Below are 113,594 nucleotides of genomic sequence, written 5' to 3' on the forward strand. Positions count from 1 at the left end.
CCTTCGAGCACGGCGGCAACCGTCGCCACCCATGAGCCATCGGCACCCGCGAGCGCGCAGCTGATCACGGTCGACACCGACGTCCTGCACCTCACGATCGACACCCGCGGCGGCAGCCTGGTGCACGCCGAACTGCTGGCCTACCCGCAGCAGGCGCCGACCCACAAGAACCCCACCCCGCCGCCCGTCGTGCTGCTGGACAACAGCCCCACGCATTACTTCGTGGCGCAGAACGGCCTGGTCAGCAGCAGCGACACCGCGCCGGCCGACCAGCCCAACCACCTGGCGCTGTTCCACAGCGAGAAGACCAGCTACACCCTGGCGCCGGGCCAGGACGAACTCCAGGTCGCGCTGACCTGGCGCGACGCCGCCGGCCTGGCGGTCACCAAGACCTACACCTTCAAACGCGGCAGCTACGTGGTGGGCCTGAGCCAGCGCATCGACAACGGCGGCAACACGCCGTGGCAGGGCAACGCTTACCAGCAACTGCAGCGGATCGCGCCGCCCAAACCGTCCAGCTGGTTCAGCCATTACACCGATCCCGAGCAGCGCAGCTTCATCGGTGCGGCCTGGTACACCGGCGAGAAGTTCGAGAAGCTCGGCTTCAAGGATTTCGGCGAGAAGAAAGACGCGCTCGACAGCGAGATCAAGGGCGGCTGGGCGGCGATGCTGCGACTGTACTTCGTCACCGCGTGGATTCCGCCGGCCAGCCAGACCAACCACTACGTCACCCAGACCATCGATCCGGACAGCGCCCACCCGCGCTACCTGATCCGCACGATGAGCCCGACGCTGAACGTGGCCGCCGGGCAGAGCCTGACCACCGAAGCGCGGTTGTACGTGGGCCCGAACCGGCAGGGCACGCTCGATGCGATCGCTCCCGGGCTCGATCTCACCATCGACTACGGCATGTTCAAGGCCATCGCCGTGCCGATGCACTGGATCCTGTCGCAGTTCCACGCGATCACCAGGAACTGGGGCGTGGCGATCATCCTGCTGGTGCTGCTGATCAAGGGCCTGACCTGGAAGCTCACCGCGATGCAGTACCGCTCCAGCGCGCGCATGCGCAAGCTGACGCCGCGGCTGCAGGCGCTGAAGGAGCGTTACGGCGACGACCGCCAGAAGATGCAGCAAGCCACCATGGAGCTGTACAAGAAGGAGAAGGTCAACCCGATGGGCGGCTGCCTGCCGGTGCTGATCACGCTGCCGGTGTTCTACGGCCTGTTCTTCGTGCTCGAGTACAGCCTGGAGCTGCGCCACGCGCCGTTCCTGTGGATTCCCGACCTCAGCGCGCCCGATCCGTGGTACATCCTGCCGATCATCTACGCCATCGTGATGCTCGGCACGCAGTGGCTGAACCCCGTCGCCGCGGGCATGGACCCGACCCAGGCGAAGATGATGAAGGTGATGCCGTTGCTGTTCACCGTGATGTTCGCCTTCTTCCCCGCCGGCCTGTGCCTGTACTACGCGGTCAACGGCCTGGTCGGGCTGGGCCAGCAGTGGTGGGTGACCCACCACATCGATCGCGAAGGCGAGGCCAGGGCCAAGGCGGCGTAGCTCTTCGCCGAACGGGCAACCGACAGCCGCGACCGGGCGACCGTCGCGGCTGTTTCGTTTCTGGCGTCGCGGCGGAGTCGAAGGACATCGCATCCATCCCGACTCGCACCGCCCTGTAAAGTCCACCCATGACCACCGAGACCACCGACACCATCGCCGCCATCGCCAGCGCCCCCGGCGCGGCCGGCGTCGGCGTGTTGCGCGTCTCCGGTCCCGCCGCGCCAGCCATCGCGCAAACCCTGCTCGGCCGCGCACCGCAACCTCGCCATGCCCACTTCGCCGCGTTTCGCGATGGCGCCGGCGAACTGATCGACCGCGGCTTGCTGCTCTACTTTCCCGCCCCCGCCTCCTACACCGGCGAACATGTGCTGGAGCTGCAGGGCCACGGCAGCGCCGTGCTGCTGGACGCATTGCTGCGCCGCTGCTGCGAACTTGGCGCGCGACTGGCGCGCCCAGGCGAGTTCACCGAACGCGCATTCCTCAACGGCAAGCTCGACCTGGCCCAGGCCGAAGCCGTCGCCGACCTGATCGCTGCCCGCTCGCAGGCCGGTGCGCGGGCCGCGCTGCAATCGATGGAAGGCGTGTTCTCGCGCAAGGTCGGCGCGCTGCTGCAAGCGCTGATCGCGCTGCGCGTGCACATCGAGGCGGCGATTGATTTCCCCGAAGAGGAAATCGACTTCCTCGCCGACCCCGCCATCACCGCGCAACTCGCCAAGCTGCGCCGCGAACTGGCCGACCTGCTGCGTGAAGCGCAACGCGGCGTGCGCCTCAACGACGGACTCAAGGTGGCCATCATCGGCCGCCCCAACGCCGGCAAATCCAGCCTGCTCAACGCGCTGGCCGGCAGCGACCGTGCCATCGTCACCCCGATCGCCGGCACCACCCGCGACGTGCTGCGCGAAAGCCTGAGCCTCGACGGCATCGTGCTGGAACTGGCCGACACCGCCGGCCTGCGCGACACGGAAGACGAAGTCGAACGCGAAGGCGTGCGCCGCGCCCACGGCGAACTGCAACGCGCCGACGTTGCCCTGCTGGTCACCGACGCCGCGCACGCCGGCGCCGACCTCGCCTTCTTCGCCGCGTTGCCGTCCCAGGTAGAGCGCATCGTGCTGGTCAACAAGATCGACCGCGACGGCCTCGCCGCACATGACGAATGGCGTGAAAGCGTCTACTGGCTATCGGCCTCTGCCAGAACCGGCGACGGCCTCGATCTCCTGCGCGACCACCTCAAGCACGTCGCCGGCGCCGGCAGCGGCGAAGGCGCCTTCAGCGCCAGACGCCGCCACGTGCTCGCCCTCCAGTCCGTGCGCGACCATCTCGATCGCACCGCCGCCATCCTTGCCACCACCCGCGCCGGCGAACTTGCTGCCGAGGAATTGCGCCAGGCCCAGCACGCGCTGGGCGAAATCACCGGCCACTACAGCAGCGACGACCTGCTGGGCGCGATCTTCAGTTCGTTCTGCATCGGCAAATAGCCCGTCGGGGCCGCTACGCGAGGAACCTGTCCAGCTCGCGCCCGGTGGGCATGCCGCCCTGCGCGCCCAGCTTCGTCACCGACAGCGCGGCGGCCGCGCAGGCCTTGCGTACCGCTGCGGCCAGGCCTTCTTTCAGGAACACCGCCAGCGTCGCGTTGAAGGTGTCTCCGGCGCCGGTGCTGTCGACCACGTCGACCTTGAAGCCGGGCTGGTGCAGCGGTTCGCCCTGTTCGCGATACCAGGCGCCTTCGCCGCCGCGGGTGAGCACGACCGGGCATGGGGCGCGTTGCATCAGCGCCTTGAAGTCTTCGGTGGGATCGGCGCCGAGCAGGATCGCCAGCTCGTGCTGGTTCGGGGTGACGTAGCGGGCGAGTTTGAGCCAGTCGATGGGCAGTTTTTGCGCGGGGGCAGGATTGAGGATCACCGGCACCCCGAGGCGGTGGCCCAGGCGCACGGTGGCTTCGACGGTTTCCAGCGGGATTTCCATCTGCACCAGCACGGCGTCGGCCCGTTCGAGCAGCGAACGCGCGGCTTCGACGTGGGCGGGCGTGACGCGAGTGTTGGCGGCGGGCACCACGATGATCTGGTTCTCGCCGCCGGCGACGGTGATCGAGGCGGTGCCGCTGGCGCTGTCGTCGAGGCGCGCGACGTGGGTCAGGTCGACGTGTTCGGCGGCGAGGCCGGCGTGCAGCTGGTCGCCGAAGGCGTCGCGGCCGAGCGCGCCGACCAGGGCTACCTCGGCGCCCAGCCGCGCGGCAGCAACCGCCTGGTTGGCGCCCTTGCCGCCGGGCACGGTGAGGAAGCGTTCGCCGAGGATGGTCTCGCCGGGGCCGACGAAGCGCGGCGCCTGGGTGACCAGATCCATGTTGATGCTGCCGACGACGACGATGCGGCTCATGCGTGCTCCACGGCGGACGGGCTTTCAGGATGAATCCGAAAGCTTACCCGTTGGCGCGACGAGTTGGGTGCGACCGCGACCCCGCAGGAGCCCGCTCGCGGGCGATGCTCTTAATGCTTTTGCGATTCCCGATTCCCGGCCAAAAAGGCATCGCCCGCAAGCGGGCTCCTACGGGAGGAGGGGTTCAGGGCGAGGGCGCGCGACCGAGGCCGCTGGCATCGCCGGGCAGCAGGGCCGGGGCGGGGCCGGCCACAGCCAGCAGGGATTGGGCGTAGCTGTCTTCCATGCTGATGGTGGAGACCTCGTCCCAGCTGAAGAACGAGACCTCGCGCATCCACTCCGCGTCCGGGCTGAGTTCCTGCATGTAGAAGCCGTCGTCCTCGACGCTGACCAGCCGGCCGATGTAGCAGACCTCGGACTCGTCCTCGCTGTCCACGTGCACGCCGATCACCGGTGCCTGGGCGCCGGCGGCCTGGACCACCTCGCGGATGCTGTCCAGCGGGAAGCCGCGCGGCATCCGCGGCAGGATGTGCTTGAGCGCCAGCGCCTTCTCGAAGAAGGCATGGTGCTTGTCGGGTGCTTCGAGCTCGGAGATGTCGCGGTGCCGCATCACGTACATGCCGTCGTAGGTGATGCCGTCGCCGACCACCCAGAGCAGGAAGAACTCCCGCCCCACCCCGCCCACGTAACCGCAGAAGCTGCCGTGTTCGAGGTCTTCACGCCACAACCGGATCAGCGTCTGTTTCTGTTGCGCCTCGCGCAACTGGGCGCGCTGGCCGGTGTTTTTCAGTTCGATAACGTTGTTCACGATGTCCATTTTAGCAGATCGGGGTGATCTGCCGGCTTTACAGGATGTAGCGGCTGAGATCCTCGTCACGAACCAGGTTGGCGAGGGAGTTGTCTACATGTTGGGCGTCGATCTTGTATTTTTCGCCGGATTTATCCGCAGCTTCGAAGGAGATTTTTTCCAGCAGCCGCTCCATCACGGTGTGCAGCCGGCGGGCGCCGATGTTCTCGGTGCGCTCGTTCACCTGGAACGCCACCTCGGCCAGGCGGTCGATGCCGGAGTCGGCGAACTCGATGGTGACGCCCTCGGTGCCGAGCAGGGCCACGTACTGCTTGGTCAGCGCGTTGTTCGGCTCGCGCAGGATCCGCTTGAAGTCGTCCACGCTGAGCGCGGAGAGCTCGACCCGGATCGGCAGTCGGCCCTGCAGCTCGGGGATCAGGTCCGAGGGCTTGGCCAGCGAGAACGCGCCGGAGGCGATGAACAGCATGTGGTCGGTCTTGATCGGGCCGTACTTGGTCGAGACGGTGGAGCCTTCCACCAGCGGCAGCAGGTCGCGCTGGACGCCCTCGCGGCTGACCCCGGCGTGGCCGTGGTCGCTGCGCTGGGCCACCTTGTCGATCTCGTCGATGAAGACGATGCCGTTCTGCTCGGCGTTCTCCATCGCCTGGGCGCGGATCTCCTCGTCGTTGAGCAGCTTGCCGGCCTCCTCGTCGATCAGCAGCGGGCGGGCCGCCTTGATCGCGAGCTTGCGGGTCTGGGTCTTGGCGCCGCCCAGGTTCTGGAACATCTGGCGCAGTTGCGCGCCCATCTCCTCCATGCCCGGTGGCGACATGATCTCCACGCCCACGTTCATGGCGAAATCCAGCTCGATCTCGCGCTCGTCCAGCGCGCCTTCGCGCAGCTGCTTGCGCAGCTTCTGGCGGGTGTCGCTGTCGATGGCGGGAGCGGCCGGTGCGTCGTGGCTCCAGTCGGTCGGCGGGGACTGCCGGCGCGGCAGCAGCGCATCGAGGATGCGATCCTCGGCGCGGTCTTCGGCCTGTGAACGCACGCGCTTGATCGCCTGCTCGCGGGTCAGCTTGTAGGCGCCGTCGGCCAGGTCGCGGATGATCGACTCGACGTCCTTGCCGACGTAGCCCACCTCGGTGAACTTGGTCGCCTCGACCTTCACGAACGGCGCGTTCGCCAGCGTCGCCAGCCGCCGCGCGATCTCGGTCTTGCCCACGCCGGTGGGCCCGATCATCAGGATGTTTTTCGGGGTGATCTCGTTGCGCATCTCCACCGGCAACTGCATGCGTCGCCAGCGGCTGCGCAGCGCCACCGCCACCGCACGCTTGGCGTCGTGCTGGCCGATGATGTAGCGGTCGAGTTCGTTGACGATTTCGCGGGGGGTGAGTTCGGACATGGGCTTCGCCGGGAACAGGGGAGGGGGAACAGGGAATCGGAAAAGCGTGGGCTACCAGGAAATGCTCTGGCTATTCCCCATTCCCTGTTCCCAGCTCCTCGATGGACACGTTGTGGTTCGTGTAGATGCAGATGTCGCCGGCGATCTTCAGCGCCTTCTCGACGATGGTGCGGGCGTCCAGGTCGGTGTTTTCCAGCAGGGCCATCGCGGCGGACTGGGCGAACGGGCCGCCAGAGCCGATCGCGATCAGCCCGTGCTCGGGTTCCACCACGTCGCCGTTGCCGGAGATCAGCAGCGAGGTTTCCTTGTCGGCTACCGCCAGCATCGCCTCCAGTCGGCCGAAGCGGCGGTCGGTGCGCCATTCCTTGGCCATTTCCACCGCGGCGCGGGTGAGGTTGTTGTTGTGCTTCTCGAGCTTCTGCTCGAACAGTTCGAACAGGGTGAAGGCGTCGGCAGTGGCGCCGGCGAAACCGGCCACCACCTCGCCCGTCTTGCCGAGCCGGCGCACCTTGCGCGCGTTGCCCTTCATCACCGTGTTGCCCAGCGTGACCTGGCCGTCGCTGCCGATCACGACGCGGCCGTCGCGGCGCACGCAGACGATGGTGGTGGCGTGAAACGATTCCATGGGTGCTCCGCAAGAGGATGTCTGAGCGGATGAGATGGGGCCGTGGGCGGCGGGCTTCAATGCGCGGGCCAGGAGTGAGTGAAGAGGAGTGAGAAGTGAGAGAAAGCCGGGCTCGTGGTCTGCTCTCTCTCATTCCTCACTCCTCTCCACTCACTCCTCGCTTTTCGCCCCTCGCTTCACCCGTGCTCGCGGATGCGCGGCGTCGTAGACCTTGGCCAGGTGCTGGAAATCGAGGTGGGTGTAGATCTGGGTAGTGGCGATGTCGGCGTGGCCGAGCAGCTCCTGCACCGCACGCAGGTCGCCGGAGGATTCCAGCATGTGGCTGGCGAAGGTGTGCCTGAGCAGATGCGGATGGATGTGTTTCGGGATGCCCTGCTGCAGCGCGAGGGTGTTCATGCGCAGCTGGATCGTGCGTGGATGGATCGGCGCGCCGCCGCGGCCGCGGAATACCGGGCCGTCCGGCGGCATGCCCTGCTCGGCGCCGAGCGCACGAAGCGCGGCCACGGCGTGGCGGCCGACCGGCACGATGCGCGTCTTGCTGCCCTTGCCCAGCACGCGCACCTCGCCGTCGTCGAGCTTGAGGTCGAGCCAGCGCAGGCCGCACAGCTCGGACAGGCGCAGGCCGCTGGAGTAGAACAGCTCCAGCATCGCGCGGTCGCGCACGGCGAGCTTGCCGCCGCTGTCGGTCTCCACCAGCGCGGTGGCCTCGTCCACGTCGAGCACCTGCGGCAGCTTGCGGCGCACCTTGGGGCCGCGCACGCCGAGCAGCGGATCGTGGCTCAGCGTGCCCTCGCGACCGAGCTGGCGGAACAGGCTGCGGCAGGAAGAGAGCAGGCGCTGCAGGCTCTTCGGCGCCAGCCCCGCGCGATGTTCGCCGGCGATGAACGCGCGCATGCGCGCGCCGTCGAGTGCTTCGAAGGTGCCTACCTGACCTGCCGCCATGAAGCGCAGCAGCTTGTCCAGGTCGCGCCGATAGCCGGCGACGGTGTGCGGCGAGGCGTGGCGTTCGCCGGCGAGGCGGGCCAGCCAGGCATCGACTTGGCCGGCCGGAGTCACTACCGGCTCAGGAGACATCCCGCGAGCGCGCCAGCGCGGCGGTGATGGTGGCGGAGATCATCCTCAGGAACAGCGTGCCCATGCCCGGCTGGAAGCGGTTCGGGTCGGCGCTGCCGATGGCCAGCATGCCGGCGTCGCCCAGCGGGATCAACGCCACCGACTGCAGTCCGGTCGCGTGCTCGCCGAACAGCCGCGCCAGCTTGTCGGCCGACAGGCGGCCGGAGCTGGGCTCGCCCTTGTGCAGGAAATCGGCGAACTCGGGCAGCGCCGCCGCGCCGCCGGCGATCTGCTGCAGCCAGTCGGCGCGCGGCAGCTTGGGTTCGGCCCCGAACAGCAGCAGGCTCACGCGCTCGGTGTGGAAATCCGCGCTGAGCCGTGCGATCACCGTGCGTGCAGTGACCTCCATCGTGCTGGCGCGCAGCAGCGCCACGGTCAGGCCGTGCACGCGTTCCATCAACTTCTCGTTCTCGGCGGCGATCTCGACCAGTTCGGCCAGCCGCCGCTCCAGCTCGGCGTTCTTGTCGCGCAAGCTCTGCATCTGGTAGACCGCCAGCGAGGCCACCGCGCCGCCGCTCTCGCGCGGCGGCATGGTCAGCTTGGCGGCGAGCTCGGGGTACTCGCTGAGGAATTCCGGGTGCCGCTTCAGGTAGGCGGCGACCACGCGGGCCTGGGTGGCGTCGTCGAGCAGGGTAGCGGTCATGCGCGGAGATCCTGGAGCGGGGCGGGCGGGGCTTGCCTGCCGCAGTGTGCGATGGACGCGCGCGGGCTTCAACCGGCCGGCGGCGGTTCGACGCGGGGAAGCGCCCATTCGCCCTCGAAAACGAAGGCCGCCGGGCCGGTCATCCAGAGCGCATGGCCGGCGCCGGCCCAGTCGATGCGCAGGCTGCCGCCGGGCAGCGCCACCGCGACGCGCTCATCCACTTCGCCACGCCGGCGCAGCACCGCCATCGCGGCGCAGGCCCCGGTGCCGCAGGCGCGGGTCCAGCCGGCGCCGCGCTCGTGCACGCGCAGGCGCAGGTGGCTGCGGTCCAGCCGCTGCACGAAGCCGGCGTTGGCGCCTTCGGCGAAGCGCGGATGCCGGGTCAGCAGCGGGCCGAGCCGTTCCAGCGCGGGATCGGCCAGGTCATCGACGGTCACTACCGCATGCGGATTGCCCATCGAGACGGCGCCGATGTCCAGCGTATCGCCGCCGACCTCGATCGGGTAATGCGCGGCCGTCGCCGCGGCCGCGAACGGAATCCGCGCCGGTTCGAAGATCGGCTCGCCCATGTCCACGGTGACCTCGTCCGGTGCGAGCACGCGCACCGTCACCGGTCCGGACGGACTCTCGATGCGCACCGCCTGGTCCAGCGCCAGCGCGCCGGCACGATGCAACCACGCCGCCACGCAGCGCACGCCGTTGCCGCACTGGCCTGACGGCGAGCCGTCGGTGTTCCAGATGCCGTAGTAGAACGCGCACGACGGATCGCGCGCCGGCTCCACGCTGAGCAGCTGGTCGAAGCCCACGCCGGTGTGGCGATCACCCAGCGCGCGGATCTGCACCGCGTCGAGCGCGAACGCCTGCCGCCGGCAGTCCAGCACGACGAAGTCGTTGCCGCTGCCGTGCATCTTGGAAAAGCGCAGTGGCGCCGGCGCCATCTCAGTGCTCGCCGGAAGCATCCGCGGCCACGCTGGCCGGCATCGCCGGTGCCGGTGCGCTGGTGGCCGGTGTCGGCGGCGGCGCGGTTCGTGCCGGCGGCAGCACCAGCGGTCCCTTGTTGCCGCAGCCGGCAAGCAGGGCGACGACGAGGGCGAGCGGCAGCAACAACAGGGATCGGCGCATGGCGGGGTTCCTCAGCAAGTGGCCAGTATAGCGAGGCACCCGCGGTGCGCCGGCTATCATGGGGCGGCGGCGCGTGCCGCGCGACGACGAGGGTGGATGCGATGGACTGGAGCGCCTTGCTGCGCATGCCGATGACGGTGCTGCTGGTGCTGGCCGCGGTGTTCGCGCTGGTCACCCTCGCGCAGCTGGTGATGCTGCGCCGGCACCTGCAGGCGCGTCGCCGCGCGGCGGCCAGCTGGCGGGCGCTGCTGTGCGTGGCGGCGTTTGCGCTCACCCTGTTGCTGGCCGGCACCGGCGCCGCGCTGCGTGGCTACCACCTGCTGGGCGAGGAGGCGTCGGTGGTCGAGATCGACGCGCGCATCCTGTCGCCGCAGCGCTGGGCGCTCAACCTGACCTGGCCCGACGGCAGCACGCGCGAGGTCGAACTGGCCGGCGATGCCTGGCGCGTCGAGGCGGTCGTGCTGAAGTGGAAGCTGCCCGCGCTGCTGGCCGGCGTGCCACCGCTGTACCGGCTCGATCGGCTCTCCGGCCGCTACGACGATCCCGCGCAGGAAATGACCGCGCCGCGCACGGTGATCAGTTTCGAGCCGGCCGGTGCGTTCGACCTGGTCAAGCTGGGCAAGACGCACCCTGCGTGGCTGCCGGAACTCGACACGGTCTACGGCAGCGGCGCGTTTCTGCCGCTGGTCGACGGCGGCCACTACACGGTGAGCCTGATGCGCACCGGCGCGCTGGTGGCGCGGGCGGACGACGCCACCGAGCAGCGCATCCGCCACCCGCTGGGCGGCTGACGCGCGACGCGATCAATCCAGCGCCTGCTCGTAGCGCCAGGCGTCGGTGCCGTCCTCGTAGTAACGCCGATACGCGCCGAAACGGCGGAAGCCCGCGCGCTCGTACAGGCGGATCGCCGCGGCGTTGTCCGGACGCACCTCCAGCCGCAGCCGGTCGCAACCGCGCCGTCGCGCGGCGGCCGCGGCCGCCTGCAGCAGCGCCGCGCCGATGCCCAGGCCGCGCGATTCGGGTCGCGTCGCCAGCGAATACACGCGCGCCACCCGGCTGCGCTTGCGGAAAAACAGCACCGCGCTGCCGAAGAAATCGTGGCGGCCGCCGCTGGCCACCAGCACTTGCGCCGAATCGCTGTCCAGGTGGCGGCGGTATTGCGCCCGGCTCAGGCGGTCGCCGTCGAACGCGTTTTGTTCCAGCGTCACCAGGTCGTCGAGATCGGAAAGATCCGCGCGGCGCACGCGCGCCGGTGCGGTGACGGGCAAAGACGGCATCGAGGGTGGTATCCGTGGCATCAGGCAGGGCAATCCCGCGGACTCTAGCAGGCGCTGCACAGGCTGGCGCGGGCGGGCATTTACGTCTCCTTCAGTGCCATCCCTTGTGTCGTCGCGGCGCTGTGCCAGACTGCGCACTTTGCGCCGCCGCCCGCCCCGGGCGCGACCGGCCGCGCATGCCACTTGGGATCGAGAGGTGTCATGGCCCGCCTGGTCGTCGTTGTCGAGAAAGCCTCCGACTGGAGCTCGTATTACCCCTCCGTTGATGTGATGAGCGCAATGGATTATCTGCGCACGCCGGTCGGTGCCGACGACGAACGCACCCACGTGATCAACCTGTGCCGCAGCTACAAGTACCTGGGCACCGGCTACTACGTGTCGTTGCTGGCCGAGGCGCGCGGGCACAAGGTGATGCCGTCGGTGCGCACGGTGAACGACCTGCGCCGGCGCTCGCTGTACGGCCTGGACATCGACGACCTCAACCAGAAGCTCACCCACTTCCTGCCTGCCGGCGGGCGCGACACCACCGACTTCGGCATCCTGGTGTACTTCGGCGAGACCGCCTACCCGGCGCTGCAGGACCTGGCCCGGCAGGTGTTCGAGATGTTCCCCTGCCCGCTGCTGCGCATCGAGTTCGAGCGCGACCGCGTGTGGCAGGTCAGCTCGATCAAGCCGGTCGGCCTGCATTCGCTGGACGACGCGCAGGAGGACGCCTTCGCCGAGGAACTGGACCGCTTCTCGCGCAAGCTGTGGCGCAAGCCGCGCGCGCGCAAGCAGTTCCGCTACGACCTGGCCATGCTGGTCGACCCGGCCGAGCAGATGCCGCCGTCGAACAAGCGCGCGCTGAAGGCATTCATCGGCGCCGGCAAGGAGCTCGGCATCGAGGTCGACCCGATCGGCAAGAACGACTACCAGCGGCTGGCCGAGTACGACGGCCTGTTCATCCGCGAAACCACTGCCAGCGACAACCACACCTACCGCTTCGCCCACCGCGCCGAGAAGGAAGGCATGGTGGTGGTCGACGACCCCAGCTCGATCCTGCGTTGCACCAACAAGATCTACCTCAACGACCTGATGGTCTCGCGCAAACTGGCGGTGCCGCGCACGGAGATCCTCTATCGCGACGACAGCAAGGGCATGAAGGAAGTCGTCGAGCGGCTCGGGTTCCCGCTGGTGCTGAAGATCCCGGACGGCTCGTTCTCGCGCGGCGTGGTCAAGGTCGAGGACGAGCAAGAGCTGGCGCACGCGGCCAGTGGCCTGTTCCAGCACAGCGCATTGCTGCTGGCGCAGGAATACGTCTACACCGAGTTCGACTGGCGCATCGGCGTGTTCAACCGCGAGGCGATCTACGCCTGCAAGTACTACATGTCGCGCGGCCACTGGCAGATCTACAACCACGGCGCCACCGGCACGGCAAAGTCCGGCGGGTTCGAGACCATCGCGTTGAAGGACGCCCCGGTGGCCGTGGTCAAGCTGGCGCTGAAGGCGACCCAGCCGGTCGGCGACGGACTCTACGGCGTCGACCTCAAGCAGGTCGGCAACCGCCCGGTGGTGATCGAGGTGAACGACAACCCCTCGATCGACGCCGGCGTGGAAGATGCCTATCTCGGCGACGAACTGTACCTGCGCGTGATGCGCGAATTCCTGCGCCGGATGGAACGCAAGCGCCAGGGCGGCGCCGTCTGAGCCATCAGCGCCAGGCCGCGCCGTGAACGGTGTGGACGACACGCAGACGCCGCCGCGCCAGCCAGCGGCGCGGCAGCCCCGGTTCCAGCGCCAGCAGCACCAGCAAGGGCGCGACCAGCAGCCAGAACGCGGGCGTCCAGCCCAGGAGCGCGGTGTGCGCCGGCACCAGGGTGCTCAGCAGCAAGACGCCACCTCCGAGCAGCCAGGTGCTGGCGGCGGCAAACAGGCGTGGATGATGCGGTGAAAGCGGGCTCGACGTGCGCATGGGGCATCTCCCGTGAAAGTGCCGCCAGCGTGCCTGCCGCTCATCTCACCGCCTGCGACCCTGCACGCCGAGGGGTGGCTTGTAGACTGGCAGCCAGTACTCCTCAGGGAACCCCCATGCAGCCCGCCCAGTTTGCCGTGTTCGGTCACCCGATCAGCCACAGCCTGTCGCCGGCGATCCACCAGGCGTTCGCGCAGCAGTGCGGCATCGAGCTGGCATACCGCGCGATCGACGTGCCGCCGGCCGACTTCGCCGATGCGGTGCGGCGCTTCTTCGCCGATGGCGGCCGCGGCGCCAACGTCACCTTGCCGCACAAGGCGGCCGCGTTCGCGCTGGCCGACCAGCACAGCGTGGCAGCCACGCGGGCCGGCACGGCCAACGTGCTGACCCGGCTGGGGGACGGCCGTCTGGCGGCACACAACACCGACGGCGACGGCATGGTGCGCGATCTGGCCGAACGCCACGAGATCGACCTGCGCGGCCATGACACCTTGCTGCTCGGTGCCGGCGGCGCGGCGCGCGGGGTGGCCTGGCCGCTGCTCGATGCCGGCGTGCGATCGCTGACCATCGTCAACCGTTCGCCGGCGGCGGCCGACGCGCTGGCCGACGCCATTGGCGAGCCGGCGCGGGTGCGTACCCGCTACTGGGACGACCTGGCCACCATCGGCAGTTTCGACCTGATCGTCAACGCCACCTCGGCCGGCGTGCTCGGCGCGGCGCTGCAACTGCCGTTTGCCCTGCTCGGCAGCCGCGCAGTGTGCTACGACCTGTCCTACGGCCAGGCCGCCGCCGGTTTCATCGGCTGGGCCCGCGCGGCCGGCGCGCGCTACGCCTGCGACGGCCTGGGCATGCTGGTGGAAACCGCGGCCGACGCCTTCGCGCTGTGGCACGGCCAGCGACCGGACACCGAGCCGGTGTACCAGACCTTGCGGCGGCAAACGGCCTGAGCGCACCGGTCGCCGCCGCGCCACACGACTGAAACAATGCGCGGGCAGGATGGCGCGACCCGCCGGGAGCGCGCCGATGATGACGACTCCAGCGCGCGGCCATCGTTTGCGCAGCAGGTGTCATGTCCCGCTTTCTTTCCACCGTATCGCATCGATACGCGCTTGCCGTCGTCTTGCTGCTGGTGTTGGGCGGAGCCGCTGCGACCTTCCGGCGGGGCCCGGTGGCGGCACCTTCGCCCGCTGGAACGACCGCTGTCGAAGCGGCCGGGACACCGCTCGACGATGCGCAGAGCGGCCGCGCCATCCTGCTCGGGCTGGCGCGCGACGCCATGCGCGACGGCCGCCTGATCGCGCCGGCCGGCAGCAACGCGTTCGAGTTCTACCTCAGCGTGCTGCAGCTGGAGCCGCACGACCGCACCGCGCACGAGGCGTTGCGGGAATCCTTCGGCCGCGCCTCGGAGGAGATCGAGCGCACCATCAACCGCAACGAACTGGAGGAGGCGCGCCGCGAGATCGATCTGCTGCGCGAATTCGACAGCAACAACTTCACGCTGTCCCTGCTCGGCGGCAAACTGTCCGCCGCGCGCAACATCCTGACCCGGCAGCACGAGGCCGAAGCCGAGCGCATCCGCCAGGCGAACGCCATGCGCGGCGCGGCGATGTGAGGTCGGCTCAGCGCAGCAGCGGCCCGGCCTTCCGCAGCAGCGCCGCGATCAGTTCCGCCTGCATGAAGGCGTAGCGGTCGGGAATGTCCAGGCAGACGATCTTCTTGCCCTTGAGCCGGGCGCGATGGCGCGCCTGCAGGCGCCGGCGATGGCTGCTCTCCATCACCACGATCCATTCGGCCCGGTCCAGCTGGTCCGTGCTCAGCACCACGTCGGCGTCGTCGGCGAGGCCGGCCGAATCCACCTCGAGGTTCGGCCATGCGCCGAACACCCGCTCGGCAGTCGGGCTGCGCCGGCGGTTGCGGCTGCACAGGAACAGCACGCGACGGATGGCCATCAGGCCTCCGCCAGGTAGACGTCCTTCAGCCGCACATAATGCCCGGCCGAATAGCGCAACTGCTCGATCTCGCGCTCGCCCAGCACGCGCACGCATTTCGCCGGGTTGCCCAGCCACAGCTCGCCCTCGCCGACCACCTTGCCTGGCGGCACCAGTGCGCCGGCGCCGACGAAGCCGTGGCGCATCACCACCGCGCCGTCGAGCACGCTGGCGTGCATGCCGATCAGGCAGTAGTCGCCGATCGTGCAGGCGTGCACCACCGCACGATGGCCGATGGTGACGCCCTCGCCGATCAGGCACGGGTAACCCGGTCCGTACGGGCCGGCGTGGGCGACGTGCACGACCGCGCCGTCCTGGATGCTGGTCTTGGCGCCGACGCGGATGGCGTTGACATCGCCGCGCAGCACCGTGCCGGGCCAGATCGAGACGTCGTCGCCGAGCACCACGTCGCCGATCACCGTGGCGGCGGGGTCGACGTAGACGCGTTGGCCGAGCGTGGGCGCGATGCCCTTGAAGCTGCGCAGGGAATTCATCGGCGCATTCTAGCGGCGCGCGGTGCCTCGTCACGCGGCCGCGCTTGATTTCGCCCGGCGCGATCGCCACGCTGGCGGCTCAAAGGAGACCGCATGAGCCCCGACAATCCGCTGCTGGCCGACGACACCCTGCCGGCGTTTTCGCAGATTCGCCCCGAGCACGTCCAACCGGCGATCGACGCGATCCTGGCCGACTACCGCGCCGCCATCGACGCGCTGGTCGCCCCCGGCGCGCCGCGCGACTTCAACCACGTGATGCTGACCCAGGAACGGCTGGAGCAGCGCCTGGCGCGGGCCTGGGCACCGGTGTCGCATCTGCAGGCGGTGGCCGACAGCGAAGCGCTGCGCGCGGTCTACGGCCCGGCCGAGGAAAAACTCACTGAGCACGCGATCGAGCTGGGCCAGAACCGCGCGCTGTACGCGGCGGTGCAGACGCTGGCCGATGCGGCGGATTTCGCCGCCTTGCCGCGGCCGGAGCGCGCGCTGGTCGAACATGCCCTGCGCGACTTCAGGCTGTCCGGCGTGGCACTGGCCGAGCCGGCGCGTTCGCGCTTCCGCGAGATCGGGGTGGAGCTGTCGCGGCTCTCCACCGAGTTCTCCCATGCCGTGCTCGATGCCAGCGAGGCATGGCACGAACACGTCACCGACGAGCGCGACCTCGCCGGCGTCCCTGCCTCCGGCCTCGCCGTGCTGCGCCAGTATGCGCAGGATCAGGATCTGGACGGCTACCTGGTCACGCTCAAGCAGCCCAGCGTGCAGGCCGTGCTGAACTACGCCGACCACCGCGGCCTGCGCGAGCGGGTGTACTGGGCCTACCAGACCCGCGCTTCGGACCAGGGTCCGGATGCGGGCAAGTTCGACAACAGCGAGCGCATCGAGAAGATCATGGCCCTGCGCCACGAAGCTGCGCGCCTGCTCGGCTTCGCCAATGCGGCGGAGGAGTCGCTGGCCACCAAGATGGCCGCCTCGCCGGCCGAGGTGCTGGAGTTCCTGCACGACCTGGCCGCCCGCGCCAAGCCCGTCGCGCAGCGCGAACTGGCCACCCTTCGCGAGTTCGCCCGCGCCGAACTGAAGCTCGACACGCTCGAACCGTGGGATGTCGCCTACGCGTCGGAGAAACTGCGCCAGCGCGAGTACGCACTGGACGAGGAGCAGCTCAAGCCGTACTTCCCGCTGCCGGCGGTGATCGACGGCCTGTTCGGCCTCGCCGGAAAACTCTACGGCATCACTCTCGCCGCCCGCGACGACGTCGACGTGTGGCACCCGCAGGTGCGCTACTACGACGTGCGCGATGCCGCCGGCAAGGTGTTCGCCGGCGCCTACGTCGATCTCTACGCGCGCAACGGCAAGCGCGGCGGCGCCTGGATGGACGTCTGCCGCGCCCGCTTCGACGACGGCGGCCAGGAGCAACGGCCGGTGGCCTTCCTCACCTGCAACTTCGCGCCGCCCACCGAGGGCAAGCCGGCCCTGCTCACCCACGACGACGTGCTGACCCTGTTCCACGAGTTCGGCCACGGCCTGCACCATTTGCTCACCGGCATCGCGCTGCCCTCGATCGGCGGCATCGACGGCGTGGAATGGGACGCGGTGGAACTGCCCAGCCAGTTCATGGAGAACTTCGGCTGGAATCGCCAGGCGCTGGACCTGTTCGCGCGCCACTGGCAGACCGGCGAGCGGCTGCCGGACGAGCTGTTCGAGCGCATGCTGGCCGCGCGGCATTTCCACGCCGGCCTGTTCCTGGTGCGCCAGCTGGAGTTTGCGTTGTTCGATTTTCTGCTGCACCTGGAGTACGAGCCGTCCCGCGGCGCCCGCGCGCTGGCGGTGCTGGAGCAGGTGCGCAAGCAGGTGGCGGTGCTGCATCCGCCGGCATGGCAGCGCTTTCCGCACGGCTTCAGCCACATCTTCGCCGGCGGCTACGCGGCCGGTTACTACAGCTACCTGTGGGCTGAACTGCTGTCGGCCGATGCGTTCGGCGCCTTCGAGGAGGCTGCCGGACAGGGCGGCAGCGTGATCGACCCGGTCACCGGCGACTGCTTCCGCCGCGAGTTCCTCGCCGTCGGCGCCAGCCGCCCGGCGCTGGAGAGCTTCATCGCCTTCCGCGGCCGCAAGCCCGAGCCGGAGGCGCTGCTGCGCAGCTACGGCCTGGCGTGAGCCGACGAAAGCATCGTCGGCAACCGATGGCGTCAGGAGTCACGCATGTCGACCGCAGCATGGATGCCGGATCGCGCTGCCCCGGCTGGTGTGCGCGGAGAGCCAGCGCGATCCGATCTTGGTCTGCCCGGCGGTGGCCCCTGCCAGCGCCGGTACCCTCAAGGCCGCGGCGCCACCACGCGGTACTGTTTCCGCTCGCCGTAGCGTGGCGAGTTGTGCTCCACGCGGGCGCAAAGCCTGCCATCGCCACACGGCACCACGTCGGCATGGTTGACCGCCTCCAGATACGTCACCTGCGCCCGGAGCCGGGCATAGCGTGCCTGATAGAAGCCGTAGAGACTTTCGTACGTGGCGGCCAGGCTGATCAGGCTCAGCGCCAGCACGGCGCCCAGGCCCCAGCGCATCCATCGGCGCTGCGAAGCCATCTCGGCCTGCACCGAGGCAAGCGCGCGGGTGGCCTGCTCGGCCTCGGCCGCAGCCACCTGCACGCGCTGCCGGTAGTGCTCGGCGGGCGCACCCAAACCCTCGCGTACCGCCACGCCGGCCTGGCCCGACAAGGTCTGCAGTACGCCATCGACCTTGTCCTGCAGCATGGCCGGCAGGTGTTGCAGCAGCTCCCCCTGCTGCGCCTCGATGCGCTGGCAACGCTGTTCGAAGCGGCTGATCACGACACTCAAGGTGGCGGCCAGCGCCGTCAGCTCGTCCTCTTCCATGGGGTAATTCCTGTGGTTTGATCCCTTGCCGTTGTCCGTCGCGGCGCTTCAGCGGCCCATCGACTGGCCCTGCTGTTGGGGCTGGGCCAACTGTTGCATGACCTGGTCCCGCTGCACCTGTGGTCGGGCGGTCACCTGCTCCATTTGCTGGTAAGACTGCGCCGGCGGCGTCTGCATGGCCTGTTGCACGTCGATCATGCTGGGCGGCGCCAGCACGTTGTCCAGTGGGCCGCGGTGGCCCTGGCTGGCCAGGATGCCTTGTTGGTCGGCGCCGAACTCCAGTCGATCCACGCGGGGCATGCCACGTTCCCGCGCATGCAGGGCCACGGCCGCGGTCAACGGATCGATCCGGGCGCCGGAGGGGTAGATGCCGGCACGGGCATGCAAGTCGATGAGCTGCTTGCGGATGCTCTGGTTGAGGGAGTGATCGGGGTGACCCCACTCGCGTGGGTCGCGTGGCGACGGCGGGCCGGCCAGGGCGTTCTCGTGTGCCAGCCGCGCCTGGCCCTGCGCGAAGAACGCGCGGCCCGCGGCGGAATGGGCAAACGGCTCGATTTCCTTGCGCAGCACGGTCGGATCGGGGTTGTCCAGCGCCTCGATCATCCGGTTCATCCTGTGCAACGCCTCGCGCACGGCCGGTGAGAATGTCTTGTTGATCACCGCGTTGGCATCGGCCGGTTTGGCCGATGCCGTCGGTACTGCGGCATGCGCAGGCGATTGCCGTTCCTGTGCGGCAGCCAGCGATGCCCGCTGCGCTTGCAAGGTGGCATCCAGCTCCTGACGCACCGGGCCGTCGGCCAGGTTCCGGCCAAACAGCCGCCCCGGGGTGCTCCACTGGCCGGCGTCGTCGCGGGTGTAGGCATGTCCGTCGGAGGCACGCAAGGTGGTCGCCGGGGTATCCCGCGCCTCGGCGATGGCCTGCGGCACCGGCCCGAACTGCTGCCAGCCGCTGCGCTCGTAGACGGCCTGATAACGCTGCGCGATCGCGTGCCTGGACTGCGCCAGGTTGGCGACGATGGTCTGCGCGGCAGCCTGGTCGAGCTGCGCCGCACGGGTCGAGCTGGCGACCTCGTCATGCGAGCGGGTCAGGCCGTGTTCGAGGATTTGATCGGTGACGTGGCGCGACCACGCGCGCGTTTGCGCATCGCGGATCCACGGCGCATCCTGACCGACGCTGGGCGTGTCGTGCGGACTCGCCGGCTGGCGGAACGGATCGCGCGGCGTCGGCGCATAGTCCAGCGACAGTTCCACCGCCCTGTTCGATGCCTGATACGTCAGCCGTTGCGCCAGCGCCGGATCGGCGTGGACAGTGCGCGCGGGTTGACCGGACAAGCCGTCCATCCCGTATACGGCGGCGCGCGGTGCTGGCTCGCCCGTGGCCACTTCCCGCGTCCAGCCCCGCCCGGGCTGGTCCGGGTCCAAGTGCCAGGTCATCCCCTGCGGATCGGTCTGGTTGTAAATGGCGTGCTGATCGTAGGCATCGGCCAGCTTGCTGCCGCCGATCGCGCCACCGATCGCACCGGCCGTGCCGATCAGCAAGTCGAACGGTCCGGTTTCCGAACCGGCCATGCCGAGCACCTGTGCGCCCAGCATCGCGCCACCGAATGCGCCCAGATTGCGGCCCGCGAAGTGCATCGCTTCGGACTGGGCGCCGGTGAGGTTGCCTTGCTGGCGCAGGCCGGAAACACGCGAGCCGGTGGTAGTGGCGTCGTAGACCACAGCGGCGGCGGGCACGATGCCAGCGCTTCGCATCAAACCGGGTGACAGGCCGCGCGCGCCTGCTTCGGCCATGGCGATGGGTTCCGCGGAGACAATTGTCGCGGCGGGTGCCGGAGGCGCCAGCGGAGCTCGCACAAAGCCGGCGTCGCTCAACGCCGCCGCCCCGACGAATCGGGAACCGTCCAGACGCAGCGTCGTGGCTGCCTCGCGCGAAACCGCCACTTGGGTAACCTCTCCGGCGGGGCCGTCGGGCAACGCGAAAATGCCCTTCTTTGCGGCATCGACAAAAGGGGTCTGCAATTCGGTGACCACCGCCTTCATGCCATCACGCGCGTTCAGCGCCTGCCATGACGACAAGGGTCGACCGGCCAGGCTGCTGGCTTGATCGACATGAAGAATCACGGGTATTTCGGCCTGACCAAGCACCCGCTCGACATTCGCCGCCGAGGCGACCACCACGACATGACCACGCACCGAGCCGGCAAATTCAGCCGAAGCTTCGCCCCACAGGCTGTTTTTCACCGAGAATGGGGAGTCGGGCGGGGCTTTGCCGTTGCCGTAGAGGAAGTCCCAGCTGGATTTTTCTACTTGATCAAGGGGGATGCCTTGTTCTTTGAGAATTCGCTGCGTCGAATCAGCAATGGCATCGTATACGCGCTTGCTGCCAAGAAACTGGGCGCGTGGCGTGTCATTGATGATGGACAGCCCGGTCTTGTGTGCCAGCTCCTTGGCGATGACTTCCGACCGCACCTCGCCCACCTTGCCACTGTAGAGAATGGCGCCTTCGCTCCGGGCTTGAACCGGGAATGCCTTGGCAACAGCACGAATATCATCGAGCGATTGCGCGGCCTTGATCTGATCGATCTGGCGGGAATAGTCCGTCATGACACGGCCTCCTGCCTGAGATTCGTCCACGCGTCGCGGAAGATGATTTTTCCCATGAAGTGCGACTTTGCGGTCTCCATAAGAAGCAAAGGCCTTTCTTCAAACGTATGGCCTGCTCGGATAAGCCGCACGATTAGTGAGCGAATAATATCCAACTCGCCTTCGGTATAGGCACCACGGGCCCTGGGATGGGGGTTACCTACGTTTTCCTCCATGCCATAACCGAAAGAGACGACTTCGATGTTGTAGTCGTTGTCGTTGGGAAGAAATGCGTGCGCAATTTCGCCGTAGATGACCCGGCCTTGGAATTCCAAGGCATATACCTCATGCCTACACTCGTCGCCGCCGCGAATACCACCCACAAATCGCGCCCTGCCCTCCGAAAACTGCTGCCAACCGAAGGGCTCTTCGTAATCCTTCACGTCCTTGCTCATCACCGTTCCCTCATGTCGTGATCTGATGGTGCATTGGTCGCTGAACGATGCATCAGCGATGCCGTGTAAATCCCTTCCACCACGAGTTTACGAAACACCGGTCGAGTTCGCACACCGAGCTTCGAGCCTCTGTTGTGCCTGCAATCCATCGTTGGCTACCCGTGGGTTGCCTGTCCGAATCGGGCGGCGTTGGCGATAAATCAAGTGCCCAGAAGCCTGGCTCGCGGCGTGTCGTTGATGATCGACAACTCAGTTTTGTGTGCCAGCTCCTTGGCGATGACTTCCGAACGTACCTCGCCCACCTTGCCGCTGTAGAGGATGGCGCCTTCGCCTTGGGCCTGGACGGGATTGGTGTTGGCAACTGCGCGGATCTCGTCGAGCGATTGCGCGGCCTTGATCCGCTCGATCTGGCGAGAGTAGTCCGTCATGACACGGTCTCCTGCCGGAGGTTCGTCCACCCTTCGCGGAAGACGATCTTGCCCTGAAAGTGGGCATCGGGATATTCCACCAAGAGGACGGGTTTATCGTCAAAATGCTGACCTGCCCGAATCAACTGCACGATCAACGAGCGAACAGTCTCCAACTCCGCTCTGGTATAAGCACCACGCGACGTTGGTTCGGGAATCCCCACGTTCTCCTCCATGCCATAGCCGAAGGAGACCACTTCGATGTTGTAGTCGTTGTGATTGGCGAGGAAAGTGCGCGCAATTTCCCCATAGACGACCCGGCCTTGCAGTTCCACGGCATAAACGTAATGACCGCGTTCGTCCCAACCGCGGATACCCCCCACAAACCTCGCCCTCCCCTCCGGAAACTGCTGCCATTCAAAGGTCTTTTCGTAATAGGCCATGTCCTTGCTCATCACTGTTCCCTTGTGTCGTGATCTGATTCAAGCGCGCTGCGAGTGACCGGCGCGTCGCCGATGCCGTACGGTGATCCTTCACCACCGATTCCAGGCAATCGGAGTCTACGCAATCGCAGTTGAATCCGTACACCGAGCATCGAGCGCCTACGCTGCCTGCGGCAGGTTGTTTGCTCCCGCGGGCTGCAGGTTCGGATCGCGCGGCGTCGGCGCATAGTCCAGCGACAGTTCCACTGCGTGTACCACGCGTGATACGTCAGCCGCTGCGCCAGCGCCGGAGCGGCGGTGACCGTGCGCATCGGCTGACCGGACAAGCCGTACGGGCCGTAGACAGCGGCGTGGGGTTGCCAGCTGATCCGCGTCGGCCTCCCGGGCTCAGCTGTGCCCGCGTTCGTTCCGCTCGAAGCGGCGATTCATCGGTTGCTCATCGACCGCTTCCATCCGGCACCGTACCGGCACCGACCGAAGCAGGCGGCGGTCGAAATCCATCGACGCCGGTGCCGGCGAAAAGCCGCCCGAAAAAAAGCCCGCCGAAGCGGGCTTTCCTTCAGGAGCTGAGTTTGTGCGACTCAGGCAGCCTGGACTTCCTCGGCCTGCAGGCCCTTCTGGCCCTTGGTGACGATGAACGTGACGCGCTGACCTTCCTGCAGGGACTTGAAGCCCGTGCCCTGGATCGCGCGGAAATGCACGAACAGGTCATCACCGCTTTCCGGCGTGATGAAGCCAAAACCCTTGGCGTCGTTGAACCACTTGACTGTACCGCTCTGACGATCCGACATGTAACGTTACCTTTGAAGCATGGATGATTTGCGGCTCGGAGCGATTGCACTTGACCGCAAGATGGGCAAGTGAACCGGGTGCTCCGGACGGCTTGCCCGCGCAGCATACACTGGAAATCGCGATTTCGGTGGCTTTCCTGCACCGAAGTATTGCGATCGGCGCGAACCGTTCAGCCGGCCCGCCGGACCGATCGGGGCAATCCTTTACAATATCCCGATGAAAATCGCCTCCTGGAACGTCAACTCGCTGAAGGTGCGCCTGCCGCATCTGGGCCAGTGGCTGGCCGACGCACAGCCGGACATCGTGGCGCTGCAGGAAACCAAGCTGGAGGACGCGAAGTTCCCGGTCGACGAGCTGGCCGCCGCCGGCTACCGGGCCGTGTATTCGGGCCAGAAGACCTACAACGGCGTGGCGATCCTGGCCCGTGAGGCGCCGGTCGACGTGATTACCGACATCCCCGGCCTGGACGACCCGCAGCGGCGCATCCTCGCCGCGACCATCGGCCCGCTGCGCGTGGTCGACCTGTACGTGGTCAACGGCAAGGCGGTCGGCGACGAGAAATACGCCTACAAGCTGGACTGGATGGCCAGGGTGCGCGAGTTCCTGGCGCGCGAGCACGAGCGCCACCCGAACCTGGTGGTGCTGGGCGATTTCAACATCTGCCCCGACGATCGCGACGTCTACGACCCGGTGGCCTGGGGCAAGGACATCCTGTGCTCGCCGCCCGAGCGCGAGGCACTCAAGGCGATCACCGACCTGGGCCTGCACGACAGCTTCCGGCTGTTCGAGTCCGAGCCCGGGCACTACAGCTGGTGGGATTACCGGCAGGCGGCGTTTCGCCGCAACATGGGCCTGCGTATCGACCTGATCCTGATCGGCGACGCCCTGAAACCGGCCGCCAGGGCGGCGGGGATCGACCGGGAACCGCGGCGCTGGGAGCGCCCGTCCGACCATACCCCGGTAACGCTGGAACTGGACATCTGACCGAAATGACTGCAAAGAACGAATGGCCCAGCTCGCTGGACGACCACGAACTGGACGAACTGGACCGCTACCTGCGCGCGCATACCGGCGAGGGCGACCTGCTGCTCGATGGCGTGCACGGCCTGCTCTCGGCGCTGGCGGTCGGCCCGCTGCTGGTGCTGCCCGAGGAATGGCTGCGCGAGGTGCTGCACGAGCCGTTCGAGGACGAGGACGAAGGCAATCGCGTGCTGGCCCTGCTGGCCAAGCTCAACGATTCGATCAGCGCCGAGCTCGACGTGGATGCCTACGAGCCGATCCTGGGCGAAGTCGAATCCGAGGCCGGTCCGATGCTGTCGGCCGCCGGCTGGTGCGAGGGCTTCAGCCGCGGCATCGACCTGCGCGCCGCCCTGTGGGAAGGCCGCCTGGCCGAAGATCCCCAGCTGATGGAGCTGCTCGGCCCGGTGATGGCGTTGGCGGTGGACGAAGGCATCCTGCGCGCCGAGGCCGAGTTCGAAAAGCTCAGCGACGACGAATACGACGACTGCCTGGGCCAGGTGCCGGCGGTGCTGCAAGCCGTGAACCAGTACTGGCAGGCCAACCCCGCCACCGAGGCGGAAGTGGAAGCGATGGTGCGCCAGCACCAGCCAGCCAGCGATAGCGAGGCCGCACCGCCGCGCCAGCGCAGCGGTCACTGGGTGCATTGAGGGCCGGGAATCGGGAATCGGGATTCAGGATTCGGAGTAAACCCATCGCCCGCGAGCGGGCTGCTGCTGCATTTGGCGAGGTCATTCGTGACGGAACTCGGCTTGTACACCCCGCTCGACACGTTGAAACCGGTTGCCGCCGACATCTGGATCGTCGACGGCCCGGTGGTGGCGATGGCGGCGCTCGGCATGCGCATGCCGTTTCCCACCCGCATGACGGTGGTGCGGTTGCCCGACGGCGGGCTGTGGTGCCACTCGCCGATCGCGCCCGACGCGGCGCTGTTCGAGGCGATCGATGCGCTCGGGCCGGTGCGCCATCTGGTGTCGCCCAACCTGCTTCATTACGCCCATATCGCCGCGTGGAAGCAGCGCTACCCCCACGCCACGGCGTGGGCTTCGCCCGGGGTGCGCCAGCGTGCGGCCAGCCAGCGCATCGACGTGCATTTCGACGCCGATCTGGACGACGCGCCGCCCCCGGACTGGGCCGGCAGCATCAAGCAGATGTGCTTCCGCGGCAGCCGCGTGATGCAGGAATTCGTGTTCCTGCATGACGCCAGCGGTACGCTGATCCTCGCCGACCTGATCGAGAATTTCGAACTCGACAGGCTGCACGGCCCGATGCGCTGGCTGGCACGGCTGGGTGGCGTCCTGGACCCCGACGGCAAGGCGCCATGGGACATGCGCCTGACCTATCTGGGTCGCAAACGCCAGGCACGCGCTTGTCTGGCGCGGATGCTGGCGTGGCAGCCGCGGCGCGTGGTGCTGGCGCACGGGCGCTGGTTTCCGGACAACGCCATGGCCGAGTTGCGCCGGGCCTTTCGTTGGCTCGACTGAGCCGGTGTCGCGCCAGCGAAACGATCCGTTCCGGTGACACTGCTTGGATCGGGGCACGAATCGGACCATCTTGGCGGGCATGTCTTACCAGCCGGAGAACCCCATGAGCGATCGCACCATCACCCGCCGCATCCGCGGCACCGACACCTCCGACGGCGCCGGCGTGAAGCTCAAGCGCATCATCGGCCAGCCCGGGCTGGACATGCTCGACCCGTTCCTGTTGCTGGACGAGTTCCGCTCCGACAGCGCCGATGACTACATCGCCGGCTTCCCCGAACACCCGCACCGCGGCTTCGAGACGGTCACCTACATGCTCGCCGGCCACATGCGGCACGGCGACAACCATGGCAACCGCGGCGACCTCACGCCGGGCAGCGTGCAGTGGATGACCGCCGGCCGCGGCATCCTGCACTCGGAAATGCCGCAGCAGGAAAACGGCCTGATGTGGGGCTTCCAGCTGTGGGTGAATTTGCCGGCGAAGGACAAGATGACCGCGCCGCGCTACCAGGACATCGCCCCGGAGCGGATTCCGGTGGTGCATCCGGCCGACGGCGTCGAGGTCAAGGTGATCGCGGGCGAGCTGGCCGGCGCCACCGGACCGGTCGAAGGCATCGCCACCGCGCCGGTGTATCTCGACGTCAGCCTGCAGCCCGGTGCGTGGTTCGCGCTGGCGTTGCCCGTCGGCCACCACGGTTTCGCCTACGTGTTCGAGGGCGAATCGGCGCTGGTCGGTGGCGAACGGCTGCAACGCAGCGAGCTGGGCGTGCTGTCCGATGGCGAACAATTGCAGCTGGCCGGCGGTGACAAACCCTCGCGCCTGCTGGTCGTCGCCGGCAAGTCGCTGAACGAACCGGTGGCCCGCTACGGTCCGTTCGTGATGAACACCCAGGCGCAGATCCACGAGGCGATCGCGGATTTCCGGGCGGGCCGGTTCTAATCAGATAAAGCGCTCCTTGCGTCACTCCATTAAAGCGGGCGCTCTCACCCCTTCACGCTCCCGAGCAACAACCCCTGCAGGTAATGCCGCTGCAGCGCCAGGAACAGCACCAGCACCGGCAGCACGGTGACGACCGAGCCGGCCATCATCAGTTCGGTGTCCTCGCTGTGTTCGCGCACCAGCGAGGCCAGCGCCAGTGGCAGGGTGTAGTGCTCCTGGCCGGTCAGCACGATCAGCGGCCACATGAAATCGTTCCAGGCGGCGAGGAAGGTGAACACGGTCAGCGTCACCATCACCGGCTTGAGCAGCGGCAGCATGATCTGCACGAAGATGCGCCACTCGCCGGCGCCGTCGATGCGCGCCGCTTCCAGCAACTCGTCCGGCACGCTGCGGGCGAACTCGCGCACCAGGTAGATGCCGAACAGCGTGGCCATGCCCGGCACGATCGCGCCGGCGTAGCTGTTGACCAGGCCGGCATATTTCAGCAGCAGGAACAGCGGCAGCATCGCCACCTGGGCGGGGATCAGCAGCGCGCCGATCAGCGCGCGGAACAGGCGCTCGCGCCCGGCGAAGCGCAGCTTGGCGAAGGCGTAGCCGGCCATCAGGTTGCACACCAGCGCCAGCGCGGCGATCGCGCCGGAGATCGCCAGGCTGTTGAGCAGGTAGCGGCCCATGCCGGCACGGGCGAACAGCGCACGGTAGTTGTCCAGCGTGGGTTGCGCGGGCAGCAGCGGCGGCGGCAGCGAGCTGGCGCTGCCGGCCGGCATCAGCGAGGCCGACAGCATCCACAGCAGCGGCAGCACGGCCACCGCGGCGCAGCCGAACAAGGCGCCGTTGACCAGCCACCGGGCGAGGCGTGGGTTCATGCCGCCGCCCCGCGTCGCGCCAGTCGCAACAGCAGCATGGTCACCGCCAGGATGATGCCGAACAAGGCGAAGGCGACGGCCGAGGCCACGCCGAAGTTCCACCACTTGAAGCCGTCGTCGTACATCAGGTAGAGCACGCTCGTGGTGCTTTGCAGCGGCCCGCCTTCGGTCATCACGTAGGGCTCGGCGAACAGCTGGAAATAGCCGGCCACGGTGAGCACCATCACCAGCACCATGGTCGGCCGCAGCATCGGCAGGGTGATGTGGCGGAACTGCCGCCAGCGCGAGGCGCCGTCGATGCGCGCCGCCTCGTACAGCTCCGGCGCGATCGCCTGCAGGCCGGCCAGCAGGATGATCATGTTGTAGCCGAAGTTCTTCCACACCGCGAAGGCGATGATCGTCGGCATCGCCCAGTGCGGGTCGCCCAGCCAGTCCACCGGGTCCAGTCCCAGCGTGGCCAGCGCGTGGTTCACCAGGCCGTACTTGGTGTTGAACAGGTAGCGCCAGATCACCGCCACCGCCACCGCCGTGGTCACCACCGGGGCGAACAGCGCCGTGCGGTGGAACGCCTTCATCCGCGCCAGCGGCGAGTTCAGCAGCAGCGCGGTGCCCAGCGAGGCGCCGATCGACAGCGGCACGCCGACGATCACGAAGTAGAACGTGTTGCCCAGCGCGGTCCAGAACAGCGGCCGCTGCAGCAGCTCCCAGTAGTTGTGCAGGCCGACGAAGCGCAGGTTGCGCAGGTCGGCGAGCGCGTACAGGTCGTAATCGGTGAGGCTCAGGCCCAGCGCGCCCAGCACCGGCACGAAGAAGAACACGCCCAGCACCAGCAGCGCCGGGGTGAGGAACAGCCAGGCGGTGCGCGCGCGGCTCATCGCGCGCCCCCGGCGTGGTCGAGCATCCAGCGGCGCTTGGCCAGGATCGCGTCGGCGCGGCGGTCGATCTCGGCGGCGGCTTGGTCCACGCTCAACTCGCCGTGCGCCGCGCGCGCGGCCACCAGCTGCATCTCGGTCACGATGCGCTCCCACTCCGGTACCGGCGGGGTCGGCTTGACCCGTTCCAGCTGCTCGCGGAACGCGCGCACCGCGGGGTCGTCGCGCAGCGCCTCGCCCTGCCAGGCGGAGCGGCGCGGCGGCATGTCGCCGAGCAGCTGGTAGAACCGCTGCTGCACCGCCGGGCGCGACAGGTATTCGATCAGCAGCCAGGCCTGCGCCTTGCGCGGCGAGTGGCGGAAGATCACCAGGCTGGAGCCGCTGGCGATGCCGGCGCCGGGGCCGTCCGGGCCGGGCAGCGGCGCGGTGGCCCAGTCGTCCTGTTGCGCGGCGTCGAGACGGTGGCGGAACTCACCGATGTTCCACGGCCCGGAGAAGTAGAACGCGTACACGCCGCGGCCGACCTCGGCCCACGGGTTGGGCACTTCGGTGTTGGCCAGCAACGGCGCCTCGCCGCGCCTGAACCGCTCCACGTAGAACGCGAGCGCGCGCTTGAACCCGGCGCTTTCGAAGTTGCCGTAGCGCCCGCCGTCGCGCAGCAGCGGCTCATCCTGCTGCAGGCCCAGCGACAACAGCTGCTCGAACTCGTTGGTCGGCAGCAGGATCGCGTAGTGATCGGGCGCAGCATGCGCCTGCAACGCGGCAAGCTGCCGCGACCACGCGGCCCAGTCGCGCGGCGGCGTGTCGAAGCCGGCGGCGGCGAGCAGGTCCTTGCGGTAGAACAGCAGCCGCGTGTCGACATACCAGGGGATGCCGACCAGGGTGCCGTCGATGCGGTTGGTGGCCCAGATGCCGGGAAAGTAATCCGCCGGCTGCACCACGCGCGAGCGTTCGACGTACGGCTGCAGCGGTTCGAGCGCATCCAGCGCGCACATCTCGGCGAGCCAGGTGTTGCCCAGCTGGGCCACGTCCGGCGTGGTGTCGCCGGCGATCGCGGTGAGCAGCTTCTGGTGCGCCGCCTTCCACGGCAGTTGCTGCACGTCGACGCGGATGTCCGGGTGTTCGCGCTCGAACGCCGGCATCAGCTGCGCCACCGCCTCGCTCTCGCGGCCCATCGCCCAGAAGGTCAGTGTGTGGCGATCATCGTGATCGCCCCGGCAGGCAGCGATGCCGACCAGCAACAGCGCCGGCGCCAGCAGTCGCCAGCGCCGCCGGCTCACGGTGTGGCCGCCGCCCGTGACAGCCAGCCACCGCGGAAGCCGGCCTGCTGCAGGCCCTTGCGCACATACGGGTTGCGCTTCATCACTTTCCACACCAGGCCGCTGCGCCAGTTCTCCAGCATCAGCAGGATCGGGCCCTGGTCGATGCCCAGGTACTCGGTGTCGACCCAGCCGAAGCCGGGAATCACCAGGCCGGTGCGCAGCGGCGCGTCGGGATCGCGCAGGGTCAGGTTGAACGCGTCGCGGAAGCCGTACTTCGCGTAGATGTATTTGCCGTAGCGCTGTTTCATGTGCAGGAACTCCGGCACCACCAGGTCCGGCGCGAAGGCGATCGAGCCCAGCGCTGCCGTGGGCGCGATGGTACCGTCATCGACCACGTGGCGCAGGCCCACGCCGCGCGCGGAGTAGCCGAAGTAGCGCCGCTCGCGCCCGTCCGTGACGATGCCGAAGTGGCCCGGGCCGTTGCTGGCCGTCAGCCCCCACAGGTTCTCGCCGTAACCGGTCCAGCCCGCCGGATTGGCGATCGCGTAGTTGCGTTGCGACAGCACCGCATGGCGGCCGTTTTCGAAATAATCCGAATCGTGCTGGCGCATGAAGTCGTCACGGATGCCGCGGAAGTCGATCCACGCGGCGCTGTACTGGTGGCCGAACAGTGGCCCGAAGGTCAGGAAGGTTTCGCCGTAGAGCGTGCCCCAGTAGCGCGGGTTGGTGCGCGTCCACGCGTGCCACGCCGCGGGCTGCAGCGGATGGGTGGGCGAGCCCAGCGCCAGGATGTAGAGCAGGTTCGCCTCGCTGTAGCCCTCCCAGTCGTGAGGGATGAACTTGCCGCCGGGGGTCCAGCCCATGCTGACCAGCGGCGGGCGTGCCTGCATCCACGGCCAGTCGACGCGCTTGTAGAGCATGTCGGCGAGCGCGCGAATCTCTTTTTCCGGCGGCGTGTCGCGGTCGTAGTACGACTGCGCGAACAGCACGCCACCGAGCAGCAAGGTGGTGTCGATGCTGGACAGCTCGACGCCGCGACCGTGGCGCAAGCCGGTCTGCATGTCGAGGAAGTGGTAGTAGAAGCCGCGGTAGCCGGTGGCGTCATCCTCGCTGGCGTTCTGCGGCGAGTCGGCGAAGAAGCGCAAGGTCACCAGGGTTCGCTTGACCGCCTGGTCGCGGTTGATCCAGCCCCGTTCGGCGCCGATGCCGTAGGCCGTCAGGCCGAAACCCACCGCCGCGATGCTGGAGAACGACTGCCCCGGCCAGTGGTCCGGTGCCAGCCCGTTGACCGGATTGGTGGTGTCCCAGAAGAACTGGAAGGTGCGGTGTTCCAGCTCGTCCAGTTGCGCCTGCTGGTCGGCAGGGAGGGCGGTGAAGGCCAGCGGCGCGTGGCGCGTGGCGGTGGTGGTGCCCTGTGCCGCGACGGGCGCGAACGCGCCGAAGGCGGTAAACGCCAGGGTCAGGACCAGCGTGGCGAGGAGAGAGCGGAAACGTCGAAGAACCATGGGTACAGCCTGTCGTGAAAATGCGGCAGATGCAGGCGCGGTGGCCGCCCGCGGCGAGTCGTGTCAGCCGGCCCTGGCGATCGCGCAGTGACGATCGATGAAGGCCTGGTGGCTGGGCATCACCTCCACACAATCGGCCATCAGCCGGGCCACGTCGTCGACGAAGCGGTACAGGTCGGTCTCAGGCACCTGGTCGACCAGTGGATGCCAACTGCGCGGCACGATGCCCTGGCCGATCATCACCTGCACCCAGCTGATCTCGGCGAACAGTTCGTCGGCGTTGCGGAAGAAGCGGCCGCTGTCGGCGAACAGGTCGATATTGTCCTGCAGCGACGGCGGCACCGACATGTGCTGGCACTGCTGCCAGAACGGCGTGTCCTCGCGCTCGGTGGCGTGGTAATGCAGGATCAGGAAATCGCGGATGCGCTCGGTGTCGAACTTCAGCTGTGCGTTGTAGCGCTCGCTCAGCACCGGGTCGAAACCGTCGCGCGGGAACAGGCCGAGCAGGCGGGTGATGCCCATCTGGATCAGGTGGATGCCGGTCGATTCCAGCGGCTCCATGAAGCCGCCGGACAGGCCGATCGCGACCACGTTGCGGTTCCACAGCTTGCGCCGCATGCCCGCCGTGAAGCGCAGCTGGAACGGCTCGCCCAACGGCCGGCCCTGGATGTTGCGCAACAGCGTGGCGGTGGCCTCGTCGTCGCTGATGTAGGCACTGGAATAGACGTGGCCGTTGCCGGTGCGATGCTGCAGCGGGATGCGCCATTGCCAACCGGCGGCCTGCGCGTTGGCGCGGGTGAACGGCGGCGGTGGACCGACGCTTTCGGTGCGCACGACGACCGCGCGATCGCACGGCAGCCAGTCCTTGAACTCGATGTAGCCGGTGTGCAGCGCCTGTTCGATCAGCAGGCCGCGGAAACCGGAGCAGTCGATGAACAGGTCGCCGGCGACGACTTCACCGCCTTCCAGCACCACCGATTCGACAAAGCCATCGTCGGGCCGCAGCTTGACCTCGGCCACCTTGCCCTCGGTGCGGCGCACCCCGCGCGCCGCGGCGTACTCGCGCAGGAAGAGCGCATAGCGGGCGGTGTCCATGTGATAGGCGTACGGGATGTCCGCCAGCGGCGAATCCCGCGGCACGTCGCTGGCCGAAGACATGAACTTGCCGCGCGGCGCGGCCAGCGTGTGCACGGTGTAGTCGCCCAGCGGCCCGGCGCGGCCGGCGCGGGCGGCCTTCAGCCAGTACTGGTGGAACGGCAGCAGGCCCAGGCCGCGACCGATGGTGGTGCCGAAGCCGTGGATGTAGGAATCGCCGAGGTGATGCCAGTCGTTCAACTGGATGCCCAGCTTGAAGGTGGCGCTGGTCCGGCGGATGAACTCGATCTCGTCGATCTGCAGCAGGTTGTTGAACAGCTTCAGGTGCGGCACGGTGGCCTCGCCGACGCCGACCGTGCCGATCTCGCTCGACTCGACCAGGCGCACCGCGAGCTGAGCGCCGAACGTGCGCGCCAGCGCGGCGGCGGTCATCCAGCCGGCGGTGCCGCCGCCGACGATCACGACGTTCCTGATGCACGATTCGGCCATGGCGGTTCCGGTGTTGGCGGACGCGACTGCGTGGTCGGTGCGCGGCCCGACCGGCGGGCCGCGCGAAGAATGCCGGCGTGCGGCCGTCTCCGGCCGCACGCCGCGTGGCTCAGAACTTCATGCCGATCTCGAACTTGATCGTGCGCGGCACGAAGGTGATGTTGCCGGTGGGGTTGTAGGTGACCGGGCTGAGCGTGCCGATCGTGTTGTTGGGGAACATCAGGTCGCTGTAGTTCTTGAAGTTGAAGGCGTTCATCAGATCCAGGCGGCCATAGAAATCCAGACCGTGCACGTCGAAGTGCTTGGTCGCCTGGAAGTCCACGCTGCGGTAGCCGAAGATCTTGCCGCCGAGCAGGAACTTGCCGTTGCCCTGCGGTTCGGTGCCGTAGGGTGCGCAGCGACTGCCGCTGGGGAACAACTGGCCGGATGCGCCGGAGTAGCAGGCGAAGCCGTTGAACGGGATCGGCGTGGCCAGGGTCAGCTTGGCCGACACGGTGATGCCCCACGGGCCGTCGATCACGCCGGTGGCCACGAAGCGGTGCTTGGCCGCCGCGTTGGACAGGATGTACGGGTAATCCTGGATCGTCGCCGCGTCGAACGCGTAGTGTTCGTTGATGTCGCGGTTCTGCTTGGCGTCGGTATAGGTGTAGGCGAAGGTGGCGCCCCAGCGCGATTCGGGCGTGTACGGCTTGGTCGCCGACAGCAGCACCTGGGTGGTGCGCGTGCCGATGCCGTTGTTGCCCACGATCAGGCTGCCGAAGCCGGGCACGCCGTTGCCCCACGGCTGGCTGGCGTTCTTCCAGAAGCTGCCGTCCGGGTAGCGGTTGCCCAGCGTGAAGGCAAAGCCGTCGTGGCTGATCACGCGGGTTACCGTGGCGTCGGTCTGCCAGTCGCCCAGGCGGTTGGCCATGCCGATGCTGAACTGGTCGGAGTACGGCGCCTTGAGGTGGTTGTTGAGCACGTCGATCTCGGTACCGGCGTTGCTGGCCGAGGCCAGTTGCTGCACGTTCGACAAGCCGTTGAGGTAGGCCGGATCGAACGGCACGCACGGCGTGCGGCCCTGGTAGCACAGTCCGGTGACCGGGTCGGCGAAGTAGAAGCGGAACTGCGGCAGCGCGGCCTTGGTGGTTTCCAGCTGCAGGTAGTTGTAGAGGTCGCGGTCGTAGGAGCGGCCGGCGCCGCCGTGGATCACGTGTGCCTGGTCAGCATCGATGTCGTAGGAGAAGCCCAGCCGCGGCTGCCACTCGCCCTTGTAGGCGCTGCGGTTGTGGCCGTTGCTGATGTAGTCGTTGACATCGATGCCGCCCTTGGCCAGCGACTGCGCGTAGGTCTGTCCGGCCGGTGCGTTCGGGTCCTGGCTGTTGAACGCCGCCACCACGTTGGCCGGGGTGACGAAGTCGAGATAGGACGGCGTGCTCTCGTAGTCCCAGCGCACACCGAGGTTCAGGATCAGGTGCTCGTTGATCGCCCAGTCATCCTGGATATAGGCGCCGAACTGCTTGTCCTTGGTGGTCACCGTGGGCGACAGTCCCAGGCCGGTGACCGGCTTGGTGAAGAACACCTGATAGGGCTGCGCGTTGGTGCCGGTGGGCGTGACGTCGTAATAGAACTGCGGATTGACGTCGGCCGCATCGGCGGAGTGCAGCGTGACCCACTTCTGCTTCACGCCCAGCTTGATGACGTGGTCGCCGTGCCACTGCAGGTCGTTGAAGGTGAGGTTGTCCTCGATCGCCGGACCCTTCTGCCCCTTGTTCTGCGTGGCCAGCGGGTTGGCCGCGCCGGTGTTGATCAGGGTGGCGGTCTGGTTGGCCGCGGGCTGGTAGGTGTAGATGGCGCCGTTGCCGTAGTTCAGCGCGGTGGGCGCGTAGTTGGAGTCCTCGTAGGTGGCCAGCAGTTCATTGAAGTACGAATAGCCGCTGTGCTGCCAGCGCAGGTCGTAGCGCTTGTCGTCGTTGACCACCGAGAAGCTGGCCGATTTCGCGTTCTGGCCGCCGATGCCGCCGCTCTGGTCCTCCTTGCGGATCTGCGCGCTCAGCTCGAAGCGGTCGCGGTCGGTCGGCTCCCAGTCAACCTTGCCGAAATACAGGTTCTCGGTGAACGGGATGTTGGCCGGGCCGAACTGGCTGGCGATGTCGGCCGGCAAACCGGGAATCGCCGGCACCGCGTCGGCCGCGGGCACCACGGTGATCGGCCGGTCGAAGCGCTTGCCTTCGTAGGTGATGAAGAAGTGCGCCTTGTCCTGCACGATCGGCCCGCCCAGCGCAAAGCCGAACTCCTTCTCGTCCGAGGGCGTCTTCTTGTTCGCCGCGTTCTCGCTCGGCGTGCGCGCGCGGTACTTGTCGCTGGTGTAGCGGCCGAACACCTCGCCGTGGAACTCATTGGTGCCGGACTTGGTCTGCGCGGTCACCGCGGCGCTGGAGATCTGGCCGTACTCCGCCTTGTAATTGGAGGTGATCACCTTGTACTCGCCGATCGCCAACTGCGGGAACGGGTTGCCCTGGGTGGCGAACTGGCCGCTGGGGCCGCCGAACAAGTAGCTCTTCTGGCCTACGCCGTCGATGTAGACGTTGGTCGAAGCGTCGTTCTGCGCACCGCCGCGCAGCGAGGTGTTGCCATTGGAACCGACCGAAAACACCATGCCCGGCACGGTGTCGGCGAACTCCAGGAAGTTGCGCGTCAGCTGCGGAATGGTGTCGATCTGATGCAGCGACACGGTCGAGCCCACCTCCGGCGTGGTCACGTCGGGCAGCACGCTGGCCGTCACCGTGACGCCGCCGAGCGTCACCGCGTTGGCGGCGCTGGGCGCCGCGCTGGTGAAGTTCAGGGTGGAGGTGGAGGCGACCGTGAGGGTCACGGTCTGTGCCGTGCCCGGGCCGGCGTCGATGCGCCAGGTGCCTGGCTGCAGGCCGGTGATCGCGTAGCTGCCGTCGGCGCTGGAGGTGGTCTGACGGGTGCTGCCGGTGGCCGGGTTGACCGCGGTGACCTGGGTGTTCGGCGCCGCCTTGCCGCGCAAGGTGGCGTACGCGGCCTGTGCGAACGAGGTGCCCGGCAGCGCCACCAGCGAGGTGACGGCGGTGCCGATCAATCCGGCCAGCAGGTTCTTCTTGAATTGCGTTGAGGTTTTCATCGCTCCCCTCCCCGGGCAGCTTGCTGAGACGTTCAGGAGTTCTTTTCTGGTTTGTTTCCGCCGCAGGTGTCGCGAACCACGATTTCAAAACCGAGCGTGTCGGCGGAAGGTGTTTCCTGCCCGGGGTGTTCGACGACGTCGGCCAGGCGCTCCAGCGCGAGACGGCCGAAGTCGGCAATGCGCACGCGCACCGTGGTCAGGGCCGGTGTCACGTAGCGGGTGATCGGGATATCGTCGAAGCCGGCCAGTGCGATGTCCTCCGGCACCTGCACGCCGGCGTCCTTGAACGCCGCCAGGCAGCCCACCGCCATCATGTCGTTGGCGGCGAACACGGCCGCCGGCCGCTTCGTCCGCGCCAGCAGCTGCTGGCCGGCGCGATAGCCCGATTCCTCGGTGAAGTCGCCGGCCACCACGGTCAATGCCGCGCGCGGGGCGTATCTGGCCATCGCCTCGCGATAGCCGCGCTCGCGTTCGCTGGCGTCGAAGTTGCCGGGCGGCCCGGCGATCAGCGCCACGCTGCGATGGCCGGCCTGCAGCAGGTGCCGCACCATCGCCACCGCGCCGCCGTGGTTGTCGATGTTGATCACGTGGAACGCCGGCCCGCTCACCGCGCTGTTGAGCAGCACCACCGGCAGCGCCTTGGGCAGGTTGGCGCGCAGGAACGCCGTGTCGACCCGTTCGGACAGGATCAGCAGGCCGTCGACGCGCCCCTGCATCGAGCGCACCGCCGCGGCCGCTTCGGTCGCGCCACCGTGCGAGCTGGATACCAGCAGGTGCAGGCCGCGCGCACGCGCCGCCAGGTCGATGCCGCGGATCAACTCGGAAAAGAACTCGCCGTACAGGTCGGGCAGCAGGGCGCCGACAGTGTGCGTGCGGCGGGTGATCAGCATGCGCGCCGCTGCATGCGGGATGTACTGCAGGCGCTCGGCGGCGGCGTGGATGCGCGCGCTGGTGGCCGCGGTGACGCCGCCGCCGCCATTGAGCGCGCGCGACACCGAGGCCACCGACACCCGGGCCTCGCGCGCCACGTCTTTGATGGTTGCTGCCGCCATGGGAATGTTTCCGCCGGGTTCGCCAACCCTTGGGTGGCGCCAACGTAAACGTTTTCATGCGGACTTGTAAAGGGCTTGTTGCGGCGACTTGTGCTGCGTCGCAGCAGCGCGCAGGCGGCAGCCCGGCGGGAAATCCCGGCGAAACGTCAGAGCGGCCCGCTTGCCGCTCCAGGCACTGCCTTGCTGCGCCACGGCAACGGCATGCGGCGCCGACGGGCCGGCGTGGCCGATCGGCCGCCCCCTCGAACGTGACGGACGCCACGCCGCTGCGCCTTGGCTGCGGATACCCCGTGTTTTGGCAAGTTCGATGCTTGATTCCCGGGGAAGGAGGAAAAGCGGGCCGCGCGCGACCGAACCGGAGTGAAAACTGACGCAGCGCGGCCGTTCGTGTCCTCCCGTGTCGTCGACAGCTTCACCGATCCGACGACGCGCTCTTGACTTGTTTTCGGCGTCTTGTTAAAGATTCATCCGCGCGTTAAACCGCGGTTAAGTCACACAGAGTCAATCGATTGTATCCTTCAGTTCCAGTATCAGACGAATAAACCAATCTCAAGTTACTGATTTCACGACCATGACCATGCTGTCCACCCTCATTGTTGCCTTGCTCGCCGTGCTGTTCGCCAGCGCCGTGCGGCGCGTGCCGGAGGGTCTGGTCTACAGCATCTACCGTCATGGCAAGCCGCGCCGGCTGCTGCCGGCCGGCACGCATCTGGTGCTGCCGCTGCTCGACCGGGTCGCGCACAAGATCAATCTGTCCGGCCAGACCCTGCAGCTGCAGGCGCCGCTGGGGCCGCGCGACGTGCGCGGCACGGTGTACTGGCAGGTGCTGGAGCCGGAACGCGCCGACGCCGTGTTCGAGCAGGTCGACCAGCTGATCCGCCATGGCGCGCAAGCCGCGCTGCGTGACGAACCCGCCACCGAGGCGGTCGATCGGCGCGATCTGGGCGCGCGGGTCAAGCAATCGTTGAATCACGTGCTGCGCGAGCGCGGCATGATGGTCACCCGGGTCGATCTCGACGCCGCCTGAGCATCGCATCGCGCCAGGCGCCCGCAGAGCGCCGCGCCGCAGGGGATTTGCTCCACTTCGAGCCCGCTTCGGCGGGCTTTCTTTTGCCCCGGCTGCTGGCGTTGCGGCGGGCTTGCCGGGATACTTGCCGACCGCTTTCCCACAGGACTGATGGCCGATGGCCGCGCGCGACGCCTTGCAGGCACAACTCGAACAGGGCATTGCCGCGCTGGGCCTGCAACTGCCTGCCGATGCGGTGCCGCGCCTGCTCGACTATCTCGCCCTGCTCGAACGCTGGAACGGCGCCTACAACCTCACCGCGGTGCGCGAACCGACCGAGATGGTGACCCGCCACCTGCTCGATTCGCTGGCGATCCTGCCGTTCGTGCAGGGCCACAGCCTGGCCGACCTCGGCACCGGCCCCGGCCTGCCCGGCATCGTGCTGGCGATCGCCGCGCCGGGCCGGCAGATCCTGCTGGTGGACTCCAACGGCAAGAAGGTGCGCTTCCTGCGCGAGGCGATCCGCAGCCTGAAACTGGAGGGCGTGCGCGCCGAACAGGCACGGGTGGAAGACGTCGCCGGCCAGTTCGACTGCATCACCGCGCGCGCCTTCGCCAGCCTCGCCGACATGCTGGCCTGGGGCGGCCACCTGCTGGCACCGCAAGGGACCTGGCTGGCGATGAAGGGGAAGCTGCCGGACGACGAGTTGGCGGGGATCCCGGACGGCTTCGTCGTGCGCGCCACGCACGAACTCCATGTGCCCGGCTTGCCCGCTGAACGCCACCTGCTGGTGCTCGGCCGCGGGTAGGGCGGGCAGTGCCCGCCGGTCTTTGTCCGAGATCGCGAGAGCGGCGGGCAGTGCCCGCCCTACGCCACCACGGTTGTTGTAGGAGCGCACCCTGTGCGCGATGCTCTTCGTCACGCTGCACAAAGGCATCGCGCACAGGGTGCGCTCCTACAGATCCAGCACCGCGCCGTTGCTCTCGATAATCTGCGCATACAGCCTGGCGCTGGCCTTGGCGGTGCGCCGCTGGGTGGCGAAGTCGACGTGATACAGGCCGAAGCGCTTGGCGTAGCCCAGCGACCACTCCAGGTTGTCCAGCAGCGACCAGGCGTAATAGCCCTGCACGTTCACCCCTGCGGCGATCGCGGCATGCAGCGCGCGCAAGTGCTTGCGCAGGTAGTCGCAGCGCAGCGGGTCGTCCACGGTGGCGCCTTCGGCGACCGGCGGGTCGTAGAAGGCGGAGCCGTTCTCGGTGATGTACAGCGGGATGTCGCCGTAGCGCTGCTTGAACCAGACCAGGGTGTCGGTCAGCCCCTGCGCGTAGACCTCCCAGCCCGTTTCGGTGTGGGTGCGGTTGGGTTGGCGCACCGACACCGCGCGCAGCGGATAGGCGTCCGGGTCGTGCCGGACCACCGCGCGCGTGTAGTAGTTGATCCCGACGAAATCGACGCGCTGCCGGGTCAGCGCGAAATCCTCTGCCGGGAAATCCGGCCATGCGGCACCGAAGATCTCCTTGAGCTGCTCCGGATAGCTGCCCAGCAGCGCGGGGTCGGCGAACTGCCGGTTCATGTAGGCGTGCGCGCGGGCGGTGGCGGCCATGTCTTCGGCGCCTTCGGAATACGGGTATTTCGGCTCGATGTTGAACACCACGCCGATCTCGTGCCTGCCGTGCGCGCGGTAGGCCTGGATGCCGGCGCCACTGGCGCGCATCAGGTTGTGCGCGGCGATCGGCGCCTCGTACTTGTTGCGGTGTCCGGGCGCCAGCGCGCCGTGCAGGTAGCCGCCGTCGGTGACCACCCAGGGTTCGTTGAGCGTGGACCAGCGCGGCACGCGGTCGTCCAGCGCCTTGAACATGACTTCGGCGTACTCGGCGAACCAGTGCGCGCTGTCGCGGTTGAGCCAGCCGCCGCGGTCGTCCAGCGCCGCCGGCAGGTCCCAGTGGAACAGCGTGGCGTTCGGCGCGATGCCGTGCTCCAGCAGCTCGTCGACCAGCCGCGAGTAGAAGTCCAGCCCCTTTGGATTGACCCGGCCGGTGCCCTCGGGCAGCACGCGCGCCCAGTTGATGCTGAAGCGGTAGCCATCGAGGCCCAACGCCTTCATCAGCTGCACGTCTTCGCGGTAACGGCGGTAGTGGTCGCAGGCGACATCGCCGGTGTCGCCGTTGGCCATCATCCCGGGCGTATGCGCGAAGCGCTGCCAGATGCTGGGGCCGGCGCCGTCGGCCAGCGGCGAGCCTTCGATCTGGTAGGCGGAAGTGGCGGCGCCCCAATGGAAACCGTCGGGAAAAACGAATCGGGGTGCGGTCATGGGGTTCCCTGAGAGGTTGTGCTCTTTCAACCTCGAAGCCCGGCCATGGATGGCCGGAAGCGGATCGGGCACGCAAGTGCCTGATTCGCGTGAGCGAGTCCGGGCGTGTACCGGACTCGCGATAGAAGAAAACCACAGGAAGTGGTTTTCTTCACAAGCTCTGAGGCCCGCGCTTTGATGTAAACGCTTACATGGGCAGAATAGCCCAATGCCCGCCGGCCTGCGAAGCGCCGGCGCCGCGGCCGAGCCGGCCACCGCTGTGGAGATGCCGATGGCCGAGGTTCAACTCGATCGCCTGCGCAAGGTCTACCCCGACGGCCACGTCGCGGTGGCCGGCGCCAGCTTCACCGTGGCCGACGGCGAATTGCTGGTGCTGGTCGGGCCGTCCGGCTGCGGCAAGACGACCTTGCTGCGCATGATCGCCGGGCTGGAACCGATCAGCGACGGCACGCTGCGCATCGGCGGCCGCGTGGTGAACGAGGTGGCGCCGAAGGACCGTGACATCGCGATGGTGTTCCAGAACTACGCGCTGTACCCGCACATGACGGTGGCCGAGAACCTGGGCTTCGGGCTGAAGCTGCGCGGCCGGCCGCGGGCCGAGATCGCGCAGAAGGTGGCGGTAGTGGCCGAGTCGCTGGGGCTGCAGTCGCGGCTGGCGGCGCGCCCGGCCGCCTTGTCCGGCGGCCAGCGCCAGCGGGTGGCGCTGGGCCGCGCGCTGGTGCGCGAGCCGCAGGTGTTCCTGCTCGACGAGCCGCTGTCCAACCTCGACGCGAGGCTGCGCCTGTCGATGCGGGTGGAGATCGCCCGGCTCCACCGCCAGCTCGGTGCCACCATGATCTACGTGACCCACGACCAGATCGAGGCGATGACCCTGGGCCAGCGCATCGTGGTGCTGGATGGCGGCGTGATCCAGCAGATCGACACGCCGATGGCGCTGTACGACCGGCCCGCCAACATGTTCGTGGCCGGCTTCCTCGGCAGCCCGGCGATGAACCTGCTCCGCGGCACGCTGCGCCGGCACGAGGGCTGGCGGCTGGGCTGCGCCGCGGGCGAGCTGGTGCTGGGCGACCTTCTGCCCGATCCCGCCTGGGCGGCCTGGTGCGATCGCGAGGTGGTGCTGGGCGTGCGCCCGGAACACCTGCAGCCGGACCCCGCCGGTGCGGCCTTGCAGGCGCGACTGGAGGTGGTCGAGCCGGTGGGCAACGAGGTCTTCCTGAACCTGCGCTTCGGCGACCAGGTGCTGGTGGCGCGGGTACCGCCACGCCCCCTGCCCGAGCCCGGCAGCCTGGTCGCGCTGGGCCTGTCGCACCCGTACCTGCACCTGTTCGATGGCGCCAGCGGCGCGCGGATCGGCAACTGAGCCCGGATCGCCCAGCAGCGTGATCCCCGCCGCCACCGGCGGCAGAGCGGTCCGGCCGGGGCAGGCAAGCCCGGGCGGCAATGCTAATCTAGCCGTCCTTCGCGAACGGAATGCCTTCGATCCATGGCCCGCATCATCGCTGTCGCCAACCAGAAGGGCGGCGTCGGCAAGACCACCACGGCCGTCAACCTGGCCGCTGCGCTTGCGGCGGCCAAGCGCAAGGTATTGCTGGTGGATCTCGACCCGCAGGGCAACGCCACCATGGCCTCGGGCATCGACAAGCGCCAGATCGGCCCGAGCGGCTGCGAGGTACTGCTGGAAGAGGTGGAGATCAGCGCGGCGATCGTGCCCACCGAGGCGCACTACGACGTGCTGCCGGGCAACGGCGACCTCACCGCCGCCGAGCTGAAACTGATGGACGCGCTGGCCCGCGAGCACCGCTTGAAGGACGTGCTGGCCAAGGTCGCGGACAAGTACCACACCATCCTGATCGACTGCCCGCCCTCGCTCAACCTGCTCACCCTCAACGCGCTGACCGCCGCCGACGGCGTGCTGATCCCGGTGCAGTGCGAGTACTTCGCGCTGGAGGGCCTGTCCAGCCTGCTCGACACGGTCAAGGCGGTGCGCCATCGGCTCAATCCGAAACTGGAGATCGAGGGCCTGCTGCGCACCATGTACGACGTGCGCAACAACCTCGGCAACGAGGTCTCCGCCCAGCTCACCCAGCACTTCGGCGACAAGGTGCTGCGCTCGATCATCCCGCGCAACGTGCGTCTGGCCGAGGCGCCCAGCCACGGCCAGCCGATCCACCTGTACGACCGCAGCTCGCGTGGCGCGATCGCCTACATCGGCCTGGCCGGCGAGGTGATCCGGCGCGAACGCGGGCTGCCGCCGCGCGCCGAGCCGGCCGACGAGGTCGACTCCGCCGCGCATGGCGACCACAACGGCGTGCTGCTCAAGGCACCCGCCGCCAATCACCAGGACTGAGGCATGGCAGCAGCGAAAAAACGTGGATTGGGACGCGGGCTGGACGCCCTGCTCGGCGGCGACGGCGAAGGCACGCCGTCGGTGCTGGCGCAGGAGGGCGAGCTGCGCACGCTGCCGATCCAGCAAATCCAGCCCGGCAAATACCAGCCGCGGCGCCACTGGAACGACGAGGCGCTGGACGAGCTGGCTGCCTCGATCAAGGCGCAGGGCCTGATCCAGCCGGTGGTGGTGCGCGAGATCGGCAAGCACCGCTACGAACTGATCGCCGGCGAACGCCGCTGGCGCGCCGCGCAGCGCGCGCAGCTGGGCGAGATCCCGGCGCTGATCAAGCAGGTGGCCGAGCAGGCCGTGCCGGCGATGGCGCTGATCGAGAACATCCAGCGCCAGGACCTCACCCCGCTGGAAGAAGCCGATGCGCTCAAGCGCCTGATCGAGGATTTCGAACTCACCCACCAGCAGGCCGCCGACGCGGTGGGGCGTTCGCGCGCCGCGGTGTCCAACCTGCTGCGGCTCACCGAGCTGCCCGAGGCGATCAAGAAACTGCTCGACGACGGCAAGCTGGAGATGGGCCACGCCCGCTGCCTGCTGACCCTGGACGAGTCCATCGCCGTGCCGCTGGCGCGCCAGGCCGTCACCCTCGGCTGGAGCGTGCGCGAGCTGGAGGAGGCCGCCCGCCGCGCGCAGACCGCGCCGAAGGGCAAGGCCCGCCACGCGCCCGCGCGCGATCCCAACATCAGCGCGCTGGAGCGCGAACTGGGCGAGCGCTTCGCCACCCGCGTCGAGCTGGCCCAGGGCAAGGGCGGCCGCGGCAAGCTGGTGATCCACTACCACAGCAACGACGAACTCGACGGCATCCTCGGCAAGATCCGCTGACCTTGGTGAAAGATGAAACGCTCCGGGCCGGTCTATCTGGCAGTGAGTTCCCGACAACGTCAATTCGAGGCGCTGACCCGCGCGCACGCCGGCGACCTGTACCGCTTCGCCTACTGGCTGTGCGGGCAGGATGCGCTGGCCCAGGATCTGGTGCAGGAGACCTTGCTGCGCGCGTGGAAAAGCCTCGACGCGCTGCGCGAGGCCGAGTCCGCCAAGCCGTGGCTGCTGACCATCCTGCGTCGCGAGCACGCGCGCCTGCATGAGCGCAAGACGCCGGATACCGTCGAGCTGGAAGACAACCTCGCCGAGGACGCCGCCTGGGCCAGCCCCGAGCGCCACGGCGATGCCGCCGAACTGCGTGAAGCCATGTCCCGATTGCCGCACAAGTACCGCGAACCGCTGCTGCTGCAGGTGCTGGGCGGCATGAGTTGCGACGAGATCGCCGCCGAGCTGGACCAACAGCCCGGCGCGGTGATGACCCAGTTGTTCCGCGCCCGGCAGAAGCTGAAATCCATCCTGCAGGGCGGCCGCCCGGAGGCGCAGCATGGATTGCCTTGAGTTCCGCCGCCGCCTCGGCGCCGAACCGCACTCGCGCGCTGCCGAACTGCTCGCCCATCGCGACAGCTGCCCCGCCTGCGCCGCCGCGTGGGAGCGCGCCCAGGCCTTCGAGCGCGAACTGCACGCCGCGCTCGAGGTGTCCGTGCCCGAAGGCCTCGCCGAGCGCGTGCTGCTGGCCCAGGCCACCGGCGAGCGCCACCGGCAGACCCGTCGCCGCCAGCTGGCGTTCGCGCTGGCCGCCTCGCTGCTGCTCGCGCTCGGCCTCGGCGGCTACGGCTGGAAGCGGATGGATGCGCGCTCGCTGCCTGCGCTCGCCGTCGCGCACATGCCCGACGAAATCCACTCGCTCGACCTCGTCCAGCCCATCGGTACGCCCGCCATCGCCGCCGGCTTCGCCGTGCGCGGCGTCAGCCTGCGCGGCCCCGCCCCCGTCGACGTCACCTACGTGCACGACTGCCCGGTCGGCCCCTACAAGACCGTGCACCTGGTCAGCCGCGTCGGCGGCACCCCGGTCGCCGTGCTCTACCTGCCGCACAAGCAAGTGGCCAAGGCCAGCGACTTCCAGCGTGACGGCTGGCATGGCCGCATCGTGCCGCTGCAACACGGCACCCTGGTGATGCTCACCGACCGTGGCGGCGCACGCCCGTTCGACGCGGTGGCACGCCACTGGCGGGTGGCGATCGATGGAGAGGGCAGCGCGCAGACTGCGCAGCGCCGCGCGGTCAACGAGGCGCCGGGCCGGTTGGCACCCTGAGTCTTCCAGGCACCTGATCACAAGGACTCGCGGCGACCGGCTGGCGTCCATGCCCTTTCGTCCGCGCTGACACGACGGGCAGGGGACTCCCCGTCACCGAAACAACCGGCTCATCACGGCGTCCCCCGAGATCCGCCCTGCCCCAAGCGCCACCAGGGCCAGCAGCATCAACCCCCAGGCCTTGTGGTCATTGAAGTCGCCGCCGATCAGTCCGTGCCAGAGGCCGTTCGGCCACAGTGCCGGGTAGGAGACCACCGCGACGATGTTGTAGACGAACAGCACGGCGGCGACCACGCGGGTGCCGAGGCCCAGCGCGAGGAACCACGGCAGCACCAGTTCGGTCCAGGTGGCGAGCGTGGCGGCCAGCGCAGGGGCGAGCAGGGGCACCTGGTATTCGTTGTCGAACAGGTAGGCCGTGCCGCTGGGGTCATCCCATTTCACCGTGCCGGCGCGCCAGAACGCGAGCGCCACGAACACGCGGAACAGCAGCAGGGCGAGCGGGGTGAGCACCGCGAGTTGCGCGGTGAGACGCGACCAGCGGGCGATGGCGACGGCGGTGTTCATGTGGACGATTCCCGGATGAGTGGATGACGGATCACGCGGCGAGCAGCGCGTGTTCGAGCAGGGGGCGCAGCAGGGTTTCGGGCGGCGCCTGCGGGTCGATCGGCTGTGCGGCGGCGAGCGCCAGGTCGAGCGATGACTCATGCCGCAGCGCGTCCACGAACGCGGCCTGCGCAGGTGCGATGGCGCGCATCGCGACCTCGCTGCCTTCGCGCCACAGCAGCACGGATTGCGGCACGGCGGGGTCGATGGCGTCGTGTTCCGGCGCCTGCGCGCAACGCCACAGGTCGAGCACCGCCCAGGCGCAGGACAGCGCGCGCACGCACGGCCGCAGCCGCGGCGGGTGGTCCGCGTCGGCCAGCGCAGCGACCAGGGCTGCGGCATCGGCGGGCGTGGCATCGGCGGCCAGCGCGACTTCCTGGCGCAGCCATTCCAGCCGCGCCACGTCACCCAGCCAGGGCCACGGCGCGGTTTCCGGCTGCGCGGCCACGAACGCGGCGAAGTCGGCGCCGTAATCCTGCAGGTTGCCGCTGCGGTTGCCGCGGAAAGCGGCGTGGCGGGTGGCGAGGCCGTCGAAGCAGTCCTCGCCGAGCAGGTGTTGCAGCGCGGGGAAACTGGTGGCCAGCGCGTCGACGTGGATCGCGAGGTTGGCGTTCCGATAGATGCGCAGGCGGGCGGCGGGCGCGATGCCGCGCGTGGCGATCCACGGTTCCAGCGAGGGCGCCACGCCGTCCACGATGGCGCCGGCGAACGCGTGCTGCAGCTCACGCAGCGAGGGCGGCGACGACATCGAGATGCTCCGTGGCGAGCCGCGCCTCGTCTTCCAGCACGGCGAAATCGGGCAAGTGCTGGTCCCATTCGATCAGGGTGGGTTTCGCGCCGAGGCGGGCCAGCGTGTAGCCGTACAGCGCCCACACGGCGGCATCGACGCGCTGGTCGTGCGAGTCGATCAGCAGTTCGCCGCCCAGCCCCTGCTTGCGGGTGAAGCCGGCCAGGTGCAGTTCGCCCACCGCGGCGGCGGGGATGCCGTCGATGAAGCGTTGCGCGTCGAAGCCGTGGTTGACGCTGTTGACGTAGACGTTGTTGACGTCCAGCAGCAGGCCGCAGCCGCTGCGCGCGGCGAGTGCGGCAAGGAACTCCCACTCGCTCAGCGTCGAGTGGCTGAAATGGATGTAGCTGGAGACGTTCTCCACCAGCACGCGGCGGCCCAGCGTTTCCTGCAACTGGCCCACGCGCGCCACCATCAGCTCCAGCGCTTCCTCGGTGTACGGCAGCGGCAGCAGGTCGTTGTAGTGGCGCCCGCCGATGGCGCCCCAGCACACGTGCTCGGATACCAGCGCGGGTTCGGCGCGTTGCACCAGCGCGCGCAGCGCGGCGAGGTGGGCGGGATCGAGCGGCTCGGCCGAACCCAGCGACAGGCCCACGCCGTGCAGGCTCACCGGGTAGTCGCGGCGCAGCGCGTCTAACGCGTCCCACAGCGCGCCGCCGGCGCAGAACAGATTCTCGCTGTGCAGCTCGAAGAACGGCACGGCGGGCCGGTGGTGCAGCACGTGCGCGACGTGCGCCGGCCGCAGCCCGATCCCGACACTCGTCGGGATCGGCTGCGCACGCACGGGGCGTGAAGGGGGCACGGCTGTCAGCTCTTCTTCATCATGGCGTCGTGCGACATGGCGGCGTGGGCCTGCAGCGAACCGCCATCGAGCTTGGCGCACAGGCCGGCGGGTACCGCCACGAAGGCCTGCGGATCGCGCGCCTTGCTGTCCTGGCCCGCGCAGGAATGGCCCGGGGACTGGCAGTCGTTCTTCATCGCGGCGTTGACGCCGTAGCACTTCTGCGTGGCGCTGGCGGCCATCTTGTCGGCGGCGTGGGCGGTCGTGGCGGCGCCGAGCGCGCCGGCGGCGAGCAGGCTGAGCAAGGCGGAGCTGAGGATGGTCTGGGCTTGCATGGGTCTCTCCCGTGGATGCCGGACAATTCCGGCTGCGGTAGATGACCCGGTGGACGCGGATTTCATTACACCCGGCTTTCGCATCCGGTGCCGACGGTCCGTGCCGGCAGGCATTAAACTGCGCGTTCGCCGCCGTCCGCGGTGCCCGTTTCCGCTGAAAGGCCAGCCCCATGCCGCAACTTTCCGTCGTCGTCCCCGTGTTCAACGAGCGCGACAACATCCCGCCGCTGCTCGCCGAAATCGCGGCTGCCTTGCGTGGCACGGCCGACTACGAAGTGATCTACGTCGACGACGATTCGTCCGACGACAGTCGCGCCGTGCTCGAAGCGCAGAAGGCGCAGCATCCCGAGTTGCGCGTGCTGCACCACGTCACCCGCAGCGGCCAGAGCACGGCGGTGTGGAACGGCGTGCGCGCGGCGCGCGGCAGCTGGATCGCCACGCTGGACGGCGACGGCCAGAACGATCCGGCCGACATCCCGAAGCTGCTCGCCGCGCGCGACGCCGCGGCGGCCGAGGTGAAGCTGTTCGCCGGCTGGCGCACCACCCGCCGTGACAGTTTCAACAAGCGCATCTCCTCGAAGGTCGCCAACGCGGTGCGCTCGCGCATGCTGCGCGACGCCACGCCGGACACCGGCTGCGGCCTGAAGCTGTTCGAGCGCGAGGTGTTCCTGCGCCTGCCCTACTTCGACCACATGCACCGCTACCTGCCGGCGCTGGTCAAGCGCGCCGGCTTCCGGAGCACCAGCGTGCCGGTGGGCCATCGCCCGCGCACCGCCGGCGTGTCCAAGTACGGCATGCTGGACCGCCTGTGGGTCGGCCTGGCCGACCTGCGTGGCGTGGCGTGGCTGATGCGCCGGGGCAAGGTGACCGAAGTCGAGGAACTCTGACCTCGATCACGCGGTGTCGCCGCGGCGGTCGTATGCTTGTCCTGTTTCATTGCAGGAGAACGCCATGGCCCTCGCGATCAAGCGTGCGTACGAAGCGCCCGCCAGGGAGGATGGTTATCGCGTGCTGGTGGAGCGGCTGTGGCCGCGCGGCATGAAGAAGGAAGAGGTGCCGCTGGACCAGTGGGCCAAGGAACTGGCGCCGACCACGGCGCTGCGCAAATGGTTCGGCCACGATCCGGCGCGCTGGGACGGCTTCCGCCACCGCTACGCCAGCGAACTCGACGAGCTGGCCGAATACTGGCAACCGCTGGCCGAGCGCTCCGCGCGGCACCCGGTCACCCTGATCTACAGCGCCCGCGACGAGGAGCACAACGGTGCCCTCGTGCTGCGCGACTACCTGCAGCACTGGCTGCACACGCACGGGCCGCGCTGACCGCCTTGAGCATGGCCCCGCCCTTGCGCAGCGGGGAAGTCGAAGTGCCGTGCGGCCCGCTCAAGTCGCGCGCAGCGGCGTGCCCGTGCGCGGCCACTCGGCCAGCGCCTTGCGCGTCCGCAGGCGACCGCGCTCGATCAGTTCGCGGGCGCGGTAGAACTCGTAGACGCTGGCGATGTTGCGCGGCAGGGTGATCAGCAGGTCCGGCTCGTACGCGGCCAGGCGCAGCCGCGCCAGGTTGGCCTGCATCAGGTCCATCGCCTGGTTCAGCGTGTCGAAGGTACCGGGCTCGCGCGGCGGTTCCTCGCTGCGCGGCATCAGCCGGCTGATGAACTCGCCGATGCGGTGGCGATAGCCCGGGTCCTGTCCGGTGGCGCTCTCCTCCACCGGCGCGACGGCCGCCTCGACCGGGCCGTCCACGCTGACGGCGAACAGATAATCCGCCTCCACCCCGATCAGCGGCGTGACCGGCACCGGGTTGAGCAGGGCGCCGTCGACCATGCGGTGGCCGTTGAGGTGGTGCGGGCGGAACACGGTCGGCACGGCGATCGAGGCGCGGATGGCCTCGAACAGGTTGCCGCGGCCCAGCCATACCTCGCGGCCGCGGTCGAGGTCGGTCGCCACCGCGGTGAACGCCAGCGGCAGCTCCTCGATCAGGGTGTCGCCGATCAGCCCGCGCAGCGTGCCGATGATCTTCTCGCCCTTGATCAGGCCGCCGCCGGAAAAGGACCAGTCGACCAGTCGCAGCACGTCGAAACGGGCCAGCGCGCTGACCCAGTCGCGGTAGACGTCGAGCTTGCCCATCGCGTGGATGCCGCCGATCAGCGCGCCCATCGAGCTGCCGGCGATCGCCACGATGCGAAAACCCTGCGCCTCGATTTCCTCGATCACGCCGATGTGCGCCAGCCCCTTGGCGCCGCCGGCGCCGAGCGCCAGCGCCACGGTGGGCTGGCGCTCGCCGGCTGGTTCTTGCGGCTCGCCTGGCGCGTCGGGTTCGTGGGTATTCATGCCGACATTCAATCACGAATCGTCGATGCCGCCGCGGCCAGCCGGCAGCGACGGCGGGCGAACAGCTGCGCGGGTTAGTATGACCGGGGCCGTGGCGGCAAGCCGACGGCGACACTCCACGGAAACCTGCATGGCCCCATCCCGACCCACCGCGACGCCCCGCCCCGCCCGCCTGCCCGCGCCGAGGCGCGCTGCATGAACTGGCAGGCGTGGGCCACGGTCGCGGTGATCGTGCTGGCGATGGCGCTGTTCGCCAGCGAGAAGCTGCGCATCGACCTGATCGCGCTGCTGGTGCTGGCGACGCTGGTGATCCTGGGCATCGTCACGCCGGTGGAGGCGCTCAGCGGCTTCAGCAACGAGGCGACGGTGACGGTGGCGGCGATGTTCGCGCTCAGCCTGGGCATCGAGCGCTCCGGCGCGCTCGATCCGCTGAGCCGCTGGCTGATGCGGATCAAGCGGCCGTGGGTGCTGACCTTGGCGCTGATGCTGGCGATCGCGCCGCTGGGCGCCTTCGTCAAGAACATTGCGCTGGTGGCCACCTTCCTGCCGCTGGCGCTGCGCGTGTGCCAGCGCACACACACCTCGCCCGGCCGCGTGCTGATGCCGATGGCCTACGCCGCGCAGATGGGCGGCGTGTGCACGCTGATCGGCACCTCCTCCAACCTGCTCGCCGACACGCTGGCGCAGAAGCACGGGATGGAGGCGTTCGGCGTGTTCGAGTTCACCCGCATGGGCGTGATCCTGGCGGTGGTCGGCATTGTCTACCTGATGCTGGTCGGCCGCTGGCTGCTGCCGCGCGAGATCGACACCCAGCTGCCGGTGCAGGAGGAGATCGGCAAGTACGTCACCGAGCTGGAGGTGACCGAGCAGTCCGCGCTGGTCGGCGGCAGCATCGCCGATGCGAAGCTGGGCGAGCGTTACGGCGTCTACCCGCTGGAGCTGCTGCGCGGCGAGCGGCGCATGTGGTCGCCGCGCAGCCAGGAGATCGCCGTCGGCGACGTGCTGCTGGTGCGCGGCGACTGGGGGAAGATCGAGGATTTCCAGCGCCGCGCCGGCCTGCGCAACGCGCCGGACCGCCGCTACGCCACCGGCGATGCCCGCTCGCGGGTGATGGTGGAGCTGATGATCGCGCCGGCCAGCCCGATGGAAGGCCGCCAGCTGGAGGAAACCGGCCTGCACTGGCGCTACGACGCGGTGGCGCTGGCGATCCACCGGCGCGGCCAGCTGCTGCGCGACAAGCTCAGCGACGTCAGCCTGGCGGTGGGCGACGTGCTGCTGGTGCTGGTCGACGACGAGGCGTTGTCCAACCTGCGCAACGACGAGGCCTTCATCGTGCTGAGCGAGCGCGAGGAAGCCCACCGCACCCCGCGCAAGGCGTTGTATGCCGCCGCGATCATGGCCGGCGTGGTGGTGGCTTCCGGCCTGCACTGGCTGCCGATCCCGATCGCGGCGATCTGCGGCGCGGTGGCGATGGCGCTCACCGGCTGCTTCGGCCGCAAGGACGTCTACGAGGGCGTCGACTGGAAGATCATCATCCTGCTCGGCGCGATCCTGCCGCTGGGCATCGCGATCGAGCGCAGCGGCCTGTCGGAAACGCTGGTGCAGATGGGGCTGGGCGTGGTCGGCGACCACGGCCCGCTGGCCGGCCTGCTGATGGTCTACCTGCTGACCGCCCTGCTCACCGAACTGATGGGCCACAACCCCTCGGTGGTGCTGATGGTGGGCATCGCCGTGTCGGTGGCCCACGCCATGCACGTGGACCCGCGCCCGTTCGTCGTCGCGGTCGCCTTCGCCGCCGCCACCTCGTTCGCCACCCCGGTCGGCTACCCCACCAACACCATGGTCTACTACGCCGGCGGCTACCGCTTCACCGACTTCATGAAGGTCGGCATCCCGCTGATCGCCATCTTCTGCGCGCTGTCGATGTGGTTGATCCCGAAGTTTTGGCCGTTCTAGAGCTGGGAATAGGGAATAGGGAATGGGGAATAGGAAGAGCAACGGCGTTCCGCGACCCCCTGCTTTCCCTATTCCCCATTCCCTATTCCCGGCAGTCAGGCATAGCCTGACAGCGCCAGCCGCAGCAGGATCTTCATCTCCTCGCGCAGCGGCAGCGGGGCGACCACTTCCGCGTCGGGGCCGTACTTGAGCACGTCCATCAGCAACTCTTTCGAGTTGGAGTAGGGCAGCTTCAGCTCGTAGCGGCCGTCGCTCAGCCATTCGCCCTGCTGCTGCGAATGCCAGTGCTCGTCGGAAACCCAGCGCGCGGCGTGGGCGGAGAAGCGGATGGTGGCCCAGGCCTTGGGCTTGCCGGCGAAAATGCCGTAGCTGGAGGCGAGCAGTTCGTTGAGCTCGCTGTCGGTGACGTCGCGGGCGGGCGCGTCCTGCGCCTGCGCCTCGGCGATGCGGTCCACCGCGAAACTGCGCAGCGCCTCGCGGTCGTGGTCCCACACGTCGAGGTACCAGTTGTCGCGGTAGTGGGTCAGCCGCTGCGGCGAGACCAGCCGGCGGCTGTCGGCATTGGTGGTGCGTGCGCGGTAGCGGAAGCGCAGCTGGCGCCGTTCGAGCACCGCGCCGGCGACCACGCGGAACACTTGCTGGTCGAGCTTGCGCTCGCCCCACGGGATCACCCGGATGCGCTCGATCGGCAGCGCCTTGCCGCTGCCCTGGTGCGACAGCAGGCCCTCGATGCGCGCCTTGAACGGCGCCAGCGTGCCGGCGAGCACGCCGGGGCCGGAGCGGCTGATCAGTTCGTTGAGCGCCAGCAGCGAGGCCAGCTCGTCGGAGGTCAGCCACAGGCCGGGCAGCTCGAACTTCTCGCCTTCGCCGGCTTCGTAGCGGAATGCCGCCTGGTCGGTGCCGGCGCTCTCGATCGGCGCGCCCAGCGCATCGCGCAGGAACGCCACGTCGCGATACAGCGTGGCGCGCGAGCATTCCAGTTCGCCCATCAGGCGCGACAACGGCACCGGATAGTGCGCCGATTTCAGCAGGCGATGCAGCGTCAATATCCGTTCGTAGCGATCCATTCGGCACGTCTCGGGCGGGGCACCTCCTAGCATGGTGGCGGCCGTGGATGGCTGCAAGTCGCACGGCGGGCCGGCGCATTCACTGCGAGTTCAAGACGGCCGGCTAAGGTACGCTGTTACCAAACTTTAACAAACGGATATTCGGCAATGAACAAGACCCTGATCGGCGGCCTGCTGCTGGCCGGTTTCGCCAGCTTCGCCGCCCACGCCCAGGACACGGAGAATCGCGGCGGCTGGAGCGGTTCGGGCGAATTCGGTTTCGCCTCGTCCACCGGCAACTCGCGCTCGGAGAACATCAACGCCAAACTGGGCCTGAGCCAGGAAAACGACCAGTGGAAGAACAACTTCTTCGTTGACGCGCTGCGCTCCAAGAGCGAGCAGAAGATCGTCGACACCAATGGCAACACGATCGAGCAGTTCAACACCACCGCCAACCGCTACGATGCCGGCGCCTCGGTCGGCCTCAAGCTCGACACGCGCAGCTACATCGTCGGCGCGGCCCGCTACGAGCACGACGACTTCGGCGCCAACCTGTGGCAGGGCACGGTCTCGCTGGGCTACGGCTATATTGCGCTGAAGGACGAGCGCAACGAGCTGTCGTTCGAAATCGGCCCCGGCTACAAGCGCTACCGTCCCGCCGACACCCAGGTGCTGGTCGGCAACGTGCTGGTCGCCCAGCGCCAGCCCACCGAAGGCGAAGTGGTGGCCCGCGGCCTGGTCAACTACAAGTTCAAGCTGAGCGCCAACACCGCCTTCGAGGACACGTTCCTCACCGAAGCGGGCTCCAAGAACACCTACATCCAGAACGACGCCGGCCTGGCCGTCAGCATGACCAAGAAGCTGGCCCTGAAAGTGGGCTTCCAGGTCCGCTACAACAGCGACGTGCAGCCGGGCGTGAAGCAGACCGACACGCTGACCACGACGAATCTCGTGTACAGCTTCTGAGCGCCGGATGGCGTCGGCTCACGTCCCCAGCAGTTTGCCCGCCCCTTGCGCGAGCAACGCCTGCGCCACCTGTCGACCGAGTGCCTCGGCCTGATCCGCCGGCGCGCTGCCTTCGGCGTGCAGCAGCTGGCCGCTGGCCGCGTCGCCGACCAGGCCGCGCAGGTGCAAGCCGTGGTCGCTGCGCATGCACCAGGCGCCGACCGGCACCGTGCAGCTGCCGCCCAGGGCGCGGTTCATCGCGCGCTCGGCGCTCACCGTGAGCCGCGTGTCGGCGTCGTCGAGCGCGGCGAGCAGGGCCAGCACCGCCGGATGCTCGTCGCGCGCCTCGATCGCGATGGCGGCCTGGCCCGGGGCGGGCAGCCAGTCCGGCGCGGCCAGTCGCGAGACGATGCGCGAGGCCAGGCCGAGGCGTTCCAGCCCGGCGCAGGCCAGCACGATCGCGTCGTACTGGCCGGCGTCGAGCTTGCCCAGCCGGGTGCCGACGTTGCCGCGCAGGTCGCTCAGCTGCAGATCCGGCCGCAGCGCGCGCAGTTGCGCCTGCCGGCGCAGCGACGAGGTGCCCACCCGCGCGCCCCGCGGCAGCGCGGCGAGGTCGGCGTAGTGGTTGCTGACGAAAGCGTCGGCGGCGTCGGCGCGGGGCAGGATGGCCGGCAGGGTGAAGCCGCTCTCGAGATCGGCCGGCACGTCCTTCAGCGAGTGCACCGCCAGCTCGGCGCGGCCTTCCAGCATGGCCACTTCCAGCTCCTTGAGGAACAGTCCCTTGCCGCCGATGGTGGCCAGCGGCTGGTCGAGGATCTCGTCGCCGCGGGTGGACAGCGGCACCAGCTCCACGCCCAGGCCGGGGTGCGCCGCGCGCAGCAGCGCGGCGACGTGTTCGGCCTGCCACAGCGCCAGCGCGCTCTTGCGGGTGGCGATGCGCAAGGTGGAAGGGTTCATTGGAACTCCGCGACGTTCGGCAAGGTCCCATTGTAGTTGACCGGCCCGGTGCGGCGTGGCCAGCCCGCGACGTTTGGGCGCGGTGGCTGACACGGTCGTCGCGGGCCGGCTACGATGTCGACAAACCCCTCGGAGTTCATCATGCAAAGCGGTAATCCGGCACTCAACAAGAACACCTTCCTCGACGCCGCCAGCGGTGCGGTGGTGTCGCATGGCGACGAGGTGATGACCCTCAACGGCACGGTCAACAAGACCGGCCTGCTGCTGATCCTCGCCATCGTCGGCGCGGCCTTCAGCTGGGGCCAGTTCAACGGTGCGGAGAGCCTGCCGACGATGGGCCCGCTGATGATCGGTGGCGCCATCGGCGGCCTGATCCTGGCCCTGGTCACCGTGTTCAAGAAAACCTGGGCGCCGGTCACCGCGCCGTTGTACGCGCTGGTGGAGGGCGTCTTCATCGGCGCGTTGTCGGCGATCTTCGAGATGCGCTACCCGGGCATCGTGATGCAGGCGGTGGGGCTGACCTTCGGCGTGATGGCGGCGATGCTGCTGGCCTATCGCAGCGGGCTGATCCGCGCCACCGAGAAGTTCAAGCTCGGCATCGTCGCGGCCACCGGCGGCATCATGCTGCTGTACCTGGCCAACTTCGTGATGGGCTTCTTCGGCCATTCGATGGGCTTCATCAACGGCTCCAGCGGCCTGGGCATCGCCTTCAGCGGCGTGGTGGTGGTGATCGCCGCGCTCAACCTGATCCTCGACTTCGACATGATCGAGCAGGGCGTGCATGCCCGCGCACCGAAATACATGGAGTGGTACGGCGCCTTCGCCTTGGTGGTGACCCTGGTGTGGCTGTACCTGGAACTGCTGCGGTTGCTGTCGAAGCTGCAGTCGCGCAACTGAGGCAGCACGACAGGCAGCAAAAAGGCGCGGGTGACCGCGCCTTTTTGTTTGCCGGGTGCGGGAATCGCATTTCACCCGGCGGCGGGATCACCGCTCATGCCACCGCCACCGACCCGTCCTTGCCCGCATGGTGGTCCGCCGCCAGCAGCATGTAGAACGCGGGCACCACGAACAGGGTGAACACGGTGCCGATGGCCAGGCCGGTGGAGATCACCAGGCCCATGTTGAAGCGGCCCGCGGCGCCGGCGCCGGCGGCGATCACCAGCGGCATCACGCCGAGCACCATCGCCGCGGTGGTCATCAGGATCGGCCGCAGGCGCACCGCCGCGGCGTGCTCGATCGCCTCGCGCTTGGACATGCCGGCGCGCTGCGAGTCGTTGGCGAACTGCACGATCAGGATGCCGTGCTTGCTGATCAGGCCCATCAGGGTGACCAGGCCCACCTCGGTGTAGATGTTGAGGCTGGTGAACAGGTTGACGAAGATCAGCGCCCCGAATAGCGCCAGCGGCACCGAGACCAGGATCACCACTGGGTCGCGCAAGCTGTTGAACTGCGCCGCCAGCGCCAGGAACACGATGATGACGGCGAACAGCAAGGTGCCGCCGAAGCCGCCGGATTCCTGCATGAACTGGCGCGACTGGCCGGCGTAGTCCACGTTGTAGCCGCTCGGCGCCACCTCGTGCACCAGGTCGCGCAGGTAGGTCAGCGCATCGCCCTGCGACATGCCCGACACGCCCGAGATGGTGGCCGAGTTCAGCTGCTGGAAGCGGTTCAGCGACTGCGGCACCACCTCGTGGGTGACCTTGGCCACGGTGCCGGCCTGGATCAGCGAGCCGTCCGGCACGCGCAGGTAGTAGTCCAGCACCTGCTCCGGATTCAGCCGGTCGGCCTGCAGCACCTGCGGGATCACCCGGTACGAACGCCCGGCGATGGAGAAGTAGTTGACGTAGCCGCCGCCCAGCGCCGAGCCCAGCGCGGCGCCGACGTCGGCCTGGGTCAGGCCCAGCGCGGCGATCAGGTCGCGGTCCAGGTTCACCGTGGCCTGCGGCTTGTCCACCTTGAGGTCCGAGTCGATGAAGTAGAACTTGCCGCTGGCCTGGGCCTTGGCCAGCACCGCGCTGGCGACCTCGTTGAGGTTGGCGAACAGTTCGGTGGTGGTGATCACCACCTGGATCGGCAGGCCCTGCGCGCCGGGCAGCGGCGGAAACTGGAACGCCGCCACCTGCGCGCCGGCGATGCCGTTCCACTTCGCCTGCAGCTCCTGCTGCAGCTCGTGCGCACCGCGGTGGCGCTGGTCCCACGGCTTGAACAGCACGCCGCCGATGCCCTGGTTCACCGTCGGCACGCCGGTCAGCTGGAACATCTGCTCGTACTCGGGCAATTCCTTGGCCAGCTCGAACATCTGGGTGGCGTACACGTTCATCTGCTCGGCGGTGGCGTTCGGCGCGCCGACGATCTGGCCCACCACCACGCCCTGGTCCTCCTCCGGCGCCAGTTCCGATTGCGCAGTGACGCCCAGCGCCACCGTGGCCAGCAGCAGCAGGCCGGCCATCACGATCACTACCACCCAAGTCGACAGCACGTTGTGCAGCACGCGCTGGTAGCCGTGGTGCACGCGGTCGAACTGGCGGTCGATGAACTGCACGAAGCGACCGCCTTCCTGCCCGCTCGTGAAGAAGCGCGAGGTCAGCATCGGCGACAGCGTCAGCGCCACGATCGCCGACACGGTCACCGCGCCGGCGAGGGTGAACGCGAACTCGCTGAACAGCGCGCCGGTGAGGCCCTTCTGAAAGCCGATCGGCACGTACACCGCGATCAGCACCACGGTCATCGCCAGGATCGGCCCGCCGAGCTCGCGTGCGGCCAGCAGTGCGGCCTGCAGCGGGGTCTTGCCTTCCTCCTTCATGTGGCGGTCGACGTTCTCCACCACGATGATCGCGTCGTCCACCACCAGGCCGATCGCCAGCACCAGCGCCAGCAGGGTCAGCAGGTTGATCGAATAGCCCAGCACCAGCATCACGAAGAACGCGCCGATCAGCGCCAGCGGCATCGCGATCACCGGGATGATCACCGCGCGCAGGCTGCCCAGGAACAGGAAGATCACCAGGGTGACGATCACCAGCGCCTCGATCAGGGTCTTGATGACCTCGTTGATCGAGCTGTTCACGAAGTCGGTGCCGTCGTAGACGATCTTGCCGGTCAGCCCGCTCGGCAACTGGTGCTGGATCTCGGGGAACGCATCGCGCACGCGCTGGGCCACGTCCAGCACGTTGGCGTCCGGCGCCACCTTGATGCCGATGAACACCGAACGCTTGCCGTTGAAGGCCACGTTGAAGTCGTAGTTCTCCGAGCCCAGCGACACCGTGGCCACATCCTGCAGCCGCACGATCGCGCCGCCGGACTGGCGCACCACCAGCTGCTTGAACTCGTCCACCGTGTGCAGGCTGCTGTCGGTGGTCAGGTCCACCGTCACCGCCTGGCCCTTGCTGGAGCCGACCGCGGCGAGATAGTTGTTGGCCGCCAGCGCGGCGTTGACGTCGCTGGCGGTGACGCCGACCGCGGCCATCCTGGCCGGGTCCAGCCACGCGCGCAGCGCGAACTGGCGCGCGCCGAGCAGCTCGGCGGTCTGCACGCCGTCGAGCGCGTCCAGCTTCGGCTTGACCACGCGCGCGAGGTAGTCGGTGATGTTGTTGGTCGGCAGCACGTCGCTGTAGAAGCCGATGTACATCGCGTCGACCGTCTCGCCGGTCTGCACGTTCAGCACCGGCTGCTGCGCCTGCGGCGGCAGCTGGTTCTTCACCGAATTGACCTGGGTGGTGATCTCGGTCAGCGCGCGGTTGGCGTCGTAGTTGAGGCGCAACGTGGCGGTGATGGTGGACACGCCCGCCACGCTGCTGGAGGACAGGTAGTCGATGCCCTGCGCCTGCGAGATCGCCTGCTCCAGCGGCTGGGTGATGAAGCCGGCCATGGTCGCCGCGTCGGCGCCGTAGTAGGCGGTGGTGACGGTGACCGTGGCGTTCTGCGTCTCCGGGTACTGGCGCACGCTGAGGCTGCTGACTGCGCGGATGCCCAGCACCAGGATCAGCAGGCTGACGACGATCGCCAGCACCGGCTTGTTGATGAACGAGTCGGTGAATTTCATCGTGGCGGCTCAGTGTTCCTGCGGCGTGGGATGCGCGCTGTCGGCCGGTTGCACCCGGTTGTCGACCTTGATCGGCGCATCGTTCTTCAGCTTCACCTGGCCGCTGGTCACCACCTCGGTACCGGCGTCGAGGCCCTTGAGGATCGCCACCTGGTCGCCGCGGGTCTCGCCCACGGTGACGAAGGTCTGTTGCACCGTCGGCGGCAGCGGATGGCCCTGCGCGTCCTTGCCCTTGGATGGATGCACCACGTAGACGGTGTCGCCGTACGGGTTGTAGACGATCGCCGCCTGCGGCAGGGTCAGCCGCGGCTGGCGCTGGCCGACGTCGACCGCCAGCCGGGCGAACATGCCCGGGCTCAGCGTCTTGTCGTGGTTCGGCACGCTGGCCTCCACCTGCACGTTGCGGGTGCCGGGGTCGACCTTGGGGCTGATCGCGGTGAGCTTGCCGTCGAACTGGCGCCCTTCGTAGGCATCCAGGTTCAGGTGCAGCGACTGCCCGACCTGCAACCGGCCCAGTTCGCTCTGCGGCACGTGGAAGTCGACGAACAGCGGGTCGAGCTGCTGCAGCGTCACCAGCGTGGCGCCGGCGCTCACGTAGTCGCCCGGACTGATCGTGATGATGCCGGCACGACCGGCGAACGGCGCGCGCAACTGTTTCTTCGCCACGATCACCTGCTGCTGCGCCACTGCGGCCTGGTTGGCCTTGAGCTCGGCCGCGGCGCGGTCGTAGTCGGCCTGGCTGATCGCCTGCGCCGCCAGTTGCTGGCGCGCGCGCTCGAAGGTCAGCTGCGACAGCTTCGCCGTCGCCTGCAGCTGCTCCAGCTTGGCCGCCTCGTCGCCGTCGCGCAGCTGCAGCAACAGCTGGCCCTGCTTGACGTCCTGGCCGGATTTCAGCGGCACCGCGGTGACCAGGCCGGAGGCATCCATCGCCAGCTCCGCGCCCTGCGCCGCGCGCAGCGTGCCGACCGCGTTCAGCGCGGGCTGCCACGGCTGCTCGCGGACGGTGGTGGTGCTGACCGTGGCCGGCGCCGGTTGCGGCATCGAGTGGATCATGCGCATCACCAGCAGCACCTTGATGCCGACGATCAACGCGATCAGCAGCAGCACGCCGCCGATCATCCAGAGCATGCGTTTGGTGGTGCCGGGTTTGTTGTCAACGCGCGTGGGCATGCGCGGGCTCCTGTGGGTGGGCATTGATTGATGCGATCCTCCCTGATCGCCAAAGATCAAAGAGCGGACATTCTGTCCGCGAGGTTGTTTGTGCGATCGTCCATGATCGCGAAGATCAAACAGCGGACATCCTGTCCGCACTCTCAGTGAGAGCTGGTGCTCCGCTCTGGTGTCTCCTGATTCTCGTGTTGCCAGCTGCCGCCGAGCGCGGCATACAGCGCAGCGGTATCGGCCAGCCGCGCGGTGCGTGCCTGGATCAGCGCGATGCGCGCGCGCTGGTGGTCACGCTGCGCCTGCAGCAGGTCGAGATAGCCGCTGGCGCCGACCCGGTACTGCCGCTGGGCCAGCGCCAGCCGCTGCGCGGCGGCGTCCTCGGCGGCGAGCTGGGCGGCCAGGCCGTCGGCGTCGTATTGCAGCGCCTGCAGCGCATCGGCCACGTTCTGGAACGCCACCAGCACGGTCTGCTGCCAGTCGGCCAGAGCCTTGTCCAGGCCGGCTTCGGCGGCGCGCTTGCGGTGGCGCAGTTCGCCGCCGTGGAACAGCGGCTGGGTCAGCCCCAGCCCCAGCGACCAGGCGCGGCTGCCGGCGGAGAACAGCTCGCCGACATGCGCCGTCTGCGAACCGGCGCTGCCGGAGAGAGTGATCTGCGGCAGCATCGCCGCGGTGGCCACGCCGACCCGCGCCGTGGCCGCATGCAGTTGCGCCGAGGCGGCGCGGATGTCCGGCCGCTGCGCCACCAGCCGCGAAGGCAGGCTGACCGGGATGTCGCGCGGCAGCGCGATCGCGTCCAGCGGCAGCGGCGACAACTCCAGTTGCGCCGGCGTGCTGCCCAGATAGGTGGCCAGCTGGTTGCGGGTGGCGGCGAGGCGTGCGCGCAATGGCGGCAAGGTGGCCTCGGTGGCGGCCAGCTCGCTGCGTGCAGCCAGGGTGGCGGCCAGCGAGGTCGCGCCGATCTGCTGCTGGCGCTCGGCAATGCGCACGCTGTCGCGCTGGCTGTCGGCGATCGCCTCGGTGGCGCGCACCTGCTCGCGCAGCGACGCCTCCTGCAGCGAAGCGGTGACCACGTTGGCGGCGAGCGTCAGCCAGGTGGCATCGGCCTGCGCCTGCTGCACGTCGGCCAGCGCCGCCTGCGCCTCGATGCCGCGGCGGGTGCCGCCGAACAGGTCGATGCCGTAGCTGACGCTGACGCCGGCGTTGTACACGGTCAGCGGCGCGAAGGCGAAAGTGTCGCCGAATGCGGCGCCGGATTGCTTCTGGCGGGTGATGCCGGCGTTCGCATCCACCGCCGGAAAGCGCACCGCGCCGGCGGCGCGGGCGTTCTCCTGCGCCTGGCGCAAGGCGGCCTGGGCCGCGGCCAGCGACGGGCTGTGGCGCAGGGCGGTGTCCACCCGGCGGTCGAGCTCGGCATTGCCGAACGTGGTCCACCAGTGCTCGGGCACTGCCGCGTCGACGACGAAACGCTGTGCTGCGCCGGCCACGCTGGCGGTGCCGGCGGGCAGCGGCTGCGCCGTATAGCGATCCACCGGCGGCGCGTCCGGACGGTGGTAGTCCGGGCCGACCGCGCAGCCGGCGAGGATCAGTCCCAGCAGCGGTGGCAACGCGCGCAGGCGCAGGGTCGGCGAGAAGCGGAGCAGGTCGCGGGGCACGAGGGGAGCCTGGGCAGGGGGAGCCGGCCCGGGACATTAGCAGACGACGGAGTTCAGATATATAGGTGAGAGGTCACCCGTGGCGATGCCGCCGTTACAGCATGCCGACGCGGCCGTCCTGCGAGGAGAAGCGCATCGGCAGCTCGCCGCTGAGGCCGTCCGGATGTCCCGGCGGCACCGCGAAACGCCAGCCCTGCACGCTGCGCAAGGCATGCGCGTCGAGGATCGGATCGCCGCTGGAGGCGACCACGCGCGCATGCAGCACGCGACCTTCGCTATCCACCCGCAGCTGCACGGTCAATTGGCCGTCCAGATGGCCGCACACATCGTCCCAGCGTTCGGCCGCGGCTGGCGTGGCCAGCGGCTGCAGGCGTGTCGGCGGGGGCGCCGCCGCAGCTTGCGCGATGTCCACGCCATTCTCCGCCGGCAGGGCGCGCTGGCGCACGGCCGGCACGACCGCATGGCGACGGTGCCGCAGCGGGCGGGCCGACGCCGGGCCATCGTGTGACGCGGCGATGCCGCGCGGCGCATCGGGCCAGCTGGCGGTCAGCGTGCTGAGCCAGCCGGTGCCGGCAATGCCGATGGCCAGGGCCAGGACGCTGAGGCCGGTGGTGGTGCGCAGTCGCAACATGACCGTGCTACGGCCGCTCGAGGATCGCGGTGACGCCCATGCCGCCGGCGGTGCAGATCGAGATCAGCCCGCGACCGGAGCCTTTCTGTTCCAGCAGCTTGGCCAGCGTCGCCACGATGCGCGCGCCGGTGGCGGCGAACGGGTGGCCCACGGCGAGGCTGGAGCCGTGCACGTTGAGTTTGGCCGGGTCGATCGCGCCCAGCGGCGCATCCAGCCCGAGCCGGTTCCTGCAGTAATCGGCCGATTCCCACGCGCGCAGCGTGCACAGCACCTGCGCGGCGAATGCCTCGTGGATCTCGTAGAAATCGAAGTCCTGCAGGCTCAGCCCGTGCCGCGCCAGCATGCGCGGCACCGCGATGGTCGGCGCCATCAGCAGGCCTTCGCCGTGCACGTAATCCACCGCGGCGACTTCGGCGTCGCGCAGATAGGCCTGGATTTTCAGCCCGCGCTGCGCGGCCCACGCCTCGCTGCCCAGCAGCACCGCGGCGGCGCCGTCGGACAGGCCGGTGGAATTGCCCGCGGTGAGCGTACCGTGGCCGGAGCGCTTGTCGAACGCCGGCTTCAGCGTGGCGAGTTTCTCCAGCGTGGTGTCCGGGCGCAGGAAGCCGTCGCGCTTGAGCCCGCGGAACGGCACCAGCAGATCGTCGAAGAAACCTGCCTCGTAGGCGGCGGCGAGCTTGTGGTGGCTGTCCAGCGCCAGCCGGTCCTGTGCCTCGCGGCTGACCTGCCACTGCCTGGCCATCTGCTCGCAGTGATCGCCCATCGACTTGCCGGTGCGCGGCTCGGCCACGCCGGGGAACGAAGGCTTCAGCTCGCGGAGCGAGAAGCCGCGCGTGGCGGCCTTGAACTTCTCCAGCGGGGTCTTGGCCCGATTCATCGCGAGCAGGCGGCGGCGCAGGCGGCGGCCGTACACGATCGGCACGTCGCTGGTGGTGTCCGAGCCGGCGGCGATGCCGGCCTCGATCTGCCCGCAGGCGATCTTGTTGGCGATGATGATGGTGTTGTCCAGCGAGGTGCCGCAGGCGCGCGCGGTGGTGATGCCCGGCGTGGTCGGTGCCAGCCCGGAGCTGAGCACCGCCTCGCGCGCCAGGTTCCAGTCGGCGCTGTGCTTGATCACCGCGCCGGCGGCCACTTCGCCCAGCTCCACGCCGTGCAGGCCAAAGCGCTCGACCAGGGCGCCGAGCACCTTCACTGACATGCCGAAGTTGCCCACGTCGGCATAGGCAGTGTTGTTGCGACAGAACGGGATGCGTACGCCGCCGATCACGCCGACGCGCCTGTGCGTGTTTTCCATGCCCTGAACGATCCATCACACGAATGGCTTCAAGGCTAACCCGCCATGCCGCCGGGCGAAAGCCCGGATGGCCGCCGGCGTGGCGGTTTGTTCAGCACCGTGCGGCAGGTCGTTCGCGGCGCGGCGGTAGAATGGATGTTTTCCCGCTGCAAGATGGATCCATCGTGGAAGCGCAAACATTGCACGCCCTGCCGGTGCTGCTGGCCCTCGAACCGGTGACCGGACAACCGGCGCCGGCGACCACCCTCACCCGCGACGCGGCCGCCGAACTGGCGCAGCACGTGGCGACCGACCTGCTCGGCCTGGTGCCGCAGGTCGCCGGGGCGCGGCTGGCGCTGGCCGGGGCGCTGTTCGACCAGGTCGAACTGCTGCGCCCCGGTTTCCCGGTGTGGGCGACGCTGGACGACCTGGCGCGCCGGCTGCCGCGCGGCACGCTGGAGCACGTGGTCGCCTTCGGCAGCCACGACGGCGTGATGCCGGCGCCCGTGCTGCAACCCTCGTCGGCGTACGCCGGCGGCCCGATGCGGCTGCTGCCGCTCAGCCTGCTGGTCAATCCGGAGGCCGCCGACGAACTCGCCACCCAGCTGGAGATCCAGCTGGTCGGCCGCGGCGAGGCCGGCGCGGCCACCGCCGACTGGCTGATGCGCACGCTGGGCATCCGCCTCGAACACCTGCGCTACCTCAGCCGCAACGACCTGCTCGCGCTGACCTGCGTGCAGTACGAACACGCCAACCTGGCGCCGCTGTGGTCGCTGCTGGAAGCGGCTTTGCTCACCCCGGAGCAGCCCGAGACGACGATGAGCGCGCGCGGGCTGGCGCTGCGCTACGCCGATGGCATCGTGTGGGCGCAGCCGCCGGCGCAATGGCTGGCCGCGCAGCGCACCGACGCGGCGCAGCGCGCGCACGATTTCGCCGGCATCGTGTTCGAGCTGCGCCAGTACGCCGCGCTGCTGGAGGCGCACCAGTTGCCGCTGCGGCTGCAGTCGTCGCCGGCGGTCGCCGCCGGCGCGGGTTATCTGCTGGAACAACTCGCCGACGCTCCGGCCTCCGCGCCCGCGCCGCGCCTGTTCGCGCACGAGGCGCCGGGGCTGGGCGTGGTGGCGGTCAGCGTGGCGCAGCCGCGGCCCGATGGCGCGCCGCGCATGCTGGCGCACGGCTATCCGCTGCAGCCGCAGGCGCTGGGCCCGTTGCTGCAGCAGCTCGCCGCGCAATACGGCACCGCCGCCGAACTCGACACCCGCGGCCAGGTGGTGCTGGATGCGGCCGGCGCCCTCGGCGCGCCCTGAGCGGATGACACGCGCGTGCCGGCCGGCCCGGACATTTTCCTGGCCGGCAGCAGTTGTGCGGCGGCGAACGGTCGGCGCATGATGGCGTGGCGCTGATAAGGGGGCGCGCTCCAGCTGACGGAAACACCATGCGGCCGCCGAAGCAAGCCGAGGGAGTACCGACACCGACAGGGGGATCGCATGGGCCGCAAGGGTTGTGGCATGGCGCCCCCGTGCTGCTCACCTGGCTCGATCTCGACCAGCGCTTCGGCCACGTCAACGACACCCATCGGCGCTGGCTCGGGGTCGACCCGGCGCAGCTGATCGGCAAGCGCCTGGTCGAAGTGATCGGCGAGGCCAACTACGAACGCTCCCGCGCGGCGCTGGAGCAGGCCTACGCGGGCCACCCCTCCAGCTACGAGGGCGAGCTGTTCAACGGTCGCGAGCGGCGCTACGCGCACGGCAACTTCGCGCCTGATTTCGACGAAGACGGCCGCGTGCGCGGCGTGTTCACCGCGCTGGTCGACATCACCGAGCGGCGCGAGCTGGAGCTGCGCCTGCATGAAAGCGAGCGGCGCTTCTTCAGCGCCTTCCAGCATGCCGCGATCGGCATGGCGCTGACCGGGCCGGGCGGGCGCTTCCTGCGCGTCAACGCCGCGGTGTGCCACATGCTCGGCTACACCGAGGAGGAACTGCTCACCCTCGGCGTGGCCGACGTCACCCATCCGGACGACATGGCCGCCGATGCCGAGCAGATGCTGCAGCTGCTTTCCGGCCAGCGCGAAAACTACCAGCTGGAAAAGCGCAACCTGCACAAGGACGGCCACGTGGTGCACCTGCAGCTGGCCGTGTCGCTGGTGCGCGACGAGGAGGGCGCGCCGCTGTACTTCGTGTCGCAGGCGCAGGACATCAGCCAGCGCAAGGCATTCGAGGACGCGCTGCAGCGCGAGCGTGAGCTGGCCGAGGTGACCCTGCGCTCGATCGGCGACGCGGTCATCATCACCGATCCGCAGTCGCGCATCCGCTCGCTCAACCCGATTGCCGAGGCGATGACCGGCTGGCGCAGCGCCGAGGCGCAGGGCCTGCCGGTGGAGGCGGTGTTCCAGCTGTTCGACGCCGTCGACGGCCGGCCGGTGGCCAACCCGCTGCGCACCGCGATCGACAGCAACACCATCGCCGACCTGGCCGGCCGCACCCTGCTGCGCCATCGCCACGGCTTCGACACGCCGGTGGAGGATTCCTCCGCGCCGATCCACGACCACGCCGGCAACGTGGTCGGCGGCGTGCTGGTGTTCCACGATGTCAGCGAAACGCGCGCCTTCGCGCTCAAGCTGGTGCACCTGACCCAGCACGACACGCTCACCGGCCTGCCGAACCGCAGCCAGTTGCAGGACCACCTGACCCAGGCGCTGGCCAATGCGCGGCGCCGGCAGCAGCGCGTGGCGCTGCTGTACATCGACATCCACCAGTTCAAGCAGATCAACGACCAGCACGGACAGGCCGCCGGCGACAGCGTGCTGCGCGCGTTCGTGGCGCAGCTGCAGCGCCGCCTGCCTGCCGAGGCGCAGCTGCTGCGCTATGGCGGCGACGAGTTCGTGGTGGTGCTCTCCGCGCTGGACAGCACCAGCGAAGCGGCCAGCCTGGCGCGCGCCCTGATCGACCAGGGCGAGCAGACCCGGGTGGACGGCCTGCATGCGCTGGGCCTGCATCTGGGCATCGGCATCAGCGTCTATCCCGACGATGCGCTGGACCCGGAAACCCTGCTGCAGCATGCCGAGACCGCGCTGGTCGCGTTGCGCAGCCAGGGCGTGCACGGCTGCCGCTTCTTCACCGCCTCGATGGATGAGCGCGCGCGCGCCCGCCGCAGCATCGAGTCGGCGCTGCGCCAGGCCTTGCCGCGCGGCCAGCTGAGCCTGCACTACCAGCCGCGCATCGCGGCCTCCAGCGGACAGATCGTGGGTGCCGAGGCCCTGCTGCGCTGGCATGTGCGCGGACGCGAGCTGTACAAGCCCGACCAGTTCATCCCGGTCGCCGAGGACACCGGCCTGATCCTGCCGATCGGCACCTGGGTGCTGCGCCAGGCGTGCCGGCAGGCGCGCGCATGGCAGCAGCAGGGGTACCGCATCCCGGTCTCGGTCAACGTCTCGCCGGTGCAGTTCCAGCACGTCGATTTTCCCGACTGGCTGGACGATGCCCTGGCCGACAGCGGACTCGACCCCGGCCTGCTCGAACTGGAACTGACCGAACGCATGATGATGTCCGGCGGCGATGTCACCGGCAGCCTGCTGCAACGTATCCGCCAGCGCGGCGTGCGCCTGTCGCTGGACGATTTCGGCACCGGCTATTGCAGCCTGTCCTACCTAAAGCACTTCCCGATCGACACGCTGAAGATCGACCGCGTGTTCGTGCGCGACGTGATCGGCGACGCCGACACCGCCACCATCACCAGCGCGATCATCGCCATGGCCCAGCGGCTGGACAAGCTGGTGGTCGCCGAAGGGGTGGAGACGGACGCGCAAGCCGCGTTCCTGCGCCAGGCCGGCTGCGCCGAACTGCAGGGCTTCCTGTTCGCCGCGGCGCTGCCGGTCGCCGAATTCGAGAAACTGCTCGCCGAACCCGCCCGGGCCGCCGGCTCGTAAAGCGCGGTGCCGGCCGTTCGCGCCCGCGCGTCGACTCCGCCCCCGGCGCGGGCGACGCTCAGCGCGAGCGGTCGGGATCGACCAGCGATGCCTCGTACATGAAGTAATGGCAGCGCTGCATGCCGAGGCCTTCGTAAGTGGCCTGCGCGCGCGCGTTCTCCGTTTCCACGTACAGCCGCAGGCCGACCGCGCCGGCATCGCGCGCGCGCTCCGCCACGGCGGCATGCAGCGCGCGGAAGACGCCGCTGCGACGCGCGGCGGGCACCACGTACACGCTCTGGATCCACCAGAAATCGCCGCAGCGCCAGTCGCTCCACTCATAGGTCACCAGCAGGCCGCCCACCGCCGTGCCGTCCATTTCGGCGACCAGATAGAAGCCCCTCTGCGGCTGTTCCAGCACCGCGCCGACGCCGCGGCGCAAGCGTTCGGGGTCCAGTAGCTTGTGTTCGGTCTCCCACGCCATCGCGGCGTTCCACGCCGCCAGGTCGGCGACATCGGCGGGGCTGGCGGTGCGGATCGACACGGGCATGGCGGGACTCCGGCGGCGGAACGCCGATCGTAGCGCGCACGCTCTTCACATGGGTCCGCGTACTGTCACGGCACGGCCGCTGGCCACGCCGGCGACGTCCGGCCTTGCTGCCTGCGCGGCCCGCGTGCCGCGCGGCGGCATCGTCGGCGCTCTTTCGTTTTCCCCGGCAAGGAGTTTTTCGCTTGAACATCGGCAGCGTCCTGGATCGGCTCAAGCTGCGCCGGCTGCAGGCCTTCCGCCGCCGCCGCGTGGCCGCCCGCACGCGGCCGGAGCAGGAGCCGGCGCTGCGCGCGGAGCTGTTCAATGCCGAGCAGATGGAACAGCACGGCCGCGAGCTGGCCGGCCAGCACCGCCTGCGCGAACGCTCCAGCATGGATCTGCTGCTCGGCCGGCTGGCCGACAACGAGGCGGTCATCACCCACAGCTGCGAGCGGCTGACCCAGGCGACCCGGCGCAAGCGGCGGATCACGCCGGCGGCCGAGTGGCTGCTGGACAACTTCTACCTGATCGAGGAACAGATCCGCATCGCCCGCCGGCATCTGCCCAAGGGCTACAGCCGCGAACTGCCGCGACTGGACAACGGCGCCTCGGCCGGGCTGCCGCGGGTCTACGACATCGCGCTGGAGATCATCGCCCACGGCGACGGCCGCATCGACACCGCCGGCCTGCACCGCTTCATCCACGCCTACCAGGAAGTGACGCCGCTGCGACTGGGCGAGCTGTGGGCGATCCCGATCATGCTGCGGCTGGCGCTGATCGAGAACCTGCGCCGCGTGGCCGCGCGGGTGATGGCCGACTGGCGCCACCGCGGCCAGGCCGCGCGCTGGGCCGACACGATGACCGCCACCGCCGAGCGCACACCCAACTCGGTGGTGCTGGTGGTGGCCGACATGGCGCGCTCCGACCCGCCGATGAACGGTCCGTTCGTGGCCGAGATGGCGCGCCGGTTGCAGGGGCAGAGCCCGGCGCTGGCGCTGCCGCTGAGCTGGATCGAGCAGCGCCTGTCCGAGTCGGGGCAGAGCATCGAGCACCTGGTGCAGCGCGAGGCGCAGCAGCAGGCCGCCGCGCAGGTAAGCGTGAGCAACAGCATCGGCAGCCTGCGCCTGCTGTCGGCGATCGACTGGCGCGATTTCGTCGAGCGCGTGAGCCTGGTCGAGCAGCAGCTGCGCGAGGACCCGGCCGGCGTCTACGCGGAGATGAACTTCGCCACCCGCGACCGCTATCGTCACGTGGTGGAGCGGCTGGCCCGCCAGCACCGGCTGGACGAGGTGCGCGTGGCCGCCGCCACGGTGGAACTGTGCCGCGCCGCCTCGCCGAACGAGCCGGCTCCGGCGCTGCCGCGGCACGTCGGCTGGTACCTGATCGATCGCGGCCGGCCGCAGCTGGAGCAGCACCTGGGCGTGCGCCCGCGCCTCGCCGATCGCCTGCGCCGCCATTTCGACCGCGCCCCGGTGTCGATCTACCTCGGGCTGCTGGTCGTGCTGACCGTGGCCATCGCCGAGCCGCTGGTGGTGGCCGCCGCCGAGGACGAACTGGCGGTGGGCTGGCTGCTGGCGATCGCCGTGATGGCCTTGCTGGTGGCCAGCCAGCTCGGCTCCAGCCTGCTCAACTGGATGGCCACGCTGGCGATCGCGCCGCAGCCGTTGCCGCGCATGAACTACGTCCACGGCATCCCGGCCAGCGCGCGCACCCTGGTGGCGGTGCCGTGCATCCTGGGCAGCGCCGGCGACGTGGAAGAACTGATCGAGGCGCTGGAAGTGCGCTTCCTCGGCAACCGCGACGAGAACCTGCACTTCGCCCTGCTCACCGATTTCGCCGACGCCGACAGCGAAACCCTGCCCGGCGACGAGGCGCTGCTGCGGCTGGCGCAGCGGCGCATCGAGGCGCTCAACGAACGCTACGCCAGCGTCGAGTCCGACCGCTTCTTCCTGTTCCACCGGCCGCGCCGCTGGAACGCCGGCGAGCGCTGCTGGATGGGCCACGAGCGCAAGCGCGGCAAGCTCGCCGACTTGAACGCGCTGCTGCGCGGCAACGCGCACGGCCGCTTCATGCGCATCGTCGGCGACATCGACGCGCTCGGCCCGGTGCAATACGTGATCACCCTGGACGCCGACACCGAACTGCCGCGCGATGCCGCCCAGACCTTCGTCGGCAGCATCGACCATCCGCTCAACCGCGCCGTGTACGACCCGGTGCGCCGACGCGTGGTCAGCGGCTACGCGATCCTGCAGCCGCGCGTGGGGATCAGCCTGCCCAGCACCGCGCGCTCGCGCTACGCGCAGCTGTACGGCAGCGACGCCGGCATCGACCCGTACACGCAGATGGTTTCGGATGTCTATCAGGACGTGTTCGGCGAAGGCTCGTTCATCGGCAAGGGCATCTACGCGATCGATGCGTTCGAGCGCACCCTGGACGGCCGCTTCCCGGAAAACCGCATCCTCAGCCACGACCTGGTGGAAGGTTGCCACGCGCGCTCGGGCCTGCTCAGCGACGTGCAACTGTTCGAGGAATACCCTGCCCGCTACGGCGCCGACGTGCGTCGCCGGCATCGCTGGATTCGCGGCGACTGGCAGCTGCTGCCGTGGCTGCTGCCGTGGGCGCCGACCGCGAAGGACGGCTGGCGGCGCAACGCGCTGACCGCGTTGTCGCGCTGGAAGATCCTCGACAACCTGCGCCGCAGCCTGGTGCCGCCGGCGGTGCTCGGCCTGCTGGTGTGCGGCTGGCTGCTGCTCTCGCCGGTGCTGTCGTGGACGGTCGCGGTGCTGGCGATGGTGCTGGTGCCGCCGCTGCTGTCGGCGCTGCTGGAGCTGGTGCAGAAACCCAAGGACGTGCAGCTGGACCAGCACCTGCGCGCCGGCTTCGCCGACGGCCTGCAACACGTCGCGCGGATGGCGCTGGGCCTGGCCTGGCTGCCGCACGAGGCGCTCTACCACCTCGACGCGATCGTGCGCACGCTGTGGCGGATCACGGTCAGCCATCGCCACCTGCTGCAATGGCAGACCTCCAGCGAGGTGGCCCGCCGCAGCAGCAATGCGCCCGGCGCCGTGTGGCGGCAGATGTGGATCGGGCCGGCGCTGGCGCTCGGCCTGGCCGTGGCGCTGGCGCTGCAGCGGCCGATGGTGCTGTGGCTGGCGTGGCCGCTGCTGGCGTTGTGGCTGCTGTCGCCGGCGATCGCCTGGTGGGTCAGCCAGCCGCGCCGGCCCGACACCTTCGTGCCGAACGCGGCGCAGACGCGATTCCTGCGCACGCTGGCGCGGCAGACCTGGGCGTTCTTCGACAGCCACGTCAACGCCACCGAACACTGGCTGCCGCCGGACAACCTGCAGGTGCAGCCCGGTCCGGTGATCGCCTCGCGCACCTCGCCGACCAACATCGGCCTGGCCCTGCTGGCCAACCTGGCCGCGTGGGATTTCGGCTTTCTCGGCACCGGCCGCCTGCTCGAACGCAGCCGCGACACGCTCGCCACCCTGCAGCAACTGCCGCGCTACCGCGGCCACTTCTACAACTGGTACGACACCCGCACGCTGCAGCCGCTGGCGCCGCAGTACATCTCGGCGGTGGACAGCGGCAACCTCGCCGGCCACCTGCTGACCCTGCGCCCGGGCTTGCTGGAACTGATCCACGCACCGGTATTCCGTCCGCGCGTGCTGCAGGGGCTGCTCGACACCCTGCAACTGCTGCATGACGCGCTCGACCAGGAGCACGAGCCGCTGCACCGCCTGCAGGTCGAGCTGCAGGAGGCGCTGGACGAACCGCCGACCACCACCGGCGCGGCGCTGGCGCTGCTGCAGCGCCAGCGCGAACACGCGCATGCGTTGGCGCCCGCGCTGGCGCCGCATCCGGACAGCGACGCGGGCTACTGGCTGCACGCGCTGTGCGCGCAGCTGGACGAGCTGTGCGAGGAAACCGCCCGCTTCCGGCTCGACCCGGTGGACGATGACGCCGACGCCCTGCGCGGCATCCCCACGCTCGCCGTGCTCAGCCGCATCGAGCCGCTGCGCTGGTCGGGCGAGCACGACGCGGAGGCTATCCGCGAGCACGCCCGCGAGCGCATCGCGCTGATCGAGCAGCTGGCGCAGCAGGCCGACGAGCTGGCGCGGATGGATTACCGCTTCCTCTACGACAGCGCACGCGACCTGCTCGCGATCGGCTACAACGTCGACGCGCGCCGGCTCGACGCCGGCTACTACGACCTGCTCGCCTCCGAGGCGCGGCTGGCCAGCTTCGTCGGCATCGCCCAGGGCCAGCTGCCGCAGGACAACTGGTTCGCGCTGGGCCGCCTGCTCACCACGGTGGGCGGCGAGCCGGCGCTGCTGTCGTGGACCGGCTCGATGTTCGAGTACCTGATGCCGAACCTGGTGATGCCCGGCTACGAGGACACCCTGCTCGACCAGACCTGCCGCGCCGCGGTGGCACGGCAGATCGAGTACGGCAACCAGCATGACGTGCCGTGGGGCGTGTCCGAGTCCGGCTACAACATCCTGGACGCGCACTTCACCTACCAGTACCGCGCCTTCGGCGTGCCCGGTCTGGGCCTGAAACGCGGCCTCGGCGACGACGTGGTGATCGCGCCCTACGCCAGCGCGCTGGCGCTGATGATCGCGCCGGCCGCGGCCACGAAAAACCTGCAGCGGCTGGCCAGCGAGGGCGTGCAGGGCCGCTACGGCATGTACGAGGCGGTCGACTACACCCCGGCGCGGCTGCCGGTGGGGCAGGGTTCGGCGCTGGTGCGTTCGTTCATGGCCCACCACCAGGGCATGAGCCTGCTGGCGCTGGACTTCGCCCTGCTCGACCGGCCGATGCAGCGGCGCTTCGCCGCCGATCCGCAGTTCCGTGCCACCAGCCTGCTGCTGCAGGAGCGCATTCCGCGCACCGCCGCCGAGTACCTGCACGCGTCCGGCTTCCCCGACAGCAACGCGGCCGAGCCGACCAGCGAGGCGCGGCTGCGCGTGTTCGGCGACCCGAACCGGCCGCGCCCGGCGGTGCAGCTGCTGTCGAATGGGCGCTACCACGTGATGCTGTCCAGCGCCGGCGGCGGCAGCAGCCGGCGCGGCGAGCTGGCGCTCACGCGCTGGCGCGAGGACATCACGCGCGACCACTGGGGCATGTTCTGCTACCTGCGCGACGTCGCCAGCGGTGCGTACTGGTCCACCGCCTACCAGCCCACGCGGCACAAGACCGAGCTGTACGAGGCGATCTTCTCCGAGGCGCGCGCCGAGTTCCGCGTGCGCGAGCGCGAGTTCGACGCGCACACCGAGATCGTCGTCTCGCCCGAGGACGACATCGAGCTGCGCCGCACCCACCTGACCAACCGCGGCCGCAGCGCGCGCACCATCGAACTGACCAGCTACGCCGAGGTGGTGCTGGCGCCGCCGCTGGCCGATGCGCTGCACCCGGCGTTCAGCAAGCTGTTCGTGCAGACCGAGCTGGTGCCCGCGCTGCAGGCGATCGTGTGCACGCGCCGCTCGCGCGCGGCCGACGAGCATCCGCCGTGGATGTTCCACCTGCTGGCCGTGCACGATGCCGACATCGACGAGATCTCGTTCGAGACCGATCGCGCCCGCTTCATCGGCCGCGGCCGCAGCCTGGCCGACCCGCAGATGCTCGACCTCGAGCAGACGCGGCTGTCCGGCAGCGCCGGCTCGGTGCTCGACCCGATCGTGGCGATCCGCTGCCGCATCACCCTGCAGCCCGAGCAGACCGCCACCATCGACTACGTCACCGGCATCGCCGACTCTCGCGAAGGCTGCCTGCAGCTGATCGGCAAGTACCGCGACCGCCACCTTGCCGACCGCGTGTTCGACCTCGCCTGGACGCACAGCCAGGTGCTGCTGCGCCAGCTCAACGCCGGCCTGGGCGATGCGCAGCTGTACGAGCACATGGCCACCGCGCTGCTGTATCCCAACGCCAGCCTGCGCGCCGAGCCGGCGGTGCTGCGCGGCAACCGCCGCGGGCAGAGCGGGTTGTGGGGGCAGTCGATCTCCGGCGACCTGCCGATCGTGCTGCTGCAGATCGCCAGCGAGGCGCGCATCGAGATGGTGCGCCAGCTGGTGCAGGCGCATGCCTACTGGCGGCAGAAGGGGCTGGCGGTGGACCTGGTGATCTGGAACGAGGACCGCGCCGGCTACCGCCAGCAACTGCAGGACCAGATCCTGGGCCTGATCGCCTCGGGCAGCGAGGCCGGGCTGCTCGATCGTTCCGGCGGCATCTTCGTGCGCCCGGCGCAGCAGCTCTCCAGCGAGGATCGCATGGTGATGCTGGCCAGCGCGCGTATCGTGCTGGCCGACCATCGCGGCAGCCTGGCCGAACAGATCGGCCGGCGCCAGCTGGAAACCCACGCGCCGCCGTTCGAGCCCAGCCGCGCCGAACGCCCCGCGCCGACGCTGCCGGCGCCGGTGGCCGCATTGCCGGAACTGCAACTGCGCAACCCGCACGGCGGTTTCAGCGCGGACGGCCGCGAGTACGTGATCGTCTCCGCCGCGAACGACGCCACGCCGGCGCCGTGGTCCAACGTGCTGGCCAACCCGCACTTCGGCACGGTGATCTCCGAGAGCGGCGGCGCCTACACCTGGGGCGAGAACGCGCACGAGTTCCGCCTCACCCCGTGGCACAACGACCCGGTCGGCGACGGCAGCGGCGAGGCGATCTACCTGCGCGACGAGGACAGCGGCACGTTGTGGTCGCCCACCCCGCGGCCGTGCCGCGGCAGCGGCCAGTACCTGACCCGCCACGGCTTCGGCTACAGCGTGTTCGAGCATGTCGAGGACGGCATCCATTCGCAGCTGTGGATCTACGTGGCGCTGGATGCCTCGGTGAAGTTCTCGGTGCTGAAACTGCGCAACGAATCCGGCCGGCCACGGCGGCTCAGCGCCACCGCCTACGTCGAGTGGCTGCTCGGCGACCTGCGCGAGAAGACCGCCATGCACGTGGTCACCGAATCGGACCCGGCCAGCGGCGCGCTGTTCGCCCGCAACAGCTACAACGGCGAGTTCCCCGGCCGCGTGGCCTTCCTCGACGTGGACGATCCGGAGCGCGGCATCGACGGCGACCGCGGCGAATTCCTCGGCCGCAACGGCAGCATGCGCAAGCCCGCCGCGCTCGGTCGCAAGCAGCTCTCCGGTCGGCTCGGCCCCGGACTCGATCCCTGCGCCGCGCTGCAGTCGAAGGTGGCGCTGGACGACGGCGCCGAGCGCCAGCTGATCTTCCGCCTCGGCCTGGGCCGCGACGCCGCCGACGCCAGCGCGCTGGTGCAGCGATTCCGCGGCGCCGGCTCGGCCGCGGCCGCGCTGGAGCAGGTGCGCGCACACTGGCAGCGCGTACTCGGCGCGGTGCAGGTGCGCACGCCGGAACCGGCGCTTGACGTGCTCGCCAACGGCTGGCTGCTGTACCAGACCATCGCCTGCCGCATCTGGGCGCGCAGCGGCTACTACCAGTCCGGCGGCGCGTTCGGCTTCCGCGACCAATTGCAGGATTCGATGGCCACCGTGCACGCCGCGCCGGAGCTCTCCCGCGCCCAACTGCTCCTGTGCGCGGCGCACCAGTTCCCCGAGGGCGACGTGCAGCACTGGTGGCATCCGCCGCTGGACCGCGGCGTGCGCACCACCTGCTCGGACGACTACCTGTGGCTGCCGCTGGCCACCAGCCGCTACGTGCTGGCCACCGGCGACCGCGCGGTGCTCGACGTGCCGGTGTTCTACATCGAGGGCCGCGCGCTGCACGGCGGCGAGGAATCCTATTACGACCTGCCGCAGCCCTCGGGCCTGTTCGAGCCGCTGTACAAGCACTGCGTGCGCGCGATCGAACGCAGCTTCATCCTGCGCGGCGAACGCGGCCTGCCGCTGATCGGCGGCGGCGACTGGAACGACGGCATGAACCGCGTCGGCGAAGGCGGTCGCGGCGAGAGCGTGTGGCTGGGCTTCTTCAGCTGCGAGGTGCTGCAGCGCTTCGCCGAGGTGGCGCGCGGGCACGGCGACGCGGCATTCGCGCAGCGCTGCGAAGAAGAAGTGGCCAGGCTTCGCGGCGCGCTGGAGCAGCACGCCTGGGACGGCGCCTGGTATCGCCGCGCCTGGTTCGACGACGGCACGCCGCTGGGCGCCGCCGGCAACCTCGAGTGCCGCATCGACTCGATCGCGCAAAGCTGGTCGGTGCTCTCCGGCATCGGCGCGCCGGCGCGCCAGCGCCAGGCCATGGAGTCGCTGGACCAGCACCTGGTGCGCCGCGACGCCGGCCTGGTGCAACTGCTGGACCCGCCCTTCGACAAGACACCGATGGACCCGGGCTACATCAAGGGCTACGTGCCCGGCGTGCGCGAGAACGGCGGCCAGTACACCCACGCCGCGATCTGGGCCACGATGGCCTTTGCGGAACTCGGCGACAGCGCCCGCGCGTGGGAGCTGCTGCGCATGATCAACCCGGTCAACCATGGCATCGATGCCGAGCAAATGGACGTCTACAAGGTCGAGCCCTACGTGGTCAGCGCCGACGTCTACGCGGTCGCCCCGCACGTCGGTCGCGGCGGCTGGAGCTGGTACACCGGCTCCGCCGGCTGGATGTACCGGCTGATCGTGGAATCGCTGCTCGGCCTGCGCCTGGAGGCCGGCACGCTGCGTTTCGCGCCGGTGCTGCCTGCCGAGTGGGAGGGCTTCGCCATGGACTATCGCCACCGCGACACGTCGTATCGGATCGAACTGCGCCAGCGCGACGCCGGCACGTCCCCCGCGGTGCGCCTGGACGGCGAGCTGCGGGCCGACGACCGCATCCCGCTGCTCGACGATGGCGTCGAGCATCATGTGGAGCTCGATTGGCCACGCACGAGATAACTGCGTCGGCGACCCGGCTCGCGCTTCTAGCGGGACAGACGCTCGATCGCCTGTGCCGGCGTGAGGATGGCGAGGCCGCGCAGCGGTGCGAGCACCAGCAGGCCGGCATCGCCGGTGATCAACGCATCGGCTTTCGCCGCGAGCGCGAGTTGCAGGAACGGCAGATCATGCGGGTCGCGGCAGAGGGGTGTCCGCGGTGGTGGATCGGGGATACGGAAAGTCCCCGTCCACGGCAAATAGTCGGCGAGCAGATCGTGTTGCTCGTCGGCGGTCAGCTTGAACTTGGGGTAAGCGAGCACGCGGATCAGTTCAGCGGCAGTGTCGCGACTGACCAGCGGCACGTGCAGCGCCGCCTGCCAGGCGAGACGCAAACGACCGCCGACGCCGCCAGGGCGGATCAGCGCCGACAACACGATGTTGGTGTCGAGTACCCAGCGGGGTTTCCCGTGCGCGGGCGGACTCACCGCTTGCGCCGCGGCACAGGCGTGCTCGCGCGCGATGGCTTCGCGTCGTACCGGCCCCGCGGCTCGGCGATGTGTGCGGCGTGGCTCGCCGGGTTGGCCTGGCGTGCCCAGGAAACCGCCGCGGCGAGACCATCGTCGTCGAGGTTCAGCTTGGCAAGCTTGGCGCGCACAGCGTCGGCGCGCTGGATGCGCACAGGCGTCAGCACGAGTTGCCCGGCACGCGCTTCCACCTCGAAGTACTCGGCATTGCCGGTGGCCTCAACCGCCGCCTTGGGCAGCGTCAACTGATTCTTGCTGGTGAGCTTGGCTAGCATTGACCTGGGCCGAATGTAAGGAAACCTTACTTTAGGTCGAATGAGCCCGGCCTGCAACCTTGTCGCCGGGTTCGGATCGCGCCTCATGGTGCGAGTGGCGTCAACGGCAGCTCTCTGCCTGACCTCAGCTCACAGCTTGCGAGAATCGCGAGTCCGGTACACGCCCGGGCTCGCTCACGCGAATCCGTCGCCGGGCGTCGCGTTCAAAGGTGTCGCAAGCTTGGGTGGCGGTAATTCGGCCCTGAGCCAGAGGCGGGCAGCCTCGCCCCCAAAGCTCGTCGAGGAAGACTCACCGATCCAGCGGACTCAACACCCCATGCCCGCCGCGATTGAGCACATGCGTGTAGATCTGGGTGGTGGCCACGTCCTTGTGGCCGAGCAGTTCCTGGATGGTTCGGATGTCCTGACCGGCTTCCAGCAGGTGGGTGGCGAAGGAATGGCGCAACGTGTGGCAAGTGGCGGGCTTGACGATGCCCGCGCGATCCCGCGCCGCCTTGATCGCACGCTGCAACCGGGACTCGTCCACGTGATGGCGGCGTTCCACCCCATCGCGTGGGTCCACACTGCGCACCGCCGAGGGGAACGCATACTGCCATCCCCAGTCCGCGGCGGCACCGGGGAACTTGCGCGCCAGCGCATCGGGCATCCAGACCCGGCCAAACCCCGCCGCCAGATCCCGCTGGTGAATTCGCGTCGCCTCAGCCAACTGCGCCTGCAACGGCTCCGCCAGCGAATGCGGCAGCATGGTGCGGCGGTCCTTCGCCCCTTTGCCCTGGCGTATCAGAATTTCATGGCGCTCGAAATCCACGTCCTTGGCGCGCAAGCGCACGCACTCCATCAGCCGCATGCCGGTGCCGTACAACAAGCTGCCCATCAGCCAATGCAGACCGGTCAGCTCCCCAAGCAAAGCCGTTACTTCCGCCTTGGTCAGCACCACGGGCAGACGCTGCGGCCGCCGGGCCCGTTCGATTCCGTCCAGCCACGGCAGTTCGACCCCAAGCACCTGCTTGTAAAGGAAAAGCAGCGCCGACAAGGCCTGGTTCTGGGTAGCCGCCGCGACATGGCCATGCACCGCGAGCGCGGTTAGGAAGCGCTCGATCTCCGGCGCGCCGAGTTCGGCGGGATGGCGCTTGTCATTGGCCAGGATGAATCGTCGAATCCAGCCGACATAGGCCTCCTCGCTGCGTTTGGACATCGCCAGTCGACGCATCCGGGCGCGCACCTGGTCAAGCAGCTTCGGCGGTGCAGCAACCTCCGGGTGCGCTCGCTTTCCCTGCCTGTCAACGGAAGTCATCCCTGTCTCCATGTGTGGACATGGCAAGATTAGGCCGCCAAGTTAGGCTGCGCCAAGGAGGACAAGTCGTTGATTTGTGTAGGACGACAGCCCGATCCGGATACGGAGTGCAGGGATTAGGCTGCTGGACTAGACTGCACTTTGAAATCTACTTAGCGTTAGTCGGTAGCTCGTGGTGGTTCTTCGTATAGTGTGTTTCGCCCAGCTCCGCGCTGGCCTGTCGTCCTTCGCCGCAGCAACTTTTCGCGCGGCGTCGTCGCAGGCCTCAGCTTTCAGAGCTGGTTGTTTTGGGGTAGTCGGTTGCTCAAGCTTCGCGCTCGTCTTGGCAGTCGTCGTCGCCCGAGTAAGCTGCGTCGCAACCGTCTAACTCCTCGTCCAAGCGGACGGCTGCGCCGCCGCTTAACTCAGGCGTTGAAGCTGTAGAAAAACCCCTTGCTGATCTGCAAAACGAGTTCGCCGTGCTGGCGGATTTTTCGTTTCGGCTTCGTGCAGTGCTCCGCTCGCTTCTTGTTTGTCGCTGATAGGCGATTTTTGGCCGCCCAGACGGCCGCATGGCACGGGTTTCACGGGCGTTCTTCGGCTTACGCGGCCAACTTGCGGTAGAGCTGTAGTTTCGCCACGTTGTGGACGATGCAATACAGCTTCCACTGCGTGTCGACCTTGCGCTGGCCACGCAGCGTGAAGCGGCGCAAGCCGCGTTGCTGGATGTGACCGAACACTGGCTCGATCAATCCCATGCGATGGGCGTAGATCGCTCGACCTTCGGGACTGTCGATTTTCTCGCGCATGGCGCGGCAATGCGGGTTGGGTAGTTTGCTTGCTACCGAGCCTTCGAAGAAGGCGACCTGGCGTACGGCAGTGACATCAGGTTTGCGCAGGCACTGGCTGCGCAGTGGACATGCTTCGCAGGTGACGGACGTGCCTTTGAATACGGTGGCCTTGCGTCCATTGATGACGGCATTGGCGCTGTTTAGTTTGAGCGCCTTTCCAGCCGGGCAAACACAGCTGCCGTGTTCACGGTCAAAGATGAAGTCTTTGGGCTGGAAGGTCTTCGCCTGGCTCGCCGGCTTGTGCACAGCGGCGTCGACGTAGCGCGGGTCGCGCTTGCGCATGTTGCCGTCCGCGATATAGCCGTCGATACGGTCAGCCGCCAAGGCTTTCAGGCCACGCTCGCTGTGGTAGCCCGCGTCCGCCAGGAAGGCAGACTCATCGGCGGCACCGGCCTCGCCGATCGCCGCCAAGTGCTCGCGCACACCGTCGATCACCGGCTTGAGCAGATTGTGTTCTTGCGGGGTGCCGTGCGCCTGCGCCTCCACGATCACCTGGCACTCGTCATCGACAGCCGCCACGCCGATATAGCCTTGCAGCACGCCTCGACCGCTCTTGAGTGTGGCGCTTTCGGCATCGGTCAGGTTCAGCTTGATCGGCTTGCCCTTGGCTCCGATGCGTTCGGTCGTGGTGGCGAGCGCCGTGCGCAGTTTGTCGGCATTCTTGCGCAACGTGGCCAGCGTGCGTTCTTCATGGCGACGCTGGGTGTCCGCGTTGGGGGCGAGCGCTTCACTCGCATCCTGCTCGGCATGTGCCTTGACCAGGTGGGCAACGGCCCGCTCCATCTTCGCCGCCTTGCGCTCGAAGTCGGCGCGCGTGCCACTCCACTCCTTGGACGCGTTCGACGGGAGTTTGCAACCGTCGATGGCGAACATCGCCTTGCCGATCAGCCCTTGGGCGTTGCACACCATCAGCACGTCGCGGAATACCGCTTCCACTTCCTTACCCAGTGTCGCTATGAAGTGCGCCAGCGTCGTGAAATGCGGCTGCTGGTCGCACGCCAGGGCAATGAACACCACGTTCTCCGTGCACGCCCGCGCCATCGTGCGCGAGGAGGTGATGCCGCGTGAATAGGCGAACAACACCACCTTGAGCAGTACCGCCGGATCGTAGGCCGGCGCCCCGGTCTCGTCGTTCTTGAAGCGCGCGGCAAACCGTCCCAGGTCGATCTCGTTGTCGATCAGGTAGCTCAGCGCATGTTCGAAGGTGCCTGGCAGCAACTGCCGCCCGTAGCTCACCGGGATCATCTTGGTCTGATCGGGGTCGTAGTGTCGGTATCGCGCCATCGTCGCTTCGCCTCGTTTCCCGCCTTTTTTGCGGGCAACGCGAATGATAGGCTGCGAGGGAGTTTTTCTACAGCTACGTTAGCTGTCTATGAAGATCGTCGTAATTCTGCTGCTCGTATTCGCTGGCTGCGCGTCGGGCACAGAGCTGGTGCCCATCGCTGCGCCGGCCATTCGCGCTCCCGCGGATGCATGCTGGTCGACATCTGGCGTTTGTGCTGCAACGGTCGCGTTCACCGTGCTGGCTGACGGCAACGTTTCTAACGTATCAATCAAGGAGTCTTCTCGCGATCGCGCTTGCGACTTGGCCGTAAAGCATGGTGTGGCCGAGTGGCATTACGCCCCGCGCATATCGCCAATCAAAGTCATCAAGCAGGTGCGGGGCTACACTTGTCCTGCCCACTAATCGACCGCTAACCACTCGTTCAAGGCGGACGGCTGCGCCGCCGCTCAACTCGAGCGTTAGGCTTTCCAATGGGTGAGCATGAAAACTATCCGCGCATGCTTTATCGCCCCGGCAAAGGGCAAGGCGAAATGGTATGGGGTCATCGCATCGATACGCGCACTGTCGAGTCATCCGCCGAGGAGCGTGTGGCTCAACGCGAGGGTTGGCTAAATGACCCTCAAAAGGCGGTCAAAGGTGCAATGCGCAGGCAACGAGCCGTCTCCGTCTGGGCGTTCTATGTAAAGCATTGGCAATGGTTTTGGGGCACTCTCATTGCAATAATTTTAGCTGCGTGTTTTCACTAGCTCGCGCATGACGTGTATCGTCGTGAGCCTAACAATTCGTTCAAGGCGGACGGCTTCGCCGCCGCTTAACTCTAGCGTTAGAAGGCAACGTGCGTAACCTTTTCGTAGGGCCAAACATCACCCCATTTTCTACCGCTCTGCGACTGGCCGTTGCTGCGGTGTGTCTCGCGTTCGCCGGATTTTTGCTGGTCCTTCTCGCAACGTCCTTGCATGCGCGCGCACTCTTTGTTTTGGTCCTTCCGGGATTCCCGTGGGTAGCTGGGGATAGGAGGATGGGCGGGAGCGGTGAGCGGAGCCCGTCCAATGCGCGATGTAGAGCTATACCGGCAGATCCTTGGTCTATCAGCACCCTGGCGAGTAGCGGATGTTCATCTGGATCTACCAGGGAATCGGGTTGAGGTAGAGGTGGATCATCCGGAGGGATGTCGCTGGCGTTGCCCCAAGTGCGACCAGGAACTGCCGGTCCATGACCATGCGCCGGCGCGCGCTTGGCGCCACTTGGATACCTGCCAGCTGCAGACGATCCTCAAGGCACGGGTGCCTCGTGTTCGCTGCCCGGATCACGGCGTGGTGCAGGTCGCGGTGCCTTGGGCCGAGCCACGCTCTCGCTTCACGTTGCTGATGGAGCGCTGGATCATCGACGTGCTGCAGCAGTGCGCCACGGTCAGTGGCGCCTGCCGGCTGCTGCATCTGTCCTGGGACGAGGTGTTCGGCGTCATGGAGCGAGCGGTGCGCCGTGGTCAGTCGCGCAAGGGGCCGCTGTCGCTGCGTCGGATCGGCGTGGATGAAAAGGCGTTCCGCAAAGGCCATTCGTACACGACCATTGTCAGTGACGTGGATCGTTCCACCATCGAGTACATGGCAGATGAGCGCACGCGTGGATCGCTGGCAGAGTTCTACGAGACCCTGACGCCGGAGCAGTGTGAGCACATCCAGGCGGTGGCCATGGACATGTGGGATCCCTATTTCCAGGCCACCGTGTCGCATGTCCCCGCGGCCACCGACAAGATCGTCTTCGATCGCTTCCACATCATGCAGCACATGGGGCAAGCCGTGGATGCGGTACGCAAGGCAGAGCATCGGGCCCTGCGCGCGACCGGGGACAACACCTTGGCGCGAACCAAATACCTGTGGCTCTACAGCCGGGAAAACCTGCCCCAGCAGCGACGGCATCAACTGCGTGACCTGATGGGGCAGAACCTCAAGGTGGCTCGTGCCTGGGCGATCAAGGAGGCCTTGCGCCACCTGTGGTCCTACCGGCGTGAGGCATGGGCACGCCGTTACTTCAAACACTGGTTCCACTGGGCCACGCACAGCCGCCTGGAGCCCATCCGGCAAGTTGCCCACATGCTCAAGCGGCGTCTGGACAACATAGTCACCTACTGTCGCCTACGCATCACCAACGCCGTCGCCGAAGGCATCAACAGCAAGCTCATGGCCATCAAGCGCCGGGCCTGCGGTTACCGCAACCCCGAACACTTCAAGACCGCCGCCTACTTCTTCTGCGGCGGCCTCGATGTTTACCCACGCTAAAGCCGGAAGGACCTTTGTTTTAGGGTTCGCGTGCGCAGTGACCGGCATCTTCGGTGGTATCGGCGCAATACTCTATGGCTGGTGGTGTATTTTTTTTCGTTCACGCAGTAGGTAGCGGCATCGCAACCTTCTAACTACTCGTTCAAGGCGGACGGGATAGTTCCTACGCTTTAGTGGACACCCTGAACTACCACTTCAGGAGTCCACAAGATGCCCAAACCAGGTCCACGAACCACCTACCGCTATACCCAGGAATTCAAGGCAACCGCTGTCCGTTTGAGCCTGTTACCGGGCGTCGCGGTGGGTGACGTTGCCCAGTCGCTTTACATCCACCCGTTCATGCTGTCTCGTTGGCGCAAACAGGCGCGCGAGGGATTGATCATGACGAAGGGTGTGGCGGTCGACAAAGCCGTGGCAGCGGAGCTGAAGGAGCTGCGTCGGGTGAAGAAGGCCTACGAGCAGCTGAAGATCGAGCATGACCTTTTAAAAAAAGCGATCGCGTTCACTTCCAGTCCAAGGCCGACATCTTCGCCTTCATCCGTCAGCAAGAGCACCACCCGGTGAGGCTGTTGTGCCGGCTGTACGGGGTCAGTCCAAGCGGGTATTACGCCTGGCGGGATCGACCGTCGAGCGCGCGTGCGCAGGAGGATGCACGACTGCTTGAGAGCATTCGCCACGTGCACGCCGAAGGCCGGCAGACTTACGGTAGCCCGCGGGTCCACGCCGGCCTGCAACGCAACGGTGAATCCGTCGGACGCCGCCGGGTCGAGCGCTTGATGCGGGACCATGCCATCCGTGGCTGCTCTGCCGATCTGTATCGACGTTGTCCGGGTGTCGATCGCTTCTTCGCCAGCGTCGACAACCAGGTGCACGAGCTGACGGTGGATCGGCCCGATCAGGTCTGGGTCACCGATGTCACCTATCTGAAAGTATCGGGTTCATGGCGCTACCTCGCCACCGTCATGGATCGCTATTCGCGGCGCCTGCTGGGCTGGTCGCTGGGAACGGACCGGACGGCCAACCTGACGCGCCGGGCGTTGGCAGCGGCGTTGCGCCAACGCAAACCGCCGCCCGGCACGTTGCTGCACAGTGATCGCGGGGTGGAGTTTCTGGCCAGCGACTTCAAACGCATGCTGGCCAGGGCGGGCTTGGTGCAGAGCGTGAACCGCCCGCATCGAATGACCGACAACGCGCATATGGAGTCGTGGAACAAGTCGATGAAATCGGACATGTATCACCGCGACAGCTTCTGCACCGAAGGCTCGCTGCGAAGCGCCGTGCGCAGCTACATCGATTTCTACAACAGCAAGCGCTTACACTCTGCCTTGGGCTATCGTTCTCCCATCGAGTTCGAGGCACAGTACGGCTAACCAACCGGTGTCCACTTTTGCGTAGGAACTCTCCGGCTACGCCGCCGCTTAACTCAGGCGTTAGGCTTGCCTATGGAATTTGTCACAACCTTGATGGAAACCGCCGCAGCCGACACTGATGTACTTCGGTCACTTGATCGCAATGGCGACCACTTTTCCGTATTCCGCGACGTTGATTTTCTTCTGGTGGCACCCGACGCAGAAAAGGCTGCTCTCGTTGCATCCTTCGTTAACGAACACAGCTATGGCAAGGCCGTGCTTCAAGACCCTGCGTCCATTCTTGTCACTATCAACATGCCTGTCGAGCAACCCGTAGCTCTGTGCGTCTCGGGCTTTTTCACGTGTCTCGCGCAGCTATTCGGCGTCGAGTACGATGGCTGGGGTGTGTGGCGCAGGCGCAAGCCTAACCACTCGTTCAAGGCGGACGGCTTCGCCGCCGCTTAACTCCAGCGTTGAAGCTGTAGAAAAACCCCTTGCTGATCTGCAAAACGAGTTCGCCGTGCTGGCGGATTTTTCGTTTCGGCTTCGTGCAGTGCTCCGCTCGCTTCTTGTTTGTCGCTGATAGGCGATTTTTGGCCGCCCAGACGGCCGCATGGCACGGGTTTCACGGGCGTTCTTCGGCTTACGCGGCCAACTTGCGGTAGAGCTGTAGTTTCGCCACGTTGTGGACGATGCAATACAGCTTCCACTGCGTGTCGACCTTGCGCTGGCCACGCAGCGTGAAGCGGCGCAAGCCGCGTTGCTGGATGTGACCGAACACTGGCTCGATCAATCCCATGCGATGGGCGTAGATCGCTCGACCTTCGGGACTGTCGATTTTCTCGCGCATGGCGCGGCAATGCGGGTTGGGTAGTTTGCTTGCTACCGAGCCTTCGAAGAAGGCGACCTGGCGTACGGCAGTGACATCAGGTTTGCGCAGGCACTGGCTGCGCAGTGGACATGCTTCGCAGGTGACGGACGTGCCTTTGAATACGGTGGCCTTGCGTCCATTGATGACGGCATTGGCGCTGTTTAGTTTGAGCGCCTTTCCAGCCGGGCAAACACAGCTGCCGTGTTCACGGTCAAAGATGAAGTCTTTGGGCTGGAAGGTCTTCGCCTGGCTCGCCGGCTTGTGCACAGCGGCGTCGACGTAGCGCGGGTCGCGCTTGCGCATGTTGCCGTCCGCGATATAGCCGTCGATACGGTCAGCCGCCAAGGCTTTCAGGCCACGCTCGCTGTGGTAGCCCGCGTCCGCCAGGAAGGCAGACTCATCGGCGGCACCGGCCTCGCCGATCGCCGCCAAGTGCTCGCGCACACCGTCGATCACCGGCTTGAGCAGATTGTGTTCTTGCGGGGTGCCGTGCGCCTGCGCCTCCACGATCACCTGGCACTCGTCATCGACAGCCGCCACGCCGATATAGCCTTGCAGCACGCCTCGACCGCTCTTGAGTGTGGCGCTTTCGGCATCGGTCAGGTTCAGCTTGATCGGCTTGCCCTTGGCTCCGATGCGTTCGGTCGTGGTGGCGAGCGCCGTGCGCAGTTTGTCGGCATTCTTGCGCAACGTGGCCAGCGTGCGTTCTTCATGGCGACGCTGGGTGTCCGCGTTGGGGGCGAGCGCTTCACTCGCATCCTGCTCGGCATGTGCCTTGACCAGGTGGGCAACGGCCCGCTCCATCTTCGCCGCCTTGCGCTCGAAGTCGGCGCGCGTGCCACTCCACTCCTTGGACGCGTTCGACGGGAGTTTGCAACCGTCGATGGCGAACATCGCCTTGCCGATCAGCCCTTGGGCGTTGCACACCATCAGCACGTCGCGGAATACCGCTTCCACTTCCTTACCCAGTGTCGCTATGAAGTGCGCCAGCGTCGTGAAATGCGGCTGCTGGTCGCACGCCAGGGCAATGAACACCACGTTCTCCGTGCACGCCCGCGCCATCGTGCGCGAGGAGGTGATGCCGCGTGAATAGGCGAACAACACCACCTTGAGCAGTACCGCCGGATCGTAGGCCGGCGCCCCGGTCTCGTCGTTCTTGAAGCGCGCGGCAAACCGTCCCAGGTCGATCTCGTTGTCGATCAGGTAGCTCAGCGCATGTTCGAAGGTGCCTGGCAGCAACTGCCGCCCGTAGCTCACCGGGATCATCTTGGTCTGATCGGGGTCGTAGTGTCGGTATCGCGCCATCGTCGCTTCGCCTCGTTTCCCGCCTTTTTTGCGGGCAACGCGAATGATAGGCTGCGAGGGAGTTTTTCTACAGCTACGTTAGCGCCCTAGGGAGGCACTCGTGATACGGAAAGTTCTGACTGCTGCACTCGTGCTTCTGATCTCACCAGCATCCCTGGCCCAAGATTCTTCTGCCTATGCCCAGATGGGTAAAGCAACTTGGAGCGCATTTGAGTGTTCCGCGCTCGCCTCTAAGCTAAAAAAACCAGCAGACCAAGAGCGACTGTTCGAGTTTGGGTATAGCCAGGGCAAAGCCTTCATTGCCGCCATAAAAGCCGGGAAAATCGAGCGCGTGGATCTATCAAATAACGTTCCCGCCGGGGTTATGTGGCTAATGGAGGGTCCAACTCCAGATTTTATTCTTGGACGTATCTACGAATCCGCACAAAGCAACGCACTCAAAAACATCTACAGCGTTGGAGATCATTTCAACTCCGAGAAAGAGCAAGAGTTGGCGGCGTCCAACAAATTTTCATCTAGTAACTGCCAACTAATTGGCAGCGGGCGCTAACCAGTCATTCGAGGCGGACGGCTGCGCCGCCGCTCAATTCCAGCGTTAGAGCCCATGAAGAATATTGCACGCCTTGCCCTTGCCGCCCTTATATTGACTAGCCTACTGGGCTGCTCAGATGCTTACAATTCATTCTTTGGATGCAAGCCCGATCTCATTAGTACGGTTCCATCTCCTGACGGAAAGTACAAAGCAATCACTCGAGTATGCGGCTGCAGTGCGGATGTAGGCCGTCATCTGAGTACCGCAATTGTCCACTCGAACACACGAGGTAGCTGCCACGACCTCAAAGACGAGTCTCTTGCAATCTCTTGGAATAATACTGACAAGTCAAGCGCATCTGTAATCTGGCAGGACAATCGAACGCTAGAAGTAAAGTATTCTGCTGGCACCACCAACATCAACAACGAGCCACTAACGTTACCTAGGCGTCGAATTTCATCATCCTTGGCGCCGAGAATAGTTGGTCCGACGAACAGTCTCTAACATCTCCTTAGGAGACTTCCCGTCAACCCCGGGCGCATGATGCTTTTGCCCTGAGCTTTCGGGCGACTGCCGGTGGTCGTGTTGTGCTTCGTGTGTGCTGCGTGGTCAGTGGGATGCGGCGTCGAACGTTGCCAGACTGCATTTCCTTAGACGGTCTTGTTGAGCCATTGCTGCCGGCTCGGACCAGGGTATAAACCGCGCCCGGAGACCTCATTCGTTCAGCGGTGTCGTCGGTGTTCGGGGATCGGCCGAAACACGTTTGGACGTCCAGAATGTTAGTCAGGTTCTCTCCGGGTGGGTCTGACCCGTTGTTGCCGCGTAGCGCTGACCGTGAATCGAAAGCAAGGTTCCTCAAGCGAGTTGAGCGGGGCAATGCAGCGGGTGGCGCTGGCTGGCGCAGGGGTCGTAATCCACCTCGTGAGCCAGCATCACCCACAACTGGCGCGCATGTTTGTTGGCGATGGCGACCAGCACCTTGCCGAATGGCAACCGCACCGCGAGTGACCGAATCCAGAGTTGTTCGGGTGTGGCCTTTTCCGTGGCGACCACCTTGGCCCGTTGCAGGCTGCTGCGTGCGCCCTGGATCAGCAGCGTGCGCAGGTAGCCATCGCCGCGACAGCTGATCGCACCCAGCCGCGTGTGTCCGCCGCTGGAGTGCTGGGTCGGCACCATGCCGAGCCACGCCGCCAGTTGCCGACCGTTGCGGAATTCCTGCGCCTTGCCGAGGCTGGCGATCAGGGCGTCCGCGGTGAGCGCGCCGATGCCGACGATCGCGCGCAGGCGCACGCACCGCTCGTCATCGCGCGCATGGGCTTCGATGCGTGCATCGCACGCGTCGAAGGCCGTGCGGACCTGGGTCCAGTGGGCCTCCACGCTGCGGATCAACGCCTTGAACTCTGCCGGCAGCGCGGTGTGTGCATCCAGATCGGCCAGCACCCGGCGCAGGGCCTTGTCGCTCTTGCCCATCACGATGCCGAACTCGGCCAGCAGGCCGCGCAGGCGGTTGCCGATCGCCAGACTCTCCGCCTTGTAACCCTCGCGCACCCGATGCCAGGACAGCCGGGCCTGCTGGTCGATGGTCTTGATCGGCACGAAACGCATGTTGCCCTGGCGGGCGGCCGTGGCGATCGCCTCGGCGTCGTTGCGGTCGTTCTTGCTGCGCTGACTCTTGCGGTACGGCTTGACCAGCTGGGCAGCCATCAGCCGCGGCCGCAGCCCGTACTCTTCACACCGCCGTGCCCAGTGATGGGCCCCGCTGCAGGCTTCCATCGCCACCACCGTCCCCGCCGGCCGCTGCGCCAGCCACACGGCGAAGACCTCACGCTTGAACTCCCGTCGTTCCAGCACGTGTCCGGCGCCATCCATCGCGCACACCGAAAACACGTTCTTCGCCAAGTCCACACCCAGGGTTATAGTGCTCATGGAGACTTCCTCTTCTGCTGACGGTTGTGTCGCAACACCATCATGGCCCTCGAGGCCGTAAGGGGAGGAAGTCTCTTTGGGTTCTACCCCGATTCTGCGGACACTTTCACTAAGCCCCATACTGGGCCAGAGGAGTGTCCATGTCCAAGCGCAAGCGTTACAGCCCTGAATACAAACGGGAGATCGTCGAACTGGTTCGGCGGTCGAAGTCGAGCTGCCGCCAGGTCGCCCTGGAGGTCGGCGTCAATCCGAACATGCTGACCCGGTGGGTGCGGGAGGCCGAGGCGGGAGGTGGCAAAGCTTTCCCCGGAGGCGGCACCCCGCGTGACGAGGAGCTCGCTCGGCTCAAGCGCGAACTGACGCGCGTGACCAAGGAACGGGATTTTTTAAAAGACGCGGCAGCGTACTTCGCGAAGCAATCACCGAACGGTACGCGGTGATTGAGCGCTGCCGCAGCGACTATCCCGTCGGGATGATGTGCCGCTGCCTTGAAGTTTCAACGAGTGGTTTCTACGCTTGGGTCGGGCGCAAGCCGGGCCCGCGTGCGCGGGCCAACGCGGGCCTGCTGGAGCGCATCCGGGAGATCCACGAGGACAGCAAGGGCGTCATCGGCGCCCCACGCATGCAAGAGGACCTGGTCGATGAGGGCATGCATGCCAGCGTCAATCGGGTGGCTCGACTGATGGCCCGCGCTGGCCTGCAGGGCTGGCCACGGCGAACCCGGCGCCGTTTTGGCGGCAAGCCGGGCGCCCGGCCCGTGGGGATCGAGAACCGGCTGGAACGTGACTTCCAAGCCTCCGAACCGGAGACGAAATGGGTAACCGACATCACCGAAGTCGCGACGCAGGAAGGCAAGTTGTACCTGTGCGTCGTGGTCGATCTGTACAGCAAGCTGGTGGTGGGCTGGTCGATGCATCACCGCCAGGATCGCCACATGGTGGTGCGGGCGGTGCAAATGGCGGTGTGGCAGCGGCAAGGCAGCTCGGAGGTCATCCTGCACTCCGATCGCGGTGGCCAGTTCATCAGCGGCACGTATCAGAAGTTCCTGGGCGGGAATGCCCTGGTGAGCAGCATGAGTGCGGTTGGCCACTGCGCCGACAACGCGGCGTGCGAGGGCTTCTTCGGGATGCTCAAACGAGAGCGGGTGCACCATCGCTGCTACCGGACTCGCGACGAGGCGCGGGCCGATCTGTTCGATTACCTTGAGCGGTTCCACAACCCGCGCATGCGTCGTAGAGTTGCCCGGCGCGACCGGGAGTTTTCAGCCTTAATCAAACCGTCCGTGGAAACGGGGTAGAACCCTTTTTACTCATTCAAGCGGACGGCTGCGCCGCCGCTTAATTCCAGCGTTAGGCACCACAAGAAATGATTTCGCACGCTGAGCTTGTCGAGTCCACTTTTGGCTATTGGCCGGAATTTTCGGACGGCCGTATCGAGCTGTTCTCGTTCGAGAAGCCCGGCATCATCTGCTTAAGAATTTTCTACATCGACTCTCAAATCGACAAGGCCGCTACGGTCACCCTTCAGTTCACCGGTGTTACAGACGTCGATCTCTCCGAGCTGCGCAAAGAGAACGTCGTTGACGCCCTGAGCGTCTCCGAGGCATCTCCTTTTCTCATTACAATTGAGGCGTGCTACGGTCTTGGTGGTACTTTTGTTTGCACGTCCGTAGAGGTTGCGGCGGTGGTGCCTAACCCGTCGTTCGAGGCGGACGGCTACGCCGCCGCTCAACTCAAGCGTTAGATTTTTGGGGAGAGGTCAATGTGGAAATTCGCTCTCGTTGTGTTGGCGATGGTGGTGGGTTTGTGCGGTTGTGGCCAAGGAGCAGCGTCCTCAGCTGATCTCAACCCGTTCACCATAGTCCCAGGGCAATGGGGCTGGGCCGGTTCAAACGATTGTGCCGTGAACCCGGAGGTAATCCGCTTCAGCGCAGACGGGAAAAAGATGTTCCTTTCTCTTACTCCCGCTAAACCTGACGGAACCTACGAGCCACGCCGTCAGGCCACTTACAACATTCTCCGTAAGCTCCCCAATGGGTTGTCGATGTCGTTGCATGACGAGACTCGTCGTGATACTTCAGGCAAGCCGGTGACATGGGACCTCATTGTCATGGATAGGAACCAAATGTGTTGGCATCGCAGTGATTGGCCTCAGTACGGCTGCACCAAGTCAATTTCTCGCTGCGGAATCTAACCATTCGTTCAAGGCGGACGGCTTCGCCGCCGCTTAACTCCAGCGTTGAAGCTGTAGAAAAACCCCTTGCTGATCTGCAAAACGAGTTCGCCGTGCTGGCGGATTTTTCGTTTCGGCTTCGTGCAGTGCTCCGCTCGCTTCTTGTTTGTCGCTGATAGGCGATTTTTGGCCGCCCAGACGGCCGCATGGCACGGGTTTCACGGGCGTTCTTCGGCTTACGCGGCCAACTTGCGGTAGAGCTGTAGTTTCGCCACGTTGTGGACGATGCAATACAGCTTCCACTGCGTGTCGACCTTGCGCTGGCCACGCAGCGTGAAGCGGCGCAAGCCGCGTTGCTGGATGTGACCGAACACTGGCTCGATCAATCCCATGCGATGGGCGTAGATCGCTCGACCTTCGGGACTGTCGATTTTCTCGCGCATGGCGCGGCAATGCGGGTTGGGTAGTTTGCTTGCTACCGAGCCTTCGAAGAAGGCGACCTGGCGTACGGCAGTGACATCAGGTTTGCGCAGGCACTGGCTGCGCAGTGGACATGCTTCGCAGGTGACGGACGTGCCTTTGAATACGGTGGCCTTGCGTCCATTGATGACGGCATTGGCGCTGTTTAGTTTGAGCGCCTTTCCAGCCGGGCAAACACAGCTGCCGTGTTCACGGTCAAAGATGAAGTCTTTGGGCTGGAAGGTCTTCGCCTGGCTCGCCGGCTTGTGCACAGCGGCGTCGACGTAGCGCGGGTCGCGCTTGCGCATGTTGCCGTCCGCGATATAGCCGTCGATACGGTCAGCCGCCAAGGCTTTCAGGCCACGCTCGCTGTGGTAGCCCGCGTCCGCCAGGAAGGCAGACTCATCGGCGGCACCGGCCTCGCCGATCGCCGCCAAGTGCTCGCGCACACCGTCGATCACCGGCTTGAGCAGATTGTGTTCTTGCGGGGTGCCGTGCGCCTGCGCCTCCACGATCACCTGGCACTCGTCATCGACAGCCGCCACGCCGATATAGCCTTGCAGCACGCCTCGACCGCTCTTGAGTGTGGCGCTTTCGGCATCGGTCAGGTTCAGCTTGATCGGCTTGCCCTTGGCTCCGATGCGTTCGGTCGTGGTGGCGAGCGCCGTGCGCAGTTTGTCGGCATTCTTGCGCAACGTGGCCAGCGTGCGTTCTTCATGGCGACGCTGGGTGTCCGCGTTGGGGGCGAGCGCTTCACTCGCATCCTGCTCGGCATGTGCCTTGACCAGGTGGGCAACGGCCCGCTCCATCTTCGCCGCCTTGCGCTCGAAGTCGGCGCGCGTGCCACTCCACTCCTTGGACGCGTTCGACGGGAGTTTGCAACCGTCGATGGCGAACATCGCCTTGCCGATCAGCCCTTGGGCGTTGCACACCATCAGCACGTCGCGGAATACCGCTTCCACTTCCTTACCCAGTGTCGCTATGAAGTGCGCCAGCGTCGTGAAATGCGGCTGCTGGTCGCACGCCAGGGCAATGAACACCACGTTCTCCGTGCACGCCCGCGCCATCGTGCGCGAGGAGGTGATGCCGCGTGAATAGGCGAACAACACCACCTTGAGCAGTACCGCCGGATCGTAGGCCGGCGCCCCGGTCTCGTCGTTCTTGAAGCGCGCGGCAAACCGTCCCAGGTCGATCTCGTTGTCGATCAGGTAGCTCAGCGCATGTTCGAAGGTGCCTGGCAGCAACTGCCGCCCGTAGCTCACCGGGATCATCTTGGTCTGATCGGGGTCGTAGTGTCGGTATCGCGCCATCGTCGCTTCGCCTCGTTTCCCGCCTTTTTTGCGGGCAACGCGAATGATAGGCTGCGAGGGAGTTTTTCTACAGCTACGTTGAAGCTGTAGAAAAACCCCTTGCTGATCTGCAAAACGAGTTCGCCGTGCTGGCGGATTTTTCGTTTCGGCTTCGTGCAGTGCTCCGCTCGCTTCTTGTTTGTCGCTGATAGGCGATTTTTGGCCGCCCAGACGGCCGCATGGCACGGGTTTCACGGGCGTTCTTCGGCTTACGCGGCCAACTTGCGGTAGAGCTGTAGTTTCGCCACGTTGTGGACGATGCAATACAGCTTCCACTGCGTGTCGACCTTGCGCTGGCCACGCAGCGTGAAGCGGCGCAAGCCGCGTTGCTGGATGTGACCGAACACTGGCTCGATCAATCCCATGCGATGGGCGTAGATCGCTCGACCTTCGGGACTGTCGATTTTCTCGCGCATGGCGCGGCAATGCGGGTTGGGTAGTTTGCTTGCTACCGAGCCTTCGAAGAAGGCGACCTGGCGTACGGCAGTGACATCAGGTTTGCGCAGGCACTGGCTGCGCAGTGGACATGCTTCGCAGGTGACGGACGTGCCTTTGAATACGGTGGCCTTGCGTCCATTGATGACGGCATTGGCGCTGTTTAGTTTGAGCGCCTTTCCAGCCGGGCAAACACAGCTGCCGTGTTCACGGTCAAAGATGAAGTCTTTGGGCTGGAAGGTCTTCGCCTGGCTCGCCGGCTTGTGCACAGCGGCGTCGACGTAGCGCGGGTCGCGCTTGCGCATGTTGCCGTCCGCGATATAGCCGTCGATACGGTCAGCCGCCAAGGCTTTCAGGCCACGCTCGCTGTGGTAGCCCGCGTCCGCCAGGAAGGCAGACTCATCGGCGGCACCGGCCTCGCCGATCGCCGCCAAGTGCTCGCGCACACCGTCGATCACCGGCTTGAGCAGATTGTGTTCTTGCGGGGTGCCGTGCGCCTGCGCCTCCACGATCACCTGGCACTCGTCATCGACAGCCGCCACGCCGATATAGCCTTGCAGCACGCCTCGACCGCTCTTGAGTGTGGCGCTTTCGGCATCGGTCAGGTTCAGCTTGATCGGCTTGCCCTTGGCTCCGATGCGTTCGGTCGTGGTGGCGAGCGCCGTGCGCAGTTTGTCGGCATTCTTGCGCAACGTGGCCAGCGTGCGTTCTTCATGGCGACGCTGGGTGTCCGCGTTGGGGGCGAGCGCTTCACTCGCATCCTGCTCGGCATGTGCCTTGACCAGGTGGGCAACGGCCCGCTCCATCTTCGCCGCCTTGCGCTCGAAGTCGGCGCGCGTGCCACTCCACTCCTTGGACGCGTTCGACGGGAGTTTGCAACCGTCGATGGCGAACATCGCCTTGCCGATCAGCCCTTGGGCGTTGCACACCATCAGCACGTCGCGGAATACCGCTTCCACTTCCTTACCCAGTGTCGCTATGAAGTGCGCCAGCGTCGTGAAATGCGGCTGCTGGTCGCACGCCAGGGCAATGAACACCACGTTCTCCGTGCACGCCCGCGCCATCGTGCGCGAGGAGGTGATGCCGCGTGAATAGGCGAACAACACCACCTTGAGCAGTACCGCCGGATCGTAGGCCGGCGCCCCGGTCTCGTCGTTCTTGAAGCGCGCGGCAAACCGTCCCAGGTCGATCTCGTTGTCGATCAGGTAGCTCAGCGCATGTTCGAAGGTGCCTGGCAGCAACTGCCGCCCGTAGCTCACCGGGATCATCTTGGTCTGATCGGGGTCGTAGTGTCGGTATCGCGCCATCGTCGCTTCGCCTCGTTTCCCGCCTTTTTTGCGGGCAACGCGAATGATAGGCTGCGAGGGAGTTTTTCTACAGCTACGTTAGGCTTTACAGGGGGTTCTCAATGTTCTGCGTTAAATGCGGTAATGAAGCAGTTGCAGATGCAGTATTCTGTGGGCATTGCGGCACTCGAATGTCTGCTATCGCAAGCGCACCGCCAGTTGGCGTAACCACTGCGTCCTCAACACCTCCACCCTTTTCGGTCGCGGCTCCGCCTGCCAATCAGGTTCGCCCTTGGGTGCGCTACTGGGCACGCATGTTTGATATCTACGTGGCTGCGATCGTCGTCGGCATCACGGTGGGTATAGCCACTCCTCACGCACTCGACCAACCAGGCAGTGACCAATTGTTTGGTGTTGCCGTCATCTTCGTTTGGATATTCATCGAGTCACTTCTTCTATCCACAGTGGGCACCACGCCTGGTAAGTGGCTCTTTAAGACACGTCTTGTCGCCCCGTCGGGCGGAAAGCCGAGTTATTCCACAGCAATCTCAAGAAGCTTCAAGGTTTGGTGGCGTGGCCTTGGCATTGGATTCCCAATTGCAAGTCTTATCACGCTCATAGTGGCGCACGGAAACCTTACGAAAAATGGCATTACCACGTGGGACAGAGACGATGGCTTCACCGTTGTTCATGATCGCATCGGGCCGGTGCGCATAATTTTCGCTGTCATCGCGTTTTTATTGTTTTTTATTCTCGTTGTTATCGGCACTGTAGGCGCCGCCTAACCACTCATTCGAGGCGGACGGCTTCGCCGCCGCTCAACTCCAGCGTTAGACCCCATGACCAACACTGTCGAATGCCATACACACGGGGAGCAAGACGAAACCTTCGTTTGTCAGCATCTCGTCGGCGCCCTCAGCACCGGAGAGAAAGTTGGGTTCTTTTGGTCGGGCGGCCCGCGCGGTGATGCTTGGTGCTCCGCATGTGAGGAGGTTCGCCTCCGCGAGGGTGGTTCTACCGGCGATTGGAACGAGCGTTCCGAGGCGTTTGCATGCATCAAAATTCTGTGCGGTGCGTGCTATGACCGGTTGCGTGCGCAGCATGGCGTCTAACATTTCATTCGAGGCGGACGGCTCCGCCGCCGCTCAACTCAAGCGTTAGGCAGCACACGGACTTAGGGGCAATCATGCGGATCAATATATTTGAGGGGGCTCGTAGAATTGCATTGTTGTTAGCGGTCCTGGCAACGGTTACCGCTCTCATTGTGGCGGGCACAAACAAGCCTTATCTGTCTGTGAGTTACCACGTTTCTCGTCCAGATGCACCATTCAACCGTACGGATGAGTCATGTCCAACGGAGGCTGCGCGAGACTACTTTTCTAAAAAGAGTCCAGATGGTAACTCCGTTAGTATCAATCTCTGCCTGTTGACTATGCCGTTTGGTAAAGACCATCAGCAACTGGTCCCGTACAAAATTGATCAGTCCGGCATGCTTTGGGGAGCCGCCTCCTACAGCAATGAAGTTAGCGTTTACGAGCACGATCTCGAGAGCCGGTTTAGGTTTCCCGCTGCTGATGCAAGCTGGGTTGATGAGGAAATCTCTAGACGCTACTGGAAAAATTGGCTGCATTCATTAGGTTTCATAGCGGTAGGTCTTGGCATCTTCTGGGTGCTAGTTTGGGCCATTGGTTGGATCGTACGTGGGTTCGCTGGCATTCCACTGGGCAAAGACCGCCGCCCAAGTGATGCCTAACAGATCCTTAGGAGACTTCCCGTCAACCCCGGGCGCATGATGCTTTTGCCCTGAGCTTTCGGGCGACTGCCGGTGGTCGTGTTGTGCTTCGTGTGTGCTGCGTGGTCAGTGGGATGCGGCGTCGAACGTTGCCAGACTGCATTTCCTTAGACGGTCTTGTTGAGCCATTGCTGCCGGCTCGGACCAGGGTATAAACCGCGCCCGGAGACCTCATTCGTTCAGCGGTGTCGTCGGTGTTCGGGGATCGGCCGAAACACGTTTGGACGTCCAGAATGTTAGTCAGGTTCTCTCCGGGTGGGTCTGACCCGTTGTTGCCGCGTAGCGCTGACCGTGAATCGAAAGCAAGGTTCCTCAAGCGAGTTGAGCGGGGCAATGCAGCGGGTGACGCTGGCTGGCGCAGGGGTCGTAATCCACCTCGTGAGCCAGCATCACCCACAACTGGCGCGCATGTTTGTTGGCGATGGCGACCAGCACCTTGCCGAATGGCAACCGCACCGCGAGTGACCGAATCCAGAGTTGTTCGGGTGTGGCCTTTTCCGTGGCGGCCACCTTGGCCCGTTGCAGGCTGCTGCGTGCGCCCTGGATCAGCAGCGTGCGCAGGTAGCCATCGCCGCGACAGCTGATCGCACCCAGCCGCGTGTGTCCGCCGCTGGAGTGCTGGGTCGGCACCATGCCGAGCCACGCCGCCAGTTGCCGGCCATTGCGGAATTCCTGCGCCTTGCCGAGGCTGGCGATCAGGGCGTCCGCGGTGAGCGCGCCGATGCCGACGATCGCGCGCAGGCGCACGCACCGCTCGTCATCGCGCGCATGGGCTTCGATGCGTGCATCGCACGCGTCGAAGGCCGTGCGGACCTGGGTCCAGTGGGCCTCCACGCTGCGGATCAACGCCTTGAACTCTGCCGACAGCGCGGTGTGTGCATCCAGATCGGCCAGCACCCGGCGCAGGGCCTTGTCGCTCTTGCCCATCACGATGCCGAACTCGGCCAGCAGGCCGCGCAGGCGGTTGCCGATCGCCAGACTCTCCGCCTTGTAACCCTCGCGCACCCGATGCCAGGACAGCCGGGCCTGCTGGTCGATGGTCTTGATCGGCACGAAACGCATGTTGCCCTGGCGGGCGGCCGTGGCGATCGCCTCGGCGTCGTTGCGGTCGTTCTTGCTGCGCTGACTCTTGCGGTACGGCTTGACCAGCTGGGCAGCCATCAGCCGCGGCCGCAGCCCGTACTCTTCACACCGCCGCGCCCAGTGATGGGCCCCGCTGCAGGCTTCCATCGCCACCACCGTCCCCGCCGGCCGCTGCGCCAGCCACACGGCGAAGACCTCACGCTTGAACTCCCGTCGTTCCAGCACGTGTCCGGCGCCATCCATCGCGCACACCGAAAACACGTTCTTCGCCAAGTCCACACCCAGGGTTATAGTGCTCATGGAGACTTCCTCTTCTGCTGACGGTTGTGTCGCAACACCATCATGGCCATCGAGGCCGAAAGGGGAGGAAGTCTCTTTTTACTCGTTCAAGGCGGACGGCTACGCCGCCGCTTAACTCCAGCGTTAGAGCGCACATGAAGTATTCCGCGGCCATTCGAAGAACGATCCCTTGCGGAATTTTCGGCATATTCGCGGGCGGCTATTTGGCATCTCTACTCCTTGGCGCCGGAATCGCGTTCTCCAATCGCACTCCACAACTTCATGATTGGGCGTCTGCACCATTAGCAGCCTTTCCTCTTCTCGCGGTTGCGCTGCTATTCGCTGCACCGGCCACGCTACTAGTCGGGTGCCCGCTGTACGCGGCACTGCTGCAACGAAATCGCGCTTCAGTCATCTCTACGCTGCTCGTTGTCCTTGCCATGGTCGCTATATGCTTTGTGGCAGCAGGCTCGGCCGTTGCATACCTGGTCGGCTTATACGGAGTTCCCATTGCGCTAGTCACACATGCTGTGCAGCGGGTACGCTCTAACAATTCCTTAGGAGACTTCCCGTCAACCCCGGGCGCATGATGCTTTTGCCCTGACTTTCGGGCGACTGCCGGTGGTCGTGTTGTGCTTCGTGTGTGCTGCGTGGTCAGTGGGATGCGGCGTCGAACGTTGCCAGACTGCATTTCCTTAGACGGTCTTGTTGAGCCATTGCTGCCGGCTCGGACCAGGGTATAAACCGCGCCCGGAGACCTCATTCGTTCAGCGGTGTCGTCGGTGTTCGGGGATCGGCCGAAACACGTTTGGACGTCCAGAATGTTAGTCAGGTTCTCTCCGGGTGGGTCTGACCCGTTGTTGCCGCGTAGCGCGCTGACCGTGAATCGAAAGCAAGGTTCCTCAAGCGAGTTGAGCGGGGCGATGCATCGGGTGGCGCTGGCTGGCGCAGGGGTCGTAATCCACCTCGTGAGCCAGCATCACCCACAACTGGCGCGCATGTTTGTTGGCGATGGCGACCTCTCAGGCTGCCTGGCGGTAGTTCGCCCACTTCTCGATGTTGTGGACCAGCGCGAACAGCTTCCATTGGCCATCCACCTTGGCCTGGCCGCGCAGGGTGAAGCGGTTGAGCCGCTTGTTGGCGCGCACGTTGCCGAAGAACGGCTCGACGAGCGCGCCATGTCGGTCCCACTTGTTCGCGTTGGGCTATTGAAGCAAGATCGGCAGAGGTTTTTTCAGCGACCTCGTTAGCTGCCAAGGGAGATCGTCGTGAACCGACGTATCTTTTGCATTCTCGCTGCATCGACGTTCTTTCTAGCCTCGTGCGTTAAAGAATCGCCGCCTCAAAGCGCACCAACAACCTCACCGCCAGCGCCCTCTGGAGAACGGCTCGTTTACGTGGTCGGCTGCGTCAACTGCCATCACCAGACCCCCAAGGAAATACTCAACGCCCCGCCTCTCATCGTTGTGCAAAGCTACTCCTTGCCAGAGTTCAAGAAGCTGGTCACAACTGGAGTCACGCGTGACGGCCGAGACATGTATGCGCAAGGCAGCATCATGGGAATTGTGGCAAGAGAGCAGCTATCCCATCTCACAGACGAAGAAGTGGCGGCCATCCATCAGTTCTTGCAAAAAGGATGGACTGCTGAACGGGGAGCACGAGAGGAGGCCAAGATTGCCACCTTTCCGCTACCGACGTTCATGAAGAAATGATCTCACTGGCTCCTCGGCACGCAGCCAACAATTCATTCGAGCCGACGCCGCTTCGCGGAGCGGATTAATTCAGGTGTCAGGCCTCCAGAGAAAATTGCATGGGTACTTGGGCACTCCACTCCTTTGCTAACGACGATGCCGGCGACCTCCTCGGCGATCTTGTCGACGGAACGGACTTGTCACCCGTTCAAGAAGCCATCGATCGCGTTCAAAGCAAACAAGGTTACTTGGAGGCACCGGATGCCCAACGAGGCATCGCGGCCTGCGAGGTAGTAGCACTGGTGTTGGGTCACGCCTCCGCCGCATCACACGCCGACGATGACCTCGCAGCTTGGGTTGCCCGCGTCAAGCCGTCCGTGGATGCGGGGACTGTGTCCCAAGCAGTCCAGGTCGTCGATCGCGTACTCGCTCCGGACTCAGAGCTTCGGGAGTTGTGGGAGGAATCGGATGAGTTCAACGCTTGGGAGGCAGACGTCAGGTCTTTGCGTGCGAGGCTGCACCGCTGCTCAACTCCAGCGTCAGGCCAGGAGGGATTGTGAAGACGGGATCGTGCATGTGCGGGGCGGTCAGGTTCACCGTCTCGTGTGACCTTAAGCCTCCTGATGCTTGCCACTGTGTTCAGTGCCGAAAGTTCTCGGGGCACTATTCAGTCGGAACGGACGTGCCCAGGAGTGCAGTGGAGATTTCTGGCGCTGAGAACGTAACCTGGTATTACTCGTCCGAGAAGGTGCGCCGCGGGTTCTGTTCGGTATGCGGGTGCTCCATGTTCTTCGATCCACCTGCCAAGGAATGGATCGGAATCCATATGGGAGCGTTCGACGTGCCGACCGAGACGCACGCCGAGTTGCATGTATTCGTCGCCGAGAAGGGTGACTACTATGAGATTGACGATGGGTTGCCCCAGTACCAGCGCATTCCGTAGGGACGAGCCTGTGGCCCGTCTGAGCGCAGGCATCAGGCCTCCGCCCAGGACCGGGAGCATTGGTGCCACGATGCATCAGATGTGCGGGAGAGCTTGAAGAGCCTTCGCACCTGACTGGGATGGCGGCCGCCGCACCAGACAGGCCCGATGGGTAAACGGCGAACCCGATGATTCACTTGGTAGCGGGCTGTGGAATCGCATTGCAGCGCCAAATGTCCCTGCCGACGCGTTACCTGTTGTTGCTTGTCGTTGCAAAGAATGCGGCCGGCCCGACGCATATGCGCATCCGGTGGCCTGACAAATCGTTCCAGGCGGATGGCTTCGCCGCTGCTCAATTCCAGCGTCAGGCGTCGCCATGAGGCCCATACCGCAAGGTGAGAATGCATGAGGCACAGCGAAAGACATCGAACACACCGAACAGGCTGGCTTCGCGCTGCCGTGCTTGGGGCAAACGACGGTATCGTTTCTACCGCGAGCCTTGTGTTGGGGGTTGCCGCCACCGGAGCAGGTACGAGAGCAATTCTCGTTGCAGGAGTCGCTGGCCTGGTTGCCGGCGCCATGTCGATGGCTGCTGGTGAGTATGTCTCGGTCAGCTCACAGGCTGACACCGAGCGCGCAGACTTGGCTCGCGAGAGCAAGGAGTTGGCCGCAAATCCCGAGCAGGAGCATGACGAATTGGTGTCGATCTATGTACAGCGTGGGCTGGACAGGTCATTGGCGTCGAGTGTTGCCACCCAACTCATGGCTCACGACGCGCTCGGGGCGCACGGGAGGGACGAGCTCGGCATATCCGATACGTTGGCTGCCAAGCCAGTCCAGGCTGCATTCGCTTCTGCCGGGACATTCGCGACGGGTGCGGCGCTGCCACTCCTGATGGTACTCGTACTCCCAAGCGCCACACTCATGTGGGGCCTCGCAGGCAGCTCACTGTTCTTCCTTGCATTGCTAGGCCTGCTGGCGGCGCGCACAGGCGGCGCCCTGGCACTCGCATCCGTGCTGCGCGTTACTTTCTGGGGCGCGCTGGCAATGGCTTTGACCGCGGCAGCCGGGGCGATCTTCGGGGTGACTGCATGAGCAGCGTCAAGTCGGTGATCACGTCTTTTCGCTCGGCGGCGATCCGCAGCGCGATATCGTCATGGTCAGGCCGGTGGCTTGCGGGTGACGTGCTTGACCCCTTCCCCGATGGTTTGCCGCGCAATTCGCACGCCCGGGCGCGCATCGGGTTCCACGGTCGCGATGCCCGCGCAGGCGGGCATCCATCGGACTTCCCGATCGGCGAGCAGGCCTGTCCGCGAACTTCGGTTGCACGGAACGACGGCAAGCCGCGCGTGACTTCGCCGAGAGGTGATTCCTGCGTTAGCCTGCAGCCTGGTTCCCCCGAGAGTTCGATCCGCGCCCATGCCTCCCTCGACTTCCGCGCCGCCGCCAGGGCTTCCTGCCTATCGCATCCTTACCGGCCCTGACGATGCCGGGTTTTGCCATCGGGTCAGCGAGGCGCTGGCGCTCGGCTACGTCTTGTACGGATCGCCCGCGGCGACCTTCAATGGCGAGCATGTGATCGTCGCCCAGGCCGTGGTCTGGCCCGCACGTCACCGAACGACGCCGCCGGGCGTGGGCTGACGGTTCCTTTCGGCGGCGGATGTCCGCCGTGCGCGCTCAGCCCAGGCGCAGCCAGCGACGCACCGCGGCGAGGTTGCGGCGGCTGATCTCCGGGCTGTGTTCGCTGCCGTCGAGGCGGGCCAGCACGCGGCCGTCGGCCAGGCTGCGCAGCCCGACCAGGCGCGCGCGCGGCACCAGGCAATTGCGGTGCAGGCGGATCAGCTGGTCAGGCCAGGCTTCCTCCAGCTGGCGCAGCGATTCCTCGATCAGCAGCTCGCCGCCGGCGTGCTGCACGACCACGTACTTCTCTTCGGCAAGCAGGCACAGCACGTCGTGCAAGGCGATGCGCACCTCCTCGCCGCGCAGGCGGCCGTGCAGGAAGGCGGTCGGCTCGCGCGGGCTGTCGTCGAGGCGCCGCCGCGCACGCTGCAGGGCATCGCGCAGGCGTTCCAGCCGCACCGGCTTGAGCAGGTAATCCGCTGCGCCAAGCTCGAACGCCTGCAGCGCGTGCGCCTCGTACGCAGTGCAGAAGATCACCTGCGGCCGTGCCCTGCCGGCGAGTCGCTGCGCTACGGAAATGCCGTCGATGCCCGGCATGTTGATGTCCAGCAGCAGCACGTCGGGCTGCAGTTCGTCGAGCGCGGCCAGCACGGCCTCGCCGTCGGCGACCGTGCCGACCAGCTGCGTGTCGCCGCATTCGCCCAGCAGCGCGGTCATGCGCGCGCGGGCCAGCGGTTCGTCGTCGACGATCAGCACGCGCATCACGGCGATGCCCTCGGCAGGCGCAGCATGACGACATAGTGATCGCCTTGCGGCGCAGCCTCGACCACCGCACGCGGGCCGTAGCGGAATGCCACGCGCTGGCGCACGCTGCGCAGGCCGTGGCCGTTGCCCGCCGCGCCCGGCTGCGGCGGCAGCGGATTGCTGATCTCGATGCGGATGCCGTCACCGTCGCGCGCGCCGCGCAGCACCACCTCGCCGCCTTCGCGCAGCGGCTGGATGCCGTGGCGCACGGCGTTCTCGACCAGCGGTTGCAGCAGCAGGCGCGGCAGCGGGAAGTCCGCCGGCAGCTCGTGCAGTTCGCGGCGGATGCGCAGGCGCGGGCCCAGCCGCAGCTGTTCGATCGCGAGATAGCGCTCGATCAGTGCGAGCTCCTCGCCCAGCGTGCCGTCGCCGCGATCGGGCGAGCCCAGTGCGGCGCGAAACAGTTCGGACAGGTCCTCCACCGTGCGCTCGGCGGCGGCGGGGTCGACCCGGATCAGCGCGGCCACGGTGTTCATGCTGTTGAACAGGAAGTGCGGGCGGATGCGCGCCTGCAAGGCCTCTACCTGCGCGCGCGCGACTGCGGCCAGGCGGGCTTGCCACTGCGCCAGCACGTAGAAGTAGCGCAGCATGGCGGCGCCGAGCAGGGCGGCGACGATCGTGTTGTCGCGCACGAAGGCCGTTATCGGACTGCCGATCAGGCCGGTCTGCAGTGCGCCGTCGAGCCAGCGCGCGATGGCGCTGGCCAGCAGCACGATCAGCACGATCAGCAGCCACACCGCGACGTACGGCATGTGACCGGGCAGACGTTGCAGCAGGTGCCGCAGCTTGCACAGCGTCAGCGCCACGACCATCGCCAGCCAGGTCACGAAGAACATGCTGACGCTGTAGGCGGGCCAGTCCTGGCGATTGTCGCGGGCCAGCCACATCACGGTCACCGTCAGCGCGCCGACCACGAACAGCGCGAACAGCGCCGGCAGCTGGCAGAAGTCCGGCAGCGGACTGTGTTCGGCGCGGCCGCGGGCGTCGCTGGCGGGCGTGGGTTCGGGCATGCGGCAAGTATGCCGCATGCGTTCGGGCGAGAGCCGGCGGGCGGTGCCCGCCCTGCACGCCGCCTCAAACGGCCAGCCGGGCGCCCAGCCAGCGGCGCAGGTCGGCGATTTCCTCGGCGCAGACCGCGTGGGCCATCGGATAGCTGTGCCAGTCCACCGCGTAACCCAGCGCCTGCAGACGATCGCGCGAGTCGATGCCGCGCTGCATGACCACCACCGGGTCGGCGCTGCCATGCGCCTGGAAAATCGGTGTCGCGGCATTGGCGGCGCTGCGCTCGCGCGCCACCACCTCGGCGATCGGCAGATAGGTGGACAGCGCCACGATCCCGGCCAGCGTCTGGGCGTGGCACAGGCCCGCGGCCAGCGCGATCGCGCCGCCCTGCGAGAAGCCCGCCAGCACGATCCGCCCGGCGGGCACGCCGCGCTGGTGCTCGCGCGCGATCAGCGCCTCCACCGCGGCGATCGACGCACGCACGCCGGCCTCATCCTGGGGTGCCCGCGCGTCGAAACCCGCGATGTCGTACCACGCCCGCATCGGCATGCCGTTGTTGATCGTCACCGGTCGCACCGGCGCATGCGGAAACACGAAGCGCAGCGCCGGCCACGCCGGGTCGACCAGCTCCGGCACGATCGGCGCGAAGTCGTGGCCATCGGCCCCCAGGCCATGCAGCCAGATGATGCTGTGGGTGGGGTTGGCGGCGGTCTCGTGTTCGACGGCGGGGAGGATCATGAGGCGGATGGATGGTGGAAGACGGGCACCATCGTAGCAGTCGCGTTCCCCGCCTCGATGCGCAGGAGCCCGCCAGCGGGCTCCCGCGACGGGCGGCGGGCTATTTCCTGGCCGGCAGCCCCAGCTCGTGCGCGAAGAAGGTCAGGGTGATCGCGGTGTCGCCGACGCGCTGGCTGAACGGGGCGCCGATGCCGTGGCCGGCGTGCATGCGGGTGAGCAGCAGGATCGGCTGGGGCGAGGAGGTGGCGTTCTGCAGCGCGGCGGTGAACTTGCGCGATTGCCACGGCGCCACGCGCGGATCGTTCTCGCCGGTGGTCATCAGCACGGCCGGGTAGGCAGCGTGCGGCGTGACGTTCTGCAGTGGCGAGTACGCGAGCGTGGCCTTGAACTGCGCCGGGTCGGCGATGCTGCCGTACTCGGGGATGTTGTACGGGCCGTTGGCGAAGTCGGTCTCGTGGCGCAGCATGTCGTAGATGCCCACGCGTGCGACCACGGCGCGGTAGTCGGCAGGGTGCTGCACGATCTGCGTGCCCATCAGCAGGCCGCCGTTGCTGCCGCCTAGAATGCCCAGGTGGGCGCGGTCGGTCCAATGCGTGTCGATGAGAGCCAGTGCGGCGGCGTGGAAGTCGTCGAACACGTTCTGCTTGTGCAGCTTCTGGCCTTGCGCGTGCCACTGCTGGCCGTTCTCGTTGCCGCCGCGGATGTTGGCGTAGGCGAGCACGCCGCCGCGTTCGAGCCAGGCCAGGTTGGCGCCGATGAAGCCCGGCTTGATCGGGATGTCGAAGCCGCCGTAGCTGTACAGGATGGTCGGGCGCGCGCCGTCGGGCGTGATGCCGGGCATCGACAGCACGGTGACCGGGATCGTCGTGCCGTCCTTCGAGCGGCCATCGATGCGCTGCACGACCACCGTCGAATAATCGGCGGCGGGCTGCACCGCGAACACGGTTTTCAGCGTGCCGCTGTTGCCGTCGTATGCCGCCCAGCGGGTGGGCGTGGTCCAGCCGGCGTAGCTGATCAAGGCCCCGAGCCGGCCCGACTCGGAGGCGATGTCGCCGATGCTGATGCCCTGCGCCGGCAGCGGCACGCGGCGCACGAAATTCGCGCGCTCGTCGTACTGCTCGATCCACCAGTCCGGGCCCCGGCTGCGCACCACCAGGAAGCCGTCGCCGAGCGGGGCGATCTGCTGGATCGCGCCATCGCGCTGGGCCAGCACCGGCGCCACTTTGCCGTCTTTGCCGATCGCCACGATCTTGCCGCGCGGCGCGTTCTCGAACGATGCCGCGTATAGCCGTCCACTCACCCAAGCAGCGGTGCGCACGTTGGCGCCACGATCGAGCACGCGCGTGAACGCATCACCGTGGCGCATGAACACTTCGGCCGGGCCGCCATCGCCGTCGTAGGCGAGCACCGCAGCCTGCGCGGTGGCGGGCGAATTCACCAGCACGTACTCGGCGGTTTTCGAGTAGCCCTGGCCGAACACCACGGTGTCGGTGCCGGCAGCCCGGCCCAGCACGTGATGCACCAGAGTCGCGTTGAACTGCACCACCTCCTGGCCCGTCGCCGGCGGCGCGAAGCGCACGTAGCTGAAGCCGGTTTCGTCCGCGTCCCAGGCCACGCCCTGCGGCGTGGTGCCGCCACCGGCCCACGGCAGGGTGTCGGGCAGGGTCTTGCCACCGGCCACCTCGAGCACGTGGATCGTGGTCAGTTCGCTGCCGCCCTCGGCGGTGCCGTAGGCCAGGTAGCGCCCATGCGGCGAGGGCCAGTAACCGGTGATCGCGGTGCCGCCGTGGTCGGCATTCGGGTCGACCAGGGTCTTCGCGGTTCCCTCCGGCCACGCCTGCGCCACCAGCACCGGCTGCGCTTGCGGCGGCGTCTGCTGCAGGTAGAACAGGGTGCCGCCGGCCAGCACCGGGCCGGAGCGCGTGGTCGAGGTGATCGCCAGTTGCTGCACGCGCGCGGTGAGCGCCTTGCCTTCGGGCATCGCGGCCAGCATCGCCTCGGTGTGGGCGTTCTGCGCGGCGATCCACTGGCGCACGGCGGGCTCGTCGGGGTTTTCCAGCCAGCGGTACGGATCAGGCACCTGCACGCCATGCAGCACGCTGGCCGCCGCGTGCGTCGGTGACGCGGGCGGTGCGGCGGCGTGGCTGCAGCACGCGACCGTGGCGGCAAGGACCAGCGCAAGGCGACGTCGCATGGGCGTACTCCGGGGACAGGCGTGAGGTCGACACCCAAGGTTAGCGCCAATCACCCGCAGCACCGCGCAAGCCGCCCCTGACTTTCGGCACAGATGACGGCAACGGGCCGCCACGCTCGGTTATGCTGATTTTTTGTCTGGGGAAGCACCATGCCTCGTCTGTTGTTCGCCGCCCTCGCCTCCTTGCTGGCACTTCCCGCCGCCGCGGCCACGCCGACTGCCGGCGCGTCGACCCCGCTGGATCTGGAAACCATCATGGCCGACGCCGACTGGATGGGGCAGCCGGTGGAGAGTCCGTACTGGAGCGTGGACGGCCGCAGCCTCTATTACGAGATGAAGCGTGACGGCAGTTCGGTGCGCGACCTTTACCGCGTCGACCCGGCCAGCGGCAGCAACGTGAAGCTCGACCCGGCGGCGATGGCCCAGGCCGACGGCCCACCGGTGTTCGATCGCGCGCACCGGCACGCCGCCTTCGTCCTGCACGGCGACATCTTCCTGGTCGACCTGGCCAGCGGCCAGCGCCGCCAGGTCACGCTGACCACGCAGCGCGAATCCGCGCCGCAGTTCTCCGCCGACGGCCGCGCGCTGCAGTACCGCGCCGGCAACGACTGGTACCGCTACGACCTGGCGAAGGGCGTCAGCGCGCCGGTGGCCGAGCTGAAGTTTGCCGACGACCCGCAGGCGAAGCAGCCCGACGACCTCGGCCAGCTGCAGCTCGACCTGTTCAAGACGCTGCGCGCGATCAAGGCCGACAAGGAAGCGGTGCGCGAGCACACGCAGGCGCTGGAGGCGGCCGATGCCGGCCGGGCGCCGCGACCGTTCTGGCTGGGCGACAAGATCAAGGCGGTCAACAGCACGCTGTCGCCGAACGGCCGCTGGCTGCTGCTGGTGACCGAGCCGAAGCAGTACAAGGACGGCAAGGCGTCGGTGGTCAACCACTACGTCACCGACAGCGGCTACACCAAGGCGGAAGACGCGCGCACCTACGTCGGCCGCGCCGATCCGGCGCCGCAGTCGCTGCTGCTGCTGGACCTGGCGCAGCACAAGAGCTACCCGCTGAAGACCGATGCGCTGCCCGGCATCAAGACCGATCCGCTGGCCGCGCTGCGCAAGCAGACCGTGGCCGCGCTGGAGCAGGCCGGCAAGGACGAGCAGGCCAAGGCGCTGAAGGCGCCGGAGGTGCGGCCGGTCGCGGTGAACTACGGCGGCCTGGTGTGGAGCGAGGACGGCGCGAACCTGGCGGTGCAGCTGCGCGCGATCGACAACAAGGATCGCTGGATCGCCAGCGTCGATTTCGCGCGGCACGCGTTGGTCAGCCAGCAGCGGCTGACCGATCCGGCGTGGATCAACTGGAGCTTCAACGATTTCGGCTGGCTCAAGGACGGCCGCACGCTGTGGTACCTGAGCGAGCAGAGCGGCTATTCGCGGCTGTATGCCAAGCCGCTCGACGGCAACGCGCGAGCGCTCACCGGCGCAGGCAAGTTCGAGGTCAGCGCGCCGCAGCTGAGCGAGGACGGCCACTGGTTCTATGTGCTGGCCAACAAGGTCGCGCCGTACAGCTACGACGTCTATCGCGTGCCTTCCGCCGGCGGCGAGCTGAGCCGGCTGACGCAGTACCAGGGCGTGGAGAGTTTCGTGCTGTCGCCGGACGGCAAGCAACTCGCCGTGCTGCATGGCTCGCCGTACCGGTTCGACCAGCTCGCGGTGGTGGACGCCGCCGGCGGCACCGCGAAGGAACTCACCAACACCATGAAGAGCGCCTATCTGGCGCACGACTGGATCGCGCCGAAGATCGTCGAGGTGCCCTCCTCGCACGGTGCCGGCGTGGTCTATGCCAAGTACTACGGCCCCGCCGACGAGGCCGCCGCGCCGGCCTCGCGCCCGGCGGTGATCTTCATCCACGGCGCCGGCTACCTGCAGGACGTCACGCTGCAGGCCACGCCGTATTTCCGCGAGCAGATGTTCAACAACCTGCTGGTGCAGCAGGGCTACGTGGTGCTGGACATGGATTACCGCGGCTCGGCCGGCTACGGCCGCGACTGGCGCACCGCGATCTACCGCAACATGGGCCATCCGGAACTGGAGGACCTGCTCGACGGCAAGGCGTGGCTGGTCAAGCACCACGGCGTCGATCCGCAGCGCGTGGGCCTCTACGGCGGCAGCTACGGCGGCTTCATGACCGAGATGGCGCTGCTGCGTGCGCCGGGCGAGTTCGCGGCCGGCGCGGCGCAGCGTCCGGTCACCGACTGGACCAGCTACAACCACGAGTACACCTCCAACATCCTCAACGACCCGCAGCTCGACCCCGAGGCGTACAAGACCAGCTCGCCGATCGAGTACGCTGCCAACCTGCGCGACCCGCTGCTGATGCAGCATGGCCTGATCGACGACAACGTGATGGCCAGCGACACGATCCGGCTGTACCAGCGCTTCATCGAGCTGCACAAGAAGAACTTCTGGATGTCGCTGTACCCGATGGAGCGCCACGGCTTCGTCCACGCCGATTCCTGGTACGACGAATACCGCCGCATCGACGAGCTGTTCGACACGTACGTGAAGCCGGTGCGCGAGACCGCGCACTGAGGCACTGAACGACACCGCCCGCCGGAGCGGCGGGCGGTGGGCACGGGCACCGTGCCGTGGCGGGCTACAATAGGCGGTCCCCTCGCCTGCCTGGTGCCCCACGATGCCCCGCTCACGCCTCGCCGAACCGCTCGTGATGCTGGCGACGGTGGTGCAGTGGCTGGTGCTGTCGATCGTCACCGGCGCGGTGATCGGGGTGGGCTGCAGCCTGTTCCTGCGCGCGCTGTTCGCCACCTCCGGCCACACCTACGCGATCCCGTGGTGGGCGCAGGCCGGCCTGCTGCTGGCCGGCGGCCTGGCCAACGGCTTGCTGCTGCATTACGGCTACCGCCTGCGCCGCAGCAACTTCGACGACTCGCCGATCGTGGCGGTCAACGAGCAGCACGGCAAGATGCCGTTCCGCACGCTGTGGATCAAGCCGCTGGCGGCCCTCATCACGCTCGGCTGCGGCGGTTCCGCCGGCAAGGAAGGGCCGTGCTCGCACCTCGGCGCCAGCCTCGCCGCGGGTATCGGCCGGGTGTTGCACCTGAACCCGGAACTGCGCAAGCGACTGCTGGCCTGCGGCGTCAGCGCCGGTTTCGCCAGCGTGTTCGGTACCCCGATCGCCGGCGCGATCTACGGCGTGGAGATGCTGGCGATCGGCCGCATCCGCCACGACTTCCTGTTTCCCGGCATCGTCGCCGGGGTCACCGCGTTCGAGGTCAGCAAGGCGCTCGGCGTGCCTTATCCGGTCTATCACATCGCCTTCGTCGGCGACTTCACCGAGCTGCTGTTCCTCAAGACGGTGCTGATCGGCATCCTGTGCGGCGCGGCGGCGTGGGTGTTCGTCGAACTGCTGCAGACCCTGCGCCGCGCGTTCGCCACCCTGCGCGAGCGCTACGCGCTGTGGCCGCCGCTGTTGCCGGTGCTCGGCGCGGTGGTGCTGGCGCTGCTGATCCTGGTGCTGCCGACGGATTACCTCGGGCTCAGCCTGCCGCTGATGGATCGTGCACTGGACGGGCAGTCGATGCCGTATCTGGGCTTCCTGTGGAAGGCGCTGCTGGTGGCGATCACCCTGGGCTCGGGTTTCTACGGCGGCATCGTGACGCCGCAGTTCGTGATCGGCGCCGTGCTGGGCGGTGCGTTCGCCCCGATGCTGGGGCTGGCGCCGGCGCTGGGCGCGGCGGTGGGACTGGTGGCGGTGGTGGCCTCGGCCTCGAACGCGCCGATCGCGGCGATCCTGATGGGCGTGGAATTGTTCGGCGCAGATTCGACCCTGTACGTGGCCGGCGCCTGCGTGGCGGCGTATCTGATCATCGGTCATCGCAGCGTGTACCCGGCGCAGCAGATCGCCTTCAGCAAGTCATCGTGGATCTTCGCCCGCGCCGACCTGCCGGTGGGGCAGGAAAAGGTGCGCCTGTCCTACGGCCTGCTGCGCTGGTGGACCAAGCGGCGACGGCGGCCGGGGCGACGCGACGACGAGCGTTTGCGCTGAGCGTCGCGCACGCGGCCAGCGGGCATAGAATCGGGTTCCTCTCGTGCTTCGAGCAATGCCCATGTCCCGCCGCAGCCTGAACCTGGACGACACGCTGTATCGCTACCTGCTCGACCATTCGCTGCGCGAGCATCCGCAGCAGCTGGCATTGCGCGAGGCGACGGCGGCACACCCGCGGGCGCAGATGCAGATTTCGCCGGAGCAGGGGCAGTTCATGGCCTTGCTGGTGAAACTGATCGGTGCACGACGCTGCATCGAGGTCGGCGTGTTCACCGGTTACAGCGCGTTGTCGGTGGCGCTGGCGCTGCCCGAAGACGGCCATCTGCTGGCTTGCGACATCAGCGCCGAATTCACCGCCGTCGGCCAGCCGTTCTGGGCCCGCGCCGGCGTGGCGCACAAGATCGAGCTGCGCCTGGCGCCGGCGCGCGAGACGCTGGACGCGTGCCTGGCCGCCGGCGACGCCGGAAATTACGACTTCGCCTTCATCGACGCGGACAAGACCGGCTACGACGACTACTACGAGCGCTGCCTGCGCCTGCTGCGCCCCGGTGGCCTGCTGGCGATCGACAACGTGCTGTGGGGCGGCGCGGTGGCGCAGCCGGCATCGGATGACGACACCCGTGCGCTGCAGGCATTGAACGACAAGCTGCACCACGACGAGCGCATCGACCTGTCGATGCTGCCGCTGGGCGACGGCCTCAGCCTGGCGCGCAAGCGCTGATCGCGACGCGCCTTTTGCACCAGCTTCACCCGTGCGCGGGCACACTCGCTGCGATGCGGCTCCCGCCCGGCACCCGTTCCACCGCCGCCCGACCGCCAACCCCGACTCTCACCGGAGACACTCCCGCGATGGCGACATCCCGCTCGGATGCATTGGTTTTCTTCGGCGCCACCGGCGACCTGGCCTACAAGAAGGTCTTCCCGGCGCTGCTGGCGATGACGCGCGACGGCGACCTGGAGGTGCCGGTGATCGGCGTGGCGCTGTCGGGCTGGACGGTGAAGCAGCTGCGCCAGCGCGCGCTCGACAGCGTGCGGCAGGCGGCGAAGGAGCACGGCGAGAAGCTCGACAAGGCGGTGTTCGACAAGCTCGCCGCGCGGCTGCAGTACGTCGACGGCAATTATGCCGACCCGGATACCTTCGCCCGGCTGAAACAGGCACTGGGCAAGGCGAAGCGGCCGCTGCACTACCTGGCGATCCCGCCCAGCCTGTTCGGTACGGTGGTCAAGGGGCTGCAGCAGGCCGGCTGCGCCGACGACGCGCGGGTGGTGGTGGAGAAGCCGTTCGGCCACGATCTCGCTTCCGCGCGCGCGCTCAACCGCACGCTGCGCTCGGTGTTTCCGGACGAGGCGATCTTCCGCATCGATCACTTCCTGGGCAAGGAAGCGATCATGAACATCCTGTATTTCCGCTTCGCCAACTCCTTCCTCGAACCGATCTGGAACCGCAACCACATCGCCAGCGTGGAGATCACCCTGGCCGAGCAGTTCGGGGTGAAGGGGCGCGGCGCGTTCTACGACGGCGCCGGCTGCCTGCGCGACGTGATCCAGAACCACCTGATGCAGATCGTGGCGCTGCTGGCGATGGAGCCGCCGGCGTACGAGGGCTTCGAGGCGGTGCACGCGGAGAAGGCCAAGGTGTTCCAGTCGATGCGTCCGCTCGAGCCCGACGACCTGGTGCGTGGCCAGTACCGCGGCTATCGCAAGGAGCCGGGCGTGGCCAAAGGCTCGGACGTGGAGACTTACTGCGCGCTGCGGCTGTTCATCGACTCCTGGCGCTGGGGCGGCGTGCCCTGGTACCTGCGCTCGGGCAAGTGCCTGCCCGAGACGGTGGCCGAGATCATGGTGATGCTGAAGCCGCCGCCGCAGCAGTTGTTCGACGACGCGGTGACCCGCCCGGGTTGCGCCAACTATTTGCGCCTGCGCGTGTCGCCCACCACCGCGATGGCGCTGGCGGCGCGGGTCAAGCGCGCCGGCAAGGAGTTCGTCGGCGACCAGCGCGAGCTGTTCCTGATGGACGAACAGACCGGCGAGGAGTTGCCCTATGAGCGCCTGCTCGGCGACGCGATGGCCGGTGACGGTGCGCTGTTCACCCGCCAGGAGGCGGTCGAGGCGGCATGGCAAGTGGTCGATCCGGTGCTGACCGATCACCACCCGGCGATCCCCTATCGCCCCGGCAGCTGGGGCCCGAAACAGGCCGATGCGCTGATCGCCGCGGACGGCGGCTGGCACAACCCGGTGCTGGCGGACAACACGGAGCATGGGCCATGAGCGAGGCGGCTGCGCTGACCTTCCTGCTGGATGTGGACAACACCCTGCTCGACAACGACCGCTTCGGCGCTGACCTCGGCGACACCGTGGCCACGGCATTCGGCACCGACCAGCGCGATCGCTACTGGGCGATCTACCGCCAGCTGCGCGACGAACTCGGCTATGCCGACTACCTGGGCGCGCTGCAACGGTTCCGCAGCGGCCTGGACAACGAGCCGGCGCTGCTGCAGATGTCGAAGTACCTGCTGGAGTACCCGTTCGAGCAGCGGCTCTACCCGCACGCGCTGGAGACCCTCGCCCACCTGCGTTCGCTGGCGCCCACGGCGATCCTCTCCGACGGCGACATCGTGTTCCAGCCGCACAAGATCCGCCGCTCCGGCCTGTGGTCGGCGGTGCGCGGCGAGGTGCTCGTCTACATTCACAAGCAGCGCATGCTGGTGGCCATGCAGCAGCGCTACCCGGCCGCCCACTACGTGATGGTGGACGACAAGCCGCAGCTGCTGGCCGACATGAAGCGGCAGCTGGGCGGGCGCCTCACCACCGTGTTCGTGCGCCAGGGCCACTACGCCGCCGAAGGTGAACACGAGCGCATCGAGCCGCCGCCGGACCAGACCATCGCGTGCATCGGCGAGTTGCGCGGGCGTAAGCTTGAAGACTTCCTGCCTAGCGCGCCCACCATCGCGCTCGCGGCCGATTGAACGCGACGGCAGCAGGGCGATCGACACATCGAAGCGATTCTGGAGCAAGCATGAAAGCGACCCGACAACTGCACGACCTCGGCCAGAGCCTGTGG

Annotated in this window: 99 protein-coding genes and 1 pseudogene (2 of these 100 cut by a window edge); 47 read left to right on the forward strand and 53 right to left on the reverse strand. The window is 67.4% G+C overall.

What is annotated here, in order from left to right; all coding sequences use genetic code 11:
* Both yidC and mnmE read left to right on the forward strand, forming a co-directional pair.
* Positions 1-1,557, forward strand: the 3' portion of a protein-coding gene (yidC, locus tag ACVCMB_RS12200) for a membrane protein insertase YidC (RefSeq protein WP_447107069.1). 186 nt of this gene lie to the left of the window's left edge; the window shows 1,557 of its 1,743 coding nt (coding positions 187-1,743); the start codon falls outside the window, past its left edge; its stop codon occupies positions 1,555-1,557.
* Between the two features lie 128 nt (positions 1,558-1,685).
* Complete coding sequence (gene mnmE, locus ACVCMB_RS12205; RefSeq protein ID WP_447107070.1) at positions 1,686-3,032, forward strand: tRNA uridine-5-carboxymethylaminomethyl(34) synthesis GTPase MnmE; 1,347 nt, start codon at positions 1,686-1,688, stop codon at positions 3,030-3,032.
* A gap of 13 nt (positions 3,033-3,045) precedes the next feature.
* On the opposite strand, the gene rbsK is transcribed toward mnmE, so the two are convergent.
* From rbsK to lptM, 8 genes are all read right to left on the reverse strand, one after another.
* Positions 3,046-3,930: a ribokinase gene (gene rbsK / locus ACVCMB_RS12210; RefSeq protein ID WP_447107071.1), complete on the reverse strand. Its 885-nt coding sequence runs from the start codon at positions 3,928-3,930 to the stop codon at positions 3,046-3,048.
* Positions 3,931-4,114: 184 nt separating this feature from the next.
* Complete coding sequence (locus tag ACVCMB_RS12215; RefSeq protein ID WP_395120770.1) at positions 4,115-4,747, reverse strand: hypothetical protein; 633 nt, start codon at positions 4,745-4,747, stop codon at positions 4,115-4,117.
* 28 nt (positions 4,748-4,775) lie between these two features.
* A complete protein-coding gene (hslU, locus tag ACVCMB_RS12220) occupies positions 4,776-6,119 on the reverse strand; it encodes an ATP-dependent protease ATPase subunit HslU (protein WP_447097688.1) in 1,344 nt (447 codons plus the stop codon).
* Between the two features lie 70 nt (positions 6,120-6,189).
* On the reverse strand, positions 6,190-6,744 hold the full coding sequence (gene hslV / locus ACVCMB_RS12225) for an ATP-dependent protease subunit HslV (RefSeq protein WP_395120772.1): 555 nt from the start codon (positions 6,742-6,744) through the stop codon (positions 6,190-6,192).
* A gap of 150 nt (positions 6,745-6,894) precedes the next feature.
* A complete protein-coding gene (locus ACVCMB_RS12230) occupies positions 6,895-7,800 on the reverse strand; it encodes a tyrosine recombinase XerC (protein ID WP_447101314.1) in 906 nt (301 codons plus the stop codon).
* A gap of 7 nt (positions 7,801-7,807) precedes the next feature.
* Positions 7,808-8,500, reverse strand: coding sequence for a DUF484 family protein (locus tag ACVCMB_RS12235; RefSeq protein WP_395120773.1), 693 nt, complete (start codon positions 8,498-8,500; stop codon positions 7,808-7,810).
* Positions 8,501-8,568: 68 nt separating this feature from the next.
* Positions 8,569-9,438: a diaminopimelate epimerase gene (dapF, locus tag ACVCMB_RS12240; protein ID WP_395120774.1), complete on the reverse strand. Its 870-nt coding sequence runs from the start codon at positions 9,436-9,438 to the stop codon at positions 8,569-8,571.
* Position 9,439: 1 nt separating this feature from the next.
* Positions 9,440-9,622, reverse strand: coding sequence for an LPS translocon maturation chaperone LptM (gene lptM / locus ACVCMB_RS12245; protein WP_395120775.1), 183 nt, complete (start codon positions 9,620-9,622; stop codon positions 9,440-9,442).
* 101 nt (positions 9,623-9,723) lie between these two features.
* Here lptM and ACVCMB_RS12250 point away from each other — a divergent pair, with 101 nt between their 5' ends.
* Complete coding sequence (locus tag ACVCMB_RS12250; protein WP_447107072.1) at positions 9,724-10,413, forward strand: hypothetical protein; 690 nt, start codon at positions 9,724-9,726, stop codon at positions 10,411-10,413.
* A gap of 12 nt (positions 10,414-10,425) precedes the next feature.
* Here the strand turns inward: ACVCMB_RS12250 and ACVCMB_RS12255 are convergent, their stop codons facing one another.
* On the reverse strand, positions 10,426-10,899 hold the full coding sequence (locus ACVCMB_RS12255) for a GNAT family N-acetyltransferase (protein WP_447097685.1): 474 nt from the start codon (positions 10,897-10,899) through the stop codon (positions 10,426-10,428).
* A gap of 201 nt (positions 10,900-11,100) precedes the next feature.
* On the opposite strand from ACVCMB_RS12255, the gene ACVCMB_RS12260 reads away from it, so the two are divergent.
* A complete protein-coding gene (locus ACVCMB_RS12260; protein WP_395120778.1) occupies positions 11,101-12,585 on the forward strand; it encodes a RimK family protein in 1,485 nt (494 codons plus the stop codon).
* A 4-nt stretch (positions 12,586-12,589) separates the two neighbouring features.
* On the opposite strand, the gene ACVCMB_RS12265 is transcribed toward ACVCMB_RS12260, so the two are convergent.
* On the reverse strand, positions 12,590-12,850 hold the full coding sequence (locus tag ACVCMB_RS12265) for a hypothetical protein (protein ID WP_447107073.1): 261 nt from the start codon (positions 12,848-12,850) through the stop codon (positions 12,590-12,592).
* A 116-nt stretch (positions 12,851-12,966) separates the two neighbouring features.
* On the opposite strand from ACVCMB_RS12265, the gene aroE reads away from it, so the two are divergent.
* Positions 12,967-13,797 (forward strand): shikimate dehydrogenase, encoded by an 831-nt coding sequence (aroE, locus tag ACVCMB_RS12270; RefSeq protein ID WP_447107074.1) that lies wholly within the window; start codon positions 12,967-12,969, stop codon positions 13,795-13,797.
* Positions 13,798-14,018: 221 nt separating this feature from the next.
* Complete coding sequence (locus tag ACVCMB_RS12275; protein WP_447107075.1) at positions 14,019-14,462, forward strand: energy transducer TonB; 444 nt, start codon at positions 14,019-14,021, stop codon at positions 14,460-14,462.
* A gap of 7 nt (positions 14,463-14,469) precedes the next feature.
* Here ACVCMB_RS12275 and ACVCMB_RS12280 read toward each other — a convergent pair whose 3' ends face one another.
* Both ACVCMB_RS12280 and ACVCMB_RS12285 read right to left on the reverse strand, forming a co-directional pair.
* Positions 14,470-14,799: a low molecular weight protein tyrosine phosphatase family protein gene (locus ACVCMB_RS12280; protein ID WP_447107076.1), complete on the reverse strand. Its 330-nt coding sequence runs from the start codon at positions 14,797-14,799 to the stop codon at positions 14,470-14,472.
* Complete coding sequence (locus ACVCMB_RS12285; protein WP_447107077.1) at positions 14,799-15,332, reverse strand: gamma carbonic anhydrase family protein; 534 nt, start codon at positions 15,330-15,332, stop codon at positions 14,799-14,801. The genes ACVCMB_RS12280 and ACVCMB_RS12285 overlap by 1 nt, the downstream gene beginning before the upstream one ends.
* A 93-nt stretch (positions 15,333-15,425) precedes the next feature.
* On the opposite strand from ACVCMB_RS12285, the gene ACVCMB_RS12290 reads away from it, so the two are divergent.
* Complete coding sequence (locus ACVCMB_RS12290) at positions 15,426-17,483, forward strand: M3 family metallopeptidase (protein ID WP_447107078.1); 2,058 nt, start codon at positions 15,426-15,428, stop codon at positions 17,481-17,483.
* Between the two features lie 158 nt (positions 17,484-17,641).
* Here ACVCMB_RS12290 and ACVCMB_RS12295 read toward each other — a convergent pair whose 3' ends face one another.
* From ACVCMB_RS12295 to ACVCMB_RS12320, 6 genes are all read right to left on the reverse strand, one after another.
* Complete coding sequence (locus ACVCMB_RS12295) at positions 17,642-18,196, reverse strand: hypothetical protein (RefSeq protein ID WP_447107079.1); 555 nt, start codon at positions 18,194-18,196, stop codon at positions 17,642-17,644.
* A 48-nt stretch (positions 18,197-18,244) separates the two neighbouring features.
* A complete protein-coding gene (locus ACVCMB_RS12300) occupies positions 18,245-20,800 on the reverse strand; it encodes an XVIPCD domain-containing protein (protein ID WP_395120785.1) in 2,556 nt (851 codons plus the stop codon).
* Entirely contained in the window at positions 20,797-21,234 is a 438-nt protein-coding gene (locus ACVCMB_RS12305; RefSeq protein ID WP_395120786.1) for a hypothetical protein, read from the reverse strand. Before ACVCMB_RS12305 ends, ACVCMB_RS12300 begins: the two co-directional genes overlap by 4 nt.
* 200 nt (positions 21,235-21,434) lie before the next feature.
* On the reverse strand, positions 21,435-21,662 hold the full coding sequence (locus ACVCMB_RS12310) for a hypothetical protein (protein ID WP_395120787.1): 228 nt from the start codon (positions 21,660-21,662) through the stop codon (positions 21,435-21,437).
* Positions 21,659-22,096, reverse strand: coding sequence for a hypothetical protein (locus ACVCMB_RS12315; protein WP_395120788.1), 438 nt, complete (start codon positions 22,094-22,096; stop codon positions 21,659-21,661). Before ACVCMB_RS12315 ends, ACVCMB_RS12310 begins: the two co-directional genes overlap by 4 nt.
* 569 nt (positions 22,097-22,665) lie before the next feature.
* Positions 22,666-22,875 (reverse strand): cold-shock protein, encoded by a 210-nt coding sequence (locus tag ACVCMB_RS12320; protein WP_008438719.1) that lies wholly within the window; start codon positions 22,873-22,875, stop codon positions 22,666-22,668.
* 217 nt (positions 22,876-23,092) lie between these two features.
* Between ACVCMB_RS12320 and xth the strand changes: the two genes are divergently transcribed.
* The 4 genes from xth to ACVCMB_RS12340 all read left to right on the forward strand — a co-directional run bounded on the left by xth (position 23,093) and on the right by ACVCMB_RS12340 (position 26,314).
* Entirely contained in the window at positions 23,093-23,860 is a 768-nt protein-coding gene (gene xth / locus ACVCMB_RS12325; RefSeq protein WP_395120789.1) for an exodeoxyribonuclease III, read from the forward strand.
* 5 nt (positions 23,861-23,865) lie between these two features.
* Complete coding sequence (locus tag ACVCMB_RS12330; protein WP_395120790.1) at positions 23,866-24,543, forward strand: YecA/YgfB family protein; 678 nt, start codon at positions 23,866-23,868, stop codon at positions 24,541-24,543.
* A gap of 87 nt (positions 24,544-24,630) precedes the next feature.
* Positions 24,631-25,377: a DUF4336 domain-containing protein gene (locus tag ACVCMB_RS12335; protein WP_395120791.1), complete on the forward strand. Its 747-nt coding sequence runs from the start codon at positions 24,631-24,633 to the stop codon at positions 25,375-25,377.
* A gap of 103 nt (positions 25,378-25,480) precedes the next feature.
* Positions 25,481-26,314, forward strand: a complete 834-nt coding sequence (locus ACVCMB_RS12340) for a pirin family protein (RefSeq protein ID WP_447107080.1) — start codon at positions 25,481-25,483, stop codon at positions 26,312-26,314.
* A 44-nt stretch (positions 26,315-26,358) separates the two neighbouring features.
* Here the strand turns inward: ACVCMB_RS12340 and ACVCMB_RS12345 are convergent, their stop codons facing one another.
* The 7 genes from ACVCMB_RS12345 to ACVCMB_RS12375 all read right to left on the reverse strand — a co-directional run bounded on the left by ACVCMB_RS12345 (position 26,359) and on the right by ACVCMB_RS12375 (position 36,582).
* A complete protein-coding gene (locus tag ACVCMB_RS12345) occupies positions 26,359-27,180 on the reverse strand; it encodes a carbohydrate ABC transporter permease (RefSeq protein ID WP_395120795.1) in 822 nt (273 codons plus the stop codon).
* Positions 27,177-28,055 carry a carbohydrate ABC transporter permease gene (locus ACVCMB_RS12350; protein WP_447107081.1) on the reverse strand — a complete coding sequence of 293 codons (879 nt, stop codon included), beginning with the start codon at positions 28,053-28,055 and terminating at the stop codon, positions 27,177-27,179. Before ACVCMB_RS12350 ends, ACVCMB_RS12345 begins: the two co-directional genes overlap by 4 nt.
* Positions 28,052-29,332: a sugar ABC transporter substrate-binding protein gene (locus ACVCMB_RS12355; protein ID WP_447107082.1), complete on the reverse strand. Its 1,281-nt coding sequence runs from the start codon at positions 29,330-29,332 to the stop codon at positions 28,052-28,054. The genes ACVCMB_RS12350 and ACVCMB_RS12355 overlap by 4 nt, the downstream gene beginning before the upstream one ends.
* A complete protein-coding gene (locus ACVCMB_RS12360) occupies positions 29,329-30,819 on the reverse strand; it encodes a glucoamylase family protein (protein WP_447107083.1) in 1,491 nt (496 codons plus the stop codon). The genes ACVCMB_RS12355 and ACVCMB_RS12360 overlap by 4 nt, the downstream gene beginning before the upstream one ends.
* A gap of 63 nt (positions 30,820-30,882) precedes the next feature.
* A complete protein-coding gene (locus ACVCMB_RS12365; RefSeq protein ID WP_136259829.1) occupies positions 30,883-32,403 on the reverse strand; it encodes a tryptophan halogenase family protein in 1,521 nt (506 codons plus the stop codon).
* Positions 32,404-32,512: 109 nt separating this feature from the next.
* The gene (locus ACVCMB_RS12370; protein WP_395120799.1) at positions 32,513-35,530 is read right to left on the reverse strand and encodes a TonB-dependent receptor; all 3,018 of its coding nucleotides are present in this window, start codon (positions 35,528-35,530) and stop codon (positions 32,513-32,515) included.
* Between the two features lie 32 nt (positions 35,531-35,562).
* Positions 35,563-36,582 carry a LacI family DNA-binding transcriptional regulator gene (locus ACVCMB_RS12375; protein ID WP_395120800.1) on the reverse strand — a complete coding sequence of 340 codons (1,020 nt, stop codon included), beginning with the start codon at positions 36,580-36,582 and terminating at the stop codon, positions 35,563-35,565.
* A 571-nt stretch (positions 36,583-37,153) separates the two neighbouring features.
* On the opposite strand from ACVCMB_RS12375, the gene ACVCMB_RS12380 reads away from it, so the two are divergent.
* Positions 37,154-37,609 (forward strand): SPFH domain-containing protein, encoded by a 456-nt coding sequence (locus tag ACVCMB_RS12380; protein WP_447107084.1) that lies wholly within the window; start codon positions 37,154-37,156, stop codon positions 37,607-37,609.
* A gap of 157 nt (positions 37,610-37,766) precedes the next feature.
* The gene (rsmG, locus tag ACVCMB_RS12385; RefSeq protein ID WP_447107085.1) at positions 37,767-38,396 is read left to right on the forward strand and encodes a 16S rRNA (guanine(527)-N(7))-methyltransferase RsmG; all 630 of its coding nucleotides are present in this window, start codon (positions 37,767-37,769) and stop codon (positions 38,394-38,396) included.
* Positions 38,397-38,543: 147 nt separating this feature from the next.
* Here rsmG and ACVCMB_RS12390 read toward each other — a convergent pair whose 3' ends face one another.
* The gene (locus ACVCMB_RS12390) at positions 38,544-39,899 is read right to left on the reverse strand and encodes a GH1 family beta-glucosidase (RefSeq protein ID WP_447107086.1); all 1,356 of its coding nucleotides are present in this window, start codon (positions 39,897-39,899) and stop codon (positions 38,544-38,546) included.
* Between the two features lie 271 nt (positions 39,900-40,170).
* Here ACVCMB_RS12390 and ACVCMB_RS12395 point away from each other — a divergent pair, with 271 nt between their 5' ends.
* The 5 genes from ACVCMB_RS12395 to ACVCMB_RS12415 all read left to right on the forward strand — a co-directional run bounded on the left by ACVCMB_RS12395 (position 40,171) and on the right by ACVCMB_RS12415 (position 44,431).
* Positions 40,171-41,259, forward strand: coding sequence for an ABC transporter ATP-binding protein (locus ACVCMB_RS12395; protein ID WP_395121304.1), 1,089 nt, complete (start codon positions 40,171-40,173; stop codon positions 41,257-41,259).
* A gap of 123 nt (positions 41,260-41,382) precedes the next feature.
* Complete coding sequence (locus ACVCMB_RS12400; protein WP_395120804.1) at positions 41,383-42,246, forward strand: ParA family protein; 864 nt, start codon at positions 41,383-41,385, stop codon at positions 42,244-42,246.
* A 3-nt stretch (positions 42,247-42,249) separates the two neighbouring features.
* On the forward strand, positions 42,250-43,119 hold the full coding sequence (locus ACVCMB_RS12405; RefSeq protein ID WP_395120805.1) for a ParB/RepB/Spo0J family partition protein: 870 nt from the start codon (positions 42,250-42,252) through the stop codon (positions 43,117-43,119).
* 12 nt (positions 43,120-43,131) lie between these two features.
* Positions 43,132-43,677: a sigma-70 family RNA polymerase sigma factor gene (locus tag ACVCMB_RS12410; RefSeq protein ID WP_395120806.1), complete on the forward strand. Its 546-nt coding sequence runs from the start codon at positions 43,132-43,134 to the stop codon at positions 43,675-43,677.
* Entirely contained in the window at positions 43,664-44,431 is a 768-nt protein-coding gene (locus ACVCMB_RS12415; RefSeq protein WP_447097665.1) for a DUF3379 family protein, read from the forward strand. Before ACVCMB_RS12410 ends, ACVCMB_RS12415 begins: the two co-directional genes overlap by 14 nt.
* A 93-nt stretch (positions 44,432-44,524) precedes the next feature.
* On the opposite strand, the gene ACVCMB_RS12420 is transcribed toward ACVCMB_RS12415, so the two are convergent.
* The 4 genes from ACVCMB_RS12420 to bufA1 are packed head-to-tail and all read right to left on the reverse strand — an operon-like array spanning position 44,525 to position 46,937.
* Positions 44,525-44,995, reverse strand: coding sequence for a DoxX family protein (locus tag ACVCMB_RS12420; RefSeq protein ID WP_447097664.1), 471 nt, complete (start codon positions 44,993-44,995; stop codon positions 44,525-44,527).
* A 31-nt stretch (positions 44,996-45,026) separates the two neighbouring features.
* Complete coding sequence (locus ACVCMB_RS12425) at positions 45,027-45,782, reverse strand: HvfC/BufC family peptide modification chaperone (protein ID WP_447107087.1); 756 nt, start codon at positions 45,780-45,782, stop codon at positions 45,027-45,029.
* A complete protein-coding gene (bufB, locus tag ACVCMB_RS12430) occupies positions 45,757-46,623 on the reverse strand; it encodes an MNIO family bufferin maturase (RefSeq protein WP_447097662.1) in 867 nt (288 codons plus the stop codon). Before bufB ends, ACVCMB_RS12425 begins: the two co-directional genes overlap by 26 nt.
* 5 nt (positions 46,624-46,628) lie before the next feature.
* Positions 46,629-46,937: a BufA1 family periplasmic bufferin-type metallophore gene (gene bufA1 / locus ACVCMB_RS12435; protein WP_395120811.1), complete on the reverse strand. Its 309-nt coding sequence runs from the start codon at positions 46,935-46,937 to the stop codon at positions 46,629-46,631.
* A gap of 170 nt (positions 46,938-47,107) precedes the next feature.
* On the opposite strand from bufA1, the gene ACVCMB_RS12440 reads away from it, so the two are divergent.
* Together ACVCMB_RS12440 and ACVCMB_RS12445 are read left to right on the forward strand one after the other, a co-directional pair.
* Positions 47,108-47,824: a glycosyltransferase gene (locus tag ACVCMB_RS12440; protein WP_395120812.1), complete on the forward strand. Its 717-nt coding sequence runs from the start codon at positions 47,108-47,110 to the stop codon at positions 47,822-47,824.
* Positions 47,825-47,888: 64 nt separating this feature from the next.
* Positions 47,889-48,257, forward strand: coding sequence for a DUF488 domain-containing protein (locus tag ACVCMB_RS12445; RefSeq protein WP_395120813.1), 369 nt, complete (start codon positions 47,889-47,891; stop codon positions 48,255-48,257).
* A 60-nt stretch (positions 48,258-48,317) separates the two neighbouring features.
* Here ACVCMB_RS12445 and ACVCMB_RS12450 read toward each other — a convergent pair whose 3' ends face one another.
* Positions 48,318-49,265 (reverse strand): patatin-like phospholipase family protein, encoded by a 948-nt coding sequence (locus ACVCMB_RS12450; protein WP_447101293.1) that lies wholly within the window; start codon positions 49,263-49,265, stop codon positions 48,318-48,320.
* A 195-nt stretch (positions 49,266-49,460) separates the two neighbouring features.
* Here ACVCMB_RS12450 and ACVCMB_RS12455 point away from each other — a divergent pair, with 195 nt between their 5' ends.
* Entirely contained in the window at positions 49,461-51,221 is a 1,761-nt protein-coding gene (locus tag ACVCMB_RS12455; protein ID WP_447107088.1) for an SLC13 family permease, read from the forward strand.
* Between the two features lie 95 nt (positions 51,222-51,316).
* Here ACVCMB_RS12455 and ACVCMB_RS12460 read toward each other — a convergent pair whose 3' ends face one another.
* Entirely contained in the window at positions 51,317-52,288 is a 972-nt protein-coding gene (locus tag ACVCMB_RS12460; RefSeq protein WP_447097657.1) for a helix-turn-helix transcriptional regulator, read from the reverse strand.
* 147 nt (positions 52,289-52,435) lie between these two features.
* On the opposite strand from ACVCMB_RS12460, the gene ACVCMB_RS12465 reads away from it, so the two are divergent.
* Positions 52,436-53,233, forward strand: coding sequence for a DUF481 domain-containing protein (locus ACVCMB_RS12465; RefSeq protein WP_395120817.1), 798 nt, complete (start codon positions 52,436-52,438; stop codon positions 53,231-53,233).
* 18 nt (positions 53,234-53,251) lie between these two features.
* Here ACVCMB_RS12465 and hemC read toward each other — a convergent pair whose 3' ends face one another.
* Positions 53,252-54,169: a hydroxymethylbilane synthase gene (hemC, locus tag ACVCMB_RS12470; RefSeq protein WP_395120818.1), complete on the reverse strand. Its 918-nt coding sequence runs from the start codon at positions 54,167-54,169 to the stop codon at positions 53,252-53,254.
* Between the two features lie 141 nt (positions 54,170-54,310).
* Between hemC and ACVCMB_RS12475 the strand changes: the two genes are divergently transcribed.
* Positions 54,311-55,066, forward strand: coding sequence for a Bax inhibitor-1/YccA family protein (locus tag ACVCMB_RS12475; RefSeq protein ID WP_395120819.1), 756 nt, complete (start codon positions 54,311-54,313; stop codon positions 55,064-55,066).
* A 94-nt stretch (positions 55,067-55,160) separates the two neighbouring features.
* Here ACVCMB_RS12475 and ACVCMB_RS12480 read toward each other — a convergent pair whose 3' ends face one another.
* The 5 genes from ACVCMB_RS12480 to ACVCMB_RS12500 form a co-directional block, all read right to left on the reverse strand.
* A complete protein-coding gene (locus tag ACVCMB_RS12480) occupies positions 55,161-58,208 on the reverse strand; it encodes an efflux RND transporter permease subunit (protein ID WP_447107089.1) in 3,048 nt (1,015 codons plus the stop codon).
* Between the two features lie 9 nt (positions 58,209-58,217).
* Positions 58,218-59,378, reverse strand: a complete 1,161-nt coding sequence (locus ACVCMB_RS12485; RefSeq protein WP_395120821.1) for an efflux RND transporter periplasmic adaptor subunit — start codon at positions 59,376-59,378, stop codon at positions 58,218-58,220.
* Positions 59,379-59,521: 143 nt separating this feature from the next.
* The gene (locus ACVCMB_RS12490; protein ID WP_447107090.1) at positions 59,522-61,024 is read right to left on the reverse strand and encodes an efflux transporter outer membrane subunit; all 1,503 of its coding nucleotides are present in this window, start codon (positions 61,022-61,024) and stop codon (positions 59,522-59,524) included.
* A gap of 94 nt (positions 61,025-61,118) precedes the next feature.
* Positions 61,119-61,655 (reverse strand): energy transducer TonB, encoded by a 537-nt coding sequence (locus ACVCMB_RS12495; protein ID WP_447107091.1) that lies wholly within the window; start codon positions 61,653-61,655, stop codon positions 61,119-61,121.
* A gap of 7 nt (positions 61,656-61,662) precedes the next feature.
* Positions 61,663-62,949: an acetyl-CoA C-acetyltransferase gene (locus ACVCMB_RS12500; RefSeq protein WP_395120824.1), complete on the reverse strand. Its 1,287-nt coding sequence runs from the start codon at positions 62,947-62,949 to the stop codon at positions 61,663-61,665.
* A 164-nt stretch (positions 62,950-63,113) separates the two neighbouring features.
* Between ACVCMB_RS12500 and ACVCMB_RS12505 the strand changes: the two genes are divergently transcribed.
* Entirely contained in the window at positions 63,114-64,235 is a 1,122-nt protein-coding gene (locus ACVCMB_RS12505) for a hypothetical protein (protein ID WP_447101286.1), read from the forward strand.
* Between the two features lie 212 nt (positions 64,236-64,447).
* Positions 64,448-66,853 carry a sensor domain-containing protein gene (locus ACVCMB_RS12510; RefSeq protein ID WP_447107092.1) on the forward strand — a complete coding sequence of 802 codons (2,406 nt, stop codon included), beginning with the start codon at positions 64,448-64,450 and terminating at the stop codon, positions 66,851-66,853.
* 58 nt (positions 66,854-66,911) lie between these two features.
* On the opposite strand, the gene ACVCMB_RS12515 is transcribed toward ACVCMB_RS12510, so the two are convergent.
* On the reverse strand, positions 66,912-67,382 hold the full coding sequence (locus ACVCMB_RS12515; RefSeq protein ID WP_395120827.1) for a GNAT family N-acetyltransferase: 471 nt from the start codon (positions 67,380-67,382) through the stop codon (positions 66,912-66,914).
* Positions 67,383-67,564: 182 nt separating this feature from the next.
* Between ACVCMB_RS12515 and ACVCMB_RS12520 the strand changes: the two genes are divergently transcribed.
* Entirely contained in the window at positions 67,565-76,201 is an 8,637-nt protein-coding gene (locus ACVCMB_RS12520) for a GH36-type glycosyl hydrolase domain-containing protein (RefSeq protein ID WP_447107093.1), read from the forward strand.
* Between the two features lie 26 nt (positions 76,202-76,227).
* On the opposite strand, the gene ACVCMB_RS12525 is transcribed toward ACVCMB_RS12520, so the two are convergent.
* From ACVCMB_RS12525 to ACVCMB_RS12540, 4 genes are all read right to left on the reverse strand, one after another.
* Positions 76,228-76,665, reverse strand: coding sequence for a putative toxin-antitoxin system toxin component, PIN family (locus tag ACVCMB_RS12525; RefSeq protein ID WP_447107094.1), 438 nt, complete (start codon positions 76,663-76,665; stop codon positions 76,228-76,230).
* Positions 76,662-76,979 (reverse strand): hypothetical protein, encoded by a 318-nt coding sequence (locus tag ACVCMB_RS12530; protein WP_447107095.1) that lies wholly within the window; start codon positions 76,977-76,979, stop codon positions 76,662-76,664. Before ACVCMB_RS12530 ends, ACVCMB_RS12525 begins: the two co-directional genes overlap by 4 nt.
* A 289-nt stretch (positions 76,980-77,268) precedes the next feature.
* On the reverse strand, positions 77,269-78,273 hold the full coding sequence (locus ACVCMB_RS12535) for an integron integrase (RefSeq protein WP_395120831.1): 1,005 nt from the start codon (positions 78,271-78,273) through the stop codon (positions 77,269-77,271).
* 581 nt (positions 78,274-78,854) lie between these two features.
* Entirely contained in the window at positions 78,855-80,387 is a 1,533-nt protein-coding gene (locus ACVCMB_RS12540) for an IS1182 family transposase (protein WP_447107096.1), read from the reverse strand.
* Between the two features lie 88 nt (positions 80,388-80,475).
* Between ACVCMB_RS12540 and ACVCMB_RS12545 the strand changes: the two genes are divergently transcribed.
* From ACVCMB_RS12545 to ACVCMB_RS12565, 5 genes are all read left to right on the forward strand, one after another.
* On the forward strand, positions 80,476-80,790 hold the full coding sequence (locus ACVCMB_RS12545) for an energy transducer TonB (RefSeq protein ID WP_447107097.1): 315 nt from the start codon (positions 80,476-80,478) through the stop codon (positions 80,788-80,790).
* A 647-nt stretch (positions 80,791-81,437) separates the two neighbouring features.
* Positions 81,438-82,667 (forward strand): ISL3 family transposase, encoded by a 1,230-nt coding sequence (locus tag ACVCMB_RS12550; protein WP_447106907.1) that lies wholly within the window; start codon positions 81,438-81,440, stop codon positions 82,665-82,667.
* Between the two features lie 210 nt (positions 82,668-82,877).
* Complete coding sequence (locus ACVCMB_RS12555; protein ID WP_369491286.1) at positions 82,878-83,231, forward strand: transposase; 354 nt, start codon at positions 82,878-82,880, stop codon at positions 83,229-83,231.
* The gene (locus ACVCMB_RS12560) at positions 83,204-84,037 is read left to right on the forward strand and encodes an IS3 family transposase (RefSeq protein WP_447107168.1); all 834 of its coding nucleotides are present in this window, start codon (positions 83,204-83,206) and stop codon (positions 84,035-84,037) included. Before ACVCMB_RS12555 ends, ACVCMB_RS12560 begins: the two co-directional genes overlap by 28 nt.
* A gap of 72 nt (positions 84,038-84,109) precedes the next feature.
* Positions 84,110-84,481 carry a ribonuclease E inhibitor RraB gene (locus ACVCMB_RS12565; RefSeq protein ID WP_447107098.1) on the forward strand — a complete coding sequence of 124 codons (372 nt, stop codon included), beginning with the start codon at positions 84,110-84,112 and terminating at the stop codon, positions 84,479-84,481.
* A gap of 178 nt (positions 84,482-84,659) precedes the next feature.
* Here ACVCMB_RS12565 and ACVCMB_RS12570 read toward each other — a convergent pair whose 3' ends face one another.
* Positions 84,660-86,192: an IS1182 family transposase gene (locus ACVCMB_RS12570; RefSeq protein ID WP_447107096.1), complete on the reverse strand. Its 1,533-nt coding sequence runs from the start codon at positions 86,190-86,192 to the stop codon at positions 84,660-84,662.
* Between the two features lie 100 nt (positions 86,193-86,292).
* Here ACVCMB_RS12570 and ACVCMB_RS12575 point away from each other — a divergent pair, with 100 nt between their 5' ends.
* On the forward strand, positions 86,293-86,742 hold the full coding sequence (locus ACVCMB_RS12575) for a hypothetical protein (RefSeq protein WP_447107099.1): 450 nt from the start codon (positions 86,293-86,295) through the stop codon (positions 86,740-86,742).
* 837 nt (positions 86,743-87,579) lie between these two features.
* Here ACVCMB_RS12575 and ACVCMB_RS12580 read toward each other — a convergent pair.
* Positions 87,580-88,650 carry an IS110 family transposase gene (locus tag ACVCMB_RS12580; protein ID WP_447107100.1) on the reverse strand — a complete coding sequence of 357 codons (1,071 nt, stop codon included), beginning with the start codon at positions 88,648-88,650 and terminating at the stop codon, positions 87,580-87,582.
* Between the two features lie 140 nt (positions 88,651-88,790).
* On the opposite strand from ACVCMB_RS12580, the gene ACVCMB_RS12585 reads away from it, so the two are divergent.
* Positions 88,791-89,947, forward strand: a protein-coding gene (locus tag ACVCMB_RS12585; RefSeq protein WP_447105647.1) for an IS3 family transposase whose coding sequence is annotated in 2 segments (ribosomal slippage) — positions 88,791-89,040 and positions 89,040-89,947 — 1,158 coding nt in all. Because the reading frame shifts where the segments join, the coding sequence is not laid out codon by codon here.
* A gap of 68 nt (positions 89,948-90,015) precedes the next feature.
* A complete protein-coding gene (locus ACVCMB_RS12590; RefSeq protein WP_447107101.1) occupies positions 90,016-90,393 on the forward strand; it encodes an Imm50 family immunity protein in 378 nt (125 codons plus the stop codon).
* 665 nt (positions 90,394-91,058) lie between these two features.
* Here the strand turns inward: ACVCMB_RS12590 and ACVCMB_RS12595 are convergent.
* Together ACVCMB_RS12595 and ACVCMB_RS12600 are read right to left on the reverse strand one after the other, a co-directional pair.
* Positions 91,059-92,825, reverse strand: a complete 1,767-nt coding sequence (locus ACVCMB_RS12595; protein WP_447107102.1) for an IS1182 family transposase — start codon at positions 92,823-92,825, stop codon at positions 91,059-91,061.
* Between the two features lie 14 nt (positions 92,826-92,839).
* Positions 92,840-94,372, reverse strand: coding sequence for an IS1182 family transposase (locus ACVCMB_RS12600; RefSeq protein ID WP_447107096.1), 1,533 nt, complete (start codon positions 94,370-94,372; stop codon positions 92,840-92,842).
* A 101-nt stretch (positions 94,373-94,473) separates the two neighbouring features.
* Between ACVCMB_RS12600 and ACVCMB_RS12605 the strand changes: the two genes are divergently transcribed.
* Positions 94,474-95,136: an RDD family protein gene (locus ACVCMB_RS12605; protein WP_447110566.1), complete on the forward strand. Its 663-nt coding sequence runs from the start codon at positions 94,474-94,476 to the stop codon at positions 95,134-95,136.
* Between the two features lie 401 nt (positions 95,137-95,537).
* Entirely contained in the window at positions 95,538-96,104 is a 567-nt protein-coding gene (locus ACVCMB_RS12610; RefSeq protein ID WP_447107103.1) for a hypothetical protein, read from the forward strand.
* Positions 96,105-96,455: 351 nt separating this feature from the next.
* Here ACVCMB_RS12610 and ACVCMB_RS12615 read toward each other — a convergent pair whose 3' ends face one another.
* Together ACVCMB_RS12615 and ACVCMB_RS12620 are read right to left on the reverse strand one after the other, a co-directional pair.
* Positions 96,456-97,526 (reverse strand): IS110 family transposase, encoded by a 1,071-nt coding sequence (locus tag ACVCMB_RS12615; protein ID WP_447107104.1) that lies wholly within the window; start codon positions 97,524-97,526, stop codon positions 96,456-96,458.
* A gap of 1,001 nt (positions 97,527-98,527) precedes the next feature.
* Positions 98,528-98,683, reverse strand: a pseudogene (locus ACVCMB_RS12620) (transposase); the annotation flags it as partial.
* 90 nt (positions 98,684-98,773) lie between these two features.
* On the opposite strand from ACVCMB_RS12620, the gene ACVCMB_RS12625 reads away from it, so the two are divergent.
* From ACVCMB_RS12625 to ACVCMB_RS12645, 5 genes are all read left to right on the forward strand, one after another.
* Positions 98,774-99,217, forward strand: a complete 444-nt coding sequence (locus ACVCMB_RS12625; protein ID WP_447107105.1) for a c-type cytochrome — start codon at positions 98,774-98,776, stop codon at positions 99,215-99,217.
* Between the two features lie 98 nt (positions 99,218-99,315).
* A complete protein-coding gene (locus tag ACVCMB_RS12630) occupies positions 99,316-99,756 on the forward strand; it encodes a DUF4259 domain-containing protein (protein WP_447107106.1) in 441 nt (146 codons plus the stop codon).
* A 14-nt stretch (positions 99,757-99,770) separates the two neighbouring features.
* Positions 99,771-100,139, forward strand: a complete 369-nt coding sequence (locus ACVCMB_RS12635; RefSeq protein ID WP_447107170.1) for a GFA family protein — start codon at positions 99,771-99,773, stop codon at positions 100,137-100,139.
* Between the two features lie 384 nt (positions 100,140-100,523).
* Positions 100,524-101,213: a VIT1/CCC1 transporter family protein gene (locus tag ACVCMB_RS12640; RefSeq protein ID WP_395120847.1), complete on the forward strand. Its 690-nt coding sequence runs from the start codon at positions 100,524-100,526 to the stop codon at positions 101,211-101,213.
* Positions 101,214-101,537: 324 nt separating this feature from the next.
* Complete coding sequence (locus ACVCMB_RS12645; protein ID WP_395120848.1) at positions 101,538-101,759, forward strand: DUF1737 domain-containing protein; 222 nt, start codon at positions 101,538-101,540, stop codon at positions 101,757-101,759.
* Positions 101,760-101,795: 36 nt separating this feature from the next.
* On the opposite strand, the gene ACVCMB_RS12650 is transcribed toward ACVCMB_RS12645, so the two are convergent.
* The 4 genes from ACVCMB_RS12650 to ACVCMB_RS12665 all read right to left on the reverse strand — a co-directional run bounded on the left by ACVCMB_RS12650 (position 101,796) and on the right by ACVCMB_RS12665 (position 106,476).
* On the reverse strand, positions 101,796-102,500 hold the full coding sequence (locus tag ACVCMB_RS12650) for a LytR/AlgR family response regulator transcription factor (RefSeq protein ID WP_447107107.1): 705 nt from the start codon (positions 102,498-102,500) through the stop codon (positions 101,796-101,798).
* A complete protein-coding gene (locus ACVCMB_RS12655; RefSeq protein ID WP_447107108.1) occupies positions 102,500-103,552 on the reverse strand; it encodes a sensor histidine kinase in 1,053 nt (350 codons plus the stop codon). Before ACVCMB_RS12655 ends, ACVCMB_RS12650 begins: the two co-directional genes overlap by 1 nt.
* 64 nt (positions 103,553-103,616) lie before the next feature.
* Complete coding sequence (locus ACVCMB_RS12660; protein ID WP_447107109.1) at positions 103,617-104,282, reverse strand: alpha/beta hydrolase; 666 nt, start codon at positions 104,280-104,282, stop codon at positions 103,617-103,619.
* 100 nt (positions 104,283-104,382) lie between these two features.
* A complete protein-coding gene (locus tag ACVCMB_RS12665) occupies positions 104,383-106,476 on the reverse strand; it encodes a prolyl oligopeptidase family serine peptidase (RefSeq protein ID WP_447107110.1) in 2,094 nt (697 codons plus the stop codon).
* Between the two features lie 150 nt (positions 106,477-106,626).
* Between ACVCMB_RS12665 and ACVCMB_RS12670 the strand changes: the two genes are divergently transcribed.
* The 6 genes from ACVCMB_RS12670 to tal form a co-directional block, all read left to right on the forward strand.
* A complete protein-coding gene (locus ACVCMB_RS12670) occupies positions 106,627-109,059 on the forward strand; it encodes a prolyl oligopeptidase family serine peptidase (RefSeq protein WP_447107111.1) in 2,433 nt (810 codons plus the stop codon).
* A 103-nt stretch (positions 109,060-109,162) separates the two neighbouring features.
* On the forward strand, positions 109,163-110,533 hold the full coding sequence (locus ACVCMB_RS12675) for a chloride channel protein (protein WP_447107112.1): 1,371 nt from the start codon (positions 109,163-109,165) through the stop codon (positions 110,531-110,533).
* A gap of 61 nt (positions 110,534-110,594) precedes the next feature.
* Positions 110,595-111,254, forward strand: a complete 660-nt coding sequence (locus ACVCMB_RS12680; RefSeq protein ID WP_447107113.1) for a class I SAM-dependent methyltransferase — start codon at positions 110,595-110,597, stop codon at positions 111,252-111,254.
* Positions 111,255-111,382: 128 nt separating this feature from the next.
* Entirely contained in the window at positions 111,383-112,801 is a 1,419-nt protein-coding gene (gene zwf, locus ACVCMB_RS12685; protein WP_447107114.1) for a glucose-6-phosphate dehydrogenase, read from the forward strand.
* Entirely contained in the window at positions 112,798-113,499 is a 702-nt protein-coding gene (locus ACVCMB_RS12690) for an HAD family hydrolase (protein ID WP_447107115.1), read from the forward strand. Before zwf ends, ACVCMB_RS12690 begins: the two co-directional genes overlap by 4 nt.
* 50 nt (positions 113,500-113,549) lie before the next feature.
* Positions 113,550-113,594 carry the 5' portion of a transaldolase gene (tal, locus tag ACVCMB_RS12695; protein WP_447107116.1) on the forward strand. 1,059 nt of this gene lie beyond the right edge of the window, so the window shows 45 of its 1,104 coding nt (coding positions 1-45); the start codon lies at positions 113,550-113,552; the stop codon falls past the right edge of the window.

This window comes from Rhodanobacter sp. UC4443_H10, assembly GCF_052978325.1.

What these genes read in the sequence shown, in the direction of transcription:
- ACVCMB_RS12235 (WP_395120773.1), bottom strand. Translation starts at nt 8,500, where the DNA reads ATGACCGCTACCCTGCTCGACGACGCCACCCAGGCCCGCGTGGTCGCC.
- ACVCMB_RS12630 (WP_447107106.1), top strand. Translation starts at nt 99,316, where the DNA reads ATGGGTACTTGGGCACTCCACTCCTTTGCTAACGACGATGCCGGCGAC.
- ACVCMB_RS12660 (WP_447107109.1), bottom strand. Translation starts at nt 104,282, where the DNA reads ATGATCCTCCCCGCCGTCGAACACGAGACCGCCGCCAACCCCACCCAC.
- bufA1 (WP_395120811.1), bottom strand. Translation starts at nt 46,937, where the DNA reads ATGCAAGCCCAGACCATCCTCAGCTCCGCCTTGCTCAGCCTGCTCGCC.
- ACVCMB_RS12300 (WP_395120785.1), bottom strand. Translation starts at nt 20,800, where the DNA reads ATGACGGACTATTCCCGCCAGATCGATCAGATCAAGGCCGCGCAATCG.
- ACVCMB_RS12365 (WP_136259829.1), bottom strand. Translation starts at nt 32,403, where the DNA reads ATGGCCGAATCGTGCATCAGGAACGTCGTGATCGTCGGCGGCGGCACC.
- ACVCMB_RS12395 (WP_395121304.1), top strand. Translation starts at nt 40,171, where the DNA reads ATGGCCGAGGTTCAACTCGATCGCCTGCGCAAGGTCTACCCCGACGGC.
- ACVCMB_RS12615 (WP_447107104.1), bottom strand. Translation starts at nt 97,526, where the DNA reads ATGAGCACTATAACCCTGGGTGTGGACTTGGCGAAGAACGTGTTTTCG.
- ACVCMB_RS12290 (WP_447107078.1), top strand. Translation starts at nt 15,426, where the DNA reads ATGAGCCCCGACAATCCGCTGCTGGCCGACGACACCCTGCCGGCGTTT.
- ACVCMB_RS12465 (WP_395120817.1), top strand. Translation starts at nt 52,436, where the DNA reads ATGAACAAGACCCTGATCGGCGGCCTGCTGCTGGCCGGTTTCGCCAGC.
- ACVCMB_RS12565 (WP_447107098.1), top strand. Translation starts at nt 84,110, where the DNA reads ATGGAATTTGTCACAACCTTGATGGAAACCGCCGCAGCCGACACTGAT.
- ACVCMB_RS12255 (WP_447097685.1), bottom strand. Translation starts at nt 10,899, where the DNA reads ATGCCGTCTTTGCCCGTCACCGCACCGGCGCGCGTGCGCCGCGCGGAT.
- ACVCMB_RS12460 (WP_447097657.1), bottom strand. Translation starts at nt 52,288, where the DNA reads ATGGATCGCTACGAACGGATATTGACGCTGCATCGCCTGCTGAAATCG.
- ACVCMB_RS12215 (WP_395120770.1), bottom strand. Translation starts at nt 4,747, where the DNA reads ATGGACATCGTGAACAACGTTATCGAACTGAAAAACACCGGCCAGCGC.
- ACVCMB_RS12540 (WP_447107096.1), bottom strand. Translation starts at nt 80,387, where the DNA reads ATGGCGCGATACCGACACTACGACCCCGATCAGACCAAGATGATCCCG.
- ACVCMB_RS12545 (WP_447107097.1), top strand. Translation starts at nt 80,476, where the DNA reads ATGAAGATCGTCGTAATTCTGCTGCTCGTATTCGCTGGCTGCGCGTCG.
- ACVCMB_RS12260 (WP_395120778.1), top strand. Translation starts at nt 11,101, where the DNA reads ATGGCCCGCCTGGTCGTCGTTGTCGAGAAAGCCTCCGACTGGAGCTCG.
- ACVCMB_RS12655 (WP_447107108.1), bottom strand. Translation starts at nt 103,552, where the DNA reads ATGCCCGAACCCACGCCCGCCAGCGACGCCCGCGGCCGCGCCGAACAC.
- ACVCMB_RS12310 (WP_395120787.1), bottom strand. Translation starts at nt 21,662, where the DNA reads ATGACGGACTACTCTCGCCAGATCGAGCGGATCAAGGCCGCGCAATCG.
- ACVCMB_RS12605 (WP_447110566.1), top strand. Translation starts at nt 94,474, where the DNA reads ATGTTCTGCGTTAAATGCGGTAATGAAGCAGTTGCAGATGCAGTATTC.
- ACVCMB_RS12580 (WP_447107100.1), bottom strand. Translation starts at nt 88,650, where the DNA reads ATGAGCACTATAACCCTGGGTGTGGACTTGGCGAAGAACGTGTTTTCG.
- ACVCMB_RS12350 (WP_447107081.1), bottom strand. Translation starts at nt 28,055, where the DNA reads ATGAGCCGCGCGCGCACCGCCTGGCTGTTCCTCACCCCGGCGCTGCTG.
- ACVCMB_RS12280 (WP_447107076.1), bottom strand. Translation starts at nt 14,799, where the DNA reads ATGGCCATCCGTCGCGTGCTGTTCCTGTGCAGCCGCAACCGCCGGCGC.
- ACVCMB_RS12590 (WP_447107101.1), top strand. Translation starts at nt 90,016, where the DNA reads ATGATTTCGCACGCTGAGCTTGTCGAGTCCACTTTTGGCTATTGGCCG.
- ACVCMB_RS12570 (WP_447107096.1), bottom strand. Translation starts at nt 86,192, where the DNA reads ATGGCGCGATACCGACACTACGACCCCGATCAGACCAAGATGATCCCG.
- dapF (WP_395120774.1), bottom strand. Translation starts at nt 9,438, where the DNA reads ATGGCGCCGGCGCCACTGCGCTTTTCCAAGATGCACGGCAGCGGCAAC.
- ACVCMB_RS12400 (WP_395120804.1), top strand. Translation starts at nt 41,383, where the DNA reads ATGGCCCGCATCATCGCTGTCGCCAACCAGAAGGGCGGCGTCGGCAAG.
- ACVCMB_RS12370 (WP_395120799.1), bottom strand. Translation starts at nt 35,530, where the DNA reads ATGAAAACCTCAACGCAATTCAAGAAGAACCTGCTGGCCGGATTGATC.
- ACVCMB_RS12440 (WP_395120812.1), top strand. Translation starts at nt 47,108, where the DNA reads ATGCCGCAACTTTCCGTCGTCGTCCCCGTGTTCAACGAGCGCGACAAC.
- ACVCMB_RS12285 (WP_447107077.1), bottom strand. Translation starts at nt 15,332, where the DNA reads ATGAATTCCCTGCGCAGCTTCAAGGGCATCGCGCCCACGCTCGGCCAA.
- ACVCMB_RS12535 (WP_395120831.1), bottom strand. Translation starts at nt 78,273, where the DNA reads ATGACTTCCGTTGACAGGCAGGGAAAGCGAGCGCACCCGGAGGTTGCT.
- rbsK (WP_447107071.1), bottom strand. Translation starts at nt 3,930, where the DNA reads ATGAGCCGCATCGTCGTCGTCGGCAGCATCAACATGGATCTGGTCACC.
- ACVCMB_RS12645 (WP_395120848.1), top strand. Translation starts at nt 101,538, where the DNA reads ATGCCTCCCTCGACTTCCGCGCCGCCGCCAGGGCTTCCTGCCTATCGC.
- ACVCMB_RS12375 (WP_395120800.1), bottom strand. Translation starts at nt 36,582, where the DNA reads ATGGCGGCAGCAACCATCAAAGACGTGGCGCGCGAGGCCCGGGTGTCG.
- hslU (WP_447097688.1), bottom strand. Translation starts at nt 6,119, where the DNA reads ATGTCCGAACTCACCCCCCGCGAAATCGTCAACGAACTCGACCGCTAC.
- ACVCMB_RS12670 (WP_447107111.1), top strand. Translation starts at nt 106,627, where the DNA reads ATGCCTCGTCTGTTGTTCGCCGCCCTCGCCTCCTTGCTGGCACTTCCC.
- ACVCMB_RS12420 (WP_447097664.1), bottom strand. Translation starts at nt 44,995, where the DNA reads ATGAACACCGCCGTCGCCATCGCCCGCTGGTCGCGTCTCACCGCGCAA.
- ACVCMB_RS12380 (WP_447107084.1), top strand. Translation starts at nt 37,154, where the DNA reads ATGACCATGCTGTCCACCCTCATTGTTGCCTTGCTCGCCGTGCTGTTC.
- ACVCMB_RS12315 (WP_395120788.1), bottom strand. Translation starts at nt 22,096, where the DNA reads ATGAGCAAGGACATGGCCTATTACGAAAAGACCTTTGAATGGCAGCAG.
- ACVCMB_RS12690 (WP_447107115.1), top strand. Translation starts at nt 112,798, where the DNA reads ATGAGCGAGGCGGCTGCGCTGACCTTCCTGCTGGATGTGGACAACACC.
- ACVCMB_RS12650 (WP_447107107.1), bottom strand. Translation starts at nt 102,500, where the DNA reads ATGCGCGTGCTGATCGTCGACGACGAACCGCTGGCCCGCGCGCGCATG.
- ACVCMB_RS12635 (WP_447107170.1), top strand. Translation starts at nt 99,771, where the DNA reads ATGTGCGGGGCGGTCAGGTTCACCGTCTCGTGTGACCTTAAGCCTCCT.
- zwf (WP_447107114.1), top strand. Translation starts at nt 111,383, where the DNA reads ATGGCGACATCCCGCTCGGATGCATTGGTTTTCTTCGGCGCCACCGGC.
- hslV (WP_395120772.1), bottom strand. Translation starts at nt 6,744, where the DNA reads ATGGAATCGTTTCACGCCACCACCATCGTCTGCGTGCGCCGCGACGGC.
- ACVCMB_RS12340 (WP_447107080.1), top strand. Translation starts at nt 25,481, where the DNA reads ATGAGCGATCGCACCATCACCCGCCGCATCCGCGGCACCGACACCTCC.
- lptM (WP_395120775.1), bottom strand. Translation starts at nt 9,622, where the DNA reads ATGCGCCGATCCCTGTTGTTGCTGCCGCTCGCCCTCGTCGTCGCCCTG.
- ACVCMB_RS12530 (WP_447107095.1), bottom strand. Translation starts at nt 76,979, where the DNA reads ATGCTAGCCAAGCTCACCAGCAAGAATCAGTTGACGCTGCCCAAGGCG.
- ACVCMB_RS12600 (WP_447107096.1), bottom strand. Translation starts at nt 94,372, where the DNA reads ATGGCGCGATACCGACACTACGACCCCGATCAGACCAAGATGATCCCG.
- mnmE (WP_447107070.1), top strand. Translation starts at nt 1,686, where the DNA reads ATGACCACCGAGACCACCGACACCATCGCCGCCATCGCCAGCGCCCCC.
- ACVCMB_RS12425 (WP_447107087.1), bottom strand. Translation starts at nt 45,782, where the DNA reads ATGTCGTCGCCGCCCTCGCTGCGTGAGCTGCAGCACGCGTTCGCCGGC.
- ACVCMB_RS12295 (WP_447107079.1), bottom strand. Translation starts at nt 18,196, where the DNA reads ATGGAAGAGGACGAGCTGACGGCGCTGGCCGCCACCTTGAGTGTCGTG.
- ACVCMB_RS12410 (WP_395120806.1), top strand. Translation starts at nt 43,132, where the DNA reads ATGAAACGCTCCGGGCCGGTCTATCTGGCAGTGAGTTCCCGACAACGT.
- ACVCMB_RS12455 (WP_447107088.1), top strand. Translation starts at nt 49,461, where the DNA reads ATGAACTGGCAGGCGTGGGCCACGGTCGCGGTGATCGTGCTGGCGATG.
- ACVCMB_RS12680 (WP_447107113.1), top strand. Translation starts at nt 110,595, where the DNA reads ATGTCCCGCCGCAGCCTGAACCTGGACGACACGCTGTATCGCTACCTG.
- ACVCMB_RS12495 (WP_447107091.1), bottom strand. Translation starts at nt 61,655, where the DNA reads ATGTTGCGACTGCGCACCACCACCGGCCTCAGCGTCCTGGCCCTGGCC.
- ACVCMB_RS12320 (WP_008438719.1), bottom strand. Translation starts at nt 22,875, where the DNA reads ATGTCGGATCGTCAGAGCGGTACAGTCAAGTGGTTCAACGACGCCAAG.
- ACVCMB_RS12390 (WP_447107086.1), bottom strand. Translation starts at nt 39,899, where the DNA reads ATGACCGCACCCCGATTCGTTTTTCCCGACGGTTTCCATTGGGGCGCC.
- aroE (WP_447107074.1), top strand. Translation starts at nt 12,967, where the DNA reads ATGCAGCCCGCCCAGTTTGCCGTGTTCGGTCACCCGATCAGCCACAGC.
- ACVCMB_RS12485 (WP_395120821.1), bottom strand. Translation starts at nt 59,378, where the DNA reads ATGCCCACGCGCGTTGACAACAAACCCGGCACCACCAAACGCATGCTC.
- hemC (WP_395120818.1), bottom strand. Translation starts at nt 54,169, where the DNA reads ATGAACCCTTCCACCTTGCGCATCGCCACCCGCAAGAGCGCGCTGGCG.
- ACVCMB_RS12415 (WP_447097665.1), top strand. Translation starts at nt 43,664, where the DNA reads ATGGATTGCCTTGAGTTCCGCCGCCGCCTCGGCGCCGAACCGCACTCG.
- ACVCMB_RS12555 (WP_369491286.1), top strand. Translation starts at nt 82,878, where the DNA reads ATGCCCAAACCAGGTCCACGAACCACCTACCGCTATACCCAGGAATTC.
- ACVCMB_RS12610 (WP_447107103.1), top strand. Translation starts at nt 95,538, where the DNA reads ATGCGGATCAATATATTTGAGGGGGCTCGTAGAATTGCATTGTTGTTA.
- ACVCMB_RS12265 (WP_447107073.1), bottom strand. Translation starts at nt 12,850, where the DNA reads ATGCGCACGTCGAGCCCGCTTTCACCGCATCATCCACGCCTGTTTGCC.
- ACVCMB_RS12360 (WP_447107083.1), bottom strand. Translation starts at nt 30,819, where the DNA reads ATGGTTCTTCGACGTTTCCGCTCTCTCCTCGCCACGCTGGTCCTGACC.
- ACVCMB_RS12515 (WP_395120827.1), bottom strand. Translation starts at nt 67,382, where the DNA reads ATGCCCGTGTCGATCCGCACCGCCAGCCCCGCCGATGTCGCCGACCTG.
- ACVCMB_RS12405 (WP_395120805.1), top strand. Translation starts at nt 42,250, where the DNA reads ATGGCAGCAGCGAAAAAACGTGGATTGGGACGCGGGCTGGACGCCCTG.
- ACVCMB_RS12250 (WP_447107072.1), top strand. Translation starts at nt 9,724, where the DNA reads ATGGACTGGAGCGCCTTGCTGCGCATGCCGATGACGGTGCTGCTGGTG.
- ACVCMB_RS12450 (WP_447101293.1), bottom strand. Translation starts at nt 49,265, where the DNA reads ATGAATACCCACGAACCCGACGCGCCAGGCGAGCCGCAAGAACCAGCC.
- ACVCMB_RS12675 (WP_447107112.1), top strand. Translation starts at nt 109,163, where the DNA reads ATGCCCCGCTCACGCCTCGCCGAACCGCTCGTGATGCTGGCGACGGTG.
- ACVCMB_RS12665 (WP_447107110.1), bottom strand. Translation starts at nt 106,476, where the DNA reads ATGCGACGTCGCCTTGCGCTGGTCCTTGCCGCCACGGTCGCGTGCTGC.
- ACVCMB_RS12305 (WP_395120786.1), bottom strand. Translation starts at nt 21,234, where the DNA reads ATGAGCAAGGACGTGAAGGATTACGAAGAGCCCTTCGGTTGGCAGCAG.
- ACVCMB_RS12480 (WP_447107089.1), bottom strand. Translation starts at nt 58,208, where the DNA reads ATGAAATTCACCGACTCGTTCATCAACAAGCCGGTGCTGGCGATCGTC.
- ACVCMB_RS12330 (WP_395120790.1), top strand. Translation starts at nt 23,866, where the DNA reads ATGACTGCAAAGAACGAATGGCCCAGCTCGCTGGACGACCACGAACTG.
- rsmG (WP_447107085.1), top strand. Translation starts at nt 37,767, where the DNA reads ATGGCCGCGCGCGACGCCTTGCAGGCACAACTCGAACAGGGCATTGCC.
- ACVCMB_RS12475 (WP_395120819.1), top strand. Translation starts at nt 54,311, where the DNA reads ATGCAAAGCGGTAATCCGGCACTCAACAAGAACACCTTCCTCGACGCC.
- ACVCMB_RS12640 (WP_395120847.1), top strand. Translation starts at nt 100,524, where the DNA reads ATGAGGCACAGCGAAAGACATCGAACACACCGAACAGGCTGGCTTCGC.
- ACVCMB_RS12500 (WP_395120824.1), bottom strand. Translation starts at nt 62,949, where the DNA reads ATGGAAAACACGCACAGGCGCGTCGGCGTGATCGGCGGCGTACGCATC.
- ACVCMB_RS12445 (WP_395120813.1), top strand. Translation starts at nt 47,889, where the DNA reads ATGGCCCTCGCGATCAAGCGTGCGTACGAAGCGCCCGCCAGGGAGGAT.
- ACVCMB_RS12345 (WP_395120795.1), bottom strand. Translation starts at nt 27,180, where the DNA reads ATGAACCCACGCCTCGCCCGGTGGCTGGTCAACGGCGCCTTGTTCGGC.
- xth (WP_395120789.1), top strand. Translation starts at nt 23,093, where the DNA reads ATGAAAATCGCCTCCTGGAACGTCAACTCGCTGAAGGTGCGCCTGCCG.
- ACVCMB_RS12550 (WP_447106907.1), top strand. Translation starts at nt 81,438, where the DNA reads ATGCGCGATGTAGAGCTATACCGGCAGATCCTTGGTCTATCAGCACCC.